This is a genomic window from Flagellimonas chongwuensis, assembly GCF_013376415.1.
Taxonomy (GTDB): domain Bacteria; phylum Bacteroidota; class Bacteroidia; order Flavobacteriales; family Flavobacteriaceae; genus Flagellimonas; species Flagellimonas chongwuensis.
Genome location: NZ_WYET01000004.1, coordinates 692,059 through 807,401, shown reverse-complemented (window position 1 = coordinate 807,401; position 115,343 = coordinate 692,059). Strand labels below are relative to the sequence as shown.

97 protein-coding genes, 1 tRNA gene and 1 pseudogene (2 of these 99 only partly in view) are annotated in these 115,343 nt (G+C 41.8%); 58 read left to right on the top strand and 41 right to left on the bottom strand.

Annotation, left to right across the window (positions count from 1 at the left end; all coding sequences use genetic code 11):
• From GUA46_RS10705 to GUA46_RS10685, 5 genes are all read right to left on the bottom strand, one after another.
• Positions 1-790, bottom strand: the 5' portion of a protein-coding gene (locus GUA46_RS10705; protein ID WP_176620479.1) for an amidohydrolase family protein. The gene continues 2,156 nt to the left of window position 1, outside the view; only the first 790 of its 2,946 coding nucleotides appear in the window; the start codon lies at positions 788-790; its stop codon lies beyond the left edge, outside the window.
• A 59-nt stretch (positions 791-849) separates the two neighbouring features.
• Positions 850-1,923, bottom strand: a complete 1,074-nt coding sequence (locus GUA46_RS10700) for a DUF3810 domain-containing protein (RefSeq protein ID WP_176620478.1) — start codon at positions 1,921-1,923, stop codon at positions 850-852.
• A gap of 86 nt (positions 1,924-2,009) precedes the next feature.
• Positions 2,010-3,113, bottom strand: a complete 1,104-nt coding sequence (locus tag GUA46_RS10695) for a peptidylprolyl isomerase (protein WP_176620477.1) — start codon at positions 3,111-3,113, stop codon at positions 2,010-2,012.
• Between the two features lie 11 nt (positions 3,114-3,124).
• Positions 3,125-3,673 (bottom strand): gliding motility-associated peptidyl-prolyl isomerase GldI, encoded by a 549-nt coding sequence (gene gldI / locus GUA46_RS10690; protein WP_176620476.1) that lies wholly within the window; start codon positions 3,671-3,673, stop codon positions 3,125-3,127.
• Positions 3,670-4,686, bottom strand: coding sequence for a DHH family phosphoesterase (locus GUA46_RS10685; RefSeq protein WP_176620475.1), 1,017 nt, complete (start codon positions 4,684-4,686; stop codon positions 3,670-3,672). Before GUA46_RS10685 ends, gldI begins: the two co-directional genes overlap by 4 nt.
• A gap of 74 nt (positions 4,687-4,760) precedes the next feature.
• Here GUA46_RS10685 and GUA46_RS10680 point away from each other — a divergent pair, with 74 nt between their 5' ends.
• A complete protein-coding gene (locus GUA46_RS10680) occupies positions 4,761-5,795 on the top strand; it encodes an alkaline phosphatase D family protein (protein ID WP_176620474.1) in 1,035 nt (344 codons plus the stop codon).
• A 48-nt stretch (positions 5,796-5,843) separates the two neighbouring features.
• Positions 5,844-6,263 carry a nucleoside-diphosphate kinase gene (locus GUA46_RS10675; protein ID WP_176620473.1) on the top strand — a complete coding sequence of 140 codons (420 nt, stop codon included), beginning with the start codon at positions 5,844-5,846 and terminating at the stop codon, positions 6,261-6,263.
• 68 nt (positions 6,264-6,331) lie between these two features.
• Here the strand turns inward: GUA46_RS10675 and GUA46_RS10670 are convergent, their stop codons facing one another.
• From GUA46_RS10670 to recF, 3 genes are read right to left on the bottom strand one after another with little or no spacing between them, the layout of a single operon-like run.
• Complete coding sequence (locus GUA46_RS10670; protein WP_108246636.1) at positions 6,332-6,628, bottom strand: DciA family protein; 297 nt, start codon at positions 6,626-6,628, stop codon at positions 6,332-6,334.
• Positions 6,628-7,050, bottom strand: coding sequence for a hypothetical protein (locus tag GUA46_RS10665; RefSeq protein WP_176620472.1), 423 nt, complete (start codon positions 7,048-7,050; stop codon positions 6,628-6,630). The genes GUA46_RS10670 and GUA46_RS10665 overlap by 1 nt, the downstream gene beginning before the upstream one ends.
• A gap of 4 nt (positions 7,051-7,054) precedes the next feature.
• Complete coding sequence (gene recF, locus GUA46_RS10660; protein WP_176620471.1) at positions 7,055-8,134, bottom strand: DNA replication/repair protein RecF; 1,080 nt, start codon at positions 8,132-8,134, stop codon at positions 7,055-7,057.
• Positions 8,135-8,261: 127 nt separating this feature from the next.
• Between recF and GUA46_RS10655 the strand changes: the two genes are divergently transcribed.
• The 7 genes from GUA46_RS10655 (at position 8,262) to GUA46_RS10625 (ending at position 14,431) form a co-directional block, all read left to right on the top strand.
• Positions 8,262-9,023, top strand: coding sequence for a tetratricopeptide repeat protein (locus GUA46_RS10655; RefSeq protein WP_108246639.1), 762 nt, complete (start codon positions 8,262-8,264; stop codon positions 9,021-9,023).
• A 3-nt stretch (positions 9,024-9,026) separates the two neighbouring features.
• Complete coding sequence (gene ribH / locus GUA46_RS10650) at positions 9,027-9,509, top strand: 6,7-dimethyl-8-ribityllumazine synthase (protein WP_108246640.1); 483 nt, start codon at positions 9,027-9,029, stop codon at positions 9,507-9,509.
• Between the two features lie 120 nt (positions 9,510-9,629).
• Positions 9,630-9,914: a riboflavin synthase subunit beta gene (locus tag GUA46_RS10645; RefSeq protein WP_108246641.1), complete on the top strand. Its 285-nt coding sequence runs from the start codon at positions 9,630-9,632 to the stop codon at positions 9,912-9,914.
• A complete protein-coding gene (gene mutL, locus GUA46_RS10640) occupies positions 9,914-11,764 on the top strand; it encodes a DNA mismatch repair endonuclease MutL (RefSeq protein WP_176620470.1) in 1,851 nt (616 codons plus the stop codon). The genes GUA46_RS10645 and mutL overlap by 1 nt, the downstream gene beginning before the upstream one ends.
• Positions 11,765-12,520 carry a rhomboid family intramembrane serine protease gene (locus GUA46_RS10635; RefSeq protein ID WP_108246643.1) on the top strand — a complete coding sequence of 252 codons (756 nt, stop codon included), beginning with the start codon at positions 11,765-11,767 and terminating at the stop codon, positions 12,518-12,520.
• A 3-nt stretch (positions 12,521-12,523) separates the two neighbouring features.
• Positions 12,524-13,387, top strand: a complete 864-nt coding sequence (locus GUA46_RS10630; protein WP_108246644.1) for a rhomboid family intramembrane serine protease — start codon at positions 12,524-12,526, stop codon at positions 13,385-13,387.
• A 3-nt stretch (positions 13,388-13,390) separates the two neighbouring features.
• A complete protein-coding gene (locus GUA46_RS10625) occupies positions 13,391-14,431 on the top strand; it encodes an endonuclease/exonuclease/phosphatase family protein (protein WP_108246645.1) in 1,041 nt (346 codons plus the stop codon).
• Here GUA46_RS10625 and GUA46_RS16835 read toward each other — a convergent pair.
• The 11 genes from GUA46_RS16835 to udk all read right to left on the bottom strand — a co-directional run bounded on the left by GUA46_RS16835 (position 14,420) and on the right by udk (position 24,719).
• Complete coding sequence (locus GUA46_RS16835; RefSeq protein ID WP_108246646.1) at positions 14,420-14,728, bottom strand: DUF6122 family protein; 309 nt, start codon at positions 14,726-14,728, stop codon at positions 14,420-14,422. The two genes, GUA46_RS10625 and GUA46_RS16835, sit on opposite strands and share 12 nt — an antisense overlap.
• Positions 14,721-15,353, bottom strand: a complete 633-nt coding sequence (locus GUA46_RS10620) for a WbqC family protein (protein ID WP_108246760.1) — start codon at positions 15,351-15,353, stop codon at positions 14,721-14,723. The genes GUA46_RS16835 and GUA46_RS10620 overlap by 8 nt, the downstream gene beginning before the upstream one ends.
• A gap of 19 nt (positions 15,354-15,372) precedes the next feature.
• Positions 15,373-17,115, bottom strand: a complete 1,743-nt coding sequence (gene lepB, locus GUA46_RS10615) for a signal peptidase I (RefSeq protein WP_176620469.1) — start codon at positions 17,113-17,115, stop codon at positions 15,373-15,375.
• A gap of 50 nt (positions 17,116-17,165) precedes the next feature.
• The gene (gene dapB / locus GUA46_RS10610) at positions 17,166-17,867 is read right to left on the bottom strand and encodes a 4-hydroxy-tetrahydrodipicolinate reductase (RefSeq protein WP_176620468.1); all 702 of its coding nucleotides are present in this window, start codon (positions 17,865-17,867) and stop codon (positions 17,166-17,168) included.
• A 3-nt stretch (positions 17,868-17,870) separates the two neighbouring features.
• Positions 17,871-18,527, bottom strand: a complete 657-nt coding sequence (locus tag GUA46_RS10605; protein ID WP_313790867.1) for a DUF5683 domain-containing protein — start codon at positions 18,525-18,527, stop codon at positions 17,871-17,873.
• The gene (locus tag GUA46_RS10600; RefSeq protein WP_176620467.1) at positions 18,520-19,425 is read right to left on the bottom strand and encodes a ParB/RepB/Spo0J family partition protein; all 906 of its coding nucleotides are present in this window, start codon (positions 19,423-19,425) and stop codon (positions 18,520-18,522) included. The genes GUA46_RS10605 and GUA46_RS10600 overlap by 8 nt, the downstream gene beginning before the upstream one ends.
• Positions 19,426-20,199: a ParA family protein gene (locus GUA46_RS10595; RefSeq protein WP_176620466.1), complete on the bottom strand. Its 774-nt coding sequence runs from the start codon at positions 20,197-20,199 to the stop codon at positions 19,426-19,428.
• A 134-nt stretch (positions 20,200-20,333) separates the two neighbouring features.
• Positions 20,334-22,406, bottom strand: coding sequence for a methylmalonyl-CoA mutase (gene scpA / locus GUA46_RS10590; protein ID WP_176620465.1), 2,073 nt, complete (start codon positions 22,404-22,406; stop codon positions 20,334-20,336).
• Positions 22,399-23,784, bottom strand: a complete 1,386-nt coding sequence (locus tag GUA46_RS10585; RefSeq protein WP_176620464.1) for a methylmalonyl-CoA mutase subunit beta — start codon at positions 23,782-23,784, stop codon at positions 22,399-22,401. The genes scpA and GUA46_RS10585 overlap by 8 nt, the downstream gene beginning before the upstream one ends.
• On the bottom strand, positions 23,777-24,109 hold the full coding sequence (locus GUA46_RS10580) for an FtsB family cell division protein (RefSeq protein WP_176620463.1): 333 nt from the start codon (positions 24,107-24,109) through the stop codon (positions 23,777-23,779). Before GUA46_RS10580 ends, GUA46_RS10585 begins: the two co-directional genes overlap by 8 nt.
• A gap of 1 nt (position 24,110) precedes the next feature.
• The gene (gene udk, locus GUA46_RS10575) at positions 24,111-24,719 is read right to left on the bottom strand and encodes a uridine kinase (protein ID WP_176620462.1); all 609 of its coding nucleotides are present in this window, start codon (positions 24,717-24,719) and stop codon (positions 24,111-24,113) included.
• Between the two features lie 179 nt (positions 24,720-24,898).
• On the opposite strand from udk, the gene GUA46_RS10570 reads away from it, so the two are divergent.
• From GUA46_RS10570 to GUA46_RS10560, 3 genes are read left to right on the top strand one after another with little or no spacing between them, the layout of a single operon-like run.
• The gene (locus GUA46_RS10570) at positions 24,899-25,399 is read left to right on the top strand and encodes an acyl-CoA carboxylase biotin carboxyl carrier protein subunit (protein ID WP_229418489.1); all 501 of its coding nucleotides are present in this window, start codon (positions 24,899-24,901) and stop codon (positions 25,397-25,399) included.
• 6 nt (positions 25,400-25,405) lie between these two features.
• Positions 25,406-26,848: an acetyl-CoA carboxylase biotin carboxylase subunit gene (gene accC / locus GUA46_RS10565; protein WP_176620461.1), complete on the top strand. Its 1,443-nt coding sequence runs from the start codon at positions 25,406-25,408 to the stop codon at positions 26,846-26,848.
• Between the two features lie 5 nt (positions 26,849-26,853).
• Positions 26,854-28,395, top strand: coding sequence for an acyl-CoA carboxylase subunit beta (locus GUA46_RS10560; protein ID WP_176620460.1), 1,542 nt, complete (start codon positions 26,854-26,856; stop codon positions 28,393-28,395).
• Here GUA46_RS10560 and GUA46_RS10555 read toward each other — a convergent pair.
• The 3 genes from GUA46_RS10555 to GUA46_RS10545 all read right to left on the bottom strand — a co-directional run bounded on the left by GUA46_RS10555 (position 28,390) and on the right by GUA46_RS10545 (position 30,659).
• Positions 28,390-29,151, bottom strand: coding sequence for a hypothetical protein (locus tag GUA46_RS10555; RefSeq protein ID WP_176620459.1), 762 nt, complete (start codon positions 29,149-29,151; stop codon positions 28,390-28,392). The two genes, GUA46_RS10560 and GUA46_RS10555, sit on opposite strands and share 6 nt — an antisense overlap.
• An 85-nt stretch (positions 29,152-29,236) precedes the next feature.
• Positions 29,237-29,557, bottom strand: coding sequence for a GIY-YIG nuclease family protein (locus GUA46_RS10550; RefSeq protein WP_176620458.1), 321 nt, complete (start codon positions 29,555-29,557; stop codon positions 29,237-29,239).
• A 40-nt stretch (positions 29,558-29,597) separates the two neighbouring features.
• Positions 29,598-30,659 (bottom strand): Gfo/Idh/MocA family protein, encoded by a 1,062-nt coding sequence (locus tag GUA46_RS10545; protein WP_176620457.1) that lies wholly within the window; start codon positions 30,657-30,659, stop codon positions 29,598-29,600.
• A gap of 186 nt (positions 30,660-30,845) precedes the next feature.
• On the opposite strand from GUA46_RS10545, the gene GUA46_RS10540 reads away from it, so the two are divergent.
• A complete protein-coding gene (locus tag GUA46_RS10540) occupies positions 30,846-32,060 on the top strand; it encodes a multidrug effflux MFS transporter (RefSeq protein WP_176620456.1) in 1,215 nt (404 codons plus the stop codon).
• On the opposite strand, the gene GUA46_RS10535 is transcribed toward GUA46_RS10540, so the two are convergent.
• From GUA46_RS10535 to nagB, 4 genes are all read right to left on the bottom strand, one after another.
• The gene (locus GUA46_RS10535) at positions 32,057-33,148 is read right to left on the bottom strand and encodes an anhydro-N-acetylmuramic acid kinase (protein WP_176620455.1); all 1,092 of its coding nucleotides are present in this window, start codon (positions 33,146-33,148) and stop codon (positions 32,057-32,059) included. The genes GUA46_RS10540 and GUA46_RS10535 overlap by 4 nt on opposite strands.
• A 2-nt stretch (positions 33,149-33,150) precedes the next feature.
• Positions 33,151-34,737 (bottom strand): glycoside hydrolase family 3 protein, encoded by a 1,587-nt coding sequence (locus GUA46_RS10530; protein ID WP_176620454.1) that lies wholly within the window; start codon positions 34,735-34,737, stop codon positions 33,151-33,153.
• The gene (locus tag GUA46_RS10525; RefSeq protein WP_176620453.1) at positions 34,730-36,010 is read right to left on the bottom strand and encodes an MFS transporter; all 1,281 of its coding nucleotides are present in this window, start codon (positions 36,008-36,010) and stop codon (positions 34,730-34,732) included. The genes GUA46_RS10530 and GUA46_RS10525 overlap by 8 nt, the downstream gene beginning before the upstream one ends.
• Positions 36,011-36,156: 146 nt before the next feature.
• A complete protein-coding gene (nagB, locus tag GUA46_RS10520; protein WP_176620452.1) occupies positions 36,157-38,097 on the bottom strand; it encodes a glucosamine-6-phosphate deaminase in 1,941 nt (646 codons plus the stop codon).
• A gap of 170 nt (positions 38,098-38,267) precedes the next feature.
• On the opposite strand from nagB, the gene GUA46_RS10515 reads away from it, so the two are divergent.
• A complete protein-coding gene (locus tag GUA46_RS10515) occupies positions 38,268-39,017 on the top strand; it encodes a DeoR/GlpR family DNA-binding transcription regulator (protein ID WP_108246663.1) in 750 nt (249 codons plus the stop codon).
• A 4-nt stretch (positions 39,018-39,021) separates the two neighbouring features.
• Positions 39,022-39,840 (top strand): N-acetylmuramic acid 6-phosphate etherase, encoded by an 819-nt coding sequence (murQ, locus tag GUA46_RS10510; RefSeq protein ID WP_176620451.1) that lies wholly within the window; start codon positions 39,022-39,024, stop codon positions 39,838-39,840.
• Positions 39,841-39,846: 6 nt separating this feature from the next.
• Here the strand turns inward: murQ and GUA46_RS10505 are convergent, their stop codons facing one another.
• Positions 39,847-40,965: a PQQ-dependent sugar dehydrogenase gene (locus GUA46_RS10505; protein WP_176620450.1), complete on the bottom strand. Its 1,119-nt coding sequence runs from the start codon at positions 40,963-40,965 to the stop codon at positions 39,847-39,849.
• Between the two features lie 152 nt (positions 40,966-41,117).
• Here GUA46_RS10505 and GUA46_RS10500 point away from each other — a divergent pair, with 152 nt between their 5' ends.
• From GUA46_RS10500 to GUA46_RS10460, 9 genes are all read left to right on the top strand, one after another.
• Positions 41,118-49,436 (top strand): T9SS type B sorting domain-containing protein, encoded by an 8,319-nt coding sequence (locus GUA46_RS10500; RefSeq protein WP_176620449.1) that lies wholly within the window; start codon positions 41,118-41,120, stop codon positions 49,434-49,436.
• A 113-nt stretch (positions 49,437-49,549) separates the two neighbouring features.
• A tRNA-Pro gene (locus GUA46_RS10495) sits at positions 49,550-49,623 on the top strand.
• Between the two features lie 228 nt (positions 49,624-49,851).
• Positions 49,852-51,117, top strand: coding sequence for a site-specific integrase (locus GUA46_RS10490; protein WP_176620448.1), 1,266 nt, complete (start codon positions 49,852-49,854; stop codon positions 51,115-51,117).
• 130 nt (positions 51,118-51,247) lie between these two features.
• Positions 51,248-51,535: a helix-turn-helix transcriptional regulator gene (locus GUA46_RS10485; protein ID WP_176620447.1), complete on the top strand. Its 288-nt coding sequence runs from the start codon at positions 51,248-51,250 to the stop codon at positions 51,533-51,535.
• A gap of 3 nt (positions 51,536-51,538) precedes the next feature.
• Positions 51,539-52,795 carry a type II toxin-antitoxin system HipA family toxin gene (locus GUA46_RS10480; protein WP_176620446.1) on the top strand — a complete coding sequence of 419 codons (1,257 nt, stop codon included), beginning with the start codon at positions 51,539-51,541 and terminating at the stop codon, positions 52,793-52,795.
• 1 nt (position 52,796) lies between these two features.
• Positions 52,797-56,813: a hypothetical protein gene (locus GUA46_RS10475; protein ID WP_176620445.1), complete on the top strand. Its 4,017-nt coding sequence runs from the start codon at positions 52,797-52,799 to the stop codon at positions 56,811-56,813.
• Positions 56,814-56,920: 107 nt separating this feature from the next.
• Positions 56,921-57,925, top strand: a complete 1,005-nt coding sequence (locus GUA46_RS10470; protein WP_176620444.1) for a DUF3375 family protein — start codon at positions 56,921-56,923, stop codon at positions 57,923-57,925.
• Positions 57,849-58,178, top strand: a complete 330-nt coding sequence (locus GUA46_RS10465) for a BfmA/BtgA family mobilization protein (protein WP_176620443.1) — start codon at positions 57,849-57,851, stop codon at positions 58,176-58,178. Before GUA46_RS10470 ends, GUA46_RS10465 begins: the two co-directional genes overlap by 77 nt.
• 11 nt (positions 58,179-58,189) lie before the next feature.
• The gene (locus GUA46_RS10460; protein ID WP_176620442.1) at positions 58,190-58,726 is read left to right on the top strand and encodes a DUF5712 family protein; all 537 of its coding nucleotides are present in this window, start codon (positions 58,190-58,192) and stop codon (positions 58,724-58,726) included.
• Between the two features lie 199 nt (positions 58,727-58,925).
• Here the strand turns inward: GUA46_RS10460 and GUA46_RS10455 are convergent, their stop codons facing one another.
• From GUA46_RS10455 to GUA46_RS10435, 5 genes are all read right to left on the bottom strand, one after another.
• The gene (locus GUA46_RS10455; RefSeq protein ID WP_176620441.1) at positions 58,926-61,121 is read right to left on the bottom strand and encodes a PepSY domain-containing protein; all 2,196 of its coding nucleotides are present in this window, start codon (positions 61,119-61,121) and stop codon (positions 58,926-58,928) included.
• Between the two features lie 6 nt (positions 61,122-61,127).
• Entirely contained in the window at positions 61,128-61,622 is a 495-nt protein-coding gene (locus tag GUA46_RS10450) for a DUF2271 domain-containing protein (RefSeq protein ID WP_229418488.1), read from the bottom strand.
• An 8-nt stretch (positions 61,623-61,630) separates the two neighbouring features.
• Positions 61,631-63,139, bottom strand: a complete 1,509-nt coding sequence (locus GUA46_RS10445; protein ID WP_176620439.1) for an ankyrin repeat domain-containing protein — start codon at positions 63,137-63,139, stop codon at positions 61,631-61,633.
• A gap of 238 nt (positions 63,140-63,377) precedes the next feature.
• Entirely contained in the window at positions 63,378-64,832 is a 1,455-nt protein-coding gene (locus GUA46_RS10440) for a hypothetical protein (RefSeq protein WP_176620438.1), read from the bottom strand.
• A 19-nt stretch (positions 64,833-64,851) separates the two neighbouring features.
• Positions 64,852-67,218 carry a TonB-dependent receptor gene (locus GUA46_RS10435; RefSeq protein WP_229418487.1) on the bottom strand — a complete coding sequence of 789 codons (2,367 nt, stop codon included), beginning with the start codon at positions 67,216-67,218 and terminating at the stop codon, positions 64,852-64,854.
• Positions 67,219-67,388: 170 nt separating this feature from the next.
• Here GUA46_RS10435 and GUA46_RS10430 point away from each other — a divergent pair, with 170 nt between their 5' ends.
• Complete coding sequence (locus GUA46_RS10430) at positions 67,389-68,375, top strand: helix-turn-helix domain-containing protein (protein WP_176620436.1); 987 nt, start codon at positions 67,389-67,391, stop codon at positions 68,373-68,375.
• A 268-nt stretch (positions 68,376-68,643) separates the two neighbouring features.
• Here the strand turns inward: GUA46_RS10430 and GUA46_RS10425 are convergent, their stop codons facing one another.
• Together GUA46_RS10425 and GUA46_RS10420 are read right to left on the bottom strand one after the other, a co-directional pair.
• A complete protein-coding gene (locus GUA46_RS10425; protein ID WP_176620435.1) occupies positions 68,644-69,078 on the bottom strand; it encodes a hypothetical protein in 435 nt (144 codons plus the stop codon).
• Between the two features lie 358 nt (positions 69,079-69,436).
• Entirely contained in the window at positions 69,437-70,339 is a 903-nt protein-coding gene (locus tag GUA46_RS10420) for a helix-turn-helix domain-containing protein (RefSeq protein ID WP_176620434.1), read from the bottom strand.
• A gap of 164 nt (positions 70,340-70,503) precedes the next feature.
• Here GUA46_RS10420 and GUA46_RS10415 point away from each other — a divergent pair, with 164 nt between their 5' ends.
• The 13 genes from GUA46_RS10415 (at position 70,504) to GUA46_RS10360 (ending at position 84,191) form a co-directional block, all read left to right on the top strand.
• Positions 70,504-70,977 carry a cupin domain-containing protein gene (locus GUA46_RS10415; protein ID WP_176620433.1) on the top strand — a complete coding sequence of 158 codons (474 nt, stop codon included), beginning with the start codon at positions 70,504-70,506 and terminating at the stop codon, positions 70,975-70,977.
• 320 nt (positions 70,978-71,297) lie between these two features.
• On the top strand, positions 71,298-71,759 hold the full coding sequence (locus tag GUA46_RS10410) for a (2Fe-2S)-binding protein (RefSeq protein ID WP_176620432.1): 462 nt from the start codon (positions 71,298-71,300) through the stop codon (positions 71,757-71,759).
• Positions 71,760-71,781: 22 nt separating this feature from the next.
• Positions 71,782-74,052: a xanthine dehydrogenase family protein molybdopterin-binding subunit gene (locus GUA46_RS10405; protein ID WP_176620431.1), complete on the top strand. Its 2,271-nt coding sequence runs from the start codon at positions 71,782-71,784 to the stop codon at positions 74,050-74,052.
• Between the two features lie 402 nt (positions 74,053-74,454).
• Positions 74,455-74,865: an Arm DNA-binding domain-containing protein gene (locus tag GUA46_RS16945; protein WP_313790866.1), complete on the top strand. Its 411-nt coding sequence runs from the start codon at positions 74,455-74,457 to the stop codon at positions 74,863-74,865.
• Between the two features lie 146 nt (positions 74,866-75,011).
• Complete coding sequence (locus tag GUA46_RS16940; protein WP_313790865.1) at positions 75,012-75,407, top strand: site-specific integrase; 396 nt, start codon at positions 75,012-75,014, stop codon at positions 75,405-75,407.
• 263 nt (positions 75,408-75,670) lie between these two features.
• Positions 75,671-76,255, top strand: coding sequence for a BfmA/BtgA family mobilization protein (locus GUA46_RS10395; RefSeq protein WP_176620430.1), 585 nt, complete (start codon positions 75,671-75,673; stop codon positions 76,253-76,255).
• Between the two features lie 5 nt (positions 76,256-76,260).
• Positions 76,261-76,797 (top strand): DUF5712 family protein, encoded by a 537-nt coding sequence (locus GUA46_RS10390; RefSeq protein ID WP_176620429.1) that lies wholly within the window; start codon positions 76,261-76,263, stop codon positions 76,795-76,797.
• Between the two features lie 642 nt (positions 76,798-77,439).
• On the top strand, positions 77,440-80,928 hold the full coding sequence (locus tag GUA46_RS10385; protein ID WP_176620428.1) for a PAS domain S-box protein: 3,489 nt from the start codon (positions 77,440-77,442) through the stop codon (positions 80,926-80,928).
• 191 nt (positions 80,929-81,119) lie between these two features.
• Entirely contained in the window at positions 81,120-81,551 is a 432-nt protein-coding gene (locus GUA46_RS10380) for a hypothetical protein (protein ID WP_108244465.1), read from the top strand.
• On the top strand, positions 81,539-81,952 hold the full coding sequence (locus tag GUA46_RS10375) for a DUF7793 family protein (RefSeq protein ID WP_176620427.1): 414 nt from the start codon (positions 81,539-81,541) through the stop codon (positions 81,950-81,952). The genes GUA46_RS10380 and GUA46_RS10375 overlap by 13 nt, the downstream gene beginning before the upstream one ends.
• A gap of 6 nt (positions 81,953-81,958) precedes the next feature.
• Positions 81,959-83,092, top strand: coding sequence for a PAS domain-containing sensor histidine kinase (locus GUA46_RS10370; protein WP_176620426.1), 1,134 nt, complete (start codon positions 81,959-81,961; stop codon positions 83,090-83,092).
• Entirely contained in the window at positions 83,083-83,514 is a 432-nt protein-coding gene (locus GUA46_RS10365) for a response regulator (protein ID WP_108244468.1), read from the top strand. Before GUA46_RS10370 ends, GUA46_RS10365 begins: the two co-directional genes overlap by 10 nt.
• A gap of 233 nt (positions 83,515-83,747) precedes the next feature.
• Positions 83,748-84,191 carry a hypothetical protein gene (locus tag GUA46_RS10360; RefSeq protein WP_176620425.1) on the top strand — a complete coding sequence of 148 codons (444 nt, stop codon included), beginning with the start codon at positions 83,748-83,750 and terminating at the stop codon, positions 84,189-84,191.
• A gap of 317 nt (positions 84,192-84,508) precedes the next feature.
• Here the strand turns inward: GUA46_RS10360 and GUA46_RS16965 are convergent.
• Both GUA46_RS16965 and GUA46_RS10355 read right to left on the bottom strand, forming a co-directional pair.
• Positions 84,509-84,652, bottom strand: a pseudogene (locus tag GUA46_RS16965) (hypothetical protein); the annotation flags it as partial.
• Positions 84,653-84,993: 341 nt separating this feature from the next.
• The gene (locus tag GUA46_RS10355; protein WP_176620424.1) at positions 84,994-86,214 is read right to left on the bottom strand and encodes a condensation domain-containing protein; all 1,221 of its coding nucleotides are present in this window, start codon (positions 86,212-86,214) and stop codon (positions 84,994-84,996) included.
• Positions 86,215-86,622: 408 nt separating this feature from the next.
• Between GUA46_RS10355 and GUA46_RS10350 the strand changes: the two genes are divergently transcribed.
• From GUA46_RS10350 to GUA46_RS10340, 3 genes are all read left to right on the top strand, one after another.
• Positions 86,623-87,531, top strand: a complete 909-nt coding sequence (locus GUA46_RS10350) for an alpha/beta fold hydrolase (RefSeq protein ID WP_176620423.1) — start codon at positions 86,623-86,625, stop codon at positions 87,529-87,531.
• A gap of 138 nt (positions 87,532-87,669) precedes the next feature.
• Complete coding sequence (locus GUA46_RS10345) at positions 87,670-88,527, top strand: helix-turn-helix domain-containing protein (protein WP_176620422.1); 858 nt, start codon at positions 87,670-87,672, stop codon at positions 88,525-88,527.
• 13 nt (positions 88,528-88,540) lie between these two features.
• Positions 88,541-89,473 (top strand): DMT family transporter, encoded by a 933-nt coding sequence (locus GUA46_RS10340; protein ID WP_176620421.1) that lies wholly within the window; start codon positions 88,541-88,543, stop codon positions 89,471-89,473.
• A 26-nt stretch (positions 89,474-89,499) separates the two neighbouring features.
• On the opposite strand, the gene GUA46_RS10335 is transcribed toward GUA46_RS10340, so the two are convergent.
• Positions 89,500-89,853, bottom strand: coding sequence for a winged helix-turn-helix transcriptional regulator (locus tag GUA46_RS10335; RefSeq protein ID WP_262889436.1), 354 nt, complete (start codon positions 89,851-89,853; stop codon positions 89,500-89,502).
• Between the two features lie 153 nt (positions 89,854-90,006).
• Between GUA46_RS10335 and GUA46_RS10330 the strand changes: the two genes are divergently transcribed.
• The 3 genes from GUA46_RS10330 (at position 90,007) to GUA46_RS10320 (ending at position 92,193) form a co-directional block, all read left to right on the top strand.
• Positions 90,007-90,789 (top strand): SDR family oxidoreductase, encoded by a 783-nt coding sequence (locus GUA46_RS10330; RefSeq protein ID WP_176620419.1) that lies wholly within the window; start codon positions 90,007-90,009, stop codon positions 90,787-90,789.
• A gap of 52 nt (positions 90,790-90,841) precedes the next feature.
• Positions 90,842-91,174, top strand: a complete 333-nt coding sequence (locus tag GUA46_RS10325) for a nuclear transport factor 2-like protein (RefSeq protein ID WP_229418485.1) — start codon at positions 90,842-90,844, stop codon at positions 91,172-91,174.
• A 92-nt stretch (positions 91,175-91,266) separates the two neighbouring features.
• On the top strand, positions 91,267-92,193 hold the full coding sequence (locus tag GUA46_RS10320) for a hypothetical protein (RefSeq protein WP_218109542.1): 927 nt from the start codon (positions 91,267-91,269) through the stop codon (positions 92,191-92,193).
• A 334-nt stretch (positions 92,194-92,527) separates the two neighbouring features.
• Here the strand turns inward: GUA46_RS10320 and GUA46_RS10315 are convergent, their stop codons facing one another.
• Positions 92,528-92,878: a winged helix-turn-helix transcriptional regulator gene (locus tag GUA46_RS10315; protein ID WP_176620418.1), complete on the bottom strand. Its 351-nt coding sequence runs from the start codon at positions 92,876-92,878 to the stop codon at positions 92,528-92,530.
• Between the two features lie 92 nt (positions 92,879-92,970).
• Between GUA46_RS10315 and GUA46_RS10310 the strand changes: the two genes are divergently transcribed.
• Entirely contained in the window at positions 92,971-93,357 is a 387-nt protein-coding gene (locus GUA46_RS10310; RefSeq protein WP_176620417.1) for a DoxX family protein, read from the top strand.
• An 8-nt stretch (positions 93,358-93,365) separates the two neighbouring features.
• Entirely contained in the window at positions 93,366-93,971 is a 606-nt protein-coding gene (locus tag GUA46_RS10305; protein WP_176620416.1) for an FMN-dependent NADH-azoreductase, read from the top strand.
• Positions 93,972-94,207: 236 nt separating this feature from the next.
• Here GUA46_RS10305 and GUA46_RS10300 read toward each other — a convergent pair whose 3' ends face one another.
• Complete coding sequence (locus GUA46_RS10300) at positions 94,208-95,176, bottom strand: LysR substrate-binding domain-containing protein (protein WP_176620415.1); 969 nt, start codon at positions 95,174-95,176, stop codon at positions 94,208-94,210.
• 144 nt (positions 95,177-95,320) lie between these two features.
• Here GUA46_RS10300 and GUA46_RS10295 point away from each other — a divergent pair, with 144 nt between their 5' ends.
• From GUA46_RS10295 to pckA, 3 genes are all read left to right on the top strand, one after another.
• A complete protein-coding gene (locus GUA46_RS10295; RefSeq protein ID WP_176620414.1) occupies positions 95,321-96,310 on the top strand; it encodes an alpha/beta hydrolase in 990 nt (329 codons plus the stop codon).
• A 122-nt stretch (positions 96,311-96,432) separates the two neighbouring features.
• Positions 96,433-96,906, top strand: coding sequence for a Dps family protein (locus GUA46_RS10290; protein ID WP_176620413.1), 474 nt, complete (start codon positions 96,433-96,435; stop codon positions 96,904-96,906).
• A gap of 703 nt (positions 96,907-97,609) precedes the next feature.
• Positions 97,610-99,226 carry a phosphoenolpyruvate carboxykinase (ATP) gene (gene pckA, locus GUA46_RS10285; RefSeq protein ID WP_176620412.1) on the top strand — a complete coding sequence of 539 codons (1,617 nt, stop codon included), beginning with the start codon at positions 97,610-97,612 and terminating at the stop codon, positions 99,224-99,226.
• A 9-nt stretch (positions 99,227-99,235) separates the two neighbouring features.
• Here the strand turns inward: pckA and GUA46_RS10280 are convergent, their stop codons facing one another.
• Positions 99,236-100,393, bottom strand: a complete 1,158-nt coding sequence (locus GUA46_RS10280) for a hypothetical protein (protein ID WP_176620411.1) — start codon at positions 100,391-100,393, stop codon at positions 99,236-99,238.
• Between the two features lie 168 nt (positions 100,394-100,561).
• On the opposite strand from GUA46_RS10280, the gene GUA46_RS10275 reads away from it, so the two are divergent.
• From GUA46_RS10275 to GUA46_RS10250, 6 genes are read left to right on the top strand one after another with little or no spacing between them, the layout of a single operon-like run.
• Positions 100,562-103,813: a SusC/RagA family TonB-linked outer membrane protein gene (locus GUA46_RS10275; protein WP_176620410.1), complete on the top strand. Its 3,252-nt coding sequence runs from the start codon at positions 100,562-100,564 to the stop codon at positions 103,811-103,813.
• 18 nt (positions 103,814-103,831) lie between these two features.
• Complete coding sequence (locus tag GUA46_RS10270) at positions 103,832-105,250, top strand: SusD/RagB family nutrient-binding outer membrane lipoprotein (protein WP_176620409.1); 1,419 nt, start codon at positions 103,832-103,834, stop codon at positions 105,248-105,250.
• Between the two features lie 26 nt (positions 105,251-105,276).
• Positions 105,277-106,056 carry an SGNH/GDSL hydrolase family protein gene (locus GUA46_RS10265; RefSeq protein ID WP_218109540.1) on the top strand — a complete coding sequence of 260 codons (780 nt, stop codon included), beginning with the start codon at positions 105,277-105,279 and terminating at the stop codon, positions 106,054-106,056.
• On the top strand, positions 106,053-107,537 hold the full coding sequence (locus tag GUA46_RS10260) for an SLC13 family permease (RefSeq protein ID WP_176620408.1): 1,485 nt from the start codon (positions 106,053-106,055) through the stop codon (positions 107,535-107,537). Before GUA46_RS10265 ends, GUA46_RS10260 begins: the two co-directional genes overlap by 4 nt.
• Before the next feature lie 21 nt (positions 107,538-107,558).
• Positions 107,559-109,325 (top strand): Ig-like domain-containing domain, encoded by a 1,767-nt coding sequence (locus GUA46_RS10255; RefSeq protein ID WP_176620407.1) that lies wholly within the window; start codon positions 107,559-107,561, stop codon positions 109,323-109,325.
• 17 nt (positions 109,326-109,342) lie between these two features.
• Positions 109,343-110,731, top strand: coding sequence for an Ig-like domain-containing domain (locus GUA46_RS10250; RefSeq protein ID WP_176620406.1), 1,389 nt, complete (start codon positions 109,343-109,345; stop codon positions 110,729-110,731).
• 207 nt (positions 110,732-110,938) lie between these two features.
• Here the strand turns inward: GUA46_RS10250 and GUA46_RS10245 are convergent, their stop codons facing one another.
• Positions 110,939-111,661 carry an NUDIX hydrolase gene (locus tag GUA46_RS10245; protein ID WP_176620405.1) on the bottom strand — a complete coding sequence of 241 codons (723 nt, stop codon included), beginning with the start codon at positions 111,659-111,661 and terminating at the stop codon, positions 110,939-110,941.
• A gap of 92 nt (positions 111,662-111,753) precedes the next feature.
• Here GUA46_RS10245 and GUA46_RS10240 point away from each other — a divergent pair, with 92 nt between their 5' ends.
• The 3 genes in view from GUA46_RS10240 to GUA46_RS10230 are tightly spaced (at most 3 nt apart) and all read left to right on the top strand, a layout consistent with a single transcriptional unit that may run on beyond the window.
• Positions 111,754-113,382, top strand: coding sequence for a carboxylesterase/lipase family protein (locus tag GUA46_RS10240; protein ID WP_176620404.1), 1,629 nt, complete (start codon positions 111,754-111,756; stop codon positions 113,380-113,382).
• A complete protein-coding gene (locus GUA46_RS10235) occupies positions 113,379-114,683 on the top strand; it encodes a CitMHS family transporter (RefSeq protein ID WP_176620403.1) in 1,305 nt (434 codons plus the stop codon). Before GUA46_RS10240 ends, GUA46_RS10235 begins: the two co-directional genes overlap by 4 nt.
• A gap of 3 nt (positions 114,684-114,686) precedes the next feature.
• A protein-coding gene (locus GUA46_RS10230; RefSeq protein ID WP_176620402.1) for an acyclic terpene utilization AtuA family protein crosses the window boundary here: on the top strand, positions 114,687-115,343 show its 5' end (the start). 687 nt of this gene lie beyond the right edge of the window; only the first 657 of its 1,344 coding nucleotides appear in the window; it begins with the start codon at positions 114,687-114,689; its stop codon lies off the right edge, out of view.

Below are 115,343 nucleotides of genomic sequence, written 5' to 3'. Positions count from 1 at the left end.
CAGCTCTCAATACGTTGCCATTATCACCGGCAACATATATTTGGGTCAATCCTTTATTGGCAATAAGTGCTTCCAAAGAACGATCTTTGGTGTCCACATTGCCTTTGCTGTACCAATCCATATCGTAATATACCTGTCTCATCAGGGCCATGGCGCCCATCAAGGAACCTGGGTATGATTGTCTGGATGCTTGGCTTTTCTCAAAAGAGAAGTATTGGGCGGATTTATCGGAAAGGATACGCTGTGCTTCGGATGCTTCGTCGTTCAACGCGACCAAAACACCTGTTCCTCGGGCAATACCATCCTCAATATGGGCATTGATGGTTCCAAAACCGGCATTTCTCAACTCCTCGGCCTGTTTTTTATCATACTCAAAACTGCCAATGGCATCGTTTTCCGGCATAATGTGGTCGTTCCAATAAAACCCTTCCCTGGACGGACCGTATTGTGCGGACCTTCCACCACCACTGGCTTCTTTGGGAAGTTTTACCCCAAACCCGGAAAGCACGTCGATAAATGAAGGATAAATGGATTTACCGCTCATATCCTCGACCACTGCATTTTTTGGAATGTTTACGGATTTACCAACTTGTACTACTTTGCCATTCCGGATCAGCAAAGTACCCTTGTTGATAACTTGGGTCGGGGTTACGTAGATCTTGGCATTGGTAAATGCCGTGTAATTGTTGTTTTTCTTTGCCTTTACACCATCATTGATTGGAAAGTAATCCTGTGCAAACAAAGAAACGCTGCCTACAAAGAATAGCAACGCTAAAAGTTTAAGTTTCATAAGGTTTGAATTGAATTAGTCGGTTTAAATATAACGTAACTCAAAGGACTCTACAAGTCTTATTGGATGGCCATCTGCTGTTTTCTGTAGTTGATGATGAGACCTACAACGGCATTATAACTTTTGATGCCTTCTTTTTGGTTGTTCGCCTTTAGAAAAGTGTTGAATACGGATTTGAATACGGGCTCCATCGGATTCTCATATTTTTCCCAAAAATCTCGTAATTCATTGAAATTTTCCTTTACCCCCATGTTGATGGTGCCCACAATCTCATTATACTTTTCTTCATCCTTATGAAAAAGATCGGTGAGGCAATATCCTAAGGCATGGTTGTAGGCGGAATATTTAAAATAAGTATCATTGCTTTGAGAGGTGACCAAATAGCCGATAAAATTGGTGGCGCCCTCGGCAGAATATCCTAATTGATGGCCTACTTCGTGACAGCTTACGGTGGGCAGTCTAAATTTTGGGGTAACGCCATTCACCTGAGCTTCGTTAGTAAAAGGGTTCAGGTAGCCGCCATATCCCATAAAAGTTAAGGGTATGCTATAAATGGATGATTTTAGACTGAGATGTTGATATCCAAAATGGGGATATTGCTCTGCAAAGTTGGCATAGGCTTCTTCGGTTTTGGCAAAGATTTCCTTTTTGGAGTAGGGGATATGGACAGGAGAGATAGTATCTCCGGTAAGTTCCATTTGATATTGATTCGTTTGTTTTACGATGAACCGTGTCAGCTCAACCAGTTCATCAACAGTATATTCATGTTCAAGTTTGAGTTTCCAAGTAATGGGTTGGCGGTGGTAGTTCATGCCCCAAAGCAGATGAAAAAGAAAGAATACTACGGAAAGTGACACTGTAATATCCTTTAGGAAAAAAAGAGGTCTTTGCTTAATGCTTCTCCAGTTTTTATAGATATACCGGATGGCCAACAGTACAATTAGGGTATAGAGTATGTCCCCAAACGAAAAAGGAACCCAGCCCAACAGGATTCTTAGAAAACATGAGATGTAAAGATATATGCCATTACTGTAATACGTTTCAACAAGGTTGGGATAACTACCTATCCATTTGACCAATAGTATTTGAATCGGAAGGGCTATGGCAATAATTGTCTTGGTTTTTTGTCTCATCAAAATTGAGCAATTTGTTTTTACGGCAAATAAAAAAGCCGCACGGAAAAGTACGGCTTTTTTTAAGTTATGCTTTTGGAATTTTATTATTGGATTCCAACTATTTCTATATCAAAAACTAAGGTCGAACCACCAGGAATAGGACCGTAGTCGTTGTCGCCATACCCTAGATGCGGAGGGATGAACAAACGAACTTTGTCCCCAACTTTCATGGTCAACAATCCTTCGCGGAAGCCTGCAGCCAATTGGGCATCTGGGCTGTAGTCCATAGGAAATGGACGATATCCGCCCTGATCTCTTCTGCCTGGGTTCAATTGGTTGAATTGTTCGGCAATTTCTTGAATATTGCTGTCGAACAAATCTCCGTTAAACAACCAACCTGCATAGTTTACAAGTACTTTTTGGCCTACTTTTGGCTGTTCACCATCACCCTCGTTCAAGGTTAAAATGCGAAGTCCACTAGGAGTTTCTTCGGCTTGGTCGATTTGTTCTGCAAATTGGGCGGCCAAATCTTCCTTCATTTTTTTGAATGCTGCTTCGGCTAGTTTTGCTTCTTCAAAGTAGTTGCTCATTATTTTAACAGCGTCAAACTGTTTGGCATCCTTGCCGTTACGTACAATTTCTACGTGATTCATCACAACATCTGTTTTTGGTCTGTCCTGAGCACCGGTTTCAACACTGGCAATGGTGTCCACAACGTCCATTCCCATAACCACTTCACCAAAAACGGTGTGCTTGTCATCTAACCAAGGTGTAGCCTTGTGCGTGATAAAAAATTGACTGCTATTGGTTTTTGGTCCTCTGTTGGCCATGGAAAGAATACCTTTTTTTGAGTGTCGCAATGAATCATTGAATTCATCTTTAAAGGTGTAGCCGATGTTTCCGCTTCCGCTACCTGTTGGGTCTCCTCCTTGAATCATAAAATCTTTGATCACTCGGTGGAAAACAATCCCGTCATAGAATTTTTTATCCTTGTACTCATCATTTACAAATGGATTTTTTCCTTCTGCCAAGGATACAAAGTTGGCCACGGTAACAGGCGTTTTTTTGTATTCCAATTGGATAATGATGTCTCCTTTAGTAGTTTGGATGTCGGCAAAGATACCATCGCCCAAATCGGCATATTTACTCGATTTACATCCCATGATTACTAGGAGAAACAAAGGTATGATGTAAAATAATTTCTTCATTGTTTATGAATTTAATTTAAACTGTCGTTGTCTATAATGATTGTATGTAATTCCACTGATGATTTGAGAGGTGTTTTTGGTCCAATGGACTTATTGTCACCTTGATAGCCGAAAGCTAGGGGAGAAGGGAACAAAAATGTAGCCTTCTCGTTTATTCTTAACAGCTTCACGGCATTTTGAAGCCCAGGGAACAATTGTTGCTTGTCAATGACATGCGATTGCGGCCCAATTTCCTCTGCAGTATAAATAGTGTCGCCTTCCAATCCCATCAAATTATAGGAAAACAAGATCTGGTCACCCGACTTTAATTGATAGGTGGCAGTATCGTTCTTGGTCTGGTAATAATACCAAAACCCGTTTGGGTTCGAGAGATACTTGTGGGCTGTATCTTTGGAAATGATTTCTTGGATGGCCTTTTCCTCCTCTGCCAGCAACTTTTTGGTACGTTCAATGGATTCCTTGAAGAAACTACCGGATTTGACCTCCATCGGTCTTCTCGGCTCTGGCCCTCCACAACTTACAATGGATGCGACCAACAGAACAGCTAGAAAAAATCTCATGGATTCAATTTGTATTTATACGTTTTTAAAATATCGTTGAATCTGGATATGGTCTCCTCCATACTAGTTTCGCTTCTTCCCCCGGCCGCATTGGTGTGTCCACCGCCATTAAAATGAGCTCTCGCAAATTCGTTCACGGAAAAATCGCCAATGGAACGTAAGGAAATTTTAATAATGCCTTCTTCCCGATTTTCTATAAAAATAAGAGCGAAAATAATCCCTTCCAAAGTTAGGCCGTAATTTACAAAACCTTCTGTATCACCTTTTTTAAAGTCGTACTGGTCCAACTCGTCTTGGGTTAGGGTAATGTAAGCGGTTCTGTATTCGGGCAGAATCACCATATTGCTCAGCGCAACACCCAGCAAATGTAGGCGAGAAGGAGAGTTCGTGTCAAAAACCTCTTGGTGAATGGCCATGTTGTCCGCGCCCTTGTCAATAAGTTCCGCAACGACGCGGTGCGTTTTGCTGGATGTGGAACGGTACTTAAATGAGCCTGTGTCCGTCATAATGCCCGTGTAGAGATTTGTGGCCATATCGGCATCAATTTGGTCGGTTTCACCTAAAAATTCAATAAAGTTGTACACCATCTCGCAGGTAGAGCTCATCGTTACATCGGAATAGGTCACCATTGCATAATCGCTCGGTTGTTGGTGGTGGTCTATCATTATAAAATCGGCGCTCGCCTCTTTCAAGACCTGTTCCATTTGCCCAACACGGGAAAGGTCGTTAAAATCCAAGGTAAAAATGATAGAAGCCTCATTGATGACTTCTTTTGCCTTTGGGTTTTCCCTCTCAAAATTGATGACGGTATCATTCTCTGGCATCCATTTAAGGAATTTTGGATAGTCATTTGGAGCGACCACATGTACGGTATGCCCTTTTTTCTTTAAAAATCCATATAACGCTAAGCAGGAGCCCATGGCATCCCCATCAGGATTTCTGTGGGGTATGATCGCTATCTTTTGAGGTTGGGAAAGAATCGACTTTACTGTCGTGATATCCGCTGAATTCATGCGGCCAAATATACAATAATATAATATAGAGGTAACTTGGTTTATCCGTATTTTTGGTTCCGTAAAATCATATCATGAAGCAATCCTACATAATTTTAGCGGCATTGGTTTTGTTCACTGCCTGCAAAAAGAAGGCGGAGCAAACCACTGAGATCGAAGAGCAGTCAACCTCTGATTTTGTTGTAGCCTTCGGCTCCTGCAATATGTCGCAAGAACCGAATCCTTTTTGGGACGACATTTTGGCCGAAGATCCAGATGTTTGGATTTGGGGAGGGGATATAGTTTATGCGGATACGGACGATGTTGAACGATTACGCGCTATCTATGCCATGCAGGATACCGTGGCGGGATACGCGAAGTTGAGGAACGAAGTTCCGATTATTGGTACTTGGGACGATCATGATTTTGGTGTGAACGACGGAGGGTCCGATTTTGCGATAAAGGCAGAAAGTCAGCAAGTGTTCTTGGATTTTATGGATGTGCCGCAAGATAGTGAGAGGAGAACCCAAGAAGGCGTGTATGCTTCGCATGATTACGAAGTGCCGGCCGGCAAGGTAAAGGTAATCGTGTTGGATACCCGTTATTTTAGAAGTGAACTTATTGATGATACGGATTCCAGCAAACGCTACAAACCGACAATGGATTCAACGGCAACCGTGTTGGGTGACATCCAATGGAAATGGTTAGAAAATGAGCTTAACGGTTCGGATGCCGATTTCAATTTGATTATGTCCAGCATTCAAGTGCTTTCGGGCGAACACGGTTTTGAAACTTGGGGCAATTTTCCATTGGAGGTAGAGAAATTGGAGAACATTATAACACAATCAGGAGCAAATGGAGTGATTATTTTGTCGGGGGACCGTCATATTTCCGAGTTCTCCAGAGCCGATATTGATGGCCTGTCCTATCCATTGGTGGATTTTACCAGTAGTGGGCTTACTCATTCGTATTCCAGCTTTAGCGGAGAGCCCAACACATATCGTGTGGGTGAGGTGGTTTCCGATAAAAGTTATGGAATCATCAACCTTAATTTTAAAGAGAAAAGGGCCGAATTTAAGATTATGGGGGATAATGGTACTGTTCTCCAAGAGTTAAAACAAAGCTATTGAGCCTTGTACCTTGCTTGAAAAAGCTTAAGTTTGCGCAAAATTTAAAAAATGACTGGAAATAGAACATTTACCATGATTAAGCCTGATGCCGTTGAAAATGGGTATATCGGGGCAATTTTGGATAAAATTACGGCTGCTGGATTTAGAATTGTGGCCATGAAGTACACACAATTGAGCACTAGGGATGCCGAAATATTCTATGCCATCCACAAAGAGCGTCCGTTTTTTGGCGAATTGGTGGAGTTTATGACAAGAGGACCAATTGTTGCCGCCATTTTGGAAAAGGACAATGCAGTGGATGATTTCCGTGCTTTGATCGGGGCTACAAACCCAGAAGAAGCTGCCGAAGGAACCATTAGAAAGCTGTATGCTGCCAGTATCGGTGAAAATGCGGTTCACGGTTCCGATAGTGATGAAAACGCTGCTATCGAAGGTGCTTTCCACTTTTCAGGAAGGGAAATCTACTAGTCTAAATACAAGACATTTATATAAAAAAAGCCACCCAAAAAGGTGGCTTTTTTTTATTTTATCGTTGATTACCGCAACACTAATTTCTTCACCAGTTCCTTGCCCAATTCCTCATTGATCATTTTAACGATCTTGGACTTGCCCAAACTCAATTCCTCCCGCAATACCGAAGAGGAGAGCGATACGTAGAGCGTCTCGTTTTTAAGTTCAACGGCAGATGTGTAGTTATTTACCCCATTGCCCATTAATTTGACCCAAGCCTCTCTAGCATCCACTTTGTCCATGCCTTTTTGTAGCTTGTTTTCTTGGATGAACTCACTAAGCGCTTCACTCAATGGAATATGGGAGCTATGTCGTTTGGCCATTATTGCGGGATTTTGATGGGTTCAAACCGTTTGTATTTGTAGGTAACACCTTCTTGGTTGATGACTGAAAACGAAACCGAATCCAACTCCACCAGTTTTTCTTCCCATTCGCTGAACTCGTTTTTATAACGCAATGTGAATGTTTCGTTGATGTGGGATATCTCAAAATCTTCAACATCTTTGGAGGTATCGTACGAACCATCAAACTGGGGTTTCATCTTTTTTCGATACCCTTTATCTTCTTTCAGTTGAATAAAGTCAATGCTGGTGTTCATTCCATATTCCTTGATGGAGCCATCAGGAAACTCAACTTCTGAAATCTCCCAATAGCCGTTCAAATAATGAAGGTCGTCCTTGTTTACAGATGACTCATCACAGCTCCATAAAAATAAAATCAGTACTAGGGAAAGGATGCGTTTCATGATGCTACAAGGTAAATATTTTATAACTCTGATGAATGTTTTTAACTACATTTTCGGTGCGGTCCGCATGCGTGTCACTGATAAAAATCTGACCAAAATTTTCATCCTTTACCAATCCTACAATGTGCGATACCCTGTTCTCGTCCAACTTGTCAAAAATATCATCCAATAATAAAATTGGTGTTGTGTCCGCTAATTGTTTGATGAAATGAAACTGGGCCAGCTTCAAGGCGATCAAAAATGATTTTTGTTGACCTTGGCTTCCGAATTTTTTAATAGGGTGCCCGGCAATGGTAAAGCTCAAATCGTCCTTGTGCACCCCCACCGAGGTATATTGTAGGGCCCTGTCTTTATCGATGTTGTTCTGCAAAAGATGTAAAAGGCTATCATCGCTCAACTGGCTTTCGTAAGAGAGGTCGATTTGTTCTTCTTTTTCGGCAATATGTTGGTACTGCTCCTTGAAAATAGGCAGAAAAGAATCAATGAACTCTACCCTTTTTTGATGGATTGCCGTTCCCAAGGAATGCATTTGATCGTTGTAAATGCTCAAAGTATCTTGGTCAAAGGTGCGGTTGGCGGCAAAATACTTGAGTAGCGAATTTCGCTGCGTTACAACTTTACCGTATTTGATGAGGTTTTGCAAGTACACTCTATCCGATTGGGATATTACACCGTCCATAAACTTTCTTCGGGTGTCGCTTCCTTCAACAATCAAGTCCCGGTCCGATGGGGAAATCATCACCAAAGGTAAAAAACCGATATGCTCGGAAAACTTTTCATAAGGTTTTCCATTGCGTTTGATGACCTTTTTAGTGCCTTTTTTAAAGGAACATAGGATTTTTTCGGTTCTTTCGTTTTTCTCAAACTCCCCTTCCACTACAAAAAAATCGGTGTCGTGTTTTATGTTCTGGGTAGACACCGGGTTAAAGTAGCTTTTGCCAAAACACAAGTGGTAAATAGCGTCCAGAACATTGGTCTTTCCCACCCCGTTGTCGCCTACCAAACAGTTGATAACAGGGTCGAATTCCAGTGTCTTGGAGTCGAAATTTTTGTAATTGACTAAAGATAAATGTCTTAAAAACATAAAAAATTAGAGAAACCATTAGGGATTAAAAGGTGGCCCCTTTAAAAAGGGAATCCAAAAATAACGAATAAATTACCTTTTGGTTTTGGATAAAAACTTTATTTTTGCGCGACCAATTAAATGACGGATGGCAACATACAAGAAGAGAGGCTTTAAGCCAAAAAATAAAGAGGAAGAAGCTCAGATAGAGGAACACGACAGCACAACGGCTGAAGTTTTCAATACTTTGGACGAGGGTGCCTCCAAGACCGAAGCATGGGTTCAGAAGAACCAAAACTATATTTTGGGCGTTATCGGCGTTATCGCGGTAGGTGTTTTGGCCTACTTGGGATACCATCAATTCATCCAAAATCCAAAAGAAGCAACAGCCGCAAACGAGCTTTTCTACCCGCAACAATACTTTGACCAAGCCTTGGCAAGTGAAACCGAAAAGGATTCCTTGTTCACTATGGCTTTGAACGGTGCTCAAGGTAAGTATGGTTTCTTGGACATTATTGAGGAATATAGTGGTACCAAAGCAGCCAATTTGGCAAAATACTCCGCTGGTATGACGTACTTGAACCTTAAGCAATATGATCAGGCCATCGAGTATTTGGAAGGTTTTTCTTCCGATGACGATATTATGGGCGCTATGGCAAAAGGAGGAATCGGTGATGCTTTTTCTCAATTGAACCAGAATGATGATGCCTTGGATTATTATGAAAAGGCAATTTCTCATAGCGATAACGAATTTACAGCTCCTCGTTTTTTACATAAGGCCGGTGTTGTAGCATTGGAATTGGGTGAAAAAAGCAAAGCTTTGGGATATTTTGAAAGAATCAAGGAAGAATATCCAAACTCTCAAGAAGCCAACGGTGTAGACGCTTTAATTGGATTGGCGCAAAATTAAAAGATGGCCACAGAGAACAAAAACTTATCCGTTTACGATAAAAATAAAATCCCAAACGCGAAGGACCTTCGGTTTGGGATTGTTGTTTCTGAATGGAACGATGAAATTACCGAAGCCCTCTATCTAGGAGCAATGGAAGCTCTTGTGGATTGTGGGGCGCTTCCTGAAAACGTACTACGTTGGAGTGTGCCAGGAAGTTTTGAATTGACTTTCGGTTGCAAAAAAATGATTCAAACGGAAAAGGTCGACGCCGTAATTGCCATTGGTAGTGTTATTCGGGGAGAGACCAGTCATTTCGATTTTGTATGCAGCGCAACTGCTCAAGGCGTAAAAGACCTGAACGTTGCTTACGATGTGCCCGTTATTTTTTGTGTGTTGACCGATGATAATATTGAGCAGTCCAGAGCAAGAAGCGGTGGCAAGCATGGAAACAAGGGAACTGAAGCCGCTATTGCCGCCATTCAAATGGCTGTATTGGGCAAGTAAGTTTTATTTTCAACAACCCAATAATCCAAGCATCTAGGGACTGTTAACATTTTTTGGGACGATCGTCCAACCCCTTTTTTCTATTTTAAGTACCTTTGAGGTTACAGCGATAAGGATACTATGCGAAACCCTTTAAAACTTAGAAAAAATAAGAGCTTCGATTACTCCCCCAGATATTATAAGGGAGAGGGGAATCCTTATAAAATTGAGCATAAGCTTGATAAGTTCAGAACCACGGCACATTCCACCAGAGGACTTAAAAACAAAGTCACCTCTGCAATGGACGATTTGCAGACCGAAGGGGATAAAAATTTAAAACTTCGTTTTTGGATTATCGTTGCCGTTCTGGTGCTGCTGTTTCTGTTTATCATCGATTTTGACCTATCAATATTCCTGAATCCATAATGGCGGACATCATTAAACTTTTACCGGACCATGTTGCTAACCAGATAGCAGCAGGGGAAGTGGTGCAACGCCCCGCTTCTGTTGTAAAAGAGCTTATGGAGAATGCCATTGATGCAGGCGCATCATGTATTAAGCTGATTATTAAGGATGGTGGAAAAACCCTAATTCAGGTGGTTGACGACGGAAGCGGTATGAGCGAGACAGATGCCCGTTTGTCTTTTGAGCGCCATGCCACTTCCAAGATATCATCTGCGCAAGACCTTTTTAATTTGGCTACCAAAGGTTTTAGGGGCGAAGCGCTGGCATCTATTGCGGCCATCGCCCATGTGGATATGCAAACGCGTACCGAAACCAATGAGGTTGGTACACACCTTAAAATTGAGGGAAGCAAAATTGTGTCCCAAGAGGTAGTGGCTACCCCAAAGGGAACATCCATATCGGTAAAGAACCTATTTTTCAATATTCCGGCAAGACGAAATTTTTTGAAATCGACGCAGGTAGAGTTGCGCCATATCACCGATGAGTTCCATCGGGTGGCATTGGTTCATCCTAATATCGAATTTCATTTCTACAATAATGGGTCGGAGATTTTTAACCTTCCCATCGGAAAGCCTCGTCAACGCATTGTGCACATCTTCGGTAGTAAAATGGATAGCCGTTTGGTTCCTGTTTCCGAGGAAACCGAAGTTTTAAAAGTGTCCGGATTTATTTGTAAACCAGAGTTTGCCAAAAAGAGCAGGGGAGAACAGTTCTTTTTTGCCAATAATCGTTATATCAAAAGCCCCTATTTGCACCATGCTGTGGTAGCCGCTTTTGAAGGTTTGATAAAATCAGACACCCATCCCGGCTATTTCTTGTTTTTGGAGGTAAATCCTTCATCCATCGATATCAATATTCACCCTACTAAAACAGAGGTGAAGTTTGATGATGAAAATACTTTGTACGCGATTTTACGGTCGACGATCAAACATAGTTTGGGACAATTCAATGTGGCCCCTGTTCTGGATTTTGACCATGACCCCAATCTAGATACACCTTATTCCTATAAAGAGAAAGGAGCCGTAATCCCCAAGGTGACCGTTGATGCCAGTTTTAATCCGTTTCAGGATACAGTGGCCAAAAAAGGCGGGTCAGGGAGTGGTTTTCGTAAACAGAGCACCAAAGGTTGGGAGGATTTGTATGAGGGCCTTGGCAATCAGAACGAGCACAATCAGTTCAGTAGTGTTGTAATTGAATCTGAAAGTGAGGAGCAGGGTACTTTGTATTCGGGAGAAGGAGTAGAGGAGCATTTGGCCGCTACTTTTCAATTGCGAAGAAAATATGTGGTCAGCACCGTTAAGTCGGGAATGTTGGTCATCCATCAGAACAGGGCCCACGAAAGGATTCTTTTCGAAAAGTTTTTAGGTGAGATTACGGTAAAAGAAGGGGTGAGCCAACAGTTACTTTTTCCTTTGGAACTAAGCTTTAGCAAGCAGGAGTTGGCCGTGGTGAGAGAAATCCAAGAAAGCCTGACAAACATTGGGTTTATATTTGATAGCTTGGAGCACGAGACTGTAAAAGTGACAGGTGTTCCCATGATGGTGCCCGAAAGCGGGATTGGCACGGTATTGGATCGCTTGATTGCTGATTATATGGAGGGTTACTCCGACGGTTCCATTTCGCAGGCCGAAATGTTGGCCAAGGTGCTAAGCAGGAACTTAGCGGTACGCACTGGGGATGTATTGGATTCGGAATCGCAATTAATGTTGGTGAACAATCTATTTGCATGCAAGGAGCCTAGTTTGAGCCCTTTTCAAAAAATAACATATACCATTATCTCCGAAGGGGATATTGATAAAAAATTCAACTAGATGGGTAGAATGACCGAGGCAGTAAAGCATATTTTGATCATTAACGTGATCTTGTTTTTTGCCACTCAATTATATGGAGATCAAATGTATCAATGGTTGGCACTTTGGTTTCCCAAGAATGAAAACTTCCAAATTTGGCAAATAATTACCCACATGTTCATGCATGGAGGCTTTATGCACATCGCCTTTAATATGTTTGCCCTTTGGATGTTCGGTACGCCCGTAGAACGTGTTCTGGGAAAAAATCGGTTTCTATTCGTCTACTTTTCTGCGGGATTGGGGGCAGTTTTGTTTCAATTAGGATTTTACTACTTTAATTTTTTGCCTGCCCAATCGGAATTGCTGAGTACGGGGCTTTCAAATCAACAAATCTTGGATATGTTGGCTTCGAACCGACTCCAAGAAGGATTGTCGCAAGTTCAGATTTCGACCTTAAGGGCGGTAATGCCGGAGTATGCGCAGATATACAATGCGAGTATGGTGGGTGCCTCTGGGTGTATTATGGGAGTTTTGGCCGCTTTTGGAATGATGAACCCCGAAGCACGACTTATGTTAATATTTTTACCCATTCCCATTAAGGCCAAATATTTTATTCCTGGTATCATATTGCTGGATGTGATTTCGGCGATTACCGGACAGTCCTTTTTTAGTCCGAGCAATACGGCGTATATGGCCCACGTTGGAGGAGCTATTACAGGGTTCATAATCATGTGGTACTGGAAAAGAAATCAGTTCAATCAAAATAGATGGGATTAACGCATGATGAACGGTGGACTACGATATCAATTTGCAAGGCTTAGCATAGCCGAAAAGCTCATTGCCATCAATGTGCTTATATTTTTATTGGACGGACTCTCGGGGGCATTGTTGGGCCATTCGTTTTCACGTTGGTTCCATTTGCCAAAAGATTTTTTTGAATTTTTGACCCAACCTTGGTCTTTAGTGACCTATTCCTTTTTTCATGCAGGGTTTGGACATATTTTTTGGAACATGATAGTCCTTTATTTTGCGGGAAGGATTTTTCTCAACCTTTTTGATGCACAACGGTTTATCAACGTATATTTTTTAGGTTTAATGTTGGGCGGCTTGGTATTTCTGCTGAGTTATAACGTATTTCCGACCCTTGTCAACTCCAATACCGCATTGATAGGGGCATCTGCTGGAGTAAATGCAGTGCTTATTTTTGTCTGTGCCTATATTCCAAATCAAGAGGTACGCGTAATTTTCTTCAATATAAAATTATGGTATATCGGCCTTGCTTTGGTGATAAAGGATCTGGTTTTGATAGGCATGGGGGATAACATTGGTGGTGGTATGGCCCATTTGGGGGGTGCCTTTTTAGGATATATGTATGCCAGGCAATTGTTCAAGGGAAATGATATCGGTTCTGGTTTTACCACAATGAGGGTTGCCATTGCAAATATGTTCAAACCAAAAGAGAAAAAGGCGCCGTTAAAGACGGTTTATAAGAAAAAAGCAGCCGCTAACATCAAAGAAGATTACGACAAACAGGCCAAGCAAAAAAGGATTGATTCGATTTTGGATAAAATCAGTAAATCCGGTTATGAAAGCTTGTCCAAAGAGGAGAAAGACTTTTTGTTTAAGGCAGGTAAGGAAGACTAAACAGTGAAAAGATCTACCTCAATATGGGATAGGGTGGTGTTTGCAATCAATATTTTGATTGCATTTCTATTGTTGTTTACTGGATTCACCTCTTATGTGCCATTACGGTTTTTCTCTGCCATCTCGGTACTGAGTTTGGTAGTACCTTTTCTATTCGCAATCAACGTACTGTTTCTATTGTACTGGGCGGCAAAAATGAAACGAAAGTTTTTGCTTTCGTTCACTGCTATCGTTCTCGGTTATTTTATGTTTGGACCTTTTTACGGTTTTGGAGGCAATAACGTTCATCAAGAAGGAGTGTCATCGAATATAAAAATTATGTCCTTCAATGCATGGGGATTTAATAAGAATGGTTGGATAAAACAACCAGGAGTGGGGGATAGTATAGTCAAATTTGTGAAAGATCAGGACCCTGCCATTCTCTGTGTCCAAGAGCATAGTAGGGAGCGCCACAGGCAGTTAGGTCAATACAAATATAAAAGCGAAACACCTAATGCTGTGCCAAGGACAACACAAGCCATATTCTCCAAGTACCCCATTGTGGGAGAGGGGTCGTTGGATTTGCCAAGTACCATTAACAATATTATTTATGCGGATATTGCTTTTGGAAAGGATACCCTTAGGGTTTACAATGTTCATTTGCAATCGTTCAAAATAGTGCCAAGTAGGGATAACTTTTCTGATGGTGAAAAATCGGAAAGGACTTATAAGAAATTGGTCGATACCTTTTCAAAACAATTGGAGCAGGCAGAAATTCTCAAGAATCATTTGGAGAAGAGCCCTTATGTCAACATTGTTTGTGGAGATTTTAATAACACTCAATTTTCCAATGTCTATAAAATTGCAAAAGGTGATTTACAAGATACTTTTTTGGAGGAGGGAAAGGGTTTTGGACGCACGTACGATTTGTGGAAGATGCCACTTCGCATTGATTATATTTTAGCCGACCCAAGGTTTGAAGTGCTCTCGCATCAAAATTTTGACGAACGCCTTTCCGACCATTATCCGGTAATGGCGACTGTACGTTTAAATTCACATCAATAAACAATCCACGGAATCTGCAATAATGTGGATGGTTAATGCCAAGCCGATTAGTCGGGTAGGTTTAAAGAACAGCAGCGAAATATAAATTGCAATTACCCAATAGCTATGAAAGGTATGAAAACCTATGCTGCAACGGTCGGGATCATATAAAGGAATTGCCCAAAGGTGATCTATATCTATTAGGATTCCAGCTAGAAGTATCAAAATAACCCTAAAACTATCTCCTTTGAAGAACCAAAGCCCAACTAAAACGGGAACCAAAAAATGTATGCCGTAGTGGATGAGGTGCCTAGTCATTTGTAAAATCCAAGGATAGATTTTTTAAGCAACTGAGTGTATTGGTTCCCTCATTGAACAAGAGGTCCAGAATGCTCAAATTGGGTATAAAACCATGGCGCTCCTCAAAAACCTGCGTATAAGGTGCTATGTTCCAATCGTTTTCCTTTTTTGCATCCACCAAAAATCGGGCGTCAAAATAGGTGGTTGGTTCAATCTGGTACGTTTCGGTTTTAGCTGTTGGAATTTTTATTCCAATACAATCAGCAATCGCTTCAATGGTCTTTAGGTTAAGATTGTATAGCGAATCATCATCTCCTTCATAGATAGGCCGAATTTCGTCTTCGTAAAACTCGAAAAAGGGTGAGGTCCGGTACGCAGTTTCCAAAGTGCGCCAATGCTCTTTTTTCCAATTGTAACTATTTTCGGTGCATACATCAATGTACTTTTGACGTCCCTCATTGCCCCCAACGTGTTTTATAGGGATATTGAGCATATGTTTGCCCTTGTCTGTTGAAATATAACAACGGTTACGGTAGGTCTGTTTCTGAAAATTATCATGCGCCTCCCAAATTACCTCATGCTGAACTATGGCGGCAAATGTGGCAATACTCGGAAAATAGGAAGGGTGGATAAGAATTTTCAAAGAACGGGCTTTAGAATAGTTATGCGTTTTTCTTCTTTCTCTTGCGGAAGAAATCAAAAATAAACCAAGCAGCTAAAAGAGCTATGAAATACCAGAAATAGGATACGGGTTCCCCGCTACCGCCAACGGTAGTGAAGACCCGGTCCCAGCGAACTCTCCAATTGGCGATTCCCTGTCTAAAGTTGTCAAAGCTCATCCAAAGGAAAACAGGTTTGCCCACAATATGGTCGGCAGGTACATATCCCCAAGTTCTACTATCTTCAGAATTGTCGCGGTTGTCTCCCATCATCCAGTAGTAATCTTGCTTAAAGGTATAGGAATTGGCTTCACTACCATTGATGAGTACTTTGCCACCTGTAACTTCTACCTCATTGTGTTCGTAATCCCTAATTATCTTTTTGTAAAACGGAATTGTCTTGGAGTTGATTTCTACCGTCGCACCTTCCTTTGGAATATAAATTGGTCCAAAGTTATCGTTGTTCCAAGGGTACAGATTAGGTTTTTGTGGAAAGATGTTTCCGCCATACATTCCTTTAGGGTCAATTGTTTTTACCACCGAATCGATAGCTGGATTTTGTTTCAAGGCAGCGACCATCTCATCGGTTAGATTGGCTGTTCTTGAACGAGGTTTTTCTTCGGATAACGAGAGCCTTAATTGACGGATTACATCTGTAGGTATTCCATCTTCCCTGGTATATAGCTCAATTTTTCCATCTTCTGTGGGCCGTCCACCAGATATATAGGGAGCTAAGGCGTTATATTGGGCCTCGCTGATATTGTTGGCAATATATTTCCTAACATAATCTGAAGCGTCAACATCCTCCAAATACTTGCTGGATACTCCGTTGTTAGCATAGATGTCATATATGTACATGGGTTTGGCACGGTCCGATAGTTTGAGCTGCTCACCGTTTATATATACAAAACCATCAATAACGGCCAGTGAATCCCCAGGAGTTCCCACGCAGCGCTTTACGTAGTTGGATTTTTTATCGATAGGTTTTATGACAGCTTTTTGTGCCTTAAAAAATTGGTAGAGCGTGTCAGAAGGCAAACTGAAAACCACAATGTCATTTTTTTCCACTTTCTCAAACCCGGGCAAACGCATATAAGGCAATTGCAATTTGTTGATCCAGGATGTTTTGTGCGTTTCCGGATTTACATCTGCCAAATAAGACCTTGTTTTTACCACCGGGAGTGTATCATGGACCATAGGTGCGGCCAAGGTTGTCATGGGAACCCTAGCGCCATAATGGAACTTGCTCACGAACAAGAAGTCACCAACGCGCAGCGTGCGTTCCAGTGATCCTGTCGGAATTACGTAAGGCTGAATAAAATACGTGTGTACAAAAGTCGCTGCAACAATGGCAAAAACAATGGAACTGACCCATTCTCCCAAACCTGTTGTTGGTTTTAGGCTGCGGTCTTCAATATATGTTACGTCCTCTGCGTAGTTGATGTAATAGATGTAAAAGCCAAGGGTAAGGATGACCAACCATGTATCTACAAGGGAATTTTTTCCAAAACTACGGATGGTTTCCACCCAAACTACGGGGAACATCAACAAATTGATGATAGGAATAAATAATAAAAGTACCCACCACGAAGGTCTATTGATGATTTTCATCAAAACAATACCGTTGTATACCGGTATAGCGGCTTCCCAAGCTTTTCTGCCAGCCTTAACGTAGAGTTTCCAAGTTCCCAAGAAATGGATGACCTGAATGATCAGAATAAAAATGATCCATTGTATACCGTCCATATAAATAAATTTCTTTGTTAGACTCTAGGTCTAAGTTCCTGTTACGTTTTTTAGCTTAGGTTTAACACGTCTTTCATAGAGAAAACACCTGTTTTTCCCTGTATCCACTCCGAAGCTATTACGGCTCCAAGAGCAAACCCTTCCCTGTTGTGCGCTTCGTGTTTTATTTCGATAGTGTCCACGGAACTTGCATAAGCAATGCTGTGTGTTCCGGGCACCATGCCTTCCCTTATGGATTTTATCGAAATCGTTTTATTGTCCGATTCATCCAGCTTCCAGTTTTCGTATGCGGTGTTTTCAATAATTCCTTCGGCCAGTGTAATAGCTGTTCCGCTGGGCGCATCCAATTTCTGGGTGTGATGAATCTCTTCCATGGATACATTGTACTGGGCCAATCCGGCCATCATCTTGGCTAGTTGTTTGTTCAGTTCAAAAAAGATATTCACTCCCAAACTAAAGTTTGATGCATAGATGAACGCACTTTTGTTGTCTTCACAAATTTTGATGGCGTCGGAATACTTGTCCAACCATCCGGTGGTGCCGCTGATTACGGGAACGTTGTTTTTAAAGCAATTGGTGATATTCTCAAAAGCAGCTTCGGGCGTACTGAAATCAATAGCGACATCCATTGAGACGTAATCCACATCCTGCGAAGGGTCATCGATTTTTGCTACGATGGAATGGCCTCTATCCAGAGCGATCTGCTCGATCATCTTTCCCATTTTGCCATATCCAAACAGACCAATCTTCATACATTAAAATTTTATCACCATAGCCATTCCGTAGTTTGGCTTGTTGGTAAACGGATTTATATCTAAATAAGGGTTAAAATCAACCGCAAGGTCGTCGCTTACATTGTATTGCTTCAAGTGGGAATCCACATTGGCATCGATAATATTAAGGGCGTACAGAGCTATAGTAATGACCAAGGCGAGATCTCGGTCCCTTTGGGTGTTTTCTTGAGCTTCTTGCAGGGCTTCGGATGTTAGGTCCGGACCATTGCCATCTCCGTTCAAATCCCAAAACTCATCATCCTCAAAACCTGCAAGTCGGCGTTTATAGGCATTCCTTGCACTTCGATATTGGGTGTTGTTGTAGGAATAAACATAAATTCCCGTTCCAATAGCACCCCAAACTATGGGTGCTTTCCAGTAACGTTTGTTATAGATTTGCCCAAGACCCGGAAGCACAGCGGAATAAAACGCAGCTTTGCTGGGAGCAAGGGGGTTGATGCTCTTTTGCTTTGTTACCTCTTCAAAAGTAACGCCTTCGCCTTCCATGCTTTGGGTAATGGAATCCACCTCTTTGGTTTGCTGAGGCTGTTCCTTTTTCGTGTTTTCCTCTTCTTCTTGGGAAAAACCTGAATGAAACAACAAAAAGGCAAAGAGCAATAAAAGGAGGTTTTTATTCACCTGTCAACAATTTTTTGATACGCTTAAAATCTTCCTCTGAGTGGAAGGGTATCACAATTTTTCCTTTTCCGTTTTTGGATGTTGTAATGTCAACCTTGGTCGCTAGTCGTTCTTTAATGGAGTCCAAGCTATTGGAAACAAAGTCGGGAACATTGGAAGTGCTCTTTTTCTTGTCGGAGCCTGAACTTTTAGGTTCTTTATGGTCCTTCACCAACTGTTCGGTAGCTCTAACGGAGAGACCATCGGAAACCACTTTTTCATAAATGGCGATTTGGTCTTTCTTCTTATCAATGTTGATAAGTGCCCTACCGTGACCCATACTGATGAATCCATCCCGCATTCCCGTTTGGATAATGGGGTCCAATTTCAATAACCTAAGGTAATTGGTAATGGTGGAGCGTTTTTTTCCAACGCGGTCACTCAATTTCTCTTGGGTAATCTCGATTTCATCAATCAAACGTTGATAAGAGAGAGCAATTTCGATGGGGTCAAGATCTTGCCTTTGAATATTCTCCACCAAGGCCATTTCCAAGGACTCTTGGTCGTTGGCAATGCGGATATAGGCTGGAATGGTTTCCAATCCGACCAATTTGGATGCCCGGAACCTGCGTTCACCGGAAACCAACTGGAATTTATTGAAATCCAGTTTTCTTACCGTTATAGGTTGTATAATGCCAAGTTCTCGAATGGAACTGGCCAGTTCTTCAAGGGTTTCGTCGTTAAAATTGGAACGTGGCTGAAATGGGTTTACTTCAATGGAATTGATATCCAGTTCTACTACATTACCTATAACCTTGTCCGCATTCTTGTCCGAAACTGATTTAATATCATTCTCTGGATCATTCAATAGAGCGGACAGGCCTCTTCCCAACGCCTGTTTTTTTGTTGCTTTCGCCATCTAAACTTTCTCCTTGTTTTTCTTCAAAATTTCGTTGGCTAAGTTAAGATAATTGGAGGCACCTTTGCTGCTTGCATCATATTTTATGATGCTCTCGCCATAACTTGGTGCTTCGCTCAGCCTAACGTTTCTCTGGATGATGGTATCAAAAACCATATCTGCGAAGTGTTTTTTCACTTCTTCAACAACTTGGTTGGAAAGTCGTAACCTGGAATCGTACATGGTCAATAACATTCCTTCGATATCCAAATCGTTGTTGTGTATTTTCTGGACACTTTTTACGGTGTTCAATAATTTGCCAAGACCCTCCAATGCAAAATACTCACATTGAATCGGAATCATTACGGAGTCTGCCGCTGTTAGGGCGTTCAACGTCAACAATCCCAATGATGGGGCACAATCTATCAGTACAAAATCGTATTTGTCCCCAAGATTTTTTAGAGCTTCTTTTAGCATGTACTCCCTATTGTCCTTGTCAACCAATTCAATCTCGATGGCGACTAAGTCAATATGAGCCGGTACCAAATCTACGTTCGGGGAATCGGTGGAGATGGTGACCTCTTCAACGCTCATGGTATGTTCCAAAAGCTGGTAGGTCCCGTTTTCCACGGAATCAACATCAATTCCCAAACCGGATGTTGCATTGGCCTGGGGGTCGGCATCAATCAACAACACCTTTTTTTCCAATACACCTAAGGAGGCTGCAAGGTTTACCGTAGTGGTAGTTTTTCCTACTCCGCCCTTTTGGTTTGCTATAGCAATAATCTTGCCCATTTCATAGTAAGTTAGGTGCTAAAAATACGATTATTTAGGATGCGATAAAATGTAATTTGTTAACAGGGGGTGAATAAACCTGCTATTTAGCGTTAAATAAAGTTAAACTGATATTTATTAGACCGTTATAGGAATCAATCTAAAAGAATGTTCAAGATTTGCGTAGCTGCATCGGCAATTTTGGTGCCGGGTCCAAAAACGGCAACGGCCCCATTGTCCAATAAATGACTGTAATCCTGCTTTGGAATCACACCGCCAACGATGACCATAATGTCCTCGCGTCCGTATTTTTTGAGTTCTTGAACCACTTCGGGCACCAATGTTTTGTGGCCTCCTGCAAGTGAGGAAATCCCCAATACGTGCACATCGTTTTCTACCGCTTGTTTGGCAACTTCGGCCGGGGTTTGGAACAATGGTCCAATATCTACATCAAAACCGAGATCGGCATAACCCGTGGCCACTACTTTGGCACCACGGTCGTGCCCATCCTGACCCATTTTGGCCACCATAATACGTGGTCTGCGCCCTTCTTGCTCCGCAAAGGCATCTGCCAATTTGCGGGCATTTTCAAAGCTTTCGTCGTTTTTGATTTCTTTGGAATACACTCCGGTAAAGGATTGAATTTTTGCTCTGTAGCGTCCGAACGCACTTTCCATGGCATCGCTAATTTCACCTAAGGTAGCTCGCTCTTTTGCTGCTTCTACTGCTAAAGCTAATAAATTTCCGCGGTCGGAATTATTTTCCATGGTCTTTTTGGCCGCGATGCGGATAGCTTCGAGTGCTTTTTCCACTTTTTGGGAATCCCTACTGTTTCGGATTTGGTCCAAACGGGTCATTTGTTGTTTTCGAACCTTTGCATTGTCGACTTCCAAAATTTGAAGGTCGTCCTCGTTCTCCAGTCGGTATTTGTTCACCCCGACAATAATATCCTGTGCGCTATCGATGCGCGCTTGTTTTTTTGCTGCGGCTTCTTCAATCCGCATTTTTGGGATGCCTTTTTCGATGGCCTTCGTCATTCCGCCCAACTTTTCCACTTCTTGAATCAGCTCCCAGGCATTTTCTGCAATTTCTTGGGTCAGTTGTTCCACTTTGTGGCTACCTGCCCATGGATCTACCGTTTTGGTGATATGGGTTTCCTGTTGCAGATAGATTTGTGTGTTTCTCGCAATACGCGCAGAGAAATCCGTTGGCAATGCAATGGCCTCGTCCAATGCGTTGGTGTGAAGGCTTTGCGTACCTCCAAAAGCCGCCGCCATGGCTTCGATAGTTGTTCTGGCCACGTTGTTGAAAGGGTCTTGTTCTGTTAAGCTCCATCCACTCGTCTGACTGTGGGTGCGGAGCATGGAAGATTTTGGATTGGTGGGATTGAATTGTTCTAACAACTTGGCCCAAAGCATTCGGCCTGCTCGCATTTTGGCAATCTCGGCAAAATGATTCATGCCAATACCCCAGAAAAAGGATAGTCGTGGTGCAAATTCATCAATTTTAAGCCCTGCCTTAATTCCTGTTCGGATGTACTCGATACCATCGGCAAGAGTGTAGGCCAATTCCATGGATGCAGGAGCGCCCGCTTCGTGCATGTGGTAACCAGAAATACTGATGCTGTTGAAACGAGGCATATGTTTACTGGTAAATTCAAAAATATCGGCCACTAGCTGCATGGACGGAGTGGGGGGGTAGATATAAGTGTTCCGAACCATGAACTCTTTCAAAATATCATTCTGAATGGTTCCCGAAAGTTGCTCCATGGACACACCTTGCTCCAGACCTGCCACAATGTAAAAGGCCATAATGGGAATCACGGCCCCGTTCATGGTCATGGAAACGGACATTTTGTCCAAAGGAATGCCATCGAACAAAATCTTCATGTCCTCAATGGAATCTATAGCAACCCCTGCTTTTCCCACGTCTCCAACCACACGGTCATTGTCCGAATCGTAACCACGGTGGGTGGGTAGGTCAAAGGCCACGGAGAGTCCTTTTTGGCCAGCTTCTAAATTTCTTCTATAAAATGCATTACTTTCTTCAGCAGTTGAAAAACCTGCATATTGGCGAATGGTCCAAGGCCTGCGAACATACATGGTGGAGTAGGGGCCACGAAGGAAAGGGGAAATGCCGGCGGCAAAATTCTCGTGCTCGTAATTGAGGGTCTCGACTGCGCTCGACCCGACAGACAATTCCAGATGTTGAAGGTCCTTTCTACTCATCGTTCAATCTTTTTTGTTCGGATGCTTCGGCCAGTCTTTTTTCTATGATGGGTTCAATGATGGTTTTTCGCGCCTTGGTCTTTACAAACGGATAAAGTTCTAAGTTCTCCTTCATCCGGTCTTGTGGATTTTGATACTTGTTGGTACCGAGTGAAACTATCTTGCCTTCATCAAAAAGATGCTGTTCCTTTTCGGCGCTCTCCTTGATTTTCTGTTGGATGGTACCTTTTTTCAAAGCATCCAAGAACCCGCCAGTTTTTTCTATTTGTTTGAATAGCGATAATGCTTTCTCTGCCAGCTGATTGGTGAGTGATTCAATATAATACGCTCCTTCCGCCATTTGAGATGCTTCGGAGAAATATCCTTCCTCTTTTAAGAGTAATAGTTGATTGCGTGCGATTCGCTCCCCAAACTCATTGTCCTTGTGGTAAATCGCATCATAAGCAAGGTTGCAAGCAGCGTCCGCGCCACCCAATACTGCCGACATGCATTCTGATGTGGTGCGGAGTATGTTCACATTGTAATCGTAAAGCGTTTTGTTGCGTTTGGACGGAATGGCCAGAATGTTGCACTCGTTTTCTATTCCATATGCTGATGCCAGACTTTTCCAAAGCCACCGCAATGCTCTTATTTTTGCAATTTCAAAGAAATAATTGCTTCCCACGGCCACCTTAAAGGTAACGGGAAAAGACTTCTCGACTGTGCTCGAAGTGACAATATGGTTTAGATACTCGTTGGCGTGAGCTAAACTGTATGCCAATTGCTGTACCATATTGGCACCGGCATTTTGGTAGCGAGAAGCATCGACCCCAACAATTGAGATATCCGATGTTCCGAGCGAGACTAAATCGGTAAGTAATTTGTGGTCTTTTTCTAGATTGTGATACCAATTGCCCACTTTGGTCAAGTGCCCGATAATATCAATATTCAAATGGGCTTTTGCCTTTTTGTCGCTAAGAAGACCTACCAATTTTTTGATGGGCTCCAAGCTCAAAAATTCAAAATAAAAATAGAGTTCAATTTTCTCCATGTCCAAGTTCGAAAGCAGGACTTCAAAATCCGTGGTTTCATTGGGAATGGTAAAAATTAAACTTTCGACGCCTTTTTCAAGGATTGTGAGGGCTTTGGTGTTCGATTTTTTTTCGTCACCCACATAAATGACTTGGGCCACGGACCAATCATGGTTTTTGGGCAAGGAAAAAGTTGGGATGCTTTTTAAATCATCTTGATTGTAAAATGGTTTAACATTGATGCCCTCCAGAGATTCCCAGACCAAGGTGTTGTTATAGTCCGCACCTTTAAGATCCACTTGGATTTTTTGTTTCCATTGTTTGGTGGATACTTCTGGGAATTCACTAAATAGGCCAGTGTCACTCATCTTGCTTGTTTTTTAGACTATCTTCATATTCAATAAGGAATATTTCTTCGTTGTCCTTTTTCATGTAGTATTTCTCGCGGGCAAGCTTCTCAAGTTCTTTTTCATCGGACATCTTTTTCAAGATTTCCTTATCCTTGGCAATTTCGCTTTTCAAGAAATCCTTTTCTTTTTCCAACTTATCGATTTCGTTCTCGAGCTCCAAATGAATCATAAGGGAATTGGTGTCGAAAAAAGCCATCCATATCACAAAAATGGTCAGCACCAGAATGTAGGTGTTGGTCATAATCTTGAACCATTTCTTTTTTCTCAATTCCTTTAGGCCCATGTTACGCAAGTTTGTTGTTAATAATGGTCCTTACGATATCTACCGCAACTGTATTGTAATGATTGTTTGGGATGATGATGTCCGCAAACTCTTTCGACGGTTCTATAAATTGAAGGTGCATTGGTTTTACGGCCGTTTGATATCGGGTAAGTACTTTTTTTAGGTCATGTCCCCGTTCTTGGGTGTCGCGTTGCAGCCTTCGTATCAAGCGTTCGTCCGAATCGGCGTGTACAAATATCTTGATATCGAACAGTTCTCTTAATTTAGGATTGCTCAATACCAAAATTCCTTCAACGATCATTACTTTTCGGGGCGGAGTAGGAACGGTCTCCTTCATACGTGTTTCCTCCACAAAGGAGTAAATGGGCGTATCCACTGTTTTGCCCTCCCGTAATAGTTTAATATGTTCGATCAACAGGTCAAAATCTATCGAATTGGGATGGTCAAAATTAATATGGGTCCTTTCCTCCCTGCTTAAATGTGAAAGGTCGTTGTAGTAGGAGTCTTGAGATATGACCCCTACTTCATCCGTCGGCAATTGTTCCACTATTTGGTTCACCACCGTAGTTTTTCCGCACCCTGTACCGCCAGCAATCCCTAAGATCAGCATAGTTTGAATTTTGGCATCAAAAATACACAAATGATAACATCTCTTGTCTATCTGAGATACAACATAATTAATGATTAATAATACAGAAATTAATGATCATTGTCATGATTAATCCTTCGGGTGGCTCATAACTTTGTATGATTTTTAATGTATTACCCGTATATTTATCAACCTAACCCATGGAAAATTCTAATATGGATGACTCTTATTCCGTCAAGGTTGGAGAAGACTTTGACTTTAAACTTTCCAAGGACACTATTTCTTCGTTGGATTTGATCAAAACAGGTGAGAACAGCTATCATTTGCTTAAGAATGGTATATCGTATCATCTAAAAATATTGGATTCCGATTTTAACAGGGGCACATATACCCTCAGCGTTAACGGTACCGAATTCGAGACTTCGATACAGGCCCCATTGGATGAGCTAATCCAAAAAATGGGATTCGCTGTCAATGCAGGGAAAAATATCGATTCTATTTCGGCGCCCATGCCCGGTTTAATTCTGGATATTTTGGTGAAAGAAGGCCAAGAGGTAAACGAAGAAGACCAATTATTGATTTTGGAGGCCATGAAAATGGAAAACATCATCACCTCTCCCAGAAGCGGAGTGATCAAAACAGTTAGTGTATCAAAAGGTGAAGCTGTGGACAAAAAGCAATTGTTGATTGAATTTCAATAAAGGATCATGAAAAAAATATTGATCGCCAATAGGGGCGAAATTGCGGTCCGAGTGATGAAGACCGTCAAAAAAATGGGCATTCAAACCGTTGCCGTATTCTCGGAAGCGGACAGAAATGCTCCACATGTCTTGCTAGCAGATGAAGCTGTTTGCATCGGAGAGGCGCCGTCCAACAAATCATATCTGAGAGGTGATAAAATCATTGAAGTTGCAAAGGAACTTAATGTTGACGGCATTCATCCAGGCTATGGATTCTTGAGCGAGAATGCTGAGTTTGCCGAAGCTGTTGAAAATAGCGGGATTACCTTTATAGGCCCAAAATCCAAGGCCATTAAGATTATGGGTAGCAAGTTAGCCGCCAAGGAAACTGTGAAGGAATACGACATTCCAATGGTGCCCGGTATTGATGAGGCCATAACCGATGTGGACAAGGCTAAAGAAATCGCAAGCGAGGTAGGGTATCCTATTTTGATCAAGGCTTCTGCCGGTGGTGGAGGAAAGGGAATGCGCATAGTTGAGAAAGAAGAAGATTTGGAATCTGGTATGAAACGGGCCATAAGCGAGGCAACATCTGCCTTTGGCGATGGTTCTGTTTTTGTGGAAAAATACGTAAAGTCGCCGCGACATATCGAGGTGCAGGTGATGGCAGATACCCATGGCAATGTACTCCACTTTTTTGAACGGGAGTGTAGTGTCCAGCGCCGCCACCAAAAAGTGGTAGAAGAAGCACCATCATCCATTTTAACTCCCGAATTGCGAAAAAAAATGGGCGAGGCCGCCTGTAAAGTCGCCAAATCCTGTGATTATGTTGGAGCTGGTACGGTTGAATTTTTGATGGATGCAGACCACAATTTCTATTTTCTAGAGATGAATACCCGTTTACAAGTGGAACACCCGGTGACCGAATTGATTACCGGGGTTGACTTGGTGGAGCTACAAATAAAGGTAGCAAGGGGAGAAGCACTTCCCATGAAACAGGAAGATCTTGCCATTAATGGACATGCCGTAGAACTTCGGGTGTATGCTGAAGACCCATTGAACGACTTTTTGCCAAGCGTGGGAAATCTGGAGACCTACCAATTGCCAATGGGTGAAGGAGTTCGGGTAGACAACGGATTTCGGGAAGGAATGGATATCCCAATCTATTACGATCCCATGTTGTCAAAGCTTATAACTTATGGAAAAACGCGTGAAGAGGCCATTGAACTCATGCTGGAGGCCATTCAGAATTACAAAATAAAGGGAGTACAGACCACTTTGCCATTCGGAAGTTTTGTATTTGCCCACGAAGCGTTCCGGTCAGGAAACTTTGACACACATTTTGTAAAAACCTATTATTCCCCGGAAAAAATCAAGGAACAAACCGCGGCCGAAGCCGAGGTTGCGGCCATGATAGCTCTCTACCAATATCTGGAGGACAAAAAACTAGTAAGATTACCATCAAATTGAATCCTATGGACCCCAAGATAAAAGCATTACAGGAAAAAATTGCCGAAGCCCATTTGGGCGGAGGTGTCAAACGAATAGAAAAGCAGCATCAGAAAAAAAAGCTGACCGCCCGTGAAAGGGTACTATACTTTTTGGATGATGGCTCTTTTGAGGAAATGGGCATTTTGGTGACCCACCGTACCACCGATTTTGGTATGGACAAAGAAATGTACTATGGTGACGGAGTGGTAACGGGTTATGGAACCGTGAACGGAAGGTTGGTGTATGTGTACGCGCAGGATTTTACAGTGTTCGGAGGGGCCCTCTCTGAAACCCATGCTGAGAAAATCTGTAAAGTGATGGATTTGGCGATGAAAGTGGGTGCCCCAATAATTGGACTTAATGATTCCGGTGGAGCACGTATACAGGAAGGCGTACGTTCACTCGGTGGTTATGCCGATATTTTTTATCGTAACGTGCAAGCTTCGGGAGTAATACCACAAATTTCTGCCATTATGGGGCCTTGTGCCGGTGGGGCTGTTTATTCGCCCGCTATGACCGATTTTATAGTAATGGTCGAAGAGACCAGCTATATGTTCGTAACAGGTCCCAATGTTGTAAAAACAGTGACCAACGAAAATGTGACCTCCGAGGAATTGGGAGGGGCAAGCACACATGCCGTTAAATCTGGGGTCGCGCACAAAACATCCGCAAACGATGCAACCTGTTTGAACGATATCCGCAAGTTGTTGGACTACCTTCCTCAGAACAATAAAGAAATCACCCCCAAAATTCCATACGAGCTTAAGGATGAGATTAGGGAAGAACTATCGGGAATAGTGCCTGACAATGCCAACAAACCCTACGATATGCACGATGTGATTTCGGGTATTATTGACAGTGATTCGTTTTATGAGATCCATAAGGATTATGCGGAGAACATCATTACCGGTTTCGCTCGTTTGGGGGGAAGAAGTATCGGTATCATTGCGAACCAGCCCATGTTTTTAGCTGGGGTTTTGGATGTGAACAGTTCCACCAAAGCGGCCCGATTCACCCGTTTTTGTGACTCCTTCAATATCCCGTTGCTAGTTTTGGTCGATGTGCCAGGTTTTTTGCCCGGAACGGACCAAGAATGGAGCGGTATTATTATGCACGGGGCAAAATTACTCTATGCCTTGAGTGAAGCCACGGTACCAAGGGTAACCGTGATAACCCGTAAAGCCTACGGTGGCGCCTACGATGTGATGAACTCCAAGCATATTGGTGCGGATTTCAACTTTGCTTGGCCCAGCGCCGAGATTGCCGTAATGGGAGCAAAGGGTGCCAGTGAAATCATTTTTAGACGTGAAATTGCAGCAGCCGATGACCCAGAAGCCAAATTAAAGGAAAAGGAAGCCGAGTATGCCGATAAGTTCGCCAACCCTTACCGCGCCGCCAAACGTGGTTTTATTGATGAGGTGATAATGCCAAAGTATACCAGACGTAAATTATTGAAGACGTTTGCCATGCTGGAGAACAAAGAGGTTCAGACCCCTTGGAAAAAACACGGTAATATTCCGTTATAGTGCCCTAATATTATTTTTATTAAAGAAATCTTTTACAGCTATACCAAGTGGAGTGAATTTATAATAAGGAACTCCACCGTCATAGTATATTTCAATTAAATCTCTTCCTCGGAATTCTTCGACATATTCATCTCCAACTTTTTCTTCAACTTCTCCAGCAGAGTGATGATTGTTGACTTCTGCAATTAATTTTTTAAAACTGAACTGTAGATTGTCATCCCAGTCTTGAAAAAAGATAATGTCAATTTTGTTCGGAGTGTCTAAGTTTTCCGAGGTTTGACCATCTATGTTCTGTTTAGTCACACCTTTGGTATCTAATTCTTCTTGTAACCTTAACTTTTCCTGATTCTCTTCATTAAACCTTTTAATGTAATGATCTCTTTGGTTAATAACTGTTTGATATTCTTCTCGTGAAACAATACTTGTCTCACTAAATATTTTTTGAATCCTAGGCTTTAATACTCTTTCGGATAATTCTACAATAAGTCTTGATAGGTTCAATGAAAAATAAATAAGAACCATTAGCCCTAAACTAATAAAGATGGTTCCAATAAAACTTAATAGAGAATCCCAACTCAAAAAATGAGACCTAATGATTTCAAGACGTTTATCTGAATTAACATTCTCATTGAAAAAAACATTGAAGATGAATTCTCTGTTTCTAATTACCCAAACAATGAACAGGGTTCCATAAAATGGATTTTTGAGCTTATCCTTAACTGAATCATAGGTGGATTCAATAAACTTTACTACCATGGCTAGATTTTACTTGTTAAATGTAAGTAATATTCTGTCAATTTGGTTATTGGTAAAGTTTGTCAGGTCGAGCGCAGTCGAGACCTCAATCTTGGTTTGGATTAAACTTGCAGTGAGAAGCATTTCTACACTCAGATAATATTTGTAAAAGGTCCATGTCGCCCGCAGCAAGAGCAAACTTCTTTCTGGCGCTCCATTTCTTTATTCTCTTTTCAAAATAGATGGCTTGCAAAACATCATTGAATTCTTGTTGAAAGATAAGCATGACGGGTCTTCTTCGATAAGTGAAAGCCGTTTGGTTTGTTCCATTTTGGTGTTCGGCTAACCTACGGGCAATATTATCTGTGATACCAGTATAGGTCAATCCATCAGAACATTTTAATATGTATACAAAGTATAGGTTCATGATTTGGTGGGTCTCGACTGCGCTCGACCTGACATACTGCCTACAACAATACAGTTTTTCCCGTTTTTACGGATTCATCCGCGGCGAGTACAATTTTTAAGCTGTTGACGGCGTCGTTTAAGTGATGAGTGAGGTCACGGTCGTTACGAATGGCATCCAACAGATATTTTTGTTCCAACAAGCAAAGTCCATCATGGTCAGGCTCATCGGCTGTGTCAATGATCTCATCTTTTTTGGTGAAGTGCCCTTTTTCATCAAGTTCGCTGTGGTGCAATTTTAAGCTTCCTGTTTTGGAATGTCCATCAACATCGTCCGAAGCCCCTTTATCTTGATCGCTTATGGATACACATCCCTTTGGGCCGATAACATCTTTGATGAAAAAAGCGGTTTCGCTCATCATGGGCCCCCAGCCGGCCTCGTACCAGCCTACCGAGCCATCTTCAAACCGGACCTGCAATTGACCATAATTGTACATGTCGGAAGCTATTTCGTCTGATAGATTCGCACCGATTGCTGAAACACTGATGGGTTTGGAGCGAGTCATCGAACACATCACATCCACGTAATGCACGCCACAATCCACAATAGGCGACATGGAATTCATTAATTGTTTGTGGGTATGCCAATGGTCTCCAGAGCTTTGCTGGTTAAGGTTCATGCGCATAACCAGCGGTTTGCCCAGTTCTTGGGCCATTTCCGTGAATTTGGCCCATGTGGGGTGAACTCTCAGTATATAGCCCACCACCATTTTGAGCTGTAGTTTTTGAGCTAGGTCGACCAATGTCTGAGCTTCCTCTACCGTTAAGGCCAAGGGTTTTTCCACAAAAACATGGGCTCCCGCTTTCAAGGCCATTTTCACATAATCGTAGTGTGTATCCGGGTAAGTGTTGATGGAGACTACATCTGGTTTCGCGGTTGCAAGGGCTTCAGCATAATCGGAAAACATAGGGGTACCACCCAATTCGTTGGAAAGTCGTTCCCTGCTTTTCGCTCCTCTGCTGACCAAACCAACGATTTTAAACCCTTCTAATTTATGATATGCTCGAGCATGGGATGTACCCATGTTCCCGCATCCGACCACCAATACCTTTAAACTTGCCATGACTATAAAAATTTGATTTAAATATAAGGTTCTCGAAGCGATTTGACTGCTTCAATCGAGTTTGAATAAAGAAAAATGCCTCTTTGTATCGCAACAATTTTCAACTACAACGTTGGATATGTTTCTTTATCATTAAACCTTTCTTAAATGCTTTACCGATCCATTGGGTATGACTAATTTTGCCCGATGGAAAAGTTAAATCAAAAACCCAACTTTGAATTTGTGGCCATGATGGCCGCTCTGATGTCGATTGTAGCCTTGGCGATTGATGCAATACTGCCCGCAATTTCTAACATAGGCGAGGCAATCAACAGTACCGATTCTACGGACCATCAGTTATTGGTAACCATGATTTTCTTGGGATTGGGCGTTGGACAGCTTTTCTTTGGTCCCATTTCCGATAGCTTTGGAAGAAAACCCGTAGTTTACATGGGTTTTTCTATCTTTTTGGTGGCCAGTGTCATATGTTTGATGGCGCCTTCATTGGAGGTTATGGTGGTGGGAAGAATTTTACAGGGAATCGGACTGTCTGCACCAAGAACCATTTCAATTTCCATTATCCGCGATACTTATGAAGGTGACTATATGGCAAAAATCATGTCTTTTGTTACCGCTTTTTTCATTTTGGTACCTGTTGTAGCTCCGGCTATCGGAAAATTAATTTTGGACGCAACTGGATGGCAGGGTATTTTTTACGTGCAAATGTTCTTTGTGTTGATCGTTGCTTTCTGGTTCTGGAAGCGTCAGCAGGAAACATTACATGCTGAATATAAGATTCCATTTACCCGGCATGTATTTATTGATGGTGTAAAAGAATTTGTAAAATATAGGGAGACCGTAGCCTTTACGTTGATTTCCGGATTGGTCACTGGTGCATTTTTAGTGTATTTAAGCTCAGCGCAGCACATTTTTGAAGATCAATACGCGCTTAAGGAAGTGTTTCCATACATCTTTGCTGGTTTGGCCATATCCATTGGATTATCAACTTTCATGAATGGTACTTTGGTGATGCGCTTCGGGATGAGGAGATTATCCTTAATGGCTACGATTGTATTCTGTATGGTGGCCTTGACCTATTCTTTTTTGTTTTTGAATTCGCCAAACCCAAGTATATATGTGTTGGTCGGATTTTTATCGGTTCAATTCTTTTGCCTTGGATTTATGTGGGGTAATTTCCGTTCCATTGCCATGGAGCCTATTGGCCACATTGCTGGAATTGGAGCGGCAATAAATGGATTTGTGTCAACCGTACTTTCCATTCCGATTGCTACCTTTATTGGTGATTTTGTAAAGGATAGTGTATGGCCACTTTTTGCAGGTTTGGCTATCTGCGGTATGGTTGCTTTGGCACTGTTTCTTTTGACGCATTTGCCCAAACGGAAGAGAATCGCTGCTTCCTAAACCAAATCCTTAGGAACAAACATTTCCCCACTACAGGAATCTGAAGTTGCGCCGGTAACTGATTTGAGCACATTAGTTTTGCCCTCCAGGCGGAGTACGCCCATTAAGGCAAAGACCAATGCTTCTTTGTATGCAATCAGCGTTCTATTGGGAACCACCACCTCAATGCTGTTTCCCAATTTGCTTTGCAGTGTATCCATAAAGAATTGATTGAGCGCCCCGCCGCCGGTTGCCAAAAGTTTACTATTGGATTTGCCATTGTTCTTATGCTTGAGCGCAGCAAATGCTATTTGTTCGCAGTTATGATGAATGAACGTATGCAGTAAGTCTTCATTTGAAAGCTTGGACCCCTCAATTAAGGGCATTATTTCAGAAGAAAACCATTCGTATCCAGTGGATTTTGGATAGGGGAGCGCGTAATACGGTAGACTGTTCAATTTTTGAAGCAGAGCATGGTTCAATTTCCCAGATCTTGCAATCTTTCCATTTTCGTCATAGGCCAACCCCATTTTATGGGTAATGTAATTCAATGGCATATTGGCCAATCCGATATCGTAGGCAATCCGTTCACCATTTTTGTCGAAAGAAATATTACTGATGCCCCCCAGGTTGAGGCAAAAATCATATTCATGAAAAAGTAATTTATCCCCAATAGGAACCAGTGGAGCTCCTTGGCCTTTCAGCGATACGTCCTTGGTTCTAAAATCACAGACTACCTGTTTTCCCGATGTATTTGCCAGTAGTTGCCCATCACCCAACTGAAAAGTGACTCCTTCTTCGGGTCGGTGATGCGAAGTATGGCCATGACTGGCAATAAAATCGACTTCTTCCTCCAATTCATCAATAAATAACTTGGATTGCTGCCCCAGCCAAATGCCATAATCCTTATGGAGCTGGTCGTGGTCCTCCTCCGAAAGATGGATGGCATTTTTCAAATACTCCCTCATCTCATCGGAATAGTTGATTTCTGCTGTATTTTCTATGGAAAAGTTCCATTTGTTATCCTCTTCCCAAATATGGCAATAGGCAATGTCCAATCCATCCAAGGATGTTCCGGACATTAACCCTAAAACTTTATAAACACTCATAGTCAAAAGGTTTTTAATTGTATAGAAAGTTTTCCCCGAGCTTCAATTTTACCGGAGAAATGTTCAAATGCAACTTCTTGGAACTCCGGAAAATCTTGATATACCAACACCACATTGGACGATGGTTGCAATTTTAAAATATCCAGCACATAGGGATTGCCGAACAGGTAGATCAAAGTATTTTTTTCTTCCAATACCCTATGAATGTTGGCTAACGTTTTTTTATCAAACCCAAATTGGTCTTTAGGCTTTACCGCAGGAGGAAATACGCTCAGGAGGACACATTCTTTTTCTGATAGAAGAGCTTCATCCAAATTCATGCTTTTTGAACCAAAATTGGATGAAATCAGCTCGGAAAAGCGATTTTTTTTATCAAAACTGACCGAAACGTTCAAAAAATCAGCGTTTTTTACTTTTTCGACCAATGCAGCGTCTCCGAAGAGTTCCGTTATACACTTTTGGGCAATTTCACGATTCAATATGGAATCTGTTTGCATTTCAGCGCCCTGTGATTTGGAGTAATTTTCTTTTTTGAAAATCTTATCCTTCATCGCCCAAACCCTTTCAAAACTCTCTTGGATTCTTGTTTCGGTAGCTTTTGCCATTATTTCATCGATTCCCTCTTTCACATTTTCGCTAAAACAGAGCACATCCATGCCCGCTGTAAAAGCGGCGTATTCCAGTTTTCCTTTTTCAGGGTACCTTTTGGAAACGGCATGCATATTCAAAGCATCGGAAATTACGACTCCATTAAAACCCAATTGCTCTCTTAGCAAACCGGAAATGATTTTGGACGATGTGGTGGACGGGTTTTCCGAATCTAACTGGGGCAGTAACAAATGGCCGACCATCACTGAGTCTATCCCTGATTCAATCAATTTTTTGAATGGGTACAGCTCATTCTCCATAAGCTCATCCATGGATTTGTCTATAACCGGCAGTCCCAAATGGGAATCTGTGGCCGTGTCACCATGTCCGGGAAAGTGCTTTATGGAGTTCAAGGTTCCGCTATGGGTCATTCCTTTGATGAATGCTTCAGCTTTTCCAAGAACTTTTTCTTTGTCGTCCCCAAAAGAACGATAGCCGATTACTGGATTTTCTGGATTATTGTTGATGTCCACAACTGGGGCGAGATTCCAATGTACGCCTGCTGATCTACAATCCTGGCCGATAGCTTCACCGACCTTAAAAACAAGCTCATGGTTATCTTTTAAGGCTCCTAACGTAATGGCATACGGGTATTGTGGTGTGTTTTCAATACGCATGGCAAGACCCCATTCGGCATCAATGGCAATCAATAAGGGAACGCTTGCTGCATTTTGATAACGGTCGATAAGTTCCAATAACCGGTCGTAGCTTTTTTCGTTGTGAACAATCTTTTTCTTCCCTTCAAAATTGGTGGCCGCACTGGCCCTACTATGGAAAAAGCAAATGGAACCTACATGCTGCTCCTTGATAAGCTTTTCCATTTGTTGTACCTCTTCTTCGGTATCGTTGATGAAAACAGCGGGCATAAACAATTGACCAACTTTTTGTTTTAAGTTCAATGGTTCAGCGGGAAGGGTATAAGTTTTCGATATGTTAGTCATTGGATTCAGCCGTTTTTTTGCCGAAATCGGCAGGATATTTTAAATAGCGTAGCACTATAAACGCGGGAAGGGCGGCAATTACCACCCAAATAAAGAAACCATCGTACCCCAACCATTCCTGAATATACCCGCTCAGCATACCGGGAAGCATCATGCCCAATGCCATAAAACCAGTGGCAATGGCATAGTGGGAGGTTTTTGAGGCGCCTTCGGCCACATATATCAGGTACATCATAAAAGCAGCGAAACCAAAACCGTAACCGAATTGCTCCAACACTACGGTGCCGACAACTGCATAAATGCTTGTTGCTTGTGTTATGGCCAGTATGGCGTAGAGTGCGTTGGGCAGGTTAAGGGCCAAAAGCATGGGGAGCATCCATTTTTTAAGACCGTCACGTGAAATCAGAATACCACCAAGTATACCGCCAAGTGATAACATGATGACACCGACCGTGCCGTAAATGGTTCCGACGGCTTCGGTGGAGTAGGCCAATCCGCCCACTTTTAAATCATCCAATAAAAAAGGCGATGCCATTTTCACTAATTGGGATTCGCCCAATCGATATGTCAAAACAAATAAAAGGGCCACTCCGATTTGATGCTTTTTGAAGAATGTTGCGAATACCTCAAAGAATCCTGCTGGTTTTTCCTTGAGCTCGGTTGTGGTCTCTTCAAATTTTGGAGCAGTAAAAAAGTTGGAAACAGTCAATATGATCATTAAAACGGCAGCACTTATCATAGTAGCGGACCATGCTTTGGTATTATCACCATACTTGTTCTCCAAAAAACCTGCGAAAATCACTAAAAGTCCTTGCCCGGTTACCATGGCCAACCGATAAAATGTACTTCTAAGTCCAATAAAAAAGGATTGCTTTTTCTGAGTAAGTCCAATCATGTAATACCCATCGGAAGCAATATCATTGGTGGCGGAGGCAAAAGCAGCCATCCAAAAGAACGCTAACGTTATTATAAAAAATGAATTGGAGGGAAGAAACAATCCAATTCCTAAAAATGCCATTGAAATTACCAATTGCATGGCCAAAAACCATTTGCGCTTGGTACAGTTCAAATCCACAATTGGGCTCCAAAGAGGTTTTATTACCCATGGGAGGTACAACCAACTGGTGTACAATCCTATTTCGGCATTTCCAATACCTAAACGTTTGTACATAATTACGGAAACGGTGACCACTAGAATGTATGGTATTCCTTGTGTGAAATATAAAAACGGAATCCACAGCCAAGCATTTTTGTCTTTCGGAGCTACATTCATTTGGGTTGTTTTTTAATGGTATGGAAAGGGAAAATCAATTGTAATTATCAAGTGTTATAAACATAAAAAAGGCCTACGTGTGCATTAAATGTAGGCCTTTTTGCTAGATTAAATTAAACAACTAACAACTTAAATGATGTATTGTTTTATTGAAAGTGGTATCGTACAAAGCCTTCCATTGCTTCGTATTCTGCCATTCCAAGTTGGTTGTAACGTCTTGCAGTATCCTTGTTTCTTTGCTCGGCACGTTCCCAGAATTCCCTTTTGTCGTTTCCAGGGAACATAGCACTGTCCTTTTGGGATTGGTGCTTAAAAATGGCATTGATTTTTCTTGACATATCTTTTGGACCGATAGGTACGGCCATTTCCATATCGGCAATGTCCCATTCTTGCCATGCACCTCTGTACAGCCAAACATAACAGTTACGAATCCAATTGGAACCTTCGTCCACCAAACGTTGAATAGCCTTGAAAATCACATCCAAGCATACCCTGTGGGTTCCGTGTGGATCGGAAAGATCCCCTGCTGCAAATATTTGATGAGGTTTGAGCTTATTGAGCAAGTCATAGGTAATCTGTACATCTTCTTCGGAAAGAGGTTTCTTTCTTACGGCACCAGTTTCATAGAAGGGTAGGTTTTGGAAATGCGCATTTTTTTCAGAAACCCCGCAATAGCGACAGGCGGCCAAGGCTTCCCCTTTTCTGATGAGTCCTTTGAACTCTTGAATTTCTGGGCTATCCAATTCTCCAGGTTTCTTATTGGCTAGGAACTTGCGTACTTCTTTAAATTTCTTGCGAAGATCTTTGTTGTCTTTTTGTACATCGGTAGCAAAATCTAAAAAACGTATGACTTCGTCATCAAATACGGCAATGTTTCCAGAAGTTTGGTAAGCTACATGTACATCGTGACCTTGGTCAACCAATCGTAGCAAGGTACCGCCCATGGAAATTACATCATCATCGGGGTGTGGACTAAAAATCAACGATGTTTTGGGGTAAGGCTGTGCTCTTTCGGGTCTTTGACTATCGTCCGCATTAGGCTTCCCTCCAGGCCAGCCTGTAATGGTGCGTTGCAGTTGATTGAATACAGAAAGGTTGATGTTTTCAGCAGATCCCACTTCGGCAATTAGATTGCCCATCCCGTGTTCGTTGTAGTCCTCATTGGTTAATTTTAGTATGGCTTTGTCCAATTTTCCAGAGAGCCAAATGGATGCCGTTTTTATAAGTTTTTCGTCCCACTCGCATTCGCTTACCAACCAAGGTGTTTTAACTCTGGTCAAGTAGGAAGAAGCAGCATCATCCAGTACAAAATCACAATTTTTATGATGTTGCAAGAAAGTAGCGGGAACAGACTCTTTTATTTCGCCTTCAACGGCTTGCTGTACAATGGGGGCTTTTCCTTCTCCCCATGCCATGATTATGATTCTTTTGGCCTCCATAATGGTACCGACCCCCATGGTTATGGCTCTGCGGGGAACATTTTCCTCTCCAAAAAAATCACTTGCGGCATCGAGTCGGGTTACGCGATCTAACCGTACGAGTCGGGTTTTACTTTTTAGCGATGAGCCGGGCTCGTTAAATCCAATATGCCCCGTTCTACCTATACCCAATACTTGAATATCAATTCCTCCTACGTTTTGAATTTTTTCCTCATAATCCAAACAATATTTCCTGATTTCTTCTTTGGATAGACTTCCATCTGGTATATGCACATTGTGGGGTTCTATGTCTATATGGTCGAACAAGTGTTCATTCATAAAACGAACATAGCTGTGTATGGAGTCTGGTTCCATGGGAAAGTATTCATCCAAATTGAAAGTGACCACATTTTTAAAGCTCAACCTTCCTTCTTTGTGAAATTGGACCAAGTAGTCATAAACTTTCGTGGGGGTGGATCCTGTTGCCAGCCCAAGAACAGCTTTTTGGCCCTGATCTTGTTTTTGCTTGATAAGGCTTGCAATTTCATTGGCTACGTACCAAGATGCGCTTTGCGAATCTTGATAAATCTGTGTGTTAATCTTTTCGAACTTCACGGTTTCGGCATCGAGAGGTTCGTTTTTTAATGAGTTGTCAGCTAATTCTTGCATGTTTTAATGGGTTTTGACCAATTTTATGCTGCAAATATAATTAAAAATCGAAAAAAACTGCAATCAAATTGCAGTTTTTTGCAAGTTTAAAAAAATATTGTAGTTGATTTAAAAGATATGTTGCAATTGTTTTCTACTTTTGAATTTATTAGATGTCAAGGATTTATTAGATGCTAAAGGAAGAAAGGCAACATTCCATTCTGAATGAGGTGGAATTGCACAATAGGGTACTGCTAACGGATTTGGCGGATAAACTCAATGTATCCGTGGATACCGTAAGAAGGGATGTCAAGGAACTTGATGAGGAAAATATGCTTATCAAGGTGCATGGTGGTGCGGTTTCATTGGGGTTTACAAATCATGCCCCTCAACGGAACAATGTTTACGCTTTGGACAAGAAAATTATCATAGCAAAAAAGGCCATAAGTTTGCTGAGGAACAACAGTGTAATTCTTATTGATGGAGGAACCACATGTTTGGAGCTGGCAAAATTATTGCCGACAAACCTGAAGCTTACCTGCTTTACCTTAAGTTTGCCTGTGGCCATGGAATTGTTGCGTAAACCCAATGTTGAAACTATTTTTATAGGGGGAGCGCTTTCCAAGGATTCACAAATGGCTATGGGGCCCAGTACAATCCATGCCTTATCCGATATAAAAGTAGATTATAGTTTTATTGGGACGGGTTATGTGGATCCTGAATTTGGGTTAACGGAGTTTGATTGGGATGTGGTGCAGACCAAAAAGGCAGTGATCAATGCATCAAAGAAAACAGTGCTTTTATGCATCTCGGAGAAGCTAAATTCCCAACATCGGTTTAAAACTTGCCACCTAAATGTCATCAATACTATGATTACAGAGCTGGAACCTTGGGACGCAAAATTAGAAGCATTTAAAAATTTGAACATACAAATACTATAAAGTAGTGGTAGAGAAACATATCAAGATCACTGAGGAACCATCCAATTATGATCGATTGGATGAAATGGATACTTTGGATATCGTGACCAATATCAACAATGAAGACAAGAAAATAGCGGATGCTGTTGAGTTGGTGCTCCCTCAAGTGGCTAAAGTGGTTGATGAAATGGCCAAACGTTTTGAAAAAGGAGGCAGGCTATTTTATATTGGTGCGGGTACCAGTGGTAGACTTGGAATACTTGATGCCTCTGAGATTCCGCCGACCTTTGGAATGCCCTACGATAAGGTGATTGGACTTATTGCAGGAGGGGACCAGGCCATTCGCAAAGCAGTGGAAAATGCAGAAGATGACACGGCACAAGCATGGAAAGACCTCCAAGAATACAGTATCAATGAAAATGATGTATTGGTCGGGATTGCCGCTTCGGGTACAACCCCCTACGTCTTGGGAGGCGTGGCGGGTGCCAAAGCACACGGTATTCTGACGGTAGGTATAACCAACAATCCTGGTTCACCATTGGCTCAATCCACCGATATTCCCATTGAAGTGAACGTGGGGCCCGAGTTCTTGACCGGTAGTACCCGAATGAAAAGTGGGACCAGCCAAAAATTGGTGCTCAACATGATTTCCACTGCCCTGATGATTCGAGTAGGTAGGGTAAAAGGAAATAAAATGGTGAACATGCAATTGAGCAACACCAAATTAGTGGATAGAGGCACCCGCTATATTATGGAGGAGCTTGGTCTTGATTATGATGATGCCGAAAAAGCGCTAATAAAATATGGCTCGGTAAAGTTGGCGGTAGATGCACTCAAAAAGTAGCCCATTTTACTTGGGAACCAAGCGATAGATGCCTTGGCCCTCTACGCTAACGTAGATAAAACCGTCTGGGGCCTGGCGCACATTGCGGACCCTTCCTATGCCATCCAGTAGCTTTTCCCGGTATACCACTTTGTTGTTCTCTAGCTCCAACCGTTCAAGATATTGAAATGCCAAAGACCCCACCAGTAAGCTACCTTTCCATTTAGGATATTTATCCGATGTAACGAATGTCATTCCCGATGGAGCAATGGAAGGTGTCCATTGATATAAGGGTTGTTCCATGCCCGGTTTGGACGTTTCATCAGTGATTTTTGTACCACTATAATTGATTCCGTAAGTAACAATGGGCCATCCGTAATTTTTTCCTTTTTGAATAATATTAATTTCATCCCCGCCCCTTGGACCATGCTCGTGTTCCCACAAGGCCCCTGTTTCCGGATGCAATGCCAGGCCCTGAGGATTTCGGTGTCCATAGCTCCATATGGCTTTTTTGGCGCCTGATTGGTTAACAAACGGATTATCTTTGGGAATGCTGCCATCATCATGTAACCGATAAATTTTACCGCCATCCCGGGTAATATCTTGTGGATTCACATCTCTGTTCCCTCTTTCTCCAATGGAAAAGTACAGGTATCCATTTTGGTCAAATTCAATTCTTGATCCAAAGTGTTGTCCTCTGGTTGAGTTGGGGCTCGCTTTGTAAAGTTGCTGAATGTCTACCAGCTTGGTATTGGCTAATTTCGCCCTCATTATGGCTGTATGTCCTCCCTTATCATCACCTTCGGTTGAGGCATAGGAGAAATATATCCAGCCATTCTTACCGTAATTTGGATGCAACTCAATATCCATTAATCCACCCTGTCCTCTGTTGTAAACTTTAGGCGGGTTTTCAATCTCTTTGGTATTGCCAGATGTATGGAGAAGGAGTCTTCCGGCTTTGTCAGATGTTAAAATGGCGCCATCGGGCAAGAAAACCATGCCCCATCCGTTCTGAATACCATCAACCACCAACTCCTTAGTAAAATCAATGGTTTTGGGGGTATTTATGTCTTTATCGCGGGTTTGTGCGCAAGATGTACTAAGCAGTACAACGAAAAAAATGGGAAATAAGAGACTATTTTGCATAATTTTACGTTGAAATAACAGATTTTATGGATAAACGGCATTTTTGACGTCGTTCCACAAAAGATAAAGAGAAATTTTATAAGAACAGAAAATTACTATTAAAGAATATTGAGATCCCAAATCTAAATGTTCTTCTTAACAAGACTTAACCTATGCTCCCACAAAAAACAAGGCATTTTATATATGCCGTGTTGTTGGTGTTCATTTCAATCTTCGGTTCCACAGTATTAGCAAAAACTCATGTTGCTCGGGCTATAGTAAATATGGTTTCCAAAACAACAGAGGCCGATACCCAAGAAAAGAATCTAGATGCAACCTCAAAAAATGCGTCCAACGAAGAAAGAGAGCTGTTCGCAACGACCGCAATGTTTGCCACCATTATCAATGGCGCCAATCAAGAGGTTACCTGTCCCAATGATGGGAGCACGGTGGCCAAATTCTTTTTGTGCGGTACCAGCGATACCAGAACACTCACCCTGAGTCAATCAGGGAGTTCTTACCAGTGGCAGCAGTTAGATCCAAATAGTTGTGCTCCAACAGTGGTGGACGATTGTCCTACGATTAATAATGCCTGTACTTGGAATACGGTCGGTACGGGAGCCACTTTTAATTTGTCAACAGCAGGAGAGTTTAGGGTACGTGTAAATTCTGGTCAATATTATTACTTCAAGTCAACTCTGAACCCATTGAACCCACAACTTATCAAGGAAGACATCGTTTGTGGGAACCCGGGAAGAGTGGAGGTTACGAATGTTCCTGCAGGTTACGAATACAGTTTGAACAGTACCGCAGGACCTTACCAAGATGCCCCGTTTTTTGATATAACAACTCCAGGCGATTATCGCGTATATGTGCGTTTAAAAAATGTATCGGAAACAGCATGTGTTTTTCCATCAAATATGTTGAGGGTTGATGATTTAGATATCAATGTAGATGTGACCACCCATGATATTTTATGTAGTGGGGAATTGGGCAGTATTGACGTGGACGTTTCCGGAGTGCCCGGTTTTTATACATACCGACTGGTGAAGAATGGGGTGACAGTGGATACATTTGGTCCAAATGGGGCTGACTCTTACACCTTTGCCAACGTAAGTCCTGGTACCTACAACATTCGTGTAGAAACCAATAACTGTTCGGAAACGGTTACTACCGATATTGATGGCGACCCAATTGTAATTGGAGGAGGAATAAGCCCATTAGCGGTCTCTGCGACAGCTTCCGACAGTTTTGGATGCGGCGCTACATCAGTAAATGTGAATGTGTCCACCAGTGGAGGAACTGCACCTTATCGATTTAGTGTGGATGGAGGACCTTTTGGTTCAACTTATTCCAGTACTTCGAGTTTTTCCGTCTCAACTGCCGGAACCTACAATATTTTGGTCGAGGATGCAAACGGCTGTCAGCGAACTGCAGCGGTGGATGTTGAAGATATTCCGCCCCCGATATTCACTTTTACGGAAGAAGATGCCAATTGTGGCGGAGCCAACGATGGTAGGGTCACGGTTAATGTAACGAGTGGATTTGGTTATGAAATCACATATAGCATCAATAATGGAGGTAGCTTTCAAGTAAGTAATGTGTTTTCCAACTTGGCACCGGGTATCTACGATTTGGTGCTTAGGTATGAGCAAGATTCTTTCACTTGTACAACTGCACCTCAAACAGTAACTATAGGAACACCATCAACCATAACGGCAACGGCTACTCCAGATAGTTTTCCTGTCTGTACCAATGAAAATGGTGGACAAATAACCATTTCCGGAGTTTCCGGGGGAACTGCACCTTATGAATATAGCATTGGAGCTGGTTTTGGAACCAACAATGTATTTTCCAACTTAGGGGTCGGAACGTACACTCCGATGGTGCGTGACGCCAACGGTTGTGTGCAGACCTTGCCCGACATTCCTTTTAACAGTTTGAACAAACCAACGGATATCGATTTCAGTATTTCTAGCTTGGATTGTATAACCACTACGGCCTCTTTGGATTTAAGCGTAACAGGTGGTTCGGGTACTTATACTTATGAAATTATTGCACCTTCCGCCAGTGCCGTGAACAATGGTAACAACAATACATTTACAGGGCTAGGATTGGGTACCTATACATTTAGGGTAACCGATGATGAAGGTTGTTCTTACGAAGAAAACTATGCCATTACCGATATCAGCTCCATAGGTGTCCAAGCCCAGCAGACCCGAGTGGTTACCTGTTTGGGAGATTCCGACGGCCAAGGGCGATTTTTGGTGGATGGATTCAACTCAACATATAGCTATAGTGTTGATGGTGGCCCAGTATCCACAGGGCAGAGTAATAGCATCATTGCTTTGACCTCTCTATCCGCCGGAAGCTACGTGATTTCCGTGACCGATGAAGAAACCAATTGCACGGATACAGCGACATTGGTGATAGAAGAGCCATCAACAGCTTTCAATATCTCTAGTCTGGATATAACCGACATGAGCTGTCAGAATGGAAATACCGGGGCCGTTCGTGTTAATACCGTCGGAGGATGGGGAGGTAACCGATATACCTTGACGCAGCCCGATGGTTCCACAAGAGGACCAAAGAACGGAAGTACCTTCTCCAATCTTTCTCAAGAAGGAACGTACCAAGTGAGCGTAAGTGATGCCAACGGTTGCACTGTTACGGATACTTTTACCTTGACACGTTTAGATGCTCCGACGCTTACTTTGGATATGGCAGCTTCCGATTTTTGTTACGATAACTTTACGGCAGCGACACTTGTGGTAAATGCTTCGGGCGGATTGGCACCCTATCAATACCGAATTAATGGTGGTGTATTAGGAGGTAGCAACAGTTTTAACGGTCTTACTCCAGGTGCATATACTATTGAGGTAGTTGATGCCAATGATTGTAGGGATACCGTGTCCTTCACTATCGAACCTCAATTAATGGCAAATGCCACTACTATTCAAGAGTTGGATTGTGCAGGCCCTCCAGGTCAAATTCAGGTAAATATAAGCAATGGGTATACATCATCTGGTGATTACGGCACTTATGAAGTGAGCGTCAACGGCGCCCCTTATACAACGGATAACAACAATATTACAGGAAATTCCTTTGTGTACAGTGTTCCTAACGATGGTTCCATTATTACAGATACTACCTTCCAGTTCAGTGTAACCGATGCACGGGGATGTGTTACGGAAACCAATACGGTGACTATCTCCCCTCCAGAGACCATTGCCGGTAGTGTGGTGGGAACAGACACCCAATGTGGGGACGATACAAGTGGTATTGTAGAACTGATTCCGGATACCACCCAAGGAATACCTCCTTATGAATATAGTAATGACGGAGGGACAACCTTTGGTAGCCAGAACATATTCTCGGGTTATGGAGCGGGAACCCATACCGGGTTTGTAATTCGCGATAGTAGAGGATGTATTAGCCCTATTTATGATGTAACCATAGGTTCTAGTGACCCATTGGAAGCAACTGCCACGCCTACGGATGCCGTTTGTTCATCAATATTTAATCAGGTTTATGGATCTATTCAAGCCAACGTAACTTCAGGAGCGGCGGCACCTTATGATTATGTGTTGGTGGATGAATTTGGTGGAACCGTAGCTTCATCACCAGGCTCACCAGACCCAACGGTCACCTTTCCTAACCTACCTCTAGGCAATTATACTGTCGTTATTACTAATGCTTTAGGTTGTGAGGATCGCGTTCAGGTGGTTATCGATCAAAATCAATTGGATTTGACACCTATTGATGCGGAACCAACAGTATGTTCTGATACTTCATTTTCGTATCGTGTTCAAGCCAGTGGGGGAACCGAACCTTATGAATTTAGACTTGTGGGAGATCCCACATGGACACTGGGAGAGGGCCCTAACAACGATATTTTTGATGTAACCGGTCAAGTCGTTCCCGGTGTCACTTACTTTGTTGAAGTAAGGGATGCCAACGGCTGTACCTATATTGAAGAAATTGAACCCATCGGTCCAACCAGTCCTGTTACGGTTAGCGCAACATCCTTGTCGGCTTCGTGTAATGTGGCTGGCAGTGGTTCCATTGATTATGAGGTTTCTGGAATTTCGCCAGCTGGCAATTTTACGGTAACTATTCAAAATACGGATACTGGAGTAACCGTTTCAACGCAATCTTTTACTGGGGAAACCATACCTTACAATGGAACAATCACAGGATTGGCGCCCGGGAACTATCAAATAATCGTCACGGACGATACCACGGGATGTAGTGGAAGTACTTTGGCGTTTATCGATATCAGTTCAGTTTCCATAGCCATAGACAATTTTGTGGAAGCTACATGTAATGCCGGAGCTTTGGTTACTTTAAGAGGTTTTGGAAGTACGGAGCCTTACAGTTATGCCTATGTACCCGCAGGAAGTGCAGCACCATCAACATTTACATCAGAAACTACTTTTGAAGTACCAGGGCCTTATCCAGCAGACTACGACTTTTATGTACAGGATGCCAATGGCTGTACTGCTTTGACCACACTAACGGTGACCCAAGAGGCGGGCGTTCCTGACCCCGTAATCGATGTGATAAACCAGTGTACGGCCACCAGCGGATATCAAATCAACATAGTTTCTCCACTTTCCACAGGTTCCGGATTGCCGGAAGAAACGTTCCAGTACGATTTAGGAAGTGGGTTCCAATCGAGTACGTCATTTATTGTACCTAATCCGGGAAGTTATGTGATTACCGTAAGGGACGGCAACGGATGTACCAACACGGTAACTGCGGAGGTATTTGACTTCTTCGCAATTTCAGCAGATGCTACATCTTACCCGACCTGTAATGCAGGTGATGGTGTAATTACCGTAAATACCACTGGAGGTAGTGGTAATTTCAGGTACCAATTAAGGGATGCCGCTACCTTAACGGATATAGGACTGCCCCAGTCCAGCAATGTTTTTAACAATGTTAACCCCGGGGATTACAATATTTTGGTAACGGATTTGGATTCAAATACAAGTCCTTTGTGTTCCGATGAGGCCGAGGTGATTGTTTCCACGGTGGATACTCCAGCGATTACGGCTACACCAAAAAGCGATATTACCTGTTTTGGAGCTGATGATGGAACAATTTCTGTGGAATTGGACCCGTTAACTGCCACTGATACTCCAATAAATTATGTACTGTACCAAGGCTCTTCATCAACAATAGTGGCAGGACCACAATTGACCAATCTCTTTGATAATCTACCGCAGGGAACCTATCAAGTTGAGGTAGTTTCCGATAGGGGATGTGCAGATCGTTCAGGGGATATCATAATTGACGAACCTACGCAAGTTCAGATCAATGCAGTGAACACAGAGTTTAGCTGTAATCCATCGAGCAATCAATTTAGTACAGCTACGATTACCGTTTATACTGATACCAATGGTGACGGAACAGGAGCAGCTACTGGTTCTGGGTCGTTCACGTACAGTATGAATGATGGAACCCCACAATTTGATGGAACCAATTTCCAAACCAGCAACACTTTTGAAGTAATCGATAATGGAACCAATCAGTCCATTGTTTTGACAGCGAGGGATCAAAATGGTTGTGAAATTACCGATACAGTTACTATCAACACCCCAACGGACATCACTTTTAGTTATAATGTGAATCCAATTACCTGTGATGCTACCGGAAGCGGGGTAAGTGCAGGCTCCATTGATATCATAATCAATGAGGGCGCTGGAGATTATGAGGTGCAAATATTGCCTTTGGGCTCGGAACCTGCTCGTAGCTCGGGAGGAAGCGATAGAGTCACTTGGGATATTGCCACCCCAGGGAACTACATTTTTGCAGTTACCGATGTGGGAAGTGGCGGATGTAGCTACTTGACCACAACCATCAATATGCCAGAGTACAATACTATTGAAGCTGTTATCGCCGAATTGGAGCCCGTGACCTGTTTCAACGGTTCGGATGGTGTTATCAGTTTAGAAATCAATAATTATAGCGGTCAATACAATTATGAGGTCTTTGCGCGCGATAACGCAGGAGTAGAGACGAGCACAGGTATAACCGGTACGTTTGATACCAATTCACCTATCAACACTCCAGAGCGTATTGAAAATGTTCCTGCAGGCAACTTAGTGGTTCGTATAGAAGCTTTGGATTCTCCGTTTTGTGATGCCGTCAGCAATGTTACCACGGTGCGCTCTCCGGATAGGGTCCTCACCGTTGACTTATTGCAAACTTCCCCGGTTACCTGTAATGTGCCCGGGTTGGGAGAGATCACAGCTTCAGGAGATGGAGGATGGGGAACCTACGAATACCAATTGGTGGCATCTGATGGAACTATAGTGGTAGATTATCCAAATACCAATCCAGTATTCGAAAATCTATCAACCGATACCTACACGGTAAACATCAGAGACATTGAAGGATGTGAGTCAAGCGGAAATTTATTCTTGCCACCTCCAACAGATATTACGGCGGATATCCGTATTGTGAGCCCATTGGCCTGTAACAATGATAATGACGCTATAATTGAGGCTTATAACGAAGCAGGTGGTCAAGGCCCAGGAAACTATCTGTATCAATTAAACAGAATTACGGATGGGACCAATAGCGGTTTACAAACTACGCCGCGATTTGGAAACCTTTCCGCAGGAGACTATAGAATTACCATTTTTGATGGTTGGAATTGTAGTGCCCAAACAGATGTGATTACCATTTCGGACCCGGAAATAGTGATAGCTGAATTAAGGGAGATTCAACCACCGGGTTGTGGGGATTTGGGTATCATGGAACTTACGGTGACCAACCCAGAACCTGGGGTCAGTTATTCCTACAGAAGAGCGGGAACAGGTGGTACATTTATCGATTTCGGAGTTGGGATGACAAGTGTTCAAATTTCTGCGGATATTAGCGTTGACGCCGGACCGTTTCAATACGAAGTGCAAAATTCAAATGGATGTCCTTATGAAACCTCTAACCAGGTTTCCTTGGACCCTGCAGCTCCGTTGGTCATCAATCTCGATTTGACAAATGCAACTATCAACTGTGCAGGTGAAGCTACGGGAATTATCCGTTCTGAAGCATTCGGTGGAATTGGAAACTACACCTATACTTTGGTTAACTCCAATACGTTGCCTGTAACGGCAGCATCCATAGTACGCCCCACCCAGAATTCAGGGATATTCAGGGAACTTAACCCCGGAAGATACTTTGTGTATGCTCAGAGTGGTGGATGTGAAGTGATGTCGACCCCGATTGATATTGAACCAAAAGACCCATTGGTGTTGGATTATTTAGAAGCCGTACCTGTATTGTGTGCCGGGGATATGAACGGACAAATCATTATCGAAGCAAGCGGAGGAACAGGTCAGATTAGATACTCGATTTCCGATACCTTAAGCGAATTCTTTGAAGGAGATGATCCTGCCAATCCAAATAGGAAAACCTTCAATGATTTAGCTCCAAGAACTTACGACATTATCATTCAGGATGACTTAGGATGTACCATTACAAGAACCGTAGAGATTACCCAGCCCATGGAGTTGGTGGCCGGAGTTGTGGAAACCACCCCGGAAACTTGTATGGGAGATGGTGATGGTAGTATGACCCTTGAGATTACGGGAGGAACTGCACCATATTACACTAGTGTAAATTCTGCGGACGATGCGGACTTTGTACAAAATGATGGTCTTTTCTTCGATAATCTTCAAGGTGGTGAAACCTATGTTGTTTTTGTTCGTGATGCCAATGGTTGCCAGACGAATGTAATAGCTGAAATCGGAATAGGCGTCGATATTGTTGCCGAACCGGTTGTGGAATATGGTTGTGAGGGCATATTCCCTAATAGTACGGTCACCATAAATATTGCTGATGGTTCACAATTGTCGAATCTATTGTTCTCTTTGGATGTGGATGATATACAGATGGCTACAAATCAGCGGACCTTTGGTGATTTACCGGCAGGGGAGCACACCGTATATATTTATCATGCCAACGGATGTGTAACCTTTACAGAGTTTGAAGTTGAAGCCTATGAACCACTGACGTTGGAGGCCACCAAAACCGGTCCAGATGAGGTTACGGCCATTGCCACAGGAGGCTTTGGTGGTTATGAATACTTCTTCCAAGGTGAATCTTTTGGTGAAGAGAACGTCTTTAATATCATACAAGATTCCAATATCACCATTATGGTACGTGACCAAAATGGCTGTGAAGCTACTTTGGTAATGCCGTTCAATTTTGAAGGAATGCCGGAAATGCCTAATTTCTTTACTCCTGATGGTGATAATATGAATGACTATTGGTATCCCGGAAACCGTGAATACTTCCCGAATATTGATGTAATCATTTATGATCGCTATGGTAGGGTTGTGGCCCGTTTGGACCAAGTGAAAAAATGGGACGGAAACTATGATGGAAAACCACTTCCAACTGGTGACTACTGGTATGTGGTCAATGCAAACGATACTGAAAAACAACGCTTTGTGGGTCATTTTACGCTATATCGAGACTAAATGGAAATTCTGCCTTCGAAAAAAGATTTTAACCATGATGACCTAAGTACCAAAAAGTTTTAGTTGCGCTAGGTGGTAGTATCACCAAAATTTATATTTTTGCAGTCCCTTTTCGGGATGTGGCGCAGTCTGGTAGCGTACACGCATGGGGTGCGTGTGGTCGCTGGTTCGAATCCAGTCATCCCGACAAAATGGATTTTAAAGCAACCCATTAAAAAGTCAATCAAATGATTTTCAAATAATTACATTTTTTTTGATTTAATTTGATTGGCTTTAATATCAAAACAAAAGTTACCTATTCGGTTACCTATTTTGTACCGAATTTTTTCATTACATTGGTAACTCATTAGCGTTTGACTTTCGCTTCGATTTGACTTTCGGAAACAAATCGAGTATTCACCTAAAGCGAGAGTCTATGGGCACTTCAAGAACTTTCAGTATTCATTTTTGGCTAAATCTGGCCAAGAAAAAATGCGATTTGGCACCTATTTATGCACGGGTCACCATTGATGGAAAACGTGCGGAAATCAGTCTGCAAAGACAAACATCGGTTACCTATTGGGACACCAAATCCAAGAAAACGACCTCCAGAACGCCTGAAGGCAAGGCATTGAACACCTATTTGGACCAGGTGTACGCTAAATTGTTGGAATGTTATAAACAATTATCATCTGATTTTGAGCTTGTTACAGAAAAATCAATAAAAGCTAGGTTCGTCGGGCAAGATGAGGGGCATAAAACCCTGTTGGACTTGGAGACCTATCATAATCAAAATATGAAGGGAGTTCTAAAGCCTGGCACCCTGAAGAATTACTATGCTACGGAAAATTATATCAAAAGGTTTCTGGTCCATAAAAAGAAAACAAGCGATATTTTTTTAAAGCATCTTAAGTACAGCTTCATCATAGATTTTGAACAGTATTTACGTAAAGGACCTTCATTGCAGAACGCCAATCCATTGAACAATAACGGGGTGATGAAACATTTGGAGCGACTTCGTAAATTGATGAACTTTGCTATGGACTTGGAATGGCTGGACAAGAACCCGTTTGCACGCTATAAGCTGAAATTCAATAGGCATAAAAAGGAGTATCTATCCAAAGAAGAACTCAAAATTTTTGAGGAAGCAGAATTAGACAACAAAGGTTACGACATAGTAAGGGATGTTTTTGTGTTTGCCTGTTACACGGGTCTATCCTACACGGATGTGAGACAATTGAATGAAAACAACATTGTGCGGGGCATTGATGGCGATTACTGGATATTTACCCAGCGTGAAAAGAATGAGCAGCCTGTTAAAATTCCTTTGTTGGACAAGGCACTTTCTATTTTGGATAATTACAAATCCTATTCGGAATTGAATAATGGGAAGCTACTTCCGGTGTACTCCAATCAAAAGATAAATGTGTACATAAAAGACATTGCTGCTTCTTTGGAAATTTATAAGCATCTGACATTCCACTCAGCTCGACACACTTTTGCGACTACGGTAACCTTATCGAATGGTGTACCCATTGAAACGGTGTCAAAAATGCTCGGGCATACAAAGATTTCGACTACACAGGTTTATGCCAGGGTTTTGGAGCAGAAAATTAGCAATGATATTCGAGATTTAAGGAGCAAGCTTGAACAGGAAAATAAACAAGATGATTATGGTTATAGTATCACTGCAAGACGATAAATCCAATAGGTTGTTGCAAAGTTGACGCTACAGTTTTTCTGAATCAGCTGAAAGAGGTTTTTTCTTCAAAATTAAAAAATGTCGCTTATTTACAACTAAATCATTATATTTGTCGTTAATAAGCGATAAAATGAATTCAAAGAAAGCAATAATACTTCCTAAATATCAGAAGATATTTGATGGTATAGGCGAAAATATCAAACTGGCCCGTAAGCGCAGAAAGCTAACAACAGAACAGGTTTCGGAACGTGCGGGCATTCACCGTGCTACACTGCACCGAATCGAAAAGGGAGATCCATCGGTGGCCATAGGTCTATATTTCAATGTGCTGAGAGTATTGAATCTTGAAAACGATTTTTCAAAAATCGCCCAAGATGATGAATTCGGTCGTAAACTTCAAGACTTGGATTTATTATAGGTTATGGCACAAGGGAAATACGATATTTATGTATATGCCGATTGGATTGGTCTAAATGGTCCAATTCAAGTAGGTGTGCTGTCGGCACATTTCGCAAAAGCAAAAAAAGCCTTCAGTTTTGAGTACAACAAAGATTGGTTGGACAAAGGTCTTTACCAAAGCCTTGACCCGGATATTGCATTCTATTCGGGACCTCAATATCCTACCGATAAGGAAAATTTTGGAATATTCTTGGACAGTATGCCCGACACTTGGGGGAAGACTCTGATGAAACGACGAGAAGCGCAAGACGCAAGGGAGCGCGGCGAAAAGGCAAGAACATTGTACGAAATCGACTATTTGCTTGGAGTCTATGATGAGAGTCGAATGGGTGCACTTCGCTTCAAGACAGATGTGGAAGGCCCATTCTTGGATGATGACGACAAGAATCCTACTCCACCTTGGTCTTTCCTTGGTGATTTACAAAAAGCCGTTGAACAGCTTGAAAACGATACCCAAAATGAAGAAACAAGACAATGGTTGGCCGTATTGATAGCTCCAGGTTCATCATTGGGTGGTGCACGGCCAAAAGCAAACATCTCAGGGAAGGATAAAAGTCTATGGATTGCAAAATTTCCTTCAAAGACCGATACTTTGGACAAGGCGGCCTGGGAATATCTGGCCTATAAATTGGCGACCGCCTGCGGTATAGAAATGGCCGAATCAAAAATCGAAAAGATTTCGGGCTCTTATCATACCTTCCTTACCAAACGTTTTGACCGTTCAGTAGATGGCCGGATCCATTTTGCATCGGCAATGACAATGACCGGAAACAATGAGGAGACACTTAAAACCCAAACCGTAAGTTATCTCGATATCGTCGATGTCATCGAGAATTACGGAACCAATGTTGAAGCCAATTTGCATCAACTCTGGCGCAGGATAGTCTTCAATATAGCCATATCGAATACAGACGACCACCTACGGAATCACGGGTTTATCCTAAACGAAAAAGGCTGGGAACTGTCACCAGCCTATGACTTGAACCCATCCATTGAAAAGGACGGACTGGCACTCAATATCGATATGGACGACAATTCCTTGGATTTTGAACTGGCCAAGAGTGTTGGGGAATTTTTCCGCTTAAATGAAGATGAAATGGATGCCATTATCAATAAGGTTGTTATCGTTGTGAAGGATTGGAAGACGGTAGCAAAGGGAATAGGGATTTCCAACAAGGAAATTTCAATGATGGAATCGGCATTTAATACTTCAGCTTAATATGGATTACAAAGAAAGTGAGGCGGTAAAGTCCTTAATAGCCAATATCAACCTTCTCAAACCGCCAACTTTAAAGAGGCCAAATAGTGCCCAGAATGACAACAAACTTTGGAATGCTTCGCTACTTTTTAGCAATATTATCTTAGCCTCTAAACGTATTCAACGATTGTTTCCAAAAAAAGAATTTGAAAAATTTGTAATTCGTTATAATCAGCAAAACTTAGTCAATATTAATGTCGATTTCTTATTTAATAAATTCTGGCTAAGAGAAGTTTTGGGATTTGTGCATATTCCAAACGCAGTAAGGTCAGTAACCTATGACTATGAAAAGTATAGAGACTATAAAACTGAAGTCTTTTTTCTAAAAAGCCTTTTCGATAACCATCCAAGTCAGACCATTCAAGAAGGTTTGTATAAAGAGTCTTTACTTGAATATGAAAAACAAAATAGTATTAAGATTTCAAGAAAATGGATAGCTGACAAAAAATGGGTAAAATCAAGTAAGGAAGCTGGTTTATTAAAAATTGGGAATGTCGATTACCTATTCAATCTTTTGGAACACTGGGATTACTTTGCCTTTTTGAATGCTTTTAAAATAACATCCCAAGAACGTCAAGGCAAAGCACTTTATATAAAAACCTCTGTATTAAAATCGATACTCGATAAGCACAAAAAATGTTTTCCATTGACACCTACTTTAAAGGAATTTGAGGATAATAAAATATTTGTCAAGCAGAAAAACGAGCATCTCTTTTCAATCTATCAAAGCGAACCAAGTTATTGGCACGATTTAAAGAGCGAAATAGGCGGGCATTATTGGGAAGCCCTAATGCTAGACGATAGCTTTTCCAGCGATGAAGAAAGGATACTAAATTTTATCAATGTAATGCTTCGAGGAAGTCATTGGCCAAAGATTCAAGATTACATCTCAGAGAGTTCCAAGGATAGTTTTCTAAAGGCATCTTTGAACCTAATCAACCAAGAAAAGGATATATCGACTATTGGGAATGAGTTTATAAAATGCTATTTGGACCAAGGATTGGGAAGTAATTATGCGTTTCAATCCAATCAGTCTATTCAAGATGATTCTTTTGTAGTGACAGATGATGCTTTTGAAAGATATCAACAAATTCAGCACATTTCGGGTAAGTACCAAAACAATATTTTTTATTCTCAAGATTCCAGAAATGATTTGGCATATTTAGTTTGGTTGATTGTCGAAATTGATAAAGAAAGTGATAGCGTAATCGTAGATGGTGCACCTATAAGGGTTCACTATAAAAACATTCAGCAACTACTTCGGTCTGGCATAGCCAAACCTTATTTACTCTGGGAAATAGCACATTTCATTCAACAGAATAGACCCGATGTCATCCCCTATCTTCTAATCGAACCCGACCTTGCTGGACTCGGTTTCTATCTTTTAAGGCAAATCAAAACGGAAATTTCGGATAGAGAAATTAGACACCTATTGACAAAGAATATCTTGGAAGATGGGTTGCACTTGTTATTGAATTCCTATCTGAGAATAGAAACACCAAATAAGGGAAACACGGCACGTCTCGTTTTTCAACTCTTTCAAGAAATTACCAAAGAAAAAGGAGAATCTTTAAACCATATCAGGAAAGCTGAAGACTTACGCTTACAGATTGAGAAAAGAGAGGAAAAAGAAAAAAGGTTATTAAAAATTATTGAAGATAGTAAACTTAATGGCGGTTTTGTAAATGGGGCCTCTAATCAAGGGTTTTTATTTCACATTTTTGAGGATGTAGTGGCCGCAATCAATAACTACAAAATAAATCCTAAATATCTTAATGGCGTTATCGGTCTACCTGTTTTGAAACTTGATGCGTTAAGCTGGTTAAGTAAGTTTCTGCTGTACACAAATTATGACTATCCAAAGGAAAAGCTTGGTAAGCTGAAATCATTAGTCGCTTCAAATTTTACCGATTGTTACATTGAGAAAATTGAGCAGAATAGCGTTGAAAAACAAAAATTTGCGTCTTCGAAACTCATTGAAGGTCTGCCAACTTGGTCGAGCCGAAATGAAATTCTTGTTAGGATAGACTGGCTCTCACCAGCAGTAGTTGCCTTTGAATCAGGAAATTTAGGTGAGTTCTTAAATCCATGTTTTAAGCTCGTGAATACGGATGAATACTTTCTCAGAGAAAACCAATTCAAGGCTAAAAAAATAAGAACTCATCTATTCGTTCTTCTCAATATCTTAAAAGCTATTCAAAATCAAAAAAGCTATCTCAAATCAGAATCCTTTATAGAGATAAAAGAGGCTGTCGAGAATAGTGTAGTTGGATTGGTCAGGAAATATGCTAAAGATAATCTGGCTCACAGTATAAATATTCTTGATGCCCATACAGACAGACAGCATTTTAGAACACCAGAAGATGAGTTGTTGCCACTCTTAATTGAAATGGGCGACCTTTTCGAAGATAAGACCAAAATCTTTCAGGAACTTTTAGGAACTAAAAATATTGTTCAGCTTCTTTATATACATTCCCATTCCCAAACTGAAGGGATAAAGGAAAATGCGCTTAGTAGAATCAAACAATCTGACATTGCAAATTTTATTGACCAACAAACCTGGCTTCCCGAAATAACTTATGTGGTTACTGAGCTTTCCAAAAACCAAGAAATGCAGCAAGAAGCAGAGAAGGCATTGGAAGCTTGGCATAAAAGAACTAATCCTAGAACCATCACAAGGGAAACAGAAAAAGAAATATTTGAAGCGCAATTAATGCAGGCTTATTATGCCAACGATGAATTTGGCGTTCGAAATGTTGTGGAACCAGAATCCACATATATCGTTCACAGAGAATTTAAGCCCTCTGACCACAAGCAGTTTTTTATTGGTTTGATTCGATACAAAGAAAAGCCTGAGGATGCTTACGAAATCTTTGATAAGTTGGTCAGTCGATATCCGCAATATCCTACATTCGCATTAAATCGTTTTGGTGCGAAAGTGAACTTGGCGCTAAAAAGTCAAAGTCAACAACTTTTTAAAGAAGCGATAAATGAATGGTATGAATATGAACAGAATTCCCCGCTTTCTAGTTTAAATACCGTAAATGATAAGGTCAATTACAACAAACTTACGGTCTACTTAAACCTGAACGATAGAGACGAATTCAATAAACTCTACGAAAAGTTAAACAAGGCTGAACGATTATCACCAGATATGGTTCAACTTAGGATTAAGATGCTGGTAAGGTACGAATTTATTGATGATGCCAGAAAACTTGTTGATGAAGCTTTGAATTTTCACAAAACAAAAGAAAAGCACTCATTTGAGTTTCTTTCAGATTTAAACGAGATGATTTCTAAATCCAATCCCGTAGAAGAAATAAAAGCACACCTAGATAGCCTATCTATTAATGGTAAAAACTCAATGAGTTCCTTAAAACCTTTAAAGTTTGAAGATGATTTTGGGAAACAGATGGCAAATGAGATTATCATTGCCTCAAATAGATTTTTAAAGAATGTGAAACTGTACAATCCAGAAGCTGACGAAGATGATTACAATGGATTCATCAAGGAAATTTTAGAAAACAAGCTATCTACATTTGGATTTCACATTAATGACCAGACGAAAGGTGGTCGTTCTGCGACTGGAAACAAAGCTGGTGAACGTGATTTGGTAATTTGCGATGATTCCGGGGAATTGTCAGTAATTGAAGCCTTCAAGCATTCAACAAAAACCGTTGTTCAAAAACATCTTACCAAGATATTCAACTACTCACACCAACGAAGGGTGTTTTACATTTTGGCCTATGACTTAGAGCCAAATGAAAAGTTCAAGAAACGTTGGAAATATTATAAATCAAAAATTCTCAAAAAACTGGATTACCCATTAGGCTATGAGTTAATAACCAAAGGCATTTCGGATATGACGGATGATTTTAATGCCACAAATTCTGCCATAAAAATTTGCAGAAGCACTCACCAAAGCGGAACGGAAATTTATCATATTATGCTGAATGTTAATTATTTTGTTAACGAATGATATGTTTTCGGGTTAAATTCAGCTATATTTAAAGTCAATTTTAACAATTAACTATCAGGTACAGCTAATTTCTTTTTTCGGATAATTTGAAAGTGCTTTAACGTATTTTGAGAACTTTTGAATTAGAAGAAATAAAGTCCATTCTTGAACACGCACCTAGTGTCAAGATTTTGAAATCCCGTAATCGGGAATTGATTCTACTGGTTCTTTTATCGGCTTTCCCAGACACAAGCAAAAGCCATTCCTACGATTATCTTCATACCATACTTGCTGACCATCTAGAAAGTATCCAGTTAGAGGAAGATGAGGAAAACGACCTTCAATTTGCAGATACGTATGAGGTAAAAGCCAAAAAGCTCATTAAACGATGGACACAACTGGGTTTCTTGACAAGTTATAGAAATGAGAGTGGCGCACCGCATTATCAGCTTACCAATCACACCACTAAAATCCTTATTTGGTTGGAAAGTCTTAAGAAAAAAGAGTTTGTAGGAACCGAATCAAAATTCAAGGAAGTCTTTAATCAGCTCAAAGAACTTGTTGAATGGACCAATGACGATGTTGAAAAACGTATCGAAATCCTTGAAGAGAAAAAGCGTGAACTTGAGAATGAAATCAACGAGTTAAAAATTAGTGGTAAGGTGGATACCTATCAGGAATATGAAATTATTCCAAGATTTCAGAATATCAATGATACTGCAAAAGAATTACTTTCAGATTTCAAAGAAGTTGAAATCAACTTCAAGGAAATTTCCAAAGAAATTTATCTTAAGCATACCGATTCAGATCTGTCCAAAAAAGAGGTGCTGTCATTTACATTTGATGCCATTGACAAGCTCAAAAAAAGCCATCAGGGAAAAAGCTTTTATGCGTTTTGGCAATTCCTCATAGACCGAGGCCTAAAAACCGAATGGAACAGGCTCATAGAGGAATTGTTAAACAAATTAAAGGAAAAGCAAATTGAGGTCGATGATGATTTTCTCATTGGCATAAAAAACAATCTTTTTGAGACTGGTCAGCACGTCTATCGGGCAAATGATAAAATGGCCGAAAAGATTAGTCAAATTATTAGGGAGAGTAACTACCATCCTCGATTTTTTTCTTTACAATGAGATTTCCCCAAAGGAAAATTTCGGGCCAACGGGACGCACCATTGAAGCTAAATTACTAAAACGAATCAATGCCGTTATCGCCATAATGCGCGATGTGGAAAAGACCCAGACCAAGCCCACGGTCGCAATGCTGCAATCCCTGTTTGAAGTGGACGAACCAAAAAAGAAGCCGCTCATTCTGGAAAAGAAATATGCCAATGAAAAGCAAGAGGTCAGATTCAAAGAAAAGAAAAACACCACCAACGAACTTTAAAATATCGGACAATGTACATCACCATCACAGCACAGAATTTGGGCAAGAACTATTCGCAAAGCTCGGCAGATTTCGTGAAGTATCTGGAGAAGGAAAACCAAGGTTTGGAACAAGAGGATATGGAGCATTTTTTCAACCAGTATGGCGATGAGATTTCCGCAGCCGAAGTAATCCGGGAAATCGATGTCAACACCTTCAAAATGAGACAGAAAGACCCAAAATTCTACTCTATGGTGGTCAGTCCCAACAAAAGAGAATTACAGGCAATTGGAAATGATCCAAACATCCTAAGGAAATATACAAGGAAACTCATGGAGGACTATGCCAAGAGTTTCCATCGCAACCAAGAGGTCAAGGCCCCCAGTATACCGACAAATAAAGTACAGATGGCGGCCAAGATCATCAAAGCCCTTGGAAGAGGTATCTATAAGGCAAGAGGGCAAGAGGCACAGGTGAGGACATGGGGTACTGAAATCCAACAAGTAGGTTGCATCCTATCGTGTTTTTGCTTCACGCTTATCTACCGGAACACTACAAAAAACCGTTAGGATCCATGCGCAAAAGTTGGGGTAAGATTTGGGGTTCTTATTGCTCTACTTTTAAACAGTTTGATTTTGTGGTTAGCCAACAGTTTTCTATCAATTACCCACGGTCAATGACACACATTACAACATGATTGCATTCAGCTTTTATTTGGAATTTCAATATTGGGCTGAATTTGTCTTTGAAATAGGAAAACTTAAAACTTTAATAACAATCCATCTTAATTTGCTTGCGGTTTTGGAAGTGGCTCAAATCTTTCTTGAGATATGTGCTGCAAATCTTTGCTAACTCGGTCATAACCTCGCGTTGCATTGCAATGGACCCACAGATCATAACACAACCCCCATTGTTCAAAATCTTGGCGATTTTACCACCATCCTTTTTAATCAAGTGCTGCACATAGACCTTTTTATCATCCACACGGGAATAGGCTGGTATGAAGCGATATAATTTATTTTTGGAAAGTGCCTCATCAATGTGGGGTTGGTACAGACCAAATGATTCAGATGTCCTTCCTCCCCAATACAAATGCAGATTTCGTTTGGGACTGTTGGAAGCAATCATCCCCAAAAAAGGACCAATGCCCGTCCCCGTAGCGATTAAAACGGCTTCTTTGTTGCTTTTTGGGAGGTGAAAATGCCTGTTGTTTACAACGCCTGCTGATAGTGTTTCCCCTTTTTCAAGTTGCCCCATCAAATTGGAGCAAACACCTTTAGGATGTTTTTTGACACTGACGGCCAACGTGTTTTTTCCCAAATTTCCGATGGAGTAAAGACGTTCACGGCCATCTTCCTCAGGTATAATGGATAGAAGGTCGCCCGAAACAGCTCTTGCACCATTTTTATTTTTCAACGTAAGTAGAAAGGTGTCTTCCTTGCTAAAGTCAACCCTATCCGCCACTACAAAATTGGAAATATGGGTTTTGGGCAGGGATATTTTGGGCTTTTCAAGACGAAGTGCCGTTCCTTGCGATTTGGCCCATGCATTTGCCCAGTTGGAAAACGCCTCAAAAGATTGGTTGTTTACCGTAAAAACTTCGCCCAAAGCGGTAGCATTTGAATACTTTTTAAGGGTGTCAAATGCTTCATATGCAAATTGACAAAAATTTGGATAGGATGTAGAGCCAAATCCAACTACGGAAAAGGAGAAGGGTTGTTTTTGGAGATGCTCTTTGATGAGTTGCATGAACTTCGATGCAGTTGCAGGAGCCTCACCCTGCCCATACGTAGCTGCTATCAAGGTAAGTTGGTTCATTTGGGGAAATACAGTATACTCATTCATCATTCCCAAATAGCATTTTTCTCCAGATTTCAGCAATTGTTTGTGGAATTCTTGGGCATATAACAGGGTAGTGCCACCCTCGGTTCCAACTAAGATGATATGGTCACACTCGTTCTTGAGAAACTTATTTTTGATGCGGATTTTGGGTCGTTTAAAATAGATGACAAAGCCGGTGACCATAAGATAAGGGATGGAAAGACTTCCCAATCCCAAAACTGCACTCCAAATGATACTGCCCTCCCCGGTATGCAGAACAGTGGACCATGAGGAAATGGTAGTGACCAAGGGTTCTTTCTTTTCAGTGATGACCTCTCCGGTAAACTGGTTGAGCAAAATTTCCCTATTCTTGAGGCGAATGGTGTAATAATCTTCCACAAACTCAGAAAAGGGGTATTCCAATTCCCGTAGCTGCCCCAATTTTATATTCTGAAGGAGCTCAAATTCTTGTATGGGTATGATTGGCGTTTCATTTAGCGAATCATAGTCCACTTCATGTACAATGTTTTCCTCTGGAATCAAGTTAAAGCGAAGCAACGACAGGTATACCCCCGTCAATGACAATACTAGAATGGGCAATAATGTTAATCGCGAATAAACAACATGATTGAATTGGGAAAAATTTTCACGTACCACTGGGGCGAAAAAATAGCGAATACCTCCTTGGCGTTTGGCGATGAGCACAATACCTGAAACGGCAATCAAAAACAGCAAAAAGGATACAAGTCCAATTAAGAGCCGCCCTGTAGATTTTAGAAACAGTGAACGGTGTAGGTTGGTGCTGAACTGAAAAATTGGTGCCTTTTCTATGAGTGGTCCCAACGCTTCGCCTGAGAAGGGATTTACATAAAATTGCTTGCTTTCACCTTCAATGATAACCGAGACACTGATGAACCCATTACGGTCACGCGAAATTGAAAGAACTTCATCGTATTTTGCATTTAGGTTCGTCAGCGTCTCGGCCAAAGTAAGTTCATCGGCATCAGCTATGCGATAGGGCTGTATTTTGTTCGATATGGGTTCCACGGCCAATATTACCCCTGTAATTGATGCGACCAACAGAAACAAGGATGATACTAACGCCAGGGTCAAGTGGCTATAGCGCCATATCGAAAGTGTCATAGAATATTAATTGGGCACCATCCGAATGTACCGGATATAGCCTTTTCCATCAACCTTGTTCCTAATGGTAGCTGAATTGAGGTCTATCTCGGCATCAACGGTATAGTATTCCTGATTTTCCACTGCTGATTCAAAACGGATTTTGTATCCGCTGTCAACTTGTGAAGCATCAACGGATAACGAAATAATGTTTCTTTCACCATTGCCCACAGTAGCGCCTGTAATGGCATCAATATTCTCATTTGTACCATGGTTAAAACCCCACCAATCTTTTAGGTCGGGAAACCATTCTGGGTCATCCCCTTGCATATACAGGGTTTTTACATACTCTCCTTCGGCGTTCATCAAAGAAACAACCACATAGGCTTTTTCACCCGTATAGTTGGCCATCTGAATCATGCACTTATAGGAAACAGTAGTGGGTGCTTGTGTATAGGAAGCAGTTAAAAAAGCTACTATTAGTGCAAATAAGATTGCAGGTCGATATACTGATCTCTTCATATTTATCATTAATTAAGGAAATCCAAACTCACATTGTTTTTGGCCAATAGCTCATTTTCTTGGGCCAATTCGTATGCGGTTTCACCAAATTCGGTGGTTGAATTAACATCAGCGCCATTGGCAATAAGATATTTAAGGATATCCGTGTCATTTGATTTCATTGCGGCATAATGCAAAACGGTATTTCCTTGTCCATCCTTTGCATTGATATCGGCTCCAAAAGTTTGCACTTTTTTAAGGAGATTTAAGTCGTTCTTGTCCATAGCCAAATGCCAAACCGTTCTTTCGTCTGGTTGAGATTTTGTGAAATCTACCCCTTCTTTGCGCAAGGCGATTACCTTATCATCAAAATCACGGGTGTTGCCCCTTGCCGAGAAAAGATAATAGACAAGGTTATTTCCGTCTTTATCCAAAACAGTCGTCTTGGCTCCTTTGGAAATGAGATAATCAACAACTTCGCCACTGTTATCCTGAATGGCAAGGGTCAATGCTGAATGTCCTTCATTGTTAGCGTGGTTGATGTCATTCGTTTTTTCGGCCAAAAACTTGATGACTTCCAACTTGTTGCGAGAGGCAGCGTTCAACAATGGGGTATTGCCTTCTTCGTCTGCTGTGTTGGGATTCACGCCTTTGTCTATAAAATACTGGTAAATAGCAAGATCATCTGAAGAGCGCGATAGGTTGTGCAACGGAGTGGTTCCGCTTTTGGAAGTAACATTAGGGTTGAGTCCCAGGCTTTCCAAGTACTTGAATACTTCCATTCCATTGCTGCTTCCTCTTCCACCACGACTTGCAAAAAGAATGGCATTTTCATTGGTGTTGGAATTTTTTTCCGTTGAAACTCCTCTTGCGACCAAAGCCTTCAATATTTCAATGTTACCACCTTGGGCGGCTATGTTGAAAATACCGTTTCCGTGATCGTCTGTAGATTCAAGGCTTAGCCCTTTGCTGACAAAATAATCGATTAAGTCCAAATTTTTTGCCCTTGGTGCTGCCACCAAAAGTACGTTGCGACCATCATGATCCTTTTCATTTTTAAGGTCTGCTCCGTTTTCAATAAGGAAATCATAGATTTTCGGGTCTGTTTGTCCTCCCGCTGCGGTAAACTGAGTCACGGAGTATCCATGGGAGTCCTTTAAATCCAATTTGGCTCCTTTTTCAACCAAGTACTGCATTACCTCCAGGTCACCCCTTGAAGCTGCCCAAAAAATATAGGTCCGAGAGTCATGGGTGCGCTTGTTTACATCATTTCCATTGTCGACAAGGTGAGCAATCGTGGTTACGGGATTTCCTCCAAAAATAGCAAAGGTGGTGGGGTCAAATCCACCAGAATTTGCTTCGGTGATAGGATGTCCCTGTGCAATTTTAGCATCAATATCGGCTATTGTGGGCTTTGAGGCCCAATAGTTCCTGTCCATAAAAGGATTATCCGTATCCCCTTGTTGTGCCGTGGTGTTTGAGGCGGCAAGTATGGTAACAATACCAAGAAGGAAGGATTTTATAGTATGTGTTTTCATTTTGGTTCTAATGAGATTTTTTTAAGTCAAGTACCATGCTCTATAAATTTATGACTTATAAAGATGTTAATGAATCTGTTATGTAATCAGGATTTCAAAATTATTGCTTTTGATTAAAGTTTCAAACGGGATATAATTCCATTTCACCTAATCTATTATAAAACTTTTTAAATCTTAAAAATCCCGTGGGAGAAATGGCTCCCACGGAATTTTAATATAATTATTGCTTTAGAGAGGGTTACCAAGCGCCGATAAAGTGGCTTCCCACGGCATTGATGAGCTCCGCTCCCTGGGTTACTGCCCCAGTTTCAGTATCTACAACATAGATATTTCCATTTTGTCCTACAGGAGCTTCTGTAAGGTAAATTTCTGTTCCATCTACGGCAAATCCTTGATATTGGAACAAGTAAAAGTCTGCAGTATAAGGAATGTCGGTAATTTGTGTAGCGGACCTAGCTTCTAAATCAATAAGGGCAAAGAAACCTTGTTGGCCGGCAACGCCTTCTGCGGATCCATCGTGACGGTAGGCCAAAACTCCTTTTCCGTTTGCAGCAGGTCTCCAGGCCAGTACATAAGCACCTGTTACGCCCAATGCTTCGTCCAAGTTAAAATCGTAAGAATCATCATACTGGTTGTCTGCGCCGATTCTTAGGATATAGGAACCTTCAGGGTCGCCTTGGTTGGCTTGGTATACCGCACCATTATACTCAAAGGAATTGATGCTTCTATAGCCATTTGTGTTTCCGTGTCCTACACCAGAAGTAATTACGGTGGGGTTCAAAAGGGAAGGGTAATCCAATACGATGGTTTTGGAGCCCAAAATTTCATAATCACTATCACTCTCTATTGTTGTTGGATCAACTTTGCTCAAGCGGGCACCGATGTATAATTTGTCGCCAGCGGCATTTAAAGTTGGCATATCGATTCTAGAAATGTAATATCCCAATGCCTCTTCTTCTTCAGACAAACCGATCTCATGTTCTTGGAAATTGTTGATCTGGGAATCGACCAAATTCAAAGTTACAACGCCAATGGTCTGACTTGTACGGATGTAAGTGTCATCAGTTACATTGTCTGGGGTGCCATTGTCATCAACTTGGTGTTCAGTGGATACATAAACGGCAGAACCAGTTTGATCGCCATCAAATAACTTGATCCATCTTGGGGCCGAACCAACATAAGGCGCAATGCTGATTTCTGATCCGGTTTGTTCAAAATCATTGCCACCATTTACAATGTATTTAGTGTAGTTACCACCGGTATCACCAGCATAGCTAATGTTAAAAATAGTATTACCATCTTCAGAAGCTTGCAATCTGGCCGTTCTATTGGATGGAGCAACAAAACCATCGTTAAAAGGATCTATTTGTACGGTTGGATCTTTGGCCTCTGCACTGGTTACGGAGTAGATTAAGGTTCCTCCATTACCATCACCAGGGTTTTCTCCCATTCTGGCACCAGCTATGGTAATCCATCGAGATTCTTCTTCAGGTCCTTCATCAGGGCATCCATTGTTGGCAGCTGCTCCCGCTTCTGAAGGGCATTCGTCACTTGCATCTGCAATACCGTCGCCATCGGTGTCAACAACCGCAGGGTCTTCACCGCCATTGTCATCACTACTACATGCGGCTACCAAACCAAACACTAGCAAAATAACAGCTAAAGTTCTAAAATTTAAAAAGATATGTTTCATTTTACTATATATTAAGGGGTTAAAAATTGTTGATTATATAATTAAGTTTTACATAAAAAGCCCTACCTGGTTTTTGTACGGATAGATTATCGTATATGGCTTGATCAAATATGTTTTTGACATCGAAGCTTAGGATAAAATTCTTTTTAGGAAACACATAACTCAACCCAAAGTCATGGGATATTTGCTCAGGGATCAGAAATTCTTCTTCACCCGATGTATTCCTTCCTGCAGCGAACTTGAAGGCAAATTCGTCGGTATAGTAGGCGTTATAAAAGAGATTGATCAATGAGTTTGTTTGTATAAAGTCTCTTAGGGAATATCGTAAACCAGCGTTCATGGTAAACAGGGGCACGTTGGGAACATCGCTCTCAACACCTGAATTTACCGTTGTCAAACTCATGCGGGTCAAGTTGAAATTGAAACCGAGGTTATTGTCATAGGTGTAATTGAATTCAGCTTCTATACCTTTGGATTCAGCAGTGTTCTCCAAGTTGGTATACTGTACAAACTCATCACTTTCCCTAAGGCCATCGGCATCGGGAGGCAGTCCTATTCTGTTCTCAATATTACGGGCAAAGAAGTTGGTGGTCAGGGTAAGCCCATGTTTTTTAATATAAAACTTGCCAAGGCGAAAACCAATGTTCAAATTGTCACTTGTTTCAGGCTGAATGGTGAGATTGGGAAGCAAGTTGTCCCCAGCATCCCCAAAAACTTCGTTTTCACTGGGCAGGCGAATGGCTTTTTCTGCGGATAGCAACAAGGTAATTTCTGGAACAACAATATAGGAGGAGGCAAATCCATATCCGGTGTAGTCTTTGTTGCTTTCGTAAACCTCATCAATTACTTCGGTATTGTCATCATTAAACACCGGTTTGTTGTTGAGGACTTTCTGTAAATAATGTTTCCCAAAGGCGTTTAATTTGAATTTATCATCAAATGCGTTCAGCTCATAACTAAGGGAAATGATATTCTTATAAATGTCACTGTTTTGTTGAAAGGTATTTTCCAACAGGGACACCATTTCATCAGTATCTTCTCTGTCAATACCGCTATAAACATGATTCAACAGAATTCTGTGGTTGTTGTTGATGGCATAGGAAAGACCGGATCGAACCGACGCCACGTTACGGACAATTTTGGCCAGCGTTGGACCATTTTCATTTTGGGAGCCCCAGATATAATCCAGATATTCACCATCAAACCCAACCAGTCTCTCTCCTGCCCAAGTATAGGCCTGGGCAACGGTATCGTTAATAACGCGGTTACGCTTGCCATATACCCCATTAACAGTTAGGTCGAGGTTTTTTATAAATAGATTTTCTTTTTGGTAGGTTAGATTACCAAGAAAGGCATCGGACTCCAGAAATCTGCCCTTATAGGGCGATATGGTCACGAAAGTACCGTGCTGCACTTCATTGTATTCATCAGAGGCGGTAATGCCCACCAAAAATTGATCTGCCCAACTAACATTGGTAAACCCAACTTGAAACGTACCGCCCGAAGAACGGTAGGCATCATGAAACCTTCTGGCCACAATAGGTGTTTGTACCCCATTTGGGGCAATATCCACTATGGTTCTTCCAGAAATCTTATAATCATTATCCGAATAGTTGTGAAATGCGGATGCTTTGATGGTAAATCCGGATTTTTCCATTCTATAGGCACCATTCAAATTTGTTTGCAACGTGTTGAACGAGCCATAGGAAACAGAGGCACTAAGATTATTTTGGGCTCCATCATGAAGTTCTATGTTAATGGCTCCACCTACTGCATCGCTGGATAAATGCCCGGGCACCACCCCCTTATAGACTTCAATGTTCTTTATCATTGAAGGAGGGATACTGTTTAAGTTGAAAGAAGAACCATAGGTGGAAATTGGAATACCATCAATAAAAATGCTGACTGAACGGCCGGATAGACCATTTAAACTGTATTGAACGCTGGAACCCAAACCTCCATTTTGACGTATTTTTACGCCAACTGTGGTATTCAACAGTTCGTTGGTTTGAATACTTCTAAGTCCGGCTTCTCTGGTTTCTATAGCATTTACCGCAAAACCTTTGGTCTCTATGGCTGTCTTGTTTGATTTACCACTTACGGTGACCTCATCTAAATTTTCGGTGTTTTCGCTCAGTACAAAATCGAGTGATACTCTTCGGTAGCCTGAGTTTATTTGTATGCTTTCTGAAGCAGCGGAAAATCCAATGAAAGATACGGCAACTGTATGTTTTCCATAAGGTATGTTGATTTCGTACCTGCCCTGTTCGTCGGTAAGTGTGCCCAATCTTGTGCCTTTGATGACAACTGTGGCATAGGCCAGCGGAGACCCATCATCAGAGATTACTTTTCCATAAACGGAACCTTGATTAGTGCTTTGTGCCATCACAGGCACATAGAATAAAGTGAAGATAATTAGTAAAAATTTGCCCATCCCAAAGTTAAAATCCAAAACTTTATTAAGATTTAGTCTAAATAAATTAGATTTGCAAATCTATAACAGGGTTTTGGGGTGGAGTACCGCAAAAAGAAGTTTTAAATACGCAAAAGGAAGTAATGCGATCAACCTTAAAAAGTGAGTTGTTCAAGGATAGTATTTATCAAAAAAAATACTCCAAGGATTTCCTGACCCATGAATTGATCGAAAATAAGATTGAAATAGATACGCCAGATGTTTCAGGTGTGATCAATGAACTTCAGCTCAATGGAATGTTTGTTGTGATGAAGGATATTCATGCTCCAAAAGGGTATAGGTTTGAAGTGTCCAATAATTTTTCAGTATTCGTACTACACTTTGGGATTTCCGGAAGTTATAGGTATACGCCGAACGAAAAGAAAAACCCTCTTTTGGAAATACCTGACTTTCACTACAACATGTTCTACTTGCCACACACAAACGGTATCCTCGAATACAAGGGAACACCAAGACGAACCCTTGAAATCGTTTTCACTTTGGGATTGATAAAGGAGCTTGTAGGTGATACGTATAATCATGTCTTGGAAAGAATTGATGGTGCGGTCAAGAATGATAAACCATTTGTGTTTTGGAAGCGTCCACGCCCAATATCCTCTGAACTTGGTCAAGTTTTGGAAGATATCATAGCCTGTCCCTTTACCGGTCAATTAAAAAAGACCTATCTGCAATCCAAGATTACAACGCTGTTGTTGGATATATTGATCGAGTTTAATGGGAATTTAAAACCTGAACCAAAGATAAAGTTACCCAAAGCTGATATTGATAGAATCCGTATGGTGGAGCGCCATATAAAATCCAATCTGAAGGAAACACTGCCTATTTCTGAACTTTCCACCATTGCAGGCTTTAACAGTACCAAATTAAAAAGGGACTTTAAGCGATTACACGGCACTACTATCTACAAGTACATTACCCAATTGCGCATGAAAAAGGCAAGCGCACTTATACGTAATGAAGGTTTTACGATTGCCCAAGCTGCTTATGAGGTAGGCTATGGCAACCCACAGCATTTTACCAATGCCTTTAAACGAACCATGGGGTATTTGCCAAGCGAGCTTAAAAAGTAGTTTCTTCTTAATCTCTTTTAGAGAAAGGTGATCATTCAGATAAATCTATTTAAGTAGACTTATATTTTATTTGAGATGATGAAAGACAGATCGATGTTAAAAGCACAAAAATTTTGTGTTTAAAAGTTGTTTTTTTCCGTGTTCTTAACGGGAATACCTTCAGGATTACAGGATTAAAACAATGATTTTCAATATGATAAGGTTTTATCAATGATTCAGTCATCCCGAATTGTAAAAACAGATTCTTCTTATTGGAAATTAGCATTCATTAGTTGACTAATCTATATCCAAAACCTGGACCATCACATGGAAGGTAACCTCCATTGAATATTTCCTTGTTGCTCAAAATCGAAATATGCTCTTTAAGTGAGCTTCCACAGTTTTGAATCAAATAACTTTCTTCTTCATACTCAAATTCAAAAAACTTCGATTCTTTTGATTGGATGAAAATATAACTGCCTTTGGCAATACTGGTACTATCCGGGTAAACCCTTTTTTTGACAAAATGATAATTGGATGTAAGCTCAATGAATTCATTAAATTCCAAATCCTTCTTTTCGATGATTTCTCCCGACATTCCCGCATTGATGTACTGAAGTTCAAAAACGTTGATACCTTGAAAATCAATTTCTCCATCTGTACTATCACAGGACTGATTGATCGCCAAAGAAGTTAATGAAAGCAATATGGCAAGCTTTTTCATGGTAAAAAGGAAATGAATTTATATCCATAGGATACATTGAACCTTAAATCGTTGCTTATCAAAAAAATGTCTAAGTTAGTGGAGTAAAACTTTAATAAGTTTTACCTCTGGATGTGCCGATTTGAACACGGTTCAGAGTTCGGTTAACCGGTCTGAGTTAACGGTGTAAAACTCTATAAATCAAATTTTTATATTTAAAGGGGAGGCCTGTCACCCGACTTGAAAATCAAAGAGTTACAACTTTTTTAAGATGTAGCTCTTTTTTATTTGCAATGTAGATAGCCCGCCCTTTAGGACAAGATTTCTTAAATTTAATATAATAATTGATTGTTCTTTTTTAAATAAATTGGTAAGTGATTTAGTTCAGCATTCTGAATTCTTTTGGGGAATGCCCCACTTGTTTTTTGAACAACCTACTAAAATGCTGCGGATATTTAAATCCCAGTTCATACGCAATCTCACTGACCGTTTTATTGGGATCGAACACTTTTTCCTTGGCTGCATCAATCAGCTTGTTCTGAATATATTCCTGTGCCGAATAACCTATTTCCTTTTTCACCAAATCCCCAAAATAATTGGGTGACAGGTTGAGTTGGTCCGCAAAATACCCTACCGAAGGCAGGCCATGTTTTTGTGGTTTTTCCGAAGAAAGGTAATCCCTGAGCAGCACATCGAATTTTTCCAAGGCTCCTTGATGGGGAATCTCACGGGTCAAAAACTGTCTATCATAAAACCGAAGGCAATAATCCAATAAAATCTCAATATTGCTCACGATCAAATTTTTGCTATGCTTGTCCAGATTTTGTTCCAATTCATACTGAATTTTATCGATAACACTTAAAATCAGTCCGCGCTCTCTGGCTGATAAATGCAAGGCTTCTTTCACGGTATAGGAAAAGAAAGTATAGCTATTTATTTTTCGCCCCAAATCACTTCCCAACAACAAATCGGGGTGAAAAATCAGGGCATAACCCTTGGGCTCATAGTCTGGATCATAACTTATACCCGCTTTTTGCCCCGGACCCATAAATACCATGGAACCTTCGTTAAAATCATATTCACCACCGCCATACTTTAACTTGCAGTTCTTGGCATCCTTCAGGAAAACCGCAAAACAATCAAACTGTAGCCCATCGTACGAATAATCAGGATATGCGGTTGTTCGCTCATAATCCAAAATGCCCACCAGCGGATGATCTGGTTTGGAATTGCGCCAAGCAAAATAATCCGCCACAGATTGTATATGATACACGTTTTCCATCTATCTGTTAAATTTTATCTAAAGATAAGGGATTGATATTCAGTTTATCAACCCCGATGTACAAAATCCGTAATAATGGTATAAACATCCGTGATCTGGGTATTACTTCTATTTTCATAGATGAATATTTTTGGTTTGATGGAAAATCTTGAAAATACAATATCATGAAAAAAATAATTTGCTTCCTAATGTTTGCCATATCTGCAGGCATTTCTGCCCAAAATTCAGCGTACACCGTTTCTTCCTATTTCACCGAAGGTATCAAAGCACCAAATACACATTACATTGGAGAAGCTTGGTTAAATCCCGTTTTACAGGCAGATGGAGATTTAACGTACAATATTACCAAGGCAACATTTAAGGCGAATTCCACTTTGGATTGGCACAAGCATGAATCTGTACAAGTATTGATCATTGTTGATGGCGAATGTTACTATCAAGAAAAAGGAAGGGAACCAATGATTCTGAAAGAGGGCGATGTAATCAGATGTGAAAAAGACACGGAACATTGGCATTCGTCTTCCAAGAACAGTGATGTGACTTATCTGGCCATCTACGGCGGAGAAACACCTACAGTTTGGACGGAAGTGGTAACACAAGAATATTATGACAGTGTAGCAGAAAAGTTGAGCAAGTAATTGCCCATCAATGGTTTGTAAATTAAAGTATACCATGAATAGCTGATAAGGCCGAAAATGAAAAACGCCAACCTCTTATTGGTATTTTTTACAAGACTATTTTACCAAGGGTTCATCTCTGCTATTTTTAATAAAATCATAGATACCAAAATTGTACCCGAGGAAGATTTTATATGGAAAGTGTCTTTAAACTACAGATTTGGGGATATGAGCAATCGTGCAAAAAAAACAAAAAATTTAATACTTCAATCCTAACAATATCAATAATTTAGACAGAATCCAAACGGATTATTCAGTAACTTAAAGCAAACACTTTCAACATGGCAACATTCAATCTAAAAATCAACGGAAAATCCCAAACAGTGGATGTAGATGCTACTACACCGATTCTCTGGGTACTGCGAGACCATTTGCAAATGGTCGGCACTAAATTTGGCTGTGGCATTGCGCAGTGCGGTGCATGTACCGTCCACCTAGGGGATAATGCGGTGCGCTCCTGCCAATTACCGGTTTCGGCTGTAGGTGAGCAAGAAATTACCACTATTGAAGGCTTGTCAGAGCACGGAGACCACCCAGTACAAAAAGCGTGGCTGGAAGTTGATGTCCCGCAATGTGGCTACTGCCAAGCTGGTCAAATCATGACAGCTTCGGCCTTATTAAAAAGAAACCCATCCCCAACAGATGATGAAATAGAAACAGCCATGAACGGGAACATTTGTCGCTGTGGAACCTATATCCGTATCAAAAAAGCCGTCAAAATGGCTGCGGAAAACAACTCTTGATTCACCTAAAACGCTTAACAAAATGACACTCATAAAAACACAAATAGGACGTAGGGCCTTCATAAAAAACACAAGTTTGGCCGGAGGTGGATTGGTTCTTGGTTTCAGTTTTTTTAATGCCTGTAAGCCCAAGGTAGCCGAAGCTATTGCCATGGAATTGGAAATGCCCGAAGAATGGTATGAGATCAATGGCTATTTAAAGATTGGAGACAATGGGGTGGTAACCATATTGTCACCAAATCCGGAAATTGGTCAGAACGTACGGACTTCCATGCCTATGATCGTGGCGGACGAATTGGAAATTGATTGGAAAAATGTGATTGTGGAACAGGCACCCCTCAACACCAATTTATATAGTTGGCAAGTAGCAGGAGGCAGCAGGTCCATAAGCAGCTCATGGCAAAATCTAAGAATGGCCGGAGCGACCGCTCGGCATATGTTGAAGGAGGCTGCGGCCCAAGCTTGGCAGGTCCCGGCCAGTGAAATTACCGCAATAGCTGGAGTACTGACCCATGAGGCCAGTGGTAATTCGGCCGGTTATGGTGAAATGGCCTCCGCAGCAACACAAATAGAGGTCCCAGAAGAAGTAGAATTAAAGGAAAAGTCGGAATTCTCCATCATAGGAACCTCCCGAAAAAATGTGGACGGCAAAAAAATAGTGACCGGTAAACCTTTATTCGGTATTGATGTACAACGCGAAGGCATGTTGATGGCAGCTTTGGTACACCCACCTGCGTTTGGTAAGCGGTTAAAATCCTTTGATGCCGAAGAGGCCAAACAAATGCCTGGTATACGTGATGTTTTCTCCATCAAATTATACGATGATGACTTTGACAAGATGGCATTTCATTTTACAGCCTTCAACGAAGTGGTGGTAGTTGTAGGGGAAACTACGTGGCAAGTATTTCAGGCTAAAAAAGCACTCAATATTGAATGGGAGGATGCACCGGACACAGTCCAAAACCTTACTTTATTTGGGAATGCGATGGAGGTGAAACATCCTGCTGGCATGGAAAATTCAGACAGCCATACTGCCAAACTAAAAGAACTGATTGAAAAAAATACAAAAGTATCCCGAAGGGATGGCAACCCAGAGGAAGCATTCAAAAACGCGGACAAAATTATTGAACGAAGTTATAGTTGTCCGTTTTTGGCGCACAACACCATGGAACCCATGAACTTCTTCGCCAATGTTACGGAAGACCATGCCGAACTACTTGGTCCTACCCAAACCCCGGAATGGATGGAACCTGCTGTGGCTGAACGCTTAGGATTGCCTTTGGAGAAGGTGGATATTCAGATGACCCGACAAGGGGGTGGGTTTGGTAGAAGACTGTACGGTCATTTTATGGTTGAGGTAGCTGCTATTTCTCAACGTATGAAAGCCCCAGTAAAATTGATGTACACTCGGGAGGATGACATGTCACAAGGCATTTATAGGCCATCGTATTATGCTACTTATAGAGCAGCACTGGATGCAGACAACAATTTAATTGGTTTTCATGTTAAAGCGGGCGGGATTCCTGAGAGTCCATTGTTTGCCAATCGTTTTCCAGCTGGTGCCATAGACAACTATTTAGCCGAAGATTTTACAGTTGACACGAATATTACAACAGGTGCGTTCAGAGCACCCCGTTCCAATTTCATCGCTGGTGCAGAACAATCTTTCTTGGACGAATTGGCCGAGGTGATGGGCAAAGACCCTATCGATTTTAGATTGGAATTATTGAAACGTGCAGAGGAAAACCCTGTCGGCAGTCCAGAATCAAATGACTACGAAGCTTCTCGATATGCCGGAGTTTTGGAATTGGTGCGGGAAAAAGCAAATTGGGGTCAAAATGAAGCTGGAGTGTCCCGTGGCGTTTCTGCTTATTTCTGTCATCAAAGTTATGTGGCGCAAGTACTTGATATTGTAATGGAAGGTGATACCCCTGTTGTCCAAAAAGTTACGGCTGCCATTGATTGTGGAATAGTGATAAATCCTGATGCGGCTTCAAATCTGTCGGAAGGTGGTGCTGTTGATGGAATAGGTCATGCAATGTACAGTGGGCTTTCATTTAAGGATGGGGCACCGGAACAAACCAATTTTGATAGATACCGATTGATTCGTCACAGGGAAGCACCAAAAGCTATTGAAACCCATTTTGTAAAAAGTGATATTGACCCAACAGGAATGGGAGAACCTCCTTTTCCACCTATTATGGGTGCCTTGGCCAATGCATTATACAAAGCTACGGGAAGAAGGTATTACCATCAGCCCTTTATATTGGATAAACCACCATTGGTGGGCTAGATAAATTGAATTTTTTTGTTCTAATATTTACATTCTTAGGCAAAAACATCCATAAGTCTTACTTCCTAATGTGGTGTTTTATAGATAGTTGAAAATTTGTTTAACCAGTTTTTAAGACTAGTGTAAAATGTTGATTGTTGGAGTTTTGTAAGTGATGCTTTCTTCCAGTCATCCCGACTTACCTTATTCAAGTAAAATCAAAACACTGTTAATCTTATGATTTTCAGTGTTTTGTGTTTTTAGGTGTATCGTTTGAATTCATTTAAAACCATCTAAAATCATATCAAGCGTGTTCCCATCGGGAGCAAACACTTAAAGTTCTTGTTATAACTTTAAATGACTTTTAGAACCATTTTCTTGTGTTTTGACTTTCACAGTATTCACACTCTAAAAGGTTACAACATGCAGAAAAACAATCGTTTAACAATAAATTTCTTTACTAGAAAGCACAAGGTTCAATCCGAGAACCTCATTATCTATTGTAGGATCACCATCGATGGTGAGCGCACCGATTTTAGTATAAATCGGGAGATAAAAACCAATTTGTGGGACAATAATCGTAAAATGGGCAAGGGTTTTTCCAGTTATGTGATTTCCCTGAATAAATACTTAGACCAAATTTATACAGGACTACATGAGGCCCATAGATTGATGATGGCAGAAGAAAAACTAATCACTCCACTATCTATCAAAGCAAGATTTTTTGGGGAAGATGAGGGTGGAAAAACATTGAAACAATTGATTGCCTACCACAATGGAACCATGCACACTTCTTTGCGTCCGGGGACCAGAAAGAATTATCACAACACATAACGATGCGTGGGCCTATTTTTAAAAGAGGAATATGGGGTTGAGGACATAAAGCTCAAAAAAATTGAACTACTGTTTTATATAGGACTTTGAGCAGTACCTAAGAAAGTACAGACCATCTACTTAAAAGAATAGATGGCAATGATTGGTTGTTCACCAAAAGGATAAAAACAGACGAAAAACTCAAAATCCCCCTACTACCACGAGCAAAGGAAATTATCAAGAAATACGAAGATTCAGCCGAAAGGAGAATAACGAAAGTACTATTACCTGTTTATAGCAATCAAAAGGTCAATTATTACTTAAAGGAAATCTGTAAGGCCTGTAAGATTAACAAGAAAGTGACATTCCATACAGCCAGGCACACTTTTGCGACCACTGTTACCTTTTCCAATGGTGTACCAATTGAAACCGTTTCAAAAATGCTCGGCCATACCAAACTGTCCACCACACAAATCTATGCCAGGGTATTGGAACACAAGATAGGGGAGGACATGCAAAATCTGATAGATCATATGCAGACAGGCCGATCAGCCGAAGGATGATCAGGGAGTATTCATTCGGTCCCGCTTGCGGGACGTAGGAATAGCAAGAGGGTGATGCGCAGATTGCGCCATCACGGTTGTTTTAGGGTCTTCAACAAGTTGAAAATCAGTTAATTGAAATGATTTTGGAATGCTGTGCAAAATCAGGGGCTACAGTAGACTTTTCCAAAATCTACAGTAAACCCTTTGGGAAGCCTTGTAAACACTGGAAATTTTTGACGAAAAATTGACGCATTTTCACTAAAAAGCAAAATCACAGCTCTATGGAAAAGCAAAAAATAAATGACAGAACAAAGAATGGGACAGGGGGTTATTCCAACATCACGGTAAAGAAAGAAACGGCCATACGTTTTCGCAGCTATTCCAAAAAGTTTGGCAAGTCCCATAGTGAGGTTTTGGGTGGAATGGTACACTACTTCAAGGAGAACAATCTTGACCCTTTTGGGGAGGGAACAAAGATTATCCTTGAGAGTCTCAAAAAACTGGAGCGTCAGATGATGAAAAAATTCGATAGGCTCATCGCCATTATCAAGAACATGGAAAAGACCAGTATCCGGCCCACCTATGAAATGATGCTGATACTTTACGAGGCCTATGTAAAGGATGAGAGGAAACCGAAACCTGAGCCGATCAAAATTCAGGAAGAACGAATGGATTTTTTGGAGCTTAGAAACACCGTTCCGAAAACAAAACATGATAGAATGCTGAAAGGCTTTGAAAACTATAAAAAGCACAGCAATGAAATCCTCCATAATGTGGAGAAGGTGGAGCCAATGATGGGAAAGCCCTATATCAAGATCAACATGGGCATCGGGAAGTTTGAAAGCCTGAAACATCAAATAAGATAACGGCCATGTACCTTACCATCTCGGCACAGAATTTGGGCAAGAACTATTCGCAAAGCTCGGCAGATTTCGTGAAGTATCTGGAAAAGGAAAACGAGGACAGATTGCCCGAACAAAGGGAGGAATTCTTTGACCAAGAGAACGACAGCGTAAGTCCTGAAAAGGTCGTTGAAGAAATCGATGCCAATACGGCCAAACAGAGGCAGAAAGACCCGGAATTCTATTCCATAGTGGTCAGTCCCAACCAAAGGGAGCTTAAGGCCATAGGCAATGATCCAAATCTGCTAAGGGAATATACAAGGAAACTCATGGAGGACTATGCCAAGAGTTTCCATCGCAACCAAGAGGTCAAGGCCCCCAGTATACCGACAAATAAAGTACAGATGGCGGCCAAGATCATCAAAGCCCTTGGAAGAGGTATCAATAAGGCAAGAGGGCAAGAGGCACAGGAGAGGACATGGGTTACTGAAATCCAAAAAGTAGGTTGCGCCATACCGGTTTTTTGCTTTGCGCTTATCTACCGGAACACTACAAAAACCCGATAGGATCCTTGCGCAAAAGTTGGGGTAAGAATTTGGGACGCTTGCAGCACTTCACTGCGTTCCGTTCGCCTTTGGTAAGGACATTTATAAAGAGATTTGATTTAAAGTATTATGCTATTTCTTGTCCAATAGCTTTTCCAGGTAAGTCACCTTATCTTTTTCAGCCTGAACAAGACGCTCATATAGTTCAATTACCATGTCCAATGGATTAAATTTGGCTAAAAAATTGATTGCATAGATTGTAGAACTATCATTATTAGTAAAGTATTTGATATAATTTTTAGGACGGTTTCTTCCGAAAAATTCTCAATGCCTTCTTTGGTGATGCCCAAAACCCGCACAATTTCTTCTTAAAAGTAGGTGTTTGGGAATTGACCGCCAATTTCCTAATGAATTGGAAGTGAGCAAAATTTTTAGTAATTTAAATTGTTAAAATTGGCAGAATCAATTTTGAAGACAATCTTTTATTTTATTGTGGGTATTGTACTCGCTTTAAAGTATTGCAAATTCCCCCGAAAATATATAAGTTAACGTGAAATATCGCACAATGGTTCTGTGTTGGGTATCATTGATTTATTTATGGAAAACACTGACAAAGTTTTAATAAGATCACTAAAAGTTGATCTTGGTTTTTCTGATATTTTTATGGAATCCATTAAGGATGGTTTGCTTATTGCCAATTCCAAGGGAAGAATCATAATGGTTAATACCGCTCTCAGTGAATTGACAGGTTTTCAAAGCAATGAACTATTGGGCGCTGAAGCCCCTTTCCCTTTTTGGCCAGAGGAATTAAAAAAAGATTTCACCAACGGCTTTAAAAAAACTCTAAAAGAAGGCCTCACTGGTGAACATGAGACTTTGCACATGCGAAAAGATGGAAGCCACTTTCCCGTATCCATTTTCTCGTCAAGTATCAAGGACAAAAAAGGAAAGATCATTGCCCATTTGGGCTTATTGAGGGATATTTCAAATGGAAAAGTTGATATGGTCCGGAATGGTTCTGTAAACCAGGATATATTTTCCGTATTGAACTACAGAAGGAAGTATAACAGTCTTTTGGAAGAAAAAAACCTGGTTTCTCAACTGGATTTTACCTTGAACAATATTAGTGATGGTATTATATCCTTGGATACGGATTGGTACTACACGTATGCAAATAAAAATGCAGCTGCCATTATGGGCAGGACACCAGAGGACTTAATAGGGAAACATATTTGGACAGAGTTCCCCGATATTGTTGAGACCCCATTTTATAACTTGGCCTTAAAGGCTCTTGAAACTCAGCAAAAACAAGAGTCTGAACATTTTTATGCTCCTTTTGGAAAATGGTTTGAGAATAGATTCTATCCTTCAAAAGAAGGACTCACGATCTTTTTTTCTGATGTCTCGGAAAGAAAAATGGCGGAAGATCTTTTGGTAGAGAACAAGAAATACTTGGACAATATTATAAATAATATTGGCGACCCCATTTTTGTAAAAGATGACCAAAGCAAGGTATTGTTGGCAAATGATGCTTTTTGCACCATCTTCGGTTTGTCCCGAAAGGATATTTTGGGCAAGACACTGGCCGAAGATGTGACACCAGAAGAAAGGGAAAGTTTTTTGAAAATCGATAGGGAAGTCATTAAAACTGGCGTTGAAAATGTGAATGAGGAAACCCTAACGGTCAGAAGAGGGGAAAAAAGGGTGATTTCAACCAAAAAAACCAGATTTGTTGATGAAAAAGGGAACAAATTTTTGATTGGGATCATTAGGGATATCACAGAACGCAAAAATGCGGAACTAGAGGTAAAGGCTGCCAAGGAATATTCAGAAGGACTGATAGAATCCATGCATGAAGGCCTTGTTGTATTCAACTTGGAGACCGAAATAACAAGTGTAAATCCCTCGTTTTGCAAAATGTCGGGCTTTTCAGAAGAAGAGTTGATCGGGAAACAATGCCCATACCCTTTTTCACCTCCAGAAATTGAGGATGAGTCCAATTTGCGGCATGAAAAAATTGAAAGGGGAGAACAACTGGACAATTTTGAGACTATCTATATGCGCAAGGATGGGAGTCGGTTTAATGTAGACGTAATGATTTCCCTGATGCGAGACCCAAATGGAGCAGTCAATTCTTATTTTGCGACGGTCATTGACACTACCGAACGCAAAAAAGCCGAACTGGATTTAAAATTGGCCAAAGAGTTTACGGATAAACTCGTCATGTCCATGCAGGAGGGACTTATCATTGTTGATCTAAATGGTGAGATTATTTTGGTAAATGATTCCACCTGTAGCATTCTTGGTTATTCCAAAGAAGAGCTCATAGGGCTCAATTTGCCTTATCCCTTCGTCAAACCAGAAGACTTTGAGGCAATAGCCAAGACCAATCAAAAGGTAGCAAGGGGTGAAGCCCCTTCGTTCCAATTTGAATTCATTCGGAAGAATGGTGAAAAGTTTTTGGCAACTTTTCTAACGGGAAATATAACCAATGATAAAGGTGAGGTAATAGCGCTTTTCGGAACCATGAAGGATATATCTGAAGAGGTAAAGGCAAAAGCGGCCTTGGAGGAAAGTGCCCTAAAGTCCTCGGAGAAAAAGGATGTTATTCTTAAATTGGCGGGTCTTGTCGGTAAAAATTTTAAACGCTCCCTAAATCAAATCACAGAATTGGCTGCTATAACTTTAAATGTTGGTCGTGTAAGTATTTGGAGCTTTAATACCGATAAAAATGAGATTTACTGTGAAAACCTCTATAATCTTGATCAAGATATCCACTTGCATGGAATGCTGCTTCAGAAAGAGGATAACCCTAGTTATTTTGAGGCCTTGAACAAGAATCAAACAGTAAAGGTAAAAGATGCCCAACTCAATAATGTCACAAAACCGTTTGCAAAAGATTACTTGGTCCCCAATAACATACAATCCCTTATGGATGTCTTTATTAATAGTACAAACGGTTATTATGGAATTATTTGCTTTGAGCATGTAGGGGACAGTACGAGAGATTGGACAGCGGATGAACAGGAATTTGCCACTTCCATTGCAAACATTGTTTCTTTAATGGTAGAGAGTCATGAACGTAAGGTAGCCGAGGACAAACTTGTTGTTTCAAACCAGGAATTGTCCAAGGCAAATGCAGAATTGAATGTTCTAAGAGATCAATTGGAACAGGAAAACACCTATCTTAGAAATGAGCTCGACCTAGTGTTCAATTTTGAGGAAATGGTGTACGGGAGTGCACAGTTCAGTGATGTACTCAGTGAAGTGGAGAAAGTGGCTGCCACCAATGCGACCGTATTGTTGTTGGGAGAGTCCGGAACAGGTAAGGAACTATTGGCTAGGGCGGTACATAATATCAGCGCTAGGAGCAGCAAACCTTTGATCAAAGTAAATTGTTCGGCCATACCACGTGAACTCATAGAAAGTGAGCTGTTTGGGCACAAAAAGGGTTCTTTTACTGGTGCATTCAGCGACAAGGTCGGAAAATTTGAGTTGGCCGATGGCGGTACCTTGTTTTTGGATGAAATAGGGGAGTTGCCCTTGGACATGCAACCAAAAATTTTACGTTTCTTACAAGAGGGAGAGATTGAGGTAGTTGGCGGAATGGGCACAAAGAAATTGGACGTCAGGGTCATTGCCGCAACCAATAGGAATCTCAAAGAAGAAATAGAAAAGAAAAGATTTCGTGAAGATCTGTATTTCAGGCTTAATGTTTTTCCTATAGAAATTCCCCCTTTACGAAAACGGAAAGAGGATATTCCATTATTGGTGGAACATTTTGTGGACAAGTTCAACAAGGAATATGCAAAGCATATTAAATATGTATCGGACGAGGCCATGGAGAAACTAAGGTCCTATGATTGGCCCGGAAATATCAGGGAATTGGAAAATTTGATAGAAAGGGCCTCTATTCTGTCCAATGGGGAAACATTGGTGATTCCCGGTTTTGAATCCGAGGTGCAAAAGTCCAAAATGCCGATTAAATCCAAGAATCTATCATTGGATACTATCCAACGCAACCATATCGTCAGCGTTTTGGAAAAATGTAAATGGAAAATTTCAGGACCTGATAGTGCATCCACACTACTCGATGTAAAACCAAGTACTCTACGCGATAAAATGTCCAAATTAGGCATTAAAAAGAAATAAATATCCACGGAATACCGTTAAGTAGGGTATTTCTTACTATTCAAAAAACGGTATACCGTGACCTTTTTTGATGGACTAAAATTCCTGTATTAATTTTAAAGTACTAAATATCAATTAGTTAAAATTCATTTTACTAACCTGTAATTGATTTGGCACGGCCATTGTCTTGTTTTTTACAAATGATTTAAAACATGACTGAGATTGATGGAGTTGTATTCTGGATAGATTCTAATATCATTCATTGTACAGTAGGTAAAGAGCACCAAGGTAGAATTTTGGAGGATAATGTCGCTAAAATTTTTGCAAGTGGAATTTCAACTTTATCTAACGGTAGATACCTCCCCCTGTTGATTGATTTGAGAGAAGTTGGAATTTTTGATGCCTTTAGGCTGTTTGCCATTTTGTCCCCTCCATCATTGTTGGATTTTTCAGTTTTGTCCACATCATTTTTGGTCAGATCCAATGCTTTGAGGATAATGTTGTCGGTGTATTGCGTTGCAACCGGAAATGCTTTTTGGAACACCTTGCACAACAACCCCAAAGTGGCATTGAACCAATGCTTTGGCAGGTTCAAAATGGCTTGTATGGATAATCGGAGAATGGTTGGGGCATGGAAGAGATGATTATCCATAAACATGCTACTTTTTGGACCAAGGGTAATGGGATCCTATTTGGAAAGGTACGCAATTTGAATTCCCGGCATCAGCTGGATTTCAGGACTGCTCAACTGTATCTTGAAACAATTGCGGAATTGTCCAGTGGGACTCCCATGCCTTTTTTGATCGACCTTCGTGACGTTAAAGGCACATTCTCCAGTGAGGCTGGTCAATTGTTGGCAAAAAGCTTCAACAAACTATCCAATATCGTCTATGAGGTCTATGTTGTAAACTCTCTCCCGATCAACCTATTGGTGCAATCTTACAAAAGGATCTATCATACAAAAACGCCCTATGTCATATTTGATGATATATCCAAGGCTCAAGAGTATTGCCTAAAACATAAAATAAAAGAAAACAAAAAGTAGATATCCATGGCTGCACAATCACACCCCGTGAAAAATGAGACAATTGATGATGCACTTCTGTATAGGAATATTTATGATTCCATGAATATAGCAGTTGTTATAGTTACGGATGCCAATGGTAAGATTTTAAAGTGGAACAAAGGTGCGGAGAACACATTTGGATATTGCGAGGACGAGATATTGGGTCGGCCATATTCGCTTTTAATGGATAGAAAATATGGAAAACTGGGTTTTTCGGAATTTGTGAAACGCGCAAAAAGTAATGAAGATCTTAAGAAAAATAAACTACTTCAATTTAAGTGCCTGCATAAATCAGGGAGGAAGTTCCCTGTTGAGTTTGTTATGAGTAAGCTCAATTCTAATGGGAAGAACCTTTATGCCCTGAAAATGCTGGACATCACAAAGAGAATTGAGGTACAAAATAGACTGAAACAGGAAACCAAAGAACTGGAATTGTTTCTGTATCGCTCTGCCCACGACCTCAATGCACCATTTTCATCTGCACAAGGGTTGATCAATTTAATGAGGGATGAGTATTCCATTGAAAAAATGAAAACACTCTTAGGGATGCTAGAGAGCACTATAAGCTGTGCCAAGGTAATGTCGGAAGGGCTAGCCAAGGCCTCATTGGTATCTGAGAAGGTAAAAAGCTCAAAACCAATTGATTTTGAAATACTTGTGGGGCATGTGCTGACTTCGCTCAAGAGGTGTCACAACTTTGACCAGATAAAATTCAATGTGGACATAAAAGTTGCCCATGAGTATGTTTCCAATCCGGACTTAATTTTTGCCGTATTCCAGAATTTGATAAAAAATTCGATAAAATATTCATTGCCCAGAACAAAAGACCATACGCCATTTATTGAGATAAAGGTGTCGGAATTGAGTGATAGGACAGAAATCATGGTATGTGACAATGGCAAAGGAATACGGAGAGAAAATCTGGGACGGATATTCGATATGTATTATAGGGCTGAGGTTGAGGAATTTTCGGGGTCGAACGGATTGGGACTGTACATAGTCAAAAGAATTGTGGAGAATCTAAATGGAACCATTGATGTTGAGAGTAGGGTAAAGGTAGGTGCCTGCTTCCATATAATTCTTCCAAAAAACATTAAAACAAGTGAATCATGGGAGTAAACTTTATGTTGATCGATGATAATGGGATTGATTTGTTCGTCAATCAAAAATTCATTGAAAAGGTAGTTGACGATGCTGAAATCCTCACTTTCATCAGGGCAGCAAAGGCAATCGATTTTTTAACCACGTTGAAGAATCAACAAACGGCCGATTTTCTGTTCACCCCAGATATCATTTTGTTGGACATCAATATGCCGGAAATGGGCGGATTTGAATTTTTGGATGCTTATAGTGCCATGGAAAAAACGTGTTTTAGGAACACAAAAATTTATATGCTCTCCTCTTCAACATGTCTTATGGATAGGATTGATGCAGATAGACACAGTGCATGTGAGGGATTTATCAGTAAACCTCTCTCGTGTGAGAAGATAGCAAAGATTTTAAAGCAGCGGGAACTTGCCGCTAAACCAAACCATTTCTAAAAATAAATGTTTTTATGAAATTCATTGATGGTCTTCTTTTAACATTGGTTTTTCTTATGTGGCTCACTGTTACTATACATGTGACCGATCTGCAAAACGTGCACAGTTCGGCCAAAGGGCAAATTTTACGAACTGATTTTATACTTGTGCCCATTTGTATTTCAGTGACCATTTATATTTTTTGGAACATCTTTAAACAGAATAGAAAGTAATAACCGGTAATATTACCAAGGATGAAATGTGTAGAATTAAACAAGAAGGGGCAATTTGAACTTTGGAACAAAACAAGACTTACGGAACTTCGCCAGCTACAGACATGCGAGGATTTTAGCGAATATTGCCTATATCAGACCAAGAATGTCAAAATGGGTTTGATTTTACTCGAACCTTACGAGCGCACACCATTTCGGTTGATTAAAAATAATTTTAAATTGATTTGCTTGTCGGGGGGGGATGCTATCACGAGATTTTCACATGGGGGCATCTCACTTTTGATGTTTGAAAGAGGAGAATATGTTTCCTATAATGTACACAAGAAAACAATGATCAATGACCTACAAAACATAGGCAAGAATTTGTTGGTTATGGCCTTGATCGAATATAAGGGTATGTTTTCAAAAGATGGTGGTTTCCCTTCATCCCTCCAAGTGGAAATCCCAATTTTTAGTGGATATTGAATTTTGTAGGGGGAAATTTATATGAAATTAAGAATTTTTAAGCTTCAACAATAACCATTTGCTTTTTTTGGTTATAGGTCGATGTTACAATCTTGCTCTGCCACCTTTTCTGTTTGGATTTAGTCACATTCGTACTATATGAAATTCGATTAATGGTGGGATTGAAATTAAATTTTTTAAAGCCACCCCATTCTTACTTATTAAACTGATTACAGTACTTTTATTGTCAAATGGATCTCATTGTCATGATAAATGTGTAATAAGGTGTTTAGGTTCTGAAATTTCAGTGATTGCTTGTGATTTACAATAACATACAATCATATGAGTGGTTCGGTCATTCCGAAAAAAAGCACTAGTTTTATAATGCCTTTTTTATTACAGATTAACCTTTCTCGATTCAGCATCCTAAATTCATTGGGTGTGTAGCCTACTTTTTTCTTAAACAAGCGACTAAAGTGTTGGGGACGTTTTCAACAAGTTCATAAAAGTCTTCTCTGGATACCATGAGCAATTTGGTGGGATCAATGGCTTGGATATATTCGAACAACGCCCCCGCCCAGCTTTCAAAGTCAAAGCTTTTTTACGGTTACTCGCCAAACTTATTTCAATGTATAAAATATTAATTGTAATGGTATTGTCTTTATGGTGTTTAATGAGATTCCAGTTGGTGTCAAAAGAAATGAACTGAATGTGGGGACATCATAGATGAGTTGAAAAAGAAATACTTTTTTTCAATTTTAGAATACAATTTAAAATTATAGTTCAGGGACCCTTATGTTCCAGAGTCCCCGAACTTTTATAATTAAACGCTGTGGCATGCCCTGGTCAAGATATTTTCCATTTCCAGAAGCAGCCCTTCTATGGGGGTGTCACTTGTGTTGGTCAAACAAAGCGAACCATTGCTGGTAATGGCACCAATAGTTTGCTCCATGCCCTTGCCGGAACGAACCATGGGTCCATAGAGGGTTTTGAGCTTGAGTGACCCAAAATCAGTTCTGTATTTGATCAAACCCAAATTGGTGACCATGATTTCTTGATTAAAGGCCTCCTTCAAAACTTCGATGATTTTATTGAGATCAGTTGTGTTGTAGGTCAGATCCCGAAAGAAATTGATATAATTTTTTACATGCTCCTTGGTATCTGTCCCTGCTAGGCCCGCCTTGGCGAATCGTGCCAATTGCCAAAATGAAAATTCTTGGTCACCTTCAAAATAGACAGGATGCGTCGTAATATTGAGTCCATAATTATCATCCAGTTGTAGTGCCTTCCTTGAACAGATGGGAGAAATCAATTCTATTTTTTTCTCTGCCCATTCCTTTCTCATGGCTCTACAGGCAATGAGAGCGGCAGCGCATAATGCCCCATGTACCGTTGTATACTCCTCCCTTGACCTTTCAAGTAGGTTGTTGGTCAATTCTTTTGAAAGTCGGTGGCTTGAAATTTTTGGTGCAAAGCCTTTATTGACTTTCACCAAAGGCTGAGTCCGCTGCGAACTTGGTGAAACCTTATCCTCAGGGAGTCCCAGGGTCTCGTCATTGGATTCTTGGGCTTGCATGGGGTCTAATTCCTTTCCGCTTACGGCCGTTAGGATATCCCTGAACAGATAGGTCATGGACGTGCCGTCAGATTGGGAGTGGTGCCCCGTAAGTATCAGTACCGTGTCTTGGGGCCTTTGGATCAGTACCGCCCGTAAAAGGGCTTCCTTTTCGGTATTGAAGCGGGTCGACAATTCTTTTTCAACTTCTTGCTCCCATCGGTAATCTTGGTCAACTTCAAGTACCCTTAATGGTATGGGCAAAAAGGAGGCATGTTTGAAAACGGGTCTGGAATAGGCATCCATGACAATTCTGACCGAAAGGTTGGGATGTCTTAACTGTGCTTTGTTTAAGGCCTTTCGCCATTCTGAAACAGGTTTGTGTCCTTCAATTTCCCCAGCAATGGCAAAATCTTTGGAATCGATAAGATCCAAAAGCCAAAAGGTTTTCTCAAATGCACCTAAGGTGCGATTTTGCTTATTTCTCATACAATATTTATTTAGGGCACAAATTTGCGATAGCGGACCAGGCCAATAAATGGAGAAAAGGCACTATATCTAGTAGATTTTTCCCAATTGAACTTAGACATTGCGGTTGTATGGTAGAAGAGGGTATGGCAAACCTAGGGATGGCGAATGGTAAAAGGTTTACTCGTGAGGTTGATTCTTGGGATGTACTGCTTTTTTAAGAATTGGTAAATCAATCGCAATCCATCTTAATGCCAACTGGGTTCAATGGGTACTGTCCATTTTTGGCTTTACAAGGCCTGGAAATTGTGATTTTTTCCTTCAAGGGAAAAATATACAATATCTATCCACCATTGTCCATTTTCTTGCGACGGCTTCTGTTTCATCTTTGCAGTGTAAAATTTATATGAACCATTAAAAATCAATAAGATGAAAACAATTTTTGCAACTACCGTTTTATTTGTATCCATATTGTCTAACCATAATGTCTTTGGACAAGGGAAAAGAGTACCAGTTTCGCTGGGGAGGGAAACCTACATTGAAGTTGAGAAGGGCGTCAAGCTCCATGTCACCGATATAGGTGAGGGAAAGCCTATTGTATTGATTCATGGATGGCCTTTAAGCGATGCCATGTACGAATACCAATATCAGTATCTTTCCAGAAATGGATTCCGTGTGATCGGGATTACCCTCAGGGGATTTGGGCAATCGGATAGACCTTATGGCAGATATGACTTTGATGTATTCTCCGATGATATCAAAGTAGTTTTGGAAAAACTCAAGATCAAGGATGCCACTTTGGGAGGCTTTTCCATGGGTGGGGCCGTGGTGACCCACTATGTGACCAAGTATAATTCCGCCCATGTCAGTAAATTAGCTTTGTTTGCAGCCGCTGCCCCCTCTTGGATACAACGGGATGAATATCCATACGGTCTTACCAAAGAAGATGCGGATGGCCTGATTTATACCACGATGACTGCTCGTCAGGACCTTATTGCAAGCTTTGGTGCAGGATTTCCAGCCAAGGAGGGCAATATTTCAAAAAATGTGGAAAAATGGTTGGAAGACATCAACTTACAAGCATGGCCCTATGCCGTTACCCAATCCATCACCGCTTTGCGTGATCTTGACCTCCGCGACCAATTGAAGATCATCGATATTCCCGTGGCTATATTCCATGGCACCCAAGACAAATTATGTCCCATTGAATTTTCTGAGGAACTACACAAAGGTATCAGGGATTCCTATATCGTTAAGTTCGAGAACAGTGGACATGCGCTCTTCGTGGAAGAAGCTGAGAAGTTCAACAAAGAATTGGAAAAATTTGCCAATCAGTAAAGTCTGGACATTGGCAGGATGCTTTGGCATGCTGCCAATGTTGCTTATTTACAGTTCACTACAATTGTGGTGGAGTTGGCGAATAACCCTGTAAATGTCCTTAAAATTTGTACGTTTATCCTTTATATCCCAAAAAAAATGAAAACCGAACAGTTGTTTCAAAGTGAATTGAAGACCCTTGGGCTTCTGCCCATTGACAACAAAAGTGTCCAAAATATCAACGATGAGGTCTATACGGAATATATAAAAGTATTGTTTCTCCCTTCCGGTTATCAATTACAAGTAGATTTAACATCATATACCATCGATCGGCCTTCTTTGTTGTTCGTGAGCCCCGATCAGCATCTGCACATTGAGCAAATAGGTAAGGAACCTGGATATTTGATTTTTTACAACCGGGATTTTTACTGTATCCAGATCCATGACGAAGAGGTCGCTTGCGACGGACTTTTGTTCAATAATATCCACAATATGCCCATTGTGCGGTTGGAAGCGGATGAGCTTCCTTTTTTCGACCATATATTTGGACAGATTGCAACGGAGTTTGCGGTTCAGGACCCCTCTCTTGAGGAAATGATCCGGACCTATCTAAAACAACTTTTTATTAAATCTTCCCGCCTTTGGAAGAAGCAGAATCTGGACAGGGCCCTGTCGGAACACCAGAACGATCTCGAGTTTTTTAGAAAATTCACGATGTTGGTGGAAACACATTACAAACAAAAGCACAATGTGGCCGACTATGCTGAAATATTGGGACTCGCACCCAAAACGATTACCCATAAGTTTAAAAGGTTAAAGCTGCCGCTGCCCAACGATGTGATCAAGAACAGGATCGTGCTGGAGGCCAAGAGAATGCTGGCCTATACGGAGCTTACTTCAAAGGAGATAGGATACATTTTGGGGTATGAGGACCCCGCCTATTTCAGTCGATTGTTCCTGCAAAAAGCGGGCGAGACCCCATCGAATTTCAGGACCAAATTCCTTTCCAAGAACTAATAGCATTTACATCATGGACAATAATTCATACAAGGCCCTAGTGCTAGGGCTTCTGGCATCCCTATTTTTTGCCATCACCTTTATCGTGAACCGTTTGATGTCCCTTGGAGGGGGCAGTTGGATTTGGAGTGCGTCATTGCGCTTTTTTTGGATGCTCCCTTTTTTCCTGCTGATTGTACTGTCCCGAAGGAACTTTGGTGCACTGTGGGTCGAAATGAAGAAAAACAAGCTGAAATGGATACTCTGGAGCACCGTGGGCTTTGGCGTGTTCTATGCCCCGTTGACTTTTGCGGCCGCATATAGTCCCTCTTGGCTGGTGGCCAGTACCTGGCAATTTACCATTGTTGCCGGGATCCTCTTGGCCCCACTGATCCATAGGTCGGGAAGGCCCACGGAAGGAAGTCTGCTCCCTTCCCTCTTGTTTTCCGCGATAATCATATGTGGAATTGTGGTCATGCAGCTCAATGAGGCAGAATCCCTAACATTGGACCACATGGCATTGGGTACTTTGCCCGTGCTTTTGGCAGCATGTGCATATCCCTTGGGCAACCGGAAAACGATGATGTTCACCGGGGGAAGGTTGGACGTTTACCAAAGGATACTCGGTATGTTGATCGGTAGTTTGCCATTTTGGCTCTTATTGAGCGGTTATGATCTTCTTGTGGAGCATTCATTGCCCGGGAAGGAACAATACATCCAGACTTTGATCGTGGCCCTGACATCGGGGGTAGTGGCCACTTCACTCTTCTTTTTGGCGACAGACAAGGTGCGCCATGACGAGAAATCATTGGCCATGGTGGAGGCCACGCAATCCACTGAGGTCATGTTCGCCCTTATGGGGGAAATGGTTTTGCTCAATGCTCCAATCCCTAGTAATTATGCTATGGGAGGGATGGTATTGATCATTGTGGGCATGGTCTTGCACAGTACCAAGCGAAAGCGTTGAATGATCATGTGGCACGTAGTTGTTGGTCACTCCGTATCGGGATTGGTCAATCGTTTCATGATCACCTCCCGCAAACGCTCAGCATTGTCGTCGCCCCAATGCCCTATGGCCCCGATCACTGGGATCAGGCTCTTGCCAAAGTCGGTAAGACTGTATTCCACCTTAGGAGGGACCACCGGATAGATCTTTCGGGTGACCAGTTCGTGCTCCTCCAGTTCCTTCAATTGAATGTTCAGGACCCTGCGGGAGGCATCCGGTATTTTACGCTGCAGTTCACTCGGTCTTTGATGCCCTTCATTAATGAACCAAAGAAGGCGCATCTTCCATTTGCCGTAGAGGACCTCGCCGATCAAGTCGAGCCCACAATTTAAATTGGGCATTATTTTTCTTTCATACATGATACAAAAATAAACCTATGTTCCATTTTGGACAATAGGGGAAAAATTTATCCCTATATGAATCGTAAGTCCGTACTTGTGGGAAAGTATCATACGGCAGAAATTTGTACCAAACAATTTCAAGTAGATTAGAAAATGGATTATCAGAATGAACTGGCAGGCCAAGTTGCGTTGGTGACGGGAGGAACAAAAGGAACGGGAAGGGCCATAGCTGAACGCTTGAACAGTGCTGGTGCAACGGTGATCGTGACCGCCAGAAGCCACCCAGAATCCCTGGCCGATGGGATACAATTCATTCCATCGGACCTCAGTACCAAGGAGGGGACTTCCAAAGTGGCATCCGAGGTGTTGAACCGTTTTGGGAAGATTGATATTTTGGTCAATAACCTTGGTGGATCGGATACCCCGGGCGGCGGATTTTCCGTGCTGACCAACGAGGATTGGGAATCGACCCTCCAGACCAATCTGTTGGCCCCTGTTCGATTGGACAGGGCCATCCTGCCCCAAATGCTGGAAAGAAAAAGCGGGGTGATCATTCACATTGGGTCGATCCAAGCGAAATTGCCCTTACACGACTCCACCTTGCCCTATGCGGCGGCCAAAGCTGGTTTGGTCAATTACAGCAAAGGTTTGGCGAAGGAGGTTTCCCCAAAAGGGGTGAGGGTACTGACCGTTTCGCCGGGCTGGATCATGACCGCGGCATCCAAAAGGATGATGGAACGCATTTCGGAAAGTTCCAACATTTCCGTTGAAGCGGCGGAGCAGACCGTGATGGACGCCTTGGGCGGAATACCCTATGGAAGACCTGCTAGGCCCGAAGAGGTGGCCGAACTGGTAGGGTTCCTTGTATCTCCAAGAGCAGGTTATTTGACAGGTACGGAATACGTGATCGATGGCGGCACCATCCCCACCATTTAAGCATACCCATTTTGTGGGCAACTACATTTTAGAAATTGAAAAAACATAAGACATGAAAACAATGAATCTACCAAAAGTAATTACGGATTTAATCACGGCACAGGACAAGTTTGATAGTGCTGCCTATGCCGATTGTTTTACTGAAAAAGCAAGGGTGTTTGACGAGGGAAAGGACCATGTCGGAAAAGTTGAGATTGAAAATTGGAATGCCGAAACCAATGCAAAGTACAATACAGTGGTAAAACCCTTAAACTATGAAGAACATGGGAAGTTGGGGATTCTTACCGCAGAAAGTTCCGGCACCTTTCCTGGCAGTCCTATTGTTTTGAGGCATAATTTTGAATTCGAGGACGGATTGATCAAGTCCTTGAGAATTACCCTTTAGTAGACCTGTCGGTCGTTATTTTGATGGCCCGGGTCAATCTTGGTTTTGGAAATACATCACAGCTATGGGCATCCATGGTTTAACTTAATAAGATGAAGATGAAAGGTAAGCTGTTCAAAGTGTTTTTGTTGGTTGTTTTGGGTTCATCCGTCCAAGCCCAGACCTCTGGGAGAACTGATGGTCCCAAGGATGTTTGGTTGTTTGAAAGGGTCCAACCTGCACCTGAAAGTGTGCTTGGCAAGTTTCGGGATGCCGGGATGGACCCGGTGAACCATGAATTGACGGCCAAGGAGAAGGATTTGTTCCAGATGAGCTTTTCACTTTTGCCACCTTCCCATCAAAGGGTACTAAAAGAGCACCTGCATAGCTTTAGTTTTATGGACAATATGCCCAATACGGCCCTTACTTCAACCTTGGACTCAACACTAGAAGGGAAAAAGTTCAATATCACCTTCAGGGCCGGTATTTTTAATGAAACTGTTTCTGAATGGGCGACATGGAAAGAGAACCTATGTTATATGACTTCGGAGGGCGATGGATATGAAGTACGTGTCGAGGCCGGTGACATGAACGCCATGGTCTATGTATTGCTCCACGAGGCCACACATATCATGGATGTGGTCATGGAAATCACACCCCAAACCGAAGAAGAAGTCTCTTTGGCCGTTACCCCATTTACCCAAGATGTGTGGAGTGGCCGTAATCTACCTTTAAAGATATATGCGGATACCCTGCTGGAGAGCACTAGGTTCAGGGGCGGCAAACCCCTCCCCATTGTTCAGGCTCATGAAGTGTACAATGCGTTAAAGCAAACACCCTTCGCCTCTCTTTATGGTATGGCTTCCTGGAGTGAGGATCTTGCGGAACTGGTGTCCATATACCATTTTACGAAGAAATTGAAACAGTCCTATAGGGTATTGGTGACCAAAGACGGTAAGACATTGTTCCATTTTGAACCTATGAAAAATAAACGGATCAAGAGCCGTTTGGAGCAGCTCGAAATGTTTTATGAGGGGTAGCTGATACAATCTTAATTTTTCAGATAGAGGAAGGGTTAAAAACAGAGTCAATAGGTTTTAAAAATGAAATGTTGTTCTGTCCTTATTGAAGGGATTTGATTGATATTAATCCTAATTCATAATTTGATGGTTGCATCTGATATACCTGTTTTTGAACCCAACAATGGCTTATTGGAAGCAATAAGGACACAAAGCAGATAGTGTGCTCTCATATTTTTTGTTGGAAGAGGATGAATCCGGAGAAAAGTTGCGTTCGGTTTATAATTTAAATGGAAGAGGTTCTTTTTTTGGGGACAGTTTACAGTCGCTACCGACAAAGCTGTGGTGTATACCCTTAAGATCGTTCACGTCTTATTTTCTCACGGTGCATCTCGCCCCAATCACTCAAAGCCGCCAATACCCCATCCAAGGTATCACAGTAAGGAGCGGCGTAATATTCCACCTGCACCGGTGGTCCGGTATCCACGTTGCGATGGATGAACCCGTTCAGTTCCAAATCCTTCAGTTCCAAGGACAGCATCCTTGCAGATATTCCAATGGCCCGCTGAATCTCGTTGAAGCGTGAATTACCTTCCTTGACCGCAAGGATGATTTTTAGTTTCCATTTCCCGCCAATGGCATAAAGGGCATCATCAATGCCATTGAGTTTTCGTTGACAGGCCTCCTTTGAGATGGTATTTTCCATAATCCACTAACAAAAATGTAACTACTAACATTTGGTATACTGCTAACATATGTATAGCTGATGTGACTAATTTAGCCAAATAAAATGAAATCATGAGAAAATATTTAAAAGTTACTTTTTGGGTCATTACCGGTGCAATAGGCATTATGATGTTGTTTTCTGCATATTCTTATCTCGGGAATCCAGAGATGGAGCAGGCTTTCAAACATCTTGGCTTTCCCTCTTATTTTAGAGTGGAACTGGCCATTGCCAAAATGATCGGTGCTGTTCTACTGCTTGTACCAGTAAAGGGCAGGATAAAGGACTGGGTTTATGCAGGCTTTGCTTTCACCTTTGTTTCTGCCGCCTTGGCACACATTTCGGTGGGGGACCCGATTGCTGTATGGATTGCCCCATTGGTGTTCTTGGGCCTACTTACTATCTCCTATGCCCTATTTGTTAAAGGGGAACACCACATGAATAAATCGAACAATCAATAAATCCAAATATGAAAAGAGTATTGCATATTAAGTCAAGTATCAACGGGAATGAATCCTATAGTGCAAGATTGGGTTGTGCACTGGTACATAAGCTAAGAAACCTTTATACGGACATGTATGTGGTGACGAAGGATTTGTCCGAAGAGGATTTCCCGCATTTGGGAGGGGATACCTTTGCGGCTTTTTTTGTGCCCAAAGAAGAGTTGACGCCGGATCAGGAACATTTATTACGGATATCCGACAAGGCGATACAGCAAGTGATGGAAGCCGATATCCTGATCATTGATGCCCCCATGTACAATTTTGGAATACCGTCCCAACTGAAAGCGTGGCTGGATCAGATCAGTCGTGCCGGTGTTACCTTCGAATATGGAAAGGATGGTCCTAAAGGCCTCATACAAAACACCAAGGCTTATATTGCGATGGCTTCTGGGGGGGTATATTCAGAAGGTGCGGCCAAACAAATGGATTTTGTTTCCCCATACCTTCGGACCATACTTGGTTTTTTAGGCATTACGGATGTTGATTTGGTCAGGGTAGAGGGTACAGCTATGAAGAAACTCCAAAAGCAATCCATAGAAACGGCCCTTGACCAGCTTCAATGGACAGATTAACTGGCCAAAATACAACGGTGGCAACCAAAACCTAATACTTGGACCTTGAAGGACAGCGTAGATGTAATACCTTGGTATGGGGTTTGCTCTCCCCAGACCTTGGTTTCCCCATTTTCCCCACAAATCGAAATTGTCCTTCGAGTTTGTCGTCCTACATTTACCCAATATCCCCTTTGACAATTTCTTCGTTATCAAAAGGAATGGGGAACTTAAAGTTCTCGATTGGAGCCGGCACTTTATTTGGCCAATTTTTTTGAGAAATAAGGGGAATCGTCCCATCTTATTTTCCGATACGTTGTCATGGATTTTAGAGCATCGGGAAGACTTTCCCATATCGCTTGGCTCATTTTTTCAACCAATAGTTTTTTGGAGAAGGTGTCCGAAGTCACCAGACTGATTTCCCGTGCGGGCTGAGGTATCGCAAATGGGATGCTGCTCGCTTTTGTTTGAGTGGTTTCGACCCATGTGGACAACCAGGGAACAATGGCAAAGCCAAACCCTTGCCGCACCATGTTCTTGAGTGTTTCAATCGAATTGATTTCATAGGAAAAATTGAGATGGGCATTGGAAGTGTCCAAGCTGCAGATGTCCAACAGTTGGGAGTTATAGCAGAATTCACCTTCCAAGATCAACAAATTATCCCTGTCATGATTATCAAGTTCGTAGGTGCTTTGCGTGGCTTTCTGATGGTGGATGGGCAGATAGGCCATGAAAGGCTCGTTGAAGATGGGGAACTCCCTTAAGTTGGAATTGCCAGTGGGCGTGGCCATCAAAGCGACATCCAATTCCCCGGTTTCCAATGTATTCATAAGGCCCACGGTTGAATCTTCTGAAATAATGAACTGGATATCCGGCAAGGTTTTTTGGAACTCTCTCAGACAAAGGGGTATCAAGTAGGGGGACAAAGTGGATACCACACCTAAGCGAACCTTACCTGTCAATATATTCTTTTGTTCGATGATAAAATCCCGGACCGTGTCTACTTCACGCAGAATCTTTTTGGCTTTTTCAACTATCTCTAGGCCAAGTGGGGTTGGTTCGAGGGGAATCTTAGATCGATCAAAGATCTTGATGCCGATTTCCTCTTCCAATTTTTTCAACTGAATGGTCAGACCAGGTTGGGTAACCAAGCATTTTTCTGCGGCCCTTGCAAAATGTCGTTCTTTTTCAAGGGTCACAATGTATCGGAGCTGTTGTATAGTCATACTTATAAGTAAAAGTAATTAATTTATAAAATTATTAATTTGATTTATATACGCCAAATAATAAATCTTTGTGCCATCAAAATGAAATAACCTTTAAAAAGAATCACAATGAAAACAATTTTTAAAACTTTAATTCTAACAGTTATGAGTACAACAGTTAATGCACAGGTACAAGATTATGCCACAGATGCACATCTTGATCAAGGCGTAAAGGATTTTTTAACCGTATTGAACACTTCTGGTGGACCAGGTCTGGAAACCCTTTCCAAAGAAGATGCCCGTCAGGTTTTGGTAGGGGCACAAGAAGCTTTTGAAGTCGATCTTAGCGGCATCGATGAATCCGAAAAGACCATCCATGCCGATGGGTATGATGTAAAATTGAATATTGTCCGCCCAAGTGGCGTGAAAGGGGAACTTCCCGTATTCGTATTCATCCATGGCGGGGGTTGGATCTTGGGAGACTATCCTACCCACAAGAGATTGGTCAGAGACCTAGTGGTTCGCTCCGGATACGTTGGGGTCTTCGTAAATTATACCCCTTCTCCAGAAGCCCAATTTCCAGTGGCCATCAATGAAATCTATGCAGCAACCAAGTGGGTGGCCGAGCATGGCAAGGAAATCAATGTGGATGGATCTCGTTTGGCCGTTGTCGGAAACAGTGTTGGAGGTAACATGACCGCAGTAACGGCCCTAAAGGCCAAAGCAGAAAATGGACCCAAAATCAAAGCACAAATCCTTTTGTGGCCCGTAACCGATGCCACGTTTAGCCAAGAGTCCTACCAAAAATTTGCCAGCGATAGGTTCTTGACCGTACCCATTATGAAATGGATGTGGGACCAATATACCACCGATCCCAAAGAAAGGAAGTCTATCTATGCCTCACCACTGCAAGCCAGTATCGAGGAATTGAAAGGATTGCCCCCTGCAATAATCATGGTTGCTGAGAACGATATCCTTAGGGATGAGGGTGAAGCCTATGGCCGTAAGTTGGACCAAGCAGGTGTAGAAGTAACCACGGTTCGTTATAATGGTACCATTCATGACTTTGGATTGTTGAACGCTTTGGCCGATCAACCCTCTACAAAGGCCATGTTAGATCACGCCGCTGCCGAACTGAAAAAATATTTGAAATAACAATGCATAATAGATGTTGGTTGTGGTTTTGATCGATAGGGGCTGGAGTATGGATTCCGGCCCTTATGTTTTTTAACTACTACAACTCAAAAGAAGAATTAGCAATCTATAAAAAGTAAATCATGGATTATTTAAATTACATAGGTCTTGAAAGGGACAAATCTCATCATATTGCCGAAAAACTTAATGCACTATTGGCGAACTACCAGGTTTTTTATTTGAACGCAAGGGGATTCCATTGGAACATCAAGGGCGATAAGTTTTTTGAACTACATGCCAAATTTGAAGAATTGTATACCGATTCATTGGTGAAAATTGATGAGATAGCAGAACGTGTGCTCACATTGGGGAAACAACCATTGCACAGTTTTTCAGATTATGTGGAAGTAGCCCAGATATCCGAACATAAAAATGTTCAGGATGAAGGAACCGCCGTGCGTATCATTTTGGAATCTTTCAGGATTCTGCTGCTTCAGGAAAGGGAGTTATTGGTCTTGGCGGATGAGGCCCAAGATGAAGGAACCAATTCCTTGATGAGCGATTATATTCGTGAACAGGAAAAGTTGGTTTGGATGTACGCTGCCTTTTTGGGATGATACGAGTCTATTAGGAACGATTTTAGGGCATATTTCTTTGATTAAAGAACCTAAGAAATTATGTATTAATACAGAAAATAATGTATCTGAAATAGCTTATGAATTTGGTTTTGAGGGTCTATCTTTCCAATAATCATTTGATATGTCAACTGATTCAATAGAGAAGGATATGGGAACGGGTATCTTTTCATCAAGAAAGGATTGTCAATGGGCAATGTTTTCTTACTATAATGTTAATTCCAAGAATTTCAAATCTTAGTCTAGCAGTAAATATTTTTCAACATAGAGTTTATTGCATGTTTTTTGTAATAAACACATCAAAAATGTGTTCAAAAGTTGTTTTTTGTTTCCGTGTTCTTAACGGGAATACATTCAAGATTACAGGGTTAAAACAATGATTTTCAACAACATAAGATTTCGTTGAAGATACAGTCATCCCGACACCATAAACGAATGTTTTAAAAGCACTGTCAACCATTTGATAGTGCTTTTTTGATTTTAGTGTATACCTTAAATTCATTTAAATAGAACCCAATATAATAATGATTAATATGAGGTTGTAATTGAATACTGTTTAAGTGGAAAGCAGCGACGCCAATTGATATGAAAATCGTTAAAAATTAGTAAACGTTGTTAAACTCTTACTACCTGCCATTTTTTTGATATTCTTGAAAGCATATATAAATCAACAGAACAAGAAATCATGTCCGTATCACCTTCCGCCGACGTTATTGCGTCGCTTCAAAAATTAAACCTTAACTCCAACAACATCAATTACCAATTGACCCCAGAAGAGCTTCAGGAAATCACGGTCGACAATGGAACGGGCCGTGAGGCCTCCTCCGGTGCCTTGGCGGTCAATACCGGGGAGTTTACGGGCCGGTCACCCAAGGACCGTTTCATCGTGAAGGATGATATCACCAAGGACAAGGTCTGGTGGGGGGACATCAATATCCCCTTTGACAGTGAAAAGTTCGATGCATTGTTCGATAAGGTCATCGCCTACCTGAACACCAAAGAGCTGTATGTTCGAGATGCGTACGCCTGTGCCGATACGGACTACCGTTTGAACATACGTGTGATCAACGAGTACCCATGGTCCAACATGTTCGCCTATAATATGTTCCTCAGGCCCACTGAGGAGGAATTGGAGGATTTCGATGCGGAGTGGACCGTGGTCAACGCGCCCGGTTTTATGGCCGACCCAAAGCAGGACGGTACCAGGCAGCACAACTTTGCGATACTGAACTTTGACAGGAAGATTGCCCTTATCGGTGGTACGGGCTATACCGGGGAGATCAAGAAAGGGATATTCTCCGCGCTGAACTTCATCCTTCCCGTATACAAGGACACGTTGCCCATGCACTGTTCCGCCAATGTGGGGGAATCTGGGGACACGGCGATATTCTTTGGACTATCCGGAACGGGGAAGACGACCCTCTCCACGGACCCTGACAGAAAACTGATAGGGGACGACGAGCATGGTTGGACCCCCGATAACACGGTGTTCAATTTCGAGGGAGGTTGCTATGCCAAGGTGATCGATCTATCAAAGGAGAAGGAACCGGAGATCTACGGTGCCATCAAAAAGGGCGCTATTTTGGAGAACGTGGTGATGGACGACAACGGCGAGGTCGATTTTACAGATACGTCGGTTACCCAGAACACCAGGGTGAGCTATCCGATACACCATATCGATAACATCCAGTGGCCATCGATAGGGAATAACGTAAAGAACATCTTTTTCCTTACGGCCGATGCCTTTGGGGTATTGCCTCCGATCTCGAAACTGACCCCTGCACAGGCCGCCTATCACTTTATATCGGGCTATACGGCCAAGGTAGCGGGAACGGAAGCTGGTGTTGTGGAGCCACAGCTCTCTTTTTCGGCATGCTTCGGGGCGCCGTTCATGCCATTGCACCCGGCCAGGTATGCGGAGATGCTGAGCAAGAAGATGAAGGAATCCGGAGTGGACGTATGGTTGGTGAACACGGGCTGGACCGGTGGTCCCTACGGAGTGGGCACGCGCATGGAGCTGAAGTACACCAGGGCAATGATCAGCGCCGCATTGAACGGGGAGCTGGGACTGTACAATTATGAGAAGTACCACATCCACTCGGTCTTTGGGGTGGCCCAGCCACGGGAATGCCCGGGAGTTCCGACCAAGGTGCTCAGCCCAAGGGCTACATGGAACGATGACGGGGCGTACTACAAAACGGCCTTTAAGCTCACCAATGCCTTTAGGGAAAACTTTAAAAAGTTCGAGGAGCACGCCAGTGAGGAAATCCGAAGGGGAGGACCACAGCGGTACGCATTCTAAATCTTTGGTCTATCTACAGAAGGTACTAATGTATTGATCTGTGAAAATGTAAGATTTGTTATAGTCAACAAGAAATCTCCCGGTGCTGAACTGGCAGTCAAAACTTAGGACATCTCCCTCTTTGATTTGGTTAAAATCCACATTGGGCGCCATCGTCGGATTACACGTAATGGGTTTTGAAAAGTCATCCAATAGATTTTTGGCTATGGAGTTGGTCTCGCTTTTTAGTTCGTTCAATAACTTTGCAGATACGGCCTCTTTTTCCAGAACTTCTTGAGGGACAAACTCAATGTCACGTCCAATAGCCTTGCCGGAACGCTGTATTTGTTCACCATCAATACTGAACTCGGTTTTGAAAAAGGTATGCACATAGGCAATTTTTACGTAATTGGGGTCATCTTCAAAGTTGGAGTTCATGTAGGATGAAATCAATTTGGGATTGGCGTCCTTGGTTAAAAATGAATCGATGGGAACCTCGCGTTTATCATACCAAATCTCATGCTTTTGATATTCATATCCTTCGAAAGATTCTCCGCGATCATCCCTTTCATCCATACACCGAGCATACATGACCACTTCTTTTGCCACATAATGAAATCCGTTTCTTTCCCTAAAAAAAGGAATCTTATATTCTTCTTTGAGCTTCCATTTACCTTGATATTTGTAACAAGGGTAGTAACAATCTTCTGGTAGTTCTTTTAGTCGAACATAGGGTTTTACGTAATTATTTTCAAAACCCCACCGTAACATTTCATATCGGGTCTCCTCGGATAGTTCCTCCGTTTGGTCAATTGTTTCGTTGGAGCGTGTTATCATGTAGGTGGCTAGGATGCAAGCTAATAGTAAAAGCCCGATGCCGAAAAGGTATTTCTTATTGCTGAAAAAGGAATCGCTAGGCTTTTCACCTAACTTCTTCACCTTACCGCGAAGCTCATTTACGTCCAAAAGACGCTGAACATTTCGTAGGGCCCGGGTGAGCTCACCTTCCGATGCTGTATTGTTTATTAATCTAGAGAATTGCGAATCACTATAAAATAGGTCACGTGCAATCTTTGAATTGCTTGTGGATTCGAATTTGTTCGTGTTCGGATCGTATTTGCCATAATGGCGTTCTAGTTTTGAGATAAATTCCGCATGAATTTTATTTATCTCGTCTTCTGTATGCATGTAAGTCGGTTAAAAATTGATAAAAATTGATAAAAGTTATTAAAGTGACAATATAAATGATGATTATTTATATAATTGTCAATCATATAAGCACAATAATATCAAAACAACAACTTTTGTTTTTTTGGTAGTTTTTACTCTAAACTAATCAAACTTAAAACATTTAAAATGAAATTCAGACTTAAGCATGCATTTTTGCTTCTTGGGGTCCTTTCCTTTCAAATTGTATCTTCTCAAAAACAAATTTCAGGAAAAGTAACTGACGAAAATGGGCAGCCATTGCCCGGGGTTTCCATACTTGAGCGAGAGACAACTAATGGAACCACTTCAGACTTTGATGGTAATTACGCCATTACGGTACGCGATGAATCCTCACAAGTTCTATTCAGTTATATTGGGTTTACCACGGTAACCAAAACGGTGGGGAGCGGTGCTACCTTAAATATTGTAATGGAAGAGAGTGCAGAGGCCCTTGATGAGGTTGTCGTAACTTCTTTGGGATTTAAGGAACAGAAAGACGATTTGGGTTATGCCAGTTCTACGGTTTCTGGGAACAAGGTGGCCGAGGCAGGGGAGACCAATGTACTCAATAGTTTATCGGGTAAATCCTCCGGAGTACGTATTTCACGGAACTCGAGCGATCCGGGGGCAGGTTCCTACATTCAGATCAGGGGGGTGTCTTCCATCACCCGAAACAGTCAACCGCTTATTATTGTGGACGGCGTTCCCATTAGTAACGATGTGCGAGGAAACAGCGATAGCGGTGGAGTGAACCAAGAATCAAGGCTGAACGATATCAATCCGAACGATATCGAGAGCATTACCGTACTCAAAGGAGCATCGGCAGCGGCTCTATGGGGTACCCAGGCCTTAGGCGGTGTCATCAATATTACGACCAAAACCGGTAAATTCAACAGCCGACTTTCCGTAAGCTTAAAGAGTACCTATTCCTACGATGAAATTAACCGTAGATATCCGCAACAGGATGAATACGGCCAGGGCGATAATGGGGTATATGATCAAAGGGCCAGGGATTCCTGGGGCGATAAGCTGTCCGAAAGGTCCGGTGGCCTGGATGAACTGGATACCTCGGGCGAGTTTTATCTGGATCAAAACGGAAATGTCCATTATCCTATTCTGAACAAAAACTCAAGGGAAACCTTCCATGATTCCAATTTTGATAAGATTTTTAATAATGGACACTTTTTGGAAAACAACTTGAGCATTAGTGGAGGCAATCAAAAAGGTTCCATGTTCTTTAGCTTGGGAAATCTGGACCAACAAGGTATCATCAGGAACAATTCCGATTATAATAGAACGACCATGCGCTTTAATGCCAGACAAAACTTTACCGATGCAATTAGTTTGAAGATCAGCTCCTCCTATTCACGGACCAAGTCCAATAGAATTTTAAAAGGAGCTAACAGTTCAGGACTATATCTCGGATTGCTAAGGAATCCAGTGGATTTTGATATTACCGGTTATCGGGGGGACTATTTTGCAAATAGCGACGCTACACCTGTATCCGACAGACAACGATCATACAGAGAACCCTTGGGCGCGGATGGTACGCCCACCTACAATAACCCACTGTGGACCATAAACGAGCAGGAAAATTTGGCCAAGGTAGATCGTTTCATCACCAATGTGGAGTTGACCGCTACGCCCAACTCTTGGTTGACCTTGATCGGTAGAGTGGGACTTGACCATTACAGTGAGAAAAGAAATCAATTTTTCACACCAGGTTCCGCATCTGGTTCTTATAGTACCGGTTTTATTAGCCAGGAGTTGGCGACCAATACCATTTTTAATATGGATTACATCGCCAAGACCAATTTTGACCTAACAGATAATGTCAGTGGTGATTTTTTGTTGGGATTTAATTATAACGATAAATCAAGAGCGGTGAATGGATATGTCGGGACCAACTTTGTTCAGTTCCTCGATGTGGACAGTGGTATACGGGATTCGGATAATATCCTGCCCGAAAATATAGAGACCAATAGTTCCCAAGGACAAGAACGGACCGTGGGGGTATATTCATCGGCATCATTTGCGCTGTACGAGATGTTGTATGTAAATGCCACGGTCAGGGGCGAGACCGCTTCTACTTTTGGGGATATGGACAACAAGGCATTCATTTTTCCATCTACCTCTGTGGCTTGGCAGTTTTCCGAGTTGGAACCTTTTCTGGAAAGTACCTTCTTTTCTTTTGGAAAATTACGGGCTTCCTATGGTGAGGTAGGTGTACAGCCCGCCCGATACAACACCTCAAATGTATATGTTTCCCCCACATTTGGCGATTCATACGGAGGAGGACTGAATCTTGGGTTGTTCGGTAATGGAGCTTTTGTACCAAGTGCCAGTCGTGGTAATACCAATTTGAAACCAGAAAGGAAAAAGGAAATGGAGTTAGGTTTGGACCTACGCTTTTTTAGGAACAAACTTTCCATAAGTGGAACATACTTTTCAAATGTTACGGAAGATGTGTTGTTGGAGTTTCCACAGGCCAATTCAACGGGCTACACATCCGTATATACCAATGGCGCTGAAATTGAAAACAAAGGATACGAACTGGATTTAGGCTATCGTATCATAGATACGGGGGATTTTAGCTGGTCGATAGATGCGAATTTCACACAAGTTCGTAATAAGGTGACCGACTTAGCAGGAATAGAATCCCTAAACCTAGGAGGTCTTTCTGCAGTTAGTTCCCGTGCGGTAGAAGGAGAGCCTTTGGGTGTCTTGTGGGGGTCCAGAACCCTCCGGAACGAAGATGGTTCCATTGTTTATGATGAATACGGATTTCCCGAGCAAGACCAGGTTGAAGGTGTAATCGGTGACCCCAACCCAGATTGGCAAGGGTCATTGACCACAAGCATTTCGTACAAGAATTTTAGATTGACAGCCCTGCTGGAAACCTATCAAGGTGCAGATATTTATGCCGGAACCAAATCCGTGATGCGCGATTTGGGAACCTGGTACGATACGGCCAATGAGGTCACGGCGACACGAAATTACTTTACTGCGGACGGTAACATTATCAATATCGGGGAAACCTTTAGGGGGAATGTACAGGATTTTGGTGCAGGCCCAGTTGCTCTTACCGAAGCTTGGTACAATGGGGATGGAGGATTTTTCAGCAATGGAAATGATGAACTGTATATTGAAGATGGTTCATGGACCCGTTTAAGGGAATTAAGCCTTTCCTATCGTTTAAAAAATGCATGGATGGCGGATTCCATGGGAATTCAATCCGCTGAATTTTCAGTGACCGGAAGAAACCTGTTCTTATGGGCCCCATTTGAAGGAAACGACCCCGATACCAATCTTTCGGGGGTAAGTGCAGCTAGAGGGATAGATTATTTCAACAACCCAAGCACTAAATCCTACTTGTTTAGCCTAACACTTAACTTCTAATCAAAAAAAACTATTATAATGAAACGCTATATATCCATCGTAATACTTTGTACGCTACTGGCATCCTGTAGTGACTTGGTCGACGACTTGAACAACGACCCCAATAACCTTACGGAGAGTTCCTTCAGTTCTGTGCTGACGGGGGCAGAAGTGGGAAACCTATTGTTCCAGAGCGGAGAATCGGCCCGTAGAGCCGCTATTTTTGCCGGCCAGTATAGAGGAATAGATAGACAGCATGAAGGGTTCTATAATTATTCGGTGACTACCAGTGATTTTGATGCCCTTTGGAACGATGCCTTTGTAAATGGCTACAGAAACGCGTTGATTGCGGAAGAGACCGCTCTCAATGATGAAATTGGCCCGATAGCTCAGGGAATAGCCTTGGTTTTACAGGCACAGGTAGCAGGTTCCATCGCATCCCTATATGGTGATATCCCTTTTGATGAAGCTGGAAATGTTGCTATAACAGATCCTGTGTTTGAAAGTCAGACCTCGGTCTATGGAAAAATACAGAACACCTTGGATACCGCAATTTCGTTGTTGGGCCAAGGAACTGGAAGACCAAGTGCCGGTTCCGATATTTATTTTGATGGGGGCGCCAATGCATGGATAGAGGCCGCTTATACGCTTAAGGCACGTTTTTACATGCATACCAAGAACTATCAAGCCGCATTGAATGCCGCGGGCAACGGAATTAGCTCCATGGCGAACAGTATGTATGGACCGCATGGAACTGCGGCGGAAAACTCCAATCTCAATTATCAATTTTTTGCCATTGAGGTACGCCAGTCCGATCTTATAGTATCCGATTTTATGGCAAGCCTTGTGGATTCAGGTGCAGGAAATCCGATACCCTCCAATTATAGGGGTAATGCCAAGACCGATGAAACAGGACGATATGGTTTTCTTTTCACCACGAATAGCACAGGAATACAGCCAAATATAGAAGACGGTATTGCGGCCCAGGATGCCCCGGCACCTTTGGTCACCTATGAGGAAAACCTTCTGATATTAGCAGAGGCAGGACTAAGGGCCAGTGGTTTTGGTACAGGACTATCCAATCTGAACGAGTACAGGGCATTTATGGACACGGGAGGATACCTTAGAAATGTAGACCTATCCCAAGTAAACTATGAACCTTATGTGTCGGCGGATTTTGAAGTAGGAGGAATTGAAAATACGGATGGTATCAGTCCAGAAAATGCCCTGCTCCGCGAAATCTTGGAAGAACGTTACATTACCTTGTTTGGACAAATAGAAACCTTCAACGATACCCGAAGAACCGAGGGAGAAACGGTTGTCAGGGTACCTATCGCCCCGAACACGGGCAATGAGCTGCCACAACGGTTTTTGTATCCACAATCTGAAATAGACAGGAACGATAATGTTCCCAACCCAATTCCCAACTTTTTTGACGAAACCCCGGTCAATCAATAAACCAATAAGAATTGCATTATCAAATTATGAGAAATAAACATATCAAAAATCTGAGTATATGGATTGTTGCACTGGTGCTGACCATTCCGGTTCAGCTAAGTGCCCAAGAAAAGGAAGACCCCATCAAAATATTGTTTGTTGGAAATAGCTTCACCTACTTTTGGAACATGCCCCAATTGGTGGATGCTATGGCGGAAACACAGGGGGTTGATATTTCTGCACATCAATCCACAGTGGGTGGCAGTAATTTGGAACAGCATTGGAAAAGTGAAAAAGGAACCGTTACCCGCCAACTACTTGAAGAGAAAGAATGGGACTATGTGGTGTTTGGTGACCATAGCCTTAGTACCATAGACACTCCGGAACGTTTTAAGGAATATGGGAGCAAGTTTGCCGAATTGGTCCGTTCCAAAGGAGCGGAGCCCATTTTCTATATGACCTGGGCCTATAAATCCAATCCATTGATGCAAGAGACCATTACCAAAGGGTACATGGATCTGGCCACATCGCTAAATGCAAAAGTGTTGCCAGTGGGACCAGTATATATGAAGGCTAGAACTGCGAGGCCTGATTTGGAATTCTATTTTGATGACAAACATCCTTCTTCAGATGGTACGTATTTGATTGCTTTGACCATTACCAAATTGCTTACGGGCAAATCCATTCTTGAGGTTCCAGACCGTTTGATTACCAAGGATGCGAACGACGAAAAATTATATCTATCGTTTGTTTTACCAACCACAGGTGACTTTTTGAGACAATTGGTGGATGAAATGAATTTTGAACCTTACAAGACCCAAAAATGAGTTTGGTAAAAAGAAATATTTTTTTGGTACTGGGGCCATTGGTCTTTTTGATACTGCAAACCTTTGACCCTCCTTCGGGTATGCCAGAGAGTGCTTTTAGCATGTTGGGAATCACCCTTTGGATGGCCATATGGTGGGTGACCGAGGCTATCCCAATTGGGGTGACCGCACTTTTGCCCATCATTCTATTTCCATTGACGGGAGCTGTAGACTTATCGAGTACCACTGCTTCATACGGACACAAGTACATTTTTTTATATATGGGCGGCTTTATGTTGGCCATTGCCATCGAAAAATGGAATCTGCACAAACGGATTGCTTTGCAGGTTATTCGCATCATAGGGACCAATGTCTCCAAGATCATTCTGGGCTTTATGGTGGCAACAGCATTCTTGTCCATGTGGATTTCCAACACCGCCACTTCAGTAATGATGTTGCCCATAGCCATGTCCATTGTTACACAGCTAAAGGACAATCCAGCTACACGGGAAGACGAAAACTTGATTTTTGGAAAGGCGCTTATGCTCGGAATAGCCTACAGTGCTTCCATTGGAGGGGTGGCCACCTTGATTGGAACACCTCCGAATTTGGTCTTCGCCGGTTATGTAGAAGAGGTCTACGGGATAGAGATTACGTTCTGGCAATGGGCCAAGTGGGGATTGCCCATAGCAATTCCACTTTTGGTCATCGCTTGGATTTACCTGACCAAGTTTGCCTTTACGTTTAAACAGAAAGAGTTTCCAGGTGGAAGGGAGGAAATCAATGCATTGATAAAACAACTGGGGCCCATGAAGAAGGAAGAAAAAATAGTCTTGGGCATCTTTGTCCTTACCGCTTTTGCTTGGATAACCCGCTCTTTTGTGCTTCAACCCTTGTTGCCAGCCATCGATGATACCATAATAGCCATGTGCGCTGGTATTTTGTTGTTTACCATTAAAAGTGACAACAAAAAGGAACCTTTGATCAATTGGGAAGACGCTGTAAAGCTTCCTTGGGGAATCATATTGCTGTTTGGAGGGGGTATGGCCTTGGCCTCTGGTTTTGAAACGACCGGATTGGCAGAATGGCTGGGCAGTCAAATGAGTCTGTTGCAAGGATTGGCCCTTATTGTATTGGTTGTAGTAATCGTTGCCTCCGTAAATTTTATTACCGAGGTAACCTCAAACTTGGCTACGACCGCCATGTTGCTTCCTATTTTGGCACCGATTGCCATAGGACTCGACATCAACCCTTACATATTAATGGTGGCTACCACAGTGGCTGCTTCCTGTGCTTTTATGCTTCCCGTGGCAACACCGCCCAATGCGGTTGTTTTTGGGTCGGGATATTTAAAAATATCCGATATGGCAAAGAGTGGGATATGGATGAACATTGTTTCCATAGTGTTCCTTTCACTTATGGTGTACTACTTACTGCCTCTTATTTGGGATTTTCATCCAAGGGAGTTCAGTGCATTTATTTCAGAAAAGATTACCAAATGACAAACTAAAAATTAACTAAACATGAAAACGTATAAAAACCCAATATTGCACATAGCCTTTTTTATGGTGTTTTTATTTATTGGTTGTAACGATGACGATGAAGGAACTATTTTAGATGACGGCTCGTTGCGAGTATTGACCACCAATATAACCGAAACAAATTTTGGGACCAGTGTCGAAAATGTTCCGGTGAACACCTCGGTCGATTTGATTTTTTCCCATAGTTTAAACACCGAAGCTATAGTATCGGCCCTGGAATTTACTTCAGGTTCCGCAAACGTAGATTACGAAATTGAATTTTCAAACACCGACTCAAATGTTAGTTTGATACCAAGTGAGTTGGACTATGAAACGAGTTATACGGTAACATTGCCAGAGGGAACGTATGGTGTTGAAGGTGAATCCTTGGAAACCCCTTTTGCAATTAATTTCACTACCGCAGCTTTTGTGCCACCGACTCTGAGCTTGTCTAGCGATGTTTCCGAATTACAGGAAGACGGTGAAACGGCGACGATCACGGCAACCTTGAATAAAGTTGCAAACGATGATGTGACCGCTGCCATCATTTTTGATGGAAGTGCCACCAAGGATGTGGACTATACTTTTTCCGGGGAGGAAACTATCACTATTCCTCAAGGCTCTTTATCCGTTTCTTTTGAGATTACCACAGTATTGGATGGCGAAAATGAAGGCAACGAGCTGATTGATATTTCATTGGGAGAAGTAACCAATGCCTCCAGTAGCTCGGAAGGGATAACGGTAGCCATTATTGAGCAATTACCTGCTTTATCCTTAAAGGGGATTATGGCCCTAACATGGGATGGTTCCGGTACCAATGATGGTAAGGCCATCCATCTTGTGGCTAATCAGGATATTGCCGACTTGAGCCTTTATGGTCTGGGAACAGCGAACAATGGTGGTGGAACGGATGGAAACGAGTTTACCTTGCCTGCGATTTCTGTTGCAGCAGGGGATGATATCTTAGTAGCAAGGGAAATGGCATTGTTATCCACTTACCTAGGTGGGTGTGCCGGTGAGTTCGAGCATGTACTCCAAGCTGAATCAGCAATTAACCAAAACGGGGACGATGCCATTGAACTGTTCCAAGGAGATACTGTCATCGAAACCTATGGGGACGCTAACGTAGATGGTACAGGTGAGGCCTGGGAATATTCCGGAACTTGGGCCTATAAATTTGATGGGTTCTGGACCACTGGCGGGCTTGATTGCTCCGTTGGCTCCACTACTTCTGCCGATTCCAACTGTCCTTACCCCATTTGTAACGAAGCACTTTCCTTAAAAGGAGTACTGGCCCTATCATGGGACGGTAGTGGGACCAATGGAGGAAAGGCCGTTCACTTAAAGGTAAATAAGAAAATTCCCGATTTGAGCATATACAGTATCGGTGTTGCCAACAATGGAGGTGGTACCGACGGTATCGAATATACACTGCCGGCAATTGCCGTAGAGGAAGGGGACGATATTCTTCTGGCTCGCGAGCAAGCAACTATAGCTGCTTATTTTGGTGGCTGTATCGATTCGTTCGAACACATTATCGAGACCGAGTCCATGAACCAAAATGGTGATGATGCCATAGAACTGTTCAATGGAACTACCGTGGTTGAAACCTTTGGTGATGTTGATGTGGACGGAACAGGGGCAGCCTGGGAATATTCGGGATCTTGGGCCTATAAGGAGGGTGCAACCTGGATGACAGGTGGTGTAGATTGCGCTGCTGGTTCCACCACAACACAAGAGTCGGCCTGTACCTATCCGGCATGTAATTAATTTATTAAAAGAATAAGATGAATAAAAATATAGTTAAGAAGCTTCAAATTGTTCTAATGAGTATGGTTGTGCTTTGGTTAACCGCATGTAGTGAAGATGATGATGCCACAACGGGCTCGTTAAACGTGATTTCCGTTAAATTGAACGACACGGTGTTTACCGATGATATGCAGGGTGTTCCATTGAACAGTACTTTTGAGGTTGTTTTTTCGTCCGCAGTGGAACCCGATGTATTTGAAAATGTGGTGTATATAAGTGCAGGACAGGAGAATGTGACCTATGCGGCGCAATACCTTAACCAATCCACTAAGGTGCTGATTGGTTTGGACGATATGGTACCCAACACGGCCTATACAATTAATATTGATGCTGGTCGAATTGGTGTCGAGGGAAAAATGCTCCAACAGGCGGTTTCCTATTCTTTTACAACAGAAAATGCGGAAACGAATGCAAAGACCCCATGCCTTTCGGCATCTGAAGATTGTATGCAAAGAATCGAGTTTTTGGACGCTTCAGAACAATCCTTATCCTTTGATGTTTATTCAAACTATGATTTTATCGAAGACACCGAGTTTGTATGGGACTTTATAGAGAAGGTCGTTGTGGTAGTCCACGGAGCCAATCGAGATGCAGATAATTATTTCAATTATATGGTCAATTCGTTGCAAAGTATGGAGTTGGAAGAAACCACACTGGTCGTGGCACCGTATTTTCAAGATAATGGAACGGCCCCAGCAAATGGATTGATATGGAACGATTCCAGATGGCGTGAAGGAGCAAACGCAGGAAACAATAATGCCGCAATTAGCTCCTTTACTGTAATGGATAGTCTGGTGAATCGCTTTTCGAACCAAGAGAAGTTTCCCAATGTAGAGACCATTTTTATTACCGGACATTCATCCGGAGCCACTTATACACAACATTATGCCTTGGCCAATAAAGTGCAGGCTACGATAGAAGGTATTGATTTTCAGTATGTGGTGGCAAACAATCAATATTTCTATTATCCAGATGGCCAGCGCTATAATGAGGATACCTCCAGTTTCTATGAGCCTATGGATTGTGAGGGATACGATTTTTGGCCCTATGGATATGAGTTTGCGGTACCTTATTTGGATGGCATTGATGCAACTACCTTGACCCAACAGCAAGTTTCCCGGAATACGGTTTACTTTTTGGGAAGTGATGACACATCAACGGAAGGAACTCTTAACACTACGGACTGTCAAGCAACTTTGTTGGGGTCCAATCGCTTCATTAGGGGGGAGCATATGTTTCAATACATGGAAACATTTTACCCTACCGACCATAATCATAGAAGAATAGTAGTGCCCAATGTGGCACACGATGGTAACGGGATGTTCAATTCACCTGAGTTCAAGGATTATTTTTTGGAATTTGAGTAAGGTGATTGTGATGTAGAGTAAAATTCAAGGATAGTTTATTTTTGATTTAGTTAATTTAAGATGGCCCACTATGGGTCATCTTTTTTTTAACTTACTATATTTTCAAATTCAATAGTCATTATAAAATTTTGAAAATCAAACACATATTGTGTCGAATGTTTCCAAATTTTTGTTCGGTTTTGAAAATAGATCCAAATGATTCTAGCTTTACTTGATTTTAAAACTATAGAGGTATGGGGCTCTATGGGCTCCCCCTGTAAATAGCTTTTCATGACGGACCAAGTTTTTTGTAGCCAGCATCCTCCGCTGGAATGCAGTACGCTTGAAGGTTTCGCCCGTTATCTTTTCATAGGCATTCTGCAATTCTTTCATGGTAAATTTTGCAGGAAGCAGATTCATGCCCAATAATTTTTTGTCCAGATTTTCACGTAGGGTTTCAAGTGCTTTATGAACGATTTCCTCGTGGTCCATCATCAATGGGGGAAGTTCATCCAAAGAATACCACTCAATACTGTCGGCCAAAGGATCAGGAATGGGATTGACTTCTTCAAAATTGATCAGTGCATAATAGGCAATGGAAATAAACCGGTCCAATAACCACTCATTGGCCTTAATATCCAGTCCGTTCATTTCCAATATTTGTTCCATCGCTTTGGAATCAGATCTATTGAGACCTCCAAAAGTTTGGAACTGTTCCAAATAGAGGTCATCAATTCCAGTTCGTTCCTCTACGCCTTTGGTGACAGCTTCGGCCAGACTTTCATTTCGTCGTACAAATCCTCCGGGTAAAGCGAACAAGCCCGTGTTATGATACTCCAATATCAAGATTTTTAAGTCTTTTCCATTAAATCCAAATATGACAGAATCAAATGCGATATGGGAAAGATAGTCTTCTTTGTTAAGGCTTTGTGGATGTTTATCGGTATTCAAAACTGAAATTTTGGTAAATAAAGCATGAAAATTCGAAAAAACAAAGTATTATTGTAACAAACTGTTACAATAACAAAGAGAACAAACGCACAATGAAGAAATTAGCTATTACCTTAATGATTTTATTAGGACTTGGCATTAGTGCTCATGCACAGAACACCAATGCCTTTCCGGTCCAGGTAAAACTGAAAAATGGAACAATTGAAGGGCTTTACGATACCCATTCGGGCATCCAAAAGTATTTTGGGATTCCCTTTGCAAAACCACCTGTAGGGGAACTCCGCTGGAAAGCTCCCCAGCCTTTGGATGCATGGCAAGGTGTCAAGGAAACCAAGGAATTTGGTCCGCGACCTATACAGGCTATGGTATTCGGGGATATGAAATCCCGCTCAAAAGGTTTGAGCGAGGACTGTCTATACTTAAATGTATGGACACCTGCTAAGCACAGCGAAAAAGACTTTCCTGTTTTGGTCTATTTCTATGGAGGAGGAAACGTTGCTGGAGATGCATCCGAGTATAGATACGACGGCGAAAGCATGGCCAAAAAGGGCATTGTGGTCGTGACAACCAATTATCGCCTGAATATTTTTGGGAATTTGGCACACCCGGAACTTACCAAAGAGGCCCCATACAAAGCATCTGGTAATTATGGTCAATTGGATCAGAACATGGCCCTCAAGTGGGTGCAGGACAATATTGCGGCATTTGGCGGAAATCCTGAGAAAGTGACCATTGCAGGGGAGTCAGCTGGCTCCATAGGAGTCAGTGTACAGATGGCCTCTCCCTTATCAAAAAACCTTATTGCGGGGGCAATAGGAGAAAGCGGAGCTGCAATTTCACCTACTATGGCTCCTGTTTCCTTGGAAAAGGCAGAGAAACAAGGAACACAGTTTCTTGAAAGCACAGGTGTGGAAAATATTGCTGAGCTAAGGAAACTGAGCACACGTGAGATTTATGAAAAGTACAACGACTCTAAAAGGTTTGGTTTTCCCATGGTAATTGATGGCTATCTTCTGCCAAAAACGCTGCCTGAAATTTTTGCTTCGAAACAACAGGCCCAAGTGCCGTTATTGGTTGGATGGAATTCTGCGGAAATACCGGGTATGGCATTTACACAGGGACCAATCACAAAAGAGGCTTTTGTTGAAAAGGTAAAGCAAAACTATCCCAAGAAGTATGAGGAAGTTTTGGAACTCTATCCTCACGGCACATCCACGGAAGTAGAATGGGCAGCAACCAATCTGGCATCCGATAACTTTATAGTTTATAGTACATGGAAATGGTTCGATTTGCACCGTAAAAACTCAGACCAACCGGTTTATCGATATCTATACAGTAAGATACGTCCACCTTTACGAGATCAAAGCAAAGTCTCAGGATTGGCGGGTGGAACCGTAGAAAAGGATTCCGGTGCACCTCAGATGCCCAAAGCAATCGGGGCACCGCATGCTGCAGAAATCGAATATGCTATGGGCAATTTACACCTTGTGGATGATTATGCCTGGACCCCTGATGATTATAAAGCATCCGCTACCATGCAGGAGTTCTTTGCAAACTTTATTAAAACAGGTGACCCCAATGGCGATGAGCTTCCGACTTGGAATGCTTCCAAGAGTAATGAGAGTAACCCTCCCGTAATGGTCATCAACACGGAGAGTAACCTTACCAAGGCATCGAACGATGCTCGCTATAACTTTTTAGACCAAGTGTATAAAAATTGATTCTCTTTACTGGAATAGCGATTACTGTGATATTGCTAGCACTTATCCTTTCTAAAAAGGTAAGTGCCCTTTCCGCTTTGATTCTGGTCCCTATTATAGGTTCGTTGATTGCAGGATTTGGTCTGGATACCGCCGAGTTTGCGGTCCAGGGCATTAAAAACATTGCACCTGTGGTCGCCATGTTCGTTTTCGCCATATTGTTTTTTGGTATTTTGACTGATGCTGGGATGTTCGATCCGATTATCAATACCATCCTTAGATTGGTGGGACGCAATCTAGTAAAAATTACCATAGGTACTGCAATTCTTTCAATGATTGTTCACTTGGACGGTTCTGGAGCAGTTACTTTTCTCATTGCCGTTCCCGCTATGTTACCTCTTTTTGAGAAACTCAAAATGGACAAAAGGGTATTGGCCTGTGTTGTTGCCCTTGGTGCAGGAACGATGAACCTCGTCCCTTGGGGCGGACCTACCATTCGGGCAGCTACGGCACTACAGGTCGAGATAACGGAATTGTACACTCCTGTAATGATACCCCAATTGTTCGGAATATTGTTTGTTTTGGTCATTGCATGGTATTTAGGCTCCAAAGAGGCTAAAAGACTTCAACTGGGCTCCATGGATGTTGATAAAGATGATGGCTATCAGAAAAAAGTTTCAGAAGAAGAAAAAAGGATGAGAAGGCCTCAATTGTTCTGGTTCAATATCGTGTTGACCATTGCAGTGATTGTATTGCTGATCAGGGGTATTGTCGCCCCTGCACTGCCGTTTATGCTAGGTACTATAATTGCCCTAATGGTAAACTATCCAAACCTTAAAGATCAAGCTTCCCGGATAGATTCCCACGCAAAAGCAGCCCTTTTGATGGCAAGTATACTACTGGCAGCGGGTGTCTTTACAGGTATTATGACAGAATCTGGAATGATTTCTGAAATGGCGCGTGCAATGGCCAATGTAATTCCTGATGGCGCAGGGGAACAAATTCCGCTTATTATGGCAGTCACCAGTATGCCACTGAGCTTTGTTTTTGACCCGGATTCCTTCTATTTTGGATTTTTGCCCGTGATATCCGAAGTGGCAGGTCAATTTAATGTAGAGCCCATTAGTGTGGGTCAGGCCGCCATATTGGGGCAAATGACCACTGGGTTTCCATTGAGCCCATTGACAGCAACGACATTCTTGCTCATCGGTTTGGCGAAAGTGGATTTAGCGGAGCATCAGCGGTTCACTTTTAAATATGCATTCGGTGCGACCATTGTTATGACCATTGTATCTATATTGATAGGAACTATTCCCATATAAAGCATGATACCAGAAAAAATTATTCGCATTGGCTCGGGAGCAGGGTATTCGGGTGACCGGATAGAACCCGCTGTGGACCTGATAAAAGAGGGCAATTTGGATTATATCATATTCGAATGTCTTGCAGAGCGGACCATTGCCTTGGCACAATTGCAGAAAATGCAGGATCCTGAGCTGGGATATGACCCCTTGTTGGAAGAGCGGATGAAGGCCTGCTTGACACATTGTGTTTCAAAAAAGGTCAGGCTTATCAGCAATATGGGGGCAGCCAATCCATTGGCGGCAGCAAAGAAGACCGCAACGATTGCCCAAGAACTTGGTCTAACCAACTTAAAAATAGCCGCCGTGTTCGGGGATGATGTTATGTCCATGTTGGATTTCAGCACACAGACCTTTTTGGAAAGCAGCGAACCCCTATCGGTTTTAGGGAATAAAATCATTTCCGCAAATGCTTATATGGGCGTTGAGGGAATTTTAATAGCATTGGAAGCAGGGGCAGATATTATATTGACAGGAAGAGTGGCCGACCCTTCCTTGTTTTTGGCTCCACTTATCCATGAATTCGCTTGGTCAATGGATGACTATCCTCTCTTGGGAAAAGGAACGGTCTTAGGGCATTTAATGGAATGTGCGGGCCAAGTATGTGGGGGCTATTTTGCG

What these genes read in the sequence shown, in the direction of transcription:
- GUA46_RS10645 (WP_108246641.1), top strand. Translation starts at nt 9,630, where the DNA reads ATGCGAAACCCTTTAAAACTTAGAAAAAATAAGAGCTTCGATTACTCC.
- GUA46_RS10570 (WP_229418489.1), top strand. Translation starts at nt 24,899, where the DNA reads ATGGAAAATTCTAATATGGATGACTCTTATTCCGTCAAGGTTGGAGAA.
- GUA46_RS10380 (WP_108244465.1), top strand. Translation starts at nt 81,120, where the DNA reads ATGACTGAGATTGATGGAGTTGTATTCTGGATAGATTCTAATATCATT.
- GUA46_RS10365 (WP_108244468.1), top strand. Translation starts at nt 83,083, where the DNA reads ATGGGAGTAAACTTTATGTTGATCGATGATAATGGGATTGATTTGTTC.
- GUA46_RS10350 (WP_176620423.1), top strand. Translation starts at nt 86,623, where the DNA reads ATGAAAACAATTTTTGCAACTACCGTTTTATTTGTATCCATATTGTCT.
- GUA46_RS10530 (WP_176620454.1), bottom strand. Translation starts at nt 34,737, where the DNA reads ATGACTAACATATCGAAAACTTATACCCTTCCCGCTGAACCATTGAAC.
- GUA46_RS10465 (WP_176620443.1), top strand. Translation starts at nt 57,849, where the DNA reads ATGATAAAATGGCCGAAAAGATTAGTCAAATTATTAGGGAGAGTAACT.
- GUA46_RS10535 (WP_176620455.1), bottom strand. Translation starts at nt 33,148, where the DNA reads ATGAGTGTTTATAAAGTTTTAGGGTTAATGTCCGGAACATCCTTGGAT.
- GUA46_RS10455 (WP_176620441.1), bottom strand. Translation starts at nt 61,121, where the DNA reads ATGACACTTTCGATATGGCGCTATAGCCACTTGACCCTGGCGTTAGTA.
- GUA46_RS10655 (WP_108246639.1), top strand. Translation starts at nt 8,262, where the DNA reads ATGGCAACATACAAGAAGAGAGGCTTTAAGCCAAAAAATAAAGAGGAA.
- GUA46_RS10330 (WP_176620419.1), top strand. Translation starts at nt 90,007, where the DNA reads ATGGATTATCAGAATGAACTGGCAGGCCAAGTTGCGTTGGTGACGGGA.
- GUA46_RS10560 (WP_176620460.1), top strand. Translation starts at nt 26,854, where the DNA reads ATGGACCCCAAGATAAAAGCATTACAGGAAAAAATTGCCGAAGCCCAT.
- GUA46_RS10270 (WP_176620409.1), top strand. Translation starts at nt 103,832, where the DNA reads ATGAAACGCTATATATCCATCGTAATACTTTGTACGCTACTGGCATCC.
- GUA46_RS10265 (WP_218109540.1), top strand. Translation starts at nt 105,277, where the DNA reads ATGAGAAATAAACATATCAAAAATCTGAGTATATGGATTGTTGCACTG.
- GUA46_RS16945 (WP_313790866.1), top strand. Translation starts at nt 74,455, where the DNA reads ATGCAGAAAAACAATCGTTTAACAATAAATTTCTTTACTAGAAAGCAC.
- GUA46_RS10430 (WP_176620436.1), top strand. Translation starts at nt 67,389, where the DNA reads ATGCGATCAACCTTAAAAAGTGAGTTGTTCAAGGATAGTATTTATCAA.
- GUA46_RS10545 (WP_176620457.1), bottom strand. Translation starts at nt 30,659, where the DNA reads ATGGCAAGTTTAAAGGTATTGGTGGTCGGATGCGGGAACATGGGTACA.
- GUA46_RS10325 (WP_229418485.1), top strand. Translation starts at nt 90,842, where the DNA reads ATGAAAACAATGAATCTACCAAAAGTAATTACGGATTTAATCACGGCA.
- GUA46_RS10425 (WP_176620435.1), bottom strand. Translation starts at nt 69,078, where the DNA reads ATGAAAAAGCTTGCCATATTGCTTTCATTAACTTCTTTGGCGATCAAT.
- GUA46_RS10460 (WP_176620442.1), top strand. Translation starts at nt 58,190, where the DNA reads ATGTACATCACCATCACAGCACAGAATTTGGGCAAGAACTATTCGCAA.
- GUA46_RS10595 (WP_176620466.1), bottom strand. Translation starts at nt 20,199, where the DNA reads ATGGGCAAGATTATTGCTATAGCAAACCAAAAGGGCGGAGTAGGAAAA.
- GUA46_RS10280 (WP_176620411.1), bottom strand. Translation starts at nt 100,393, where the DNA reads ATGCATACAGAAGACGAGATAAATAAAATTCATGCGGAATTTATCTCA.
- pckA (WP_176620412.1), top strand. Translation starts at nt 97,610, where the DNA reads ATGTCCGTATCACCTTCCGCCGACGTTATTGCGTCGCTTCAAAAATTA.
- GUA46_RS10305 (WP_176620416.1), top strand. Translation starts at nt 93,366, where the DNA reads ATGAAAAGAGTATTGCATATTAAGTCAAGTATCAACGGGAATGAATCC.
- GUA46_RS10555 (WP_176620459.1), bottom strand. Translation starts at nt 29,151, where the DNA reads ATGGTAGTAAAGTTTATTGAATCCACCTATGATTCAGTTAAGGATAAG.
- GUA46_RS10635 (WP_108246643.1), top strand. Translation starts at nt 11,765, where the DNA reads ATGGGTAGAATGACCGAGGCAGTAAAGCATATTTTGATCATTAACGTG.
- udk (WP_176620462.1), bottom strand. Translation starts at nt 24,719, where the DNA reads ATGCTGATCTTAGGGATTGCTGGCGGTACAGGGTGCGGAAAAACTACG.
- GUA46_RS10415 (WP_176620433.1), top strand. Translation starts at nt 70,504, where the DNA reads ATGAAAAAAATAATTTGCTTCCTAATGTTTGCCATATCTGCAGGCATT.
- GUA46_RS10295 (WP_176620414.1), top strand. Translation starts at nt 95,321, where the DNA reads ATGAGTACAACAGTTAATGCACAGGTACAAGATTATGCCACAGATGCA.
- GUA46_RS10335 (WP_262889436.1), bottom strand. Translation starts at nt 89,853, where the DNA reads ATGCCCAATTTAAATTGTGGGCTCGACTTGATCGGCGAGGTCCTCTAC.
- GUA46_RS10540 (WP_176620456.1), top strand. Translation starts at nt 30,846, where the DNA reads ATGGAAAAGTTAAATCAAAAACCCAACTTTGAATTTGTGGCCATGATG.
- GUA46_RS10385 (WP_176620428.1), top strand. Translation starts at nt 77,440, where the DNA reads ATGGAATCCATTAAGGATGGTTTGCTTATTGCCAATTCCAAGGGAAGA.
- scpA (WP_176620465.1), bottom strand. Translation starts at nt 22,406, where the DNA reads ATGAGTAGAAAGGACCTTCAACATCTGGAATTGTCTGTCGGGTCGAGC.
- accC (WP_176620461.1), top strand. Translation starts at nt 25,406, where the DNA reads ATGAAAAAAATATTGATCGCCAATAGGGGCGAAATTGCGGTCCGAGTG.
- GUA46_RS10300 (WP_176620415.1), bottom strand. Translation starts at nt 95,176, where the DNA reads ATGACTATACAACAGCTCCGATACATTGTGACCCTTGAAAAAGAACGA.
- GUA46_RS10585 (WP_176620464.1), bottom strand. Translation starts at nt 23,784, where the DNA reads ATGAGTGACACTGGCCTATTTAGTGAATTCCCAGAAGTATCCACCAAA.
- GUA46_RS10340 (WP_176620421.1), top strand. Translation starts at nt 88,541, where the DNA reads ATGGACAATAATTCATACAAGGCCCTAGTGCTAGGGCTTCTGGCATCC.
- GUA46_RS10525 (WP_176620453.1), bottom strand. Translation starts at nt 36,010, where the DNA reads ATGAATGTAGCTCCGAAAGACAAAAATGCTTGGCTGTGGATTCCGTTT.
- GUA46_RS10445 (WP_176620439.1), bottom strand. Translation starts at nt 63,139, where the DNA reads ATGAAAACACATACTATAAAATCCTTCCTTCTTGGTATTGTTACCATA.
- lepB (WP_176620469.1), bottom strand. Translation starts at nt 17,115, where the DNA reads ATGGACGGTATACAATGGATCATTTTTATTCTGATCATTCAGGTCATC.
- GUA46_RS10250 (WP_176620406.1), top strand. Translation starts at nt 109,343, where the DNA reads ATGAATAAAAATATAGTTAAGAAGCTTCAAATTGTTCTAATGAGTATG.
- GUA46_RS10505 (WP_176620450.1), bottom strand. Translation starts at nt 40,965, where the DNA reads ATGCAAAATAGTCTCTTATTTCCCATTTTTTTCGTTGTACTGCTTAGT.
- GUA46_RS10410 (WP_176620432.1), top strand. Translation starts at nt 71,298, where the DNA reads ATGGCAACATTCAATCTAAAAATCAACGGAAAATCCCAAACAGTGGAT.
- GUA46_RS10310 (WP_176620417.1), top strand. Translation starts at nt 92,971, where the DNA reads ATGAGAAAATATTTAAAAGTTACTTTTTGGGTCATTACCGGTGCAATA.
- dapB (WP_176620468.1), bottom strand. Translation starts at nt 17,867, where the DNA reads ATGAAGATTGGTCTGTTTGGATATGGCAAAATGGGAAAGATGATCGAG.
- GUA46_RS10420 (WP_176620434.1), bottom strand. Translation starts at nt 70,339, where the DNA reads ATGGAAAACGTGTATCATATACAATCTGTGGCGGATTATTTTGCTTGG.
- GUA46_RS10475 (WP_176620445.1), top strand. Translation starts at nt 52,797, where the DNA reads ATGGATTACAAAGAAAGTGAGGCGGTAAAGTCCTTAATAGCCAATATC.
- GUA46_RS10260 (WP_176620408.1), top strand. Translation starts at nt 106,053, where the DNA reads ATGAGTTTGGTAAAAAGAAATATTTTTTTGGTACTGGGGCCATTGGTC.
- GUA46_RS10695 (WP_176620477.1), bottom strand. Translation starts at nt 3,113, where the DNA reads ATGAAGAAATTATTTTACATCATACCTTTGTTTCTCCTAGTAATCATG.
- GUA46_RS10670 (WP_108246636.1), bottom strand. Translation starts at nt 6,628, where the DNA reads ATGGCCAAACGACATAGCTCCCATATTCCATTGAGTGAAGCGCTTAGT.
- GUA46_RS10630 (WP_108246644.1), top strand. Translation starts at nt 12,524, where the DNA reads ATGATGAACGGTGGACTACGATATCAATTTGCAAGGCTTAGCATAGCC.
- GUA46_RS10290 (WP_176620413.1), top strand. Translation starts at nt 96,433, where the DNA reads ATGGATTATTTAAATTACATAGGTCTTGAAAGGGACAAATCTCATCAT.
- GUA46_RS10395 (WP_176620430.1), top strand. Translation starts at nt 75,671, where the DNA reads ATGGAAAAGCAAAAAATAAATGACAGAACAAAGAATGGGACAGGGGGT.
- GUA46_RS10600 (WP_176620467.1), bottom strand. Translation starts at nt 19,425, where the DNA reads ATGGCGAAAGCAACAAAAAAACAGGCGTTGGGAAGAGGCCTGTCCGCT.
- GUA46_RS10390 (WP_176620429.1), top strand. Translation starts at nt 76,261, where the DNA reads ATGTACCTTACCATCTCGGCACAGAATTTGGGCAAGAACTATTCGCAA.
- GUA46_RS10480 (WP_176620446.1), top strand. Translation starts at nt 51,539, where the DNA reads ATGGCACAAGGGAAATACGATATTTATGTATATGCCGATTGGATTGGT.
- GUA46_RS10580 (WP_176620463.1), bottom strand. Translation starts at nt 24,109, where the DNA reads ATGGGCCTAAAGGAATTGAGAAAAAAGAAATGGTTCAAGATTATGACC.
- GUA46_RS10355 (WP_176620424.1), bottom strand. Translation starts at nt 86,214, where the DNA reads ATGAGAAATAAGCAAAATCGCACCTTAGGTGCATTTGAGAAAACCTTT.
- GUA46_RS10315 (WP_176620418.1), bottom strand. Translation starts at nt 92,878, where the DNA reads ATGGAAAATACCATCTCAAAGGAGGCCTGTCAACGAAAACTCAATGGC.
- GUA46_RS10360 (WP_176620425.1), top strand. Translation starts at nt 83,748, where the DNA reads ATGAAATGTGTAGAATTAAACAAGAAGGGGCAATTTGAACTTTGGAAC.
- gldI (WP_176620476.1), bottom strand. Translation starts at nt 3,673, where the DNA reads ATGAGATTTTTTCTAGCTGTTCTGTTGGTCGCATCCATTGTAAGTTGT.
- GUA46_RS10665 (WP_176620472.1), bottom strand. Translation starts at nt 7,050, where the DNA reads ATGAAACGCATCCTTTCCCTAGTACTGATTTTATTTTTATGGAGCTGT.
- GUA46_RS10440 (WP_176620438.1), bottom strand. Translation starts at nt 64,832, where the DNA reads ATGAAACATATCTTTTTAAATTTTAGAACTTTAGCTGTTATTTTGCTA.
- GUA46_RS10345 (WP_176620422.1), top strand. Translation starts at nt 87,670, where the DNA reads ATGAAAACCGAACAGTTGTTTCAAAGTGAATTGAAGACCCTTGGGCTT.
- GUA46_RS10405 (WP_176620431.1), top strand. Translation starts at nt 71,782, where the DNA reads ATGACACTCATAAAAACACAAATAGGACGTAGGGCCTTCATAAAAAAC.
- GUA46_RS10490 (WP_176620448.1), top strand. Translation starts at nt 49,852, where the DNA reads ATGGGCACTTCAAGAACTTTCAGTATTCATTTTTGGCTAAATCTGGCC.
- GUA46_RS10240 (WP_176620404.1), top strand. Translation starts at nt 111,754, where the DNA reads ATGAAGAAATTAGCTATTACCTTAATGATTTTATTAGGACTTGGCATT.
- GUA46_RS10500 (WP_176620449.1), top strand. Translation starts at nt 41,118, where the DNA reads ATGCTCCCACAAAAAACAAGGCATTTTATATATGCCGTGTTGTTGGTG.
- GUA46_RS10685 (WP_176620475.1), bottom strand. Translation starts at nt 4,686, where the DNA reads ATGAATTCAGCGGATATCACGACAGTAAAGTCGATTCTTTCCCAACCT.
- GUA46_RS10700 (WP_176620478.1), bottom strand. Translation starts at nt 1,923, where the DNA reads ATGAGACAAAAAACCAAGACAATTATTGCCATAGCCCTTCCGATTCAA.
- ribH (WP_108246640.1), top strand. Translation starts at nt 9,027, where the DNA reads ATGGCCACAGAGAACAAAAACTTATCCGTTTACGATAAAAATAAAATC.
- GUA46_RS16835 (WP_108246646.1), bottom strand. Translation starts at nt 14,728, where the DNA reads ATGACTAGGCACCTCATCCACTACGGCATACATTTTTTGGTTCCCGTT.
- GUA46_RS10550 (WP_176620458.1), bottom strand. Translation starts at nt 29,557, where the DNA reads ATGAACCTATACTTTGTATACATATTAAAATGTTCTGATGGATTGACC.
- GUA46_RS10680 (WP_176620474.1), top strand. Translation starts at nt 4,761, where the DNA reads ATGAAGCAATCCTACATAATTTTAGCGGCATTGGTTTTGTTCACTGCC.
- GUA46_RS10515 (WP_108246663.1), top strand. Translation starts at nt 38,268, where the DNA reads ATGCTAAAGGAAGAAAGGCAACATTCCATTCTGAATGAGGTGGAATTG.
- GUA46_RS10275 (WP_176620410.1), top strand. Translation starts at nt 100,562, where the DNA reads ATGAAATTCAGACTTAAGCATGCATTTTTGCTTCTTGGGGTCCTTTCC.
- GUA46_RS10375 (WP_176620427.1), top strand. Translation starts at nt 81,539, where the DNA reads ATGGAAGAGATGATTATCCATAAACATGCTACTTTTTGGACCAAGGGT.
- nagB (WP_176620452.1), bottom strand. Translation starts at nt 38,097, where the DNA reads ATGCAAGAATTAGCTGACAACTCATTAAAAAACGAACCTCTCGATGCC.
- GUA46_RS10450 (WP_229418488.1), bottom strand. Translation starts at nt 61,622, where the DNA reads ATGAAGAGATCAGTATATCGACCTGCAATCTTATTTGCACTAATAGTA.
- GUA46_RS10255 (WP_176620407.1), top strand. Translation starts at nt 107,559, where the DNA reads ATGAAAACGTATAAAAACCCAATATTGCACATAGCCTTTTTTATGGTG.
- GUA46_RS10675 (WP_176620473.1), top strand. Translation starts at nt 5,844, where the DNA reads ATGACTGGAAATAGAACATTTACCATGATTAAGCCTGATGCCGTTGAA.
- GUA46_RS10370 (WP_176620426.1), top strand. Translation starts at nt 81,959, where the DNA reads ATGGCTGCACAATCACACCCCGTGAAAAATGAGACAATTGATGATGCA.
- recF (WP_176620471.1), bottom strand. Translation starts at nt 8,134, where the DNA reads ATGTTTTTAAGACATTTATCTTTAGTCAATTACAAAAATTTCGACTCC.
- GUA46_RS10485 (WP_176620447.1), top strand. Translation starts at nt 51,248, where the DNA reads ATGAATTCAAAGAAAGCAATAATACTTCCTAAATATCAGAAGATATTT.
- GUA46_RS10320 (WP_218109542.1), top strand. Translation starts at nt 91,267, where the DNA reads ATGAAGATGAAAGGTAAGCTGTTCAAAGTGTTTTTGTTGGTTGTTTTG.
- mutL (WP_176620470.1), top strand. Translation starts at nt 9,914, where the DNA reads ATGGCGGACATCATTAAACTTTTACCGGACCATGTTGCTAACCAGATA.
- GUA46_RS10435 (WP_229418487.1), bottom strand. Translation starts at nt 67,218, where the DNA reads ATGGCACAAAGCACTAATCAAGGTTCCGTTTATGGAAAAGTAATCTCT.